The organism is Acidobacteriota bacterium (assembly GCA_040754075.1).
GTDB lineage: Bacteria > Acidobacteriota > Blastocatellia > UBA7656 > UBA7656 > JBFMDH01.
Genome location: JBFMDH010000006.1, coordinates 1 through 90228, shown reverse-complemented (window position 1 = coordinate 90228; position 90228 = coordinate 1). Strand labels below are relative to the sequence as shown.

Genomic DNA, 90228 nt, shown 5'->3' with positions numbered 1-90228 from the left:
TTCGGACAAGCGTCAACGAATGTATCGATCCAAGTGGGAAGCGGCGGCGGCGGTGGCGGCGGGGGAACCGATAGCGCGGCATTCGTCACCCAGAGCGTTGCCACGACGATGACCGCCGGGCAATCGGTGAGCGTCTCGGTGACCATGCAGAATAACGGCACGACGACCTGGGACACCACCAACTACAAACTGGGTTCGCAAAATCCGGCGGACAACACCACCTGGGGATTGAATCGCGTCAATCTCCCGGCGGCGGTCGCTCCGGGCGGCTCGGTGACTTTTAGTTTCAACGTCACTGCTCCGGCAACTGCGGGCACTTACAATTTCCAATGGCAGATGTACAAACAAGGTGTCGGTTTCTTCGGAGCGGTGTCGACCAACGTTGCGGTCACCGTTTCATCGGGTGGCGGTGGCGGCGGTGGCGGCGGTACAGACAATGCAGCATTTGTTTCACAAAGCGTAGTCAGTTCAATGACCGCCGGGCAATCGGTGAGCGTTTCGGTGACCATGCAGAATAACGGCACGACGACCTGGGACACCACCAACTACAAACTGGGTTCGCAAAATCCGGCGGACAACACCACCTGGGGATTGAATCGCGTCAATCTCCCGGCGGCGGTCGCTCCGGGCGGCTCGGTGACTTTTAGTTTCAACGTCACTGCTCCGGCAACTGCGGGCACTTACAATTTCCAATGGAAAATGTATAAGCAGAGCACGGGTTTCTTTGGCGCAAGCAGCACCAACGTTGCCGTCACGGTTGCCAGTAGCGGAGGTGGCGCGAATCCTCCATCAATAACCACGACTGCATTGTCCAATGGGATAAAGGGTGTAGCCTACAGCTATACCGTGAAAGCAACTGGCGGAGTTTCGCCTTACACTTGGACAATGACCGGCGCGCCTGCCGGATTAACCATAGGTTCATCCACAGGAAAAATGTCAGGAACGCCAACGGTGAAGGGAACGTTCTCCGTGACCTTTACGGTTCGCGGCGCGAATGGTTCGTCTTCAAGCAAAGTCCTCAATTTGACGATTCTGTGATAACCATCAAACCGCATCACCGACTTCTTTTATTTGAAGGAAGCCGGTGATGCGGTTCACTTCTGCATCTGATTTCCGAACTTCACTCCTTGCCGAACAACACAACGCTTTTCTTGCACAAAATCAGCAAACCGCTTAGCTGACCAATACCTTTTCATACCTATAGCGGTTTGCAAAACGATTTACTGAGGTTGAATAAGCGGTCTTTGACCGCGACTGCCCAATGATGCGGTCAAAGACCGCTCTCTCAACAGAGACTGCGTAAACGCTTTTGCAAACTGCTATATCGCCTTTCGAGTGCAGCAGTAAAGAATGCAACTGTACCTCTCAGTCCGGCGTTAGCAATTGACACAGCCGAACCCATGAATACAAAATTTTCTTTAGCGTAATTCAAGGAGGAAAGTATGTATAAAATTTCAGCCAGACAACTTATTTTACTGGCGATTATTCCGGCAATTATTGCAGGCGTATTGGTCGCTTGCGCACAACGATTATTCAATAAAACGACGCCTTCGGAAGGGAGTCTTGAACCGACGGTCATCGCCGATCCGTCGGTAGTTACCGATGAACAAAATAATATCGAAGTCTATCGCGCCGTCAGTCCCGGCGTCGTCTTTATCACCAACACCAGTTATGTCGAAACCTGGTATGGCATCTACCCGCAGGAAGGCAGCGGTTCGGGTTCAATCATTGATGACCAGGGACGGATTCTCACGAATTATCACGTCGTGCAAAACAGCAGCCAGTTGGAAGTGCAAATCAACAATGATAAATACCCGGCGCGGTTGATTGGTTCGGATCGCGATAACGATTTGGCGATTATTCAAGTTGAAGCGCCGCGCGATAAATTAACCGTGGTAAAACTCGGTTCCTCAAAAGATTTGCAGGTCGGACAAAAGGTGCTGGCAATCGGTAATCCTTTCGGGTTGCAGAGAACTTTAACCACAGGCGTCATCAGCGGCCTCGAACGTCCGCTTCGCGATTCGGCTGCCAAGCGCACCATTCAAGGCGCGATTCAAACCGATGCCTCAATCAATCCGGGTAATTCCGGTGGACCCCTCCTGAATGCGCGCGGCGAACTCATCGGCATCAACACGGCGATTTATAGTCCGAACGGCGGCGGTTCCGTCGGCATTGGCTTTGCCGTGCCGGTCGATACGGCAAAGAAAATCATTCCCGAACTGATTGCCAAAGGGCATGTCTCGCGTCCCTGGCTTGGCGTTGACCAGTCTCCGATTAATCGCGGGTTGGCTCGCCGCTTAGGACTTTCGACCAGCACGGGGCTTATGGTGACCGCCGTTTATCGCGGCACCGGCGCAGCGCAGGCAGGGCTTCGCGCCGCTGTTATCGAAGAGACCTTCTTTAATACTTATCTGAGACAGGTGGGCGATATTATTTTGTCGGTTGATGGCAAACCTGTAGCCAACAACGAAGACGTAGAGAACGCGATTAAGGATAAAAAGCCCGGGCAGACGGTTGAACTCGAAGTGTTGCGACAAAATAATCGCGGCACGGTTTCCATAAAGCTCAGCGAAAGACCGCCGGATGCGCGATAATTTTCGTTTTCAGGTTTTAATTGATAAAGTAACCGCTGTCGGCGAAAACCGATTCACGTCCAGTTAAATTTAAAGCGCGTTGCGTTGTCGCGCATAGGCGGACATAATCAAACCGACGATCAAATCATCGCTGCGTTTAAGAAAAGGAGAATGAATTTATGAGCAATCCGCTGGTCGAATTAAACAATCTGGGGCAATCCATCTGGTATGACAATATCGAAAGAAAACTGCTGATTTCGGGCGAATTTGAACGCATGATTCGCGAAGACGATTTGCGCGGCATGACATCGAATCCGGCGATTTTTGAAAAAGCCATCAGCAGTTCCGATGATTACAACGAACAATTGAAAGAGCTTGTCGCTGAAAGAAAAAGCGCTATGGAAATTTATGAGGCGCTCGCCATTCGCGATATTCAAACCGCCGCCGACATCCTAAAACCGGTCTATGAAAAGACCAACAAGCTGGACGGTTATGTGAGCCTCGAATGTTCGCCGCTGCTGGCTCACGATACGCAAGCGACCATTGAAGAGGCGCGACGCTTGTGGAAAGCGGTTGACCGCCCAAACATTATGATTAAAATTCCCGGCACCCAGGCGGGGCTTCCGGCAATCGAAGCGTGTCTGTACGAAGGCATCAATATCAACATCACCTTGCTGTTTTCGCTTGCAGCCTATCAGGGGACGATGGATGCCTATATCAACGGGCTGACGCGGCGCATGAATGAAGGCAAACCGGTTGATGGCATCGCTTCGGTTGCCAGTTTCTTCGTGAGTCGCATTGATAGCGCGGTGGATAAAAAACTCGCGGCATTGATTGAACAGGCGGATAGCGAAGAAAAGAAAGCCGAACTCAAATCCATCGAGGGGCGCGTCGCCATTGCCAATGCCAAGATGGCGTATCAACTTTACAAAGAAAATTTCCATAGCGACCGTTTTGCGGCATTGAAAGCCAAAGGCGCAATGGTGCAAAGACCTTTGTGGGCTTCGACTTCAACGAAAAACCCCGCCTACCCGGATGTTTATTATGTTGAAACGCTCATCGGCACGGAAACCGTCAATACGATTCCGGCGGCAACCTACAAAGCTTTCAAAGACCACGGCAAACCGCGTATTTCTATTGAAGACAACCTCGACGATGAACGCAATGTTTTGGCGAAACTCGAAAAAGCCGGTATCAGCCTCAGTGCAGTGACCCAACAGGTTTTAGACGAAGGTGTATCATTGTTCATTCAACCGTTTGAAAAACTGCTTGCTTCCATTCAAGCGAAAAGCGATGAACTGGCTAAAGGGCAGGGCGCGGCTTCGGATTAAAATCGCAGCCGACCACGACGAGTGTCAATATGAAGCCCGGTGCATCACAGGATGAACTATCTCGCGCCAAACGAAGGTCGGGTGTTGTGCCGGGCTGGGAAATTTTTACCCTGCCGCTTCTACTGGTAATTCTTTTCTCAAATTCCAGCTTATCAATACAGGCTCAGACCTCTGCTGTCACCGCAAGCGGACAACTTGTATTAGTCGGCGGGACAATCTATACAAACCCCACTGACCCTCCCATTCATAATGGTGTGATAGTTATACGCGATGGCAAGATTGCGGCGGTCGGTCGCCGCAATGCCGTGACCATTCCCAGAGGCGTTCCTACCTTAAACTGTTCAGGTCTTACCATCACTGCCGGATTCTGGAATAGCCATGTACATTTCTTTGAAAGAAAATGGACAGATGCCGGCAATATTCCTGCTGCGGAACTCACCGGTCAAATTCAAACCATGCTCACGCGCTATGGTTTCACCAGCGTTTTCGATTTAGGTTCGCCTCTGGAAAACACTCGTCGGATTCGTGACCGCATCGAATCCGGTGAGGTCAAAGGACCAAGAATTCGCGCTACCGGTGAAGCCTTAGTGGGTAAGAGTAGTAGCTTACCGTCAGAAACGATTTTAAGGATTCTCGGTGTAATGACGCCAACCGTGGCTGAAGCGACAAATGCGACTGAAGCTCAGGCGGTTTGCAATAAACTTTTCGAGCGAGACCGGGATGGATTGAAAATATTTGCGACCGATACGAGTCCGCCGTTTTCGGTTTTGCCGGTCGAGGTCATTCGCGTTGCTGTCGAGGAAGCACATCGCCGGCATAAACCGGTCTTTGTACACCCGACCAATCGCGATGGCATACTTGCCGCAGCCCGAGGCGGAGTTGATTTCATCGCCCACACCACCCCGCCATCCGGTGTCTGGGATAAAGAAGTTCTGGACACCCTGCGAGATGCCCAAGTCGCGCTCATCCCGACTTTGAAAATCTGGATTTATCATCTGCGCCATGACCGCGCATCACTTACCAAGGCGCGCGCTGAGGTCATTACCGGACAGTTACGCGATTGGCTTGCTGTGGGCGGCGCGGTTTTATTTGGCACAGATGTCGGCGGGATGGATGATTATGACCCTACCGATGAATATGTTCTGATGAGCCAGGCAGGAATGAGCTTTCGCCAAATCCTCGCATCAATGACAACTGTGCCTGCTGCAAAATTCGGCGAGTCAGCAAGGCTTGGACGCATTGCTCCCGGTTGGATTGCGGATATTGTCGTTTTGAACCACGACCCATCGCGCGATGTGCGGGCTTTTGCTGATGTGCGTTATACCATCAGAGACGGCAAACTGATTTATCAAGCAGCCCTAAAGTATTAACTTCGTCAAAAGATTCGCTACCAACAAAAAGTGAAGCTTGCACAGTGATGAAGCAATCGTGAGCTTCGCTTTTGTTTTTTTGTGCGAGGTGCTATCTTGCATTTTTTTAAATTGCCGAGTGGAGAATAGAAAATCAATGTCCACATTTACCAGAGACATCAAAGTTGAAATGGAATGGGTTGATGATAGCAATTTTGAAATCATCGGTTCGCTCAATGACACGGTGCATTCTGTCCATGCGCGTTTGCTTGTGAGTTATCCGGGCTATGTCATTCAACAGGCAGAAGGCGGCATCGAACGCATGCCCTATCCGGGATTTTGCCAGGGCGCTTATGCGGTGCTGCCGCGACTGGTTGGCGCAAAAATCGGACGCGGCTTTCGCAAATTTCTTTCTGATGTTTTGGGCAGTTCCGACAGTTGCAATCATTTGCATACCTTGGTTAATGATATGGCGACCTGTGCTTTTCAGATGAACTATTACGCCAATCGCCGCAAAGCCGAAAATGAAAATATCGATTGGGAAGAGTTGATGAAAAGCGACGCCAAACGCCGCATGGTCGTACTCAATTGGATGCCGCAACTGCGCAATACCTGTTACATCTTCAGCGACGCCGCGGACAAAGTATTTGAAGAGGCGATGGAAAAAGAGGAGTGTGCGAATTCATAATTTCGATTTAACCACGGAACATACGAAAAAGGTTTACGGAACAACCGGAAAGTTTTTCAGTGTGGCGAAGAGTTTTACGAACAATTGAAGCAGACGCATTGAATAACAATCAGACGGTTTTCCGTTTGTTCCGCGAAGCTTTCCGTCTGTTCCGTAGTTTGGAAAGCCTTGAAAGCCACAACATTTTGAGCAAGCTGTCACCTTAAACTTTGAGGAGCGCGCAATGGGAAAATATTTTGAAGACTTTGAAGTCGGACAGGAAGCCATCACCGCAGGGCGCACGATAACTGAAACCGATATTGTGAATTTCGCCAGTCTGACAGGCGACTGGAACGAAATTCACACCAACGCCGAGTTCGCCGCCAAAGGCATGTTCAAACAACGCATCGCTCACGGCGCATTGGTCTTTTCCATCGCCACAGGTTTATCGGTGCGACTCGGACAAACTGCCGATACGGTGCTGGCGTTTTACGGGTTGGATCGTTTACGCTTCGTCAAACCGACGTTTATCGGCGATACGATTTACGTCAAACAGAAAGTCGAAGCCAAAAGCGAACGCGATGAAAACAGCGGCATCATCACCATGCTTAACGAAGTCATCAACCAACGCGGCGAAGTTGCGGTCAGTTACACCGCCAAAGTGTTAATCAAACGCCGCAAATAATTTCGATAGTTTTGACAAACAAAATCCTCAAATAATGATTGCTGCAAATTTAAAAGCGATAATTTGCAGCTCAATTTTTTAGATTTTGGTGACAGATACTTGTTAGACGCCTAAAGTGCGACCGTACTCTAATACAGCTATGTCAGAGAATGATCCATATTGGAAGCTTAAACCTTCGCCTCTAACACCAGCAGATGAAATCTGCTATTGCGAGGAGGCATATCCGATCATTCTATGTTATGCAATTTCTGAGAATCCCATTCGCTGTGCGATCTGCAATCAAGAGGTTCAACCGGAAAGGCTTCAGCTAACACCAAGTGTAGTTGATGAGATCGCTTCTTGGCGTCAGTTCTATAGTTGTTTTTACAACCTGTGGCTTGATTCGGGAGAGTTTGAAGATTGGGCACGGTCGCAGCTTTCCGATCCACATAGCCCAGTGAATGAACGTGGTTACAAACTATGTGAGAAGCTACAATCAATCCGGCATTGTTATTACTGGTGGTTTCAAGATACAGGTGAAGAGAAGTTTGAAGCACTGAGCAATTGTCCAAGATGCAACAGGCGATTGGTCGAAGAGGTAAATAGATCGGTTTGTGACCAATGTAGAATTATTGTAGCCAACTAAGTTTGACGAAGGGACGGCATCCAACAAACGATTCGACTGAAGTGGGCGAAGCGGAATCCCAAGATTCTTTGGTTGTCGTTTGCATACCCGTTCGCCTGTTGCGTTCGGCTGATAACAAGGGAGTGAAATATGCACACTGAACTGAACAGATTAGAAGAACAATTAGCGAAAACGCTTGAAGGTGAGGCGTGGCACGGCCCGTCGGTTCTCGAAATTCTTGAAGGCGTTACTGCCGAGCATGCCGCCGCACACCCGATTGCCGGGGCGCATAGTATCTGGGAGTTGGTTCTGCATCTGTGCAGCGATTACCATCTGGTTTTGCGGCGACTCAAGGGCGATGGCAGGCAAATGACAGCGGCTGAAGGCTGGCCCGCCGTTCCAGCGCCAACGGCTGAAAACTGGCATGAGTCTGTCAGCCTGTTGAAACAACTGAACAATGAATTTCGGCAGGCAATAAAAAGTTTTCCTGTCGAGCGTCTGGATGAGCCTTTGGTTCGTGAGGTTTCTTACACCGCTTACACGCAGTTCATTGGCGTCACACAGCACCATCTCTATCATGCCGGCCAGATGGCGCTCATCAAAAAATTGTTGGCGTCAAACCGAGAGTAGACGCGCGACGAGATGAGTGGCGTCTCCCAGTGAGGTTAGTCAGGAAAGCCATCCAAGCTGAGTTTTGCCTGATTAATCGAAGGGTTATACTGTCGCTCGATTACGACAAGTGTTAAGCAGCGTTGCTTGTTCTTTGACCGCGAATGTTTTAAGAAGAGCGCGAAAAGACCAGCTTTAAATTTTCAAGCCCGCGTGGACTCGTCGCCGTAACCGATACGGTTAAGGTTTTGCCGTCGCTTGATAGTTCGCGCCGTTCAATGGTTTCAACCTGAATGCTTTCATTACCCATTGAAACCGTAGCATAGGAATGGGTCACCAACTTCGCGCCTTCCCATTTGGTTTTCGATTTCGCCGATGAACTACTGAGCAATCCGGGATTGGTTTCGCCGCGACCGTCTGTGTAATAGGTCAAACTTTGCGAACGCGATTCGCCATTCAAACTTCCCGAACGTGTCATCCTCACGGTCGGTTCTTTGTGCGAAATACGCAAGGTGATTTTGGCGTTCGCGGCATCTTTCGCGAATCTGCCGAAATTGCTTCGCGATTTATCCAACACCCACGTCCCGCTCATATTCGCTTTGCTTTGCGCGAGGCTCGTAGATTGAGTTGTAAAATGAGAAAGATAAAAAATAAGTAATAAACAAATTATTGCTAATCGGGTTCGTCTCATGTGATTTATAATTGCCAATGTGTTAAGAAGCAGTCAAGCACGAAATATTTTGAATATTTCAATTGCATATCATCATGTCGCAAAATTTCGATACAGGGGAAAAGACCGATGCAAGAAGCCCTTCTCATTAAAGGAAGATTAACCAGTCCGACTACCGTTGAACTGGAAGAACCGGTTTTGGAAACGACAAACGATGTGGAAGTTGTTCTGCGATTGGTTCGCAAAAGCCGCATTTGCCATAACCAGCCGGTATTTGAATTTCTGCAACAACTCCCTGAAGGCAAGCGCACTAAAGAAGAAATTGACGCGCAAATCCGCGAAGAGCGTGATGCCTGGGATAATGGACAATGAAACTTTACCTGGATGCCAATTCCATTATCTATGCGATTGAAAGCGTCTCACCCTTTCGAGATGAGGTAATCAATAAAATTAAACTGTTTGAATCGCAGGGCGGAACCGTTATCACTTCCATTCTTTCTAAACTTGAATGTCGAGTAAAACCTTTACGCGATGGAGAGAGCAATTTACTTGCAAAATTTGACGCCTTTTTTACGCAAACGTCGGTGAAGGTTGTTGAAATTGATGAAGCAATCATTGATAAAGCAACAGAACTTCGCGCTACTTATGGCTTCAAAACTCCCGATGCCATCCATTTGGCAACTGCTATTAAAGAAAATTCGGATTTGTTTTTAACCGGCGATGCTTCGCTGTCTCGCTGTGTTGAGGCTAAAGTAGAAATACTTTAACTGAAGTCAACAAATCATGGTCTTCATAAATCAATCACCGGTTGCTGCAAGCGCGGTTTCTGCGCGGTTGTAACTGAGCGTCACCACAGGTTTCATCCATTCCAGTTGCGATTGAGCATTCTCCGGCACATTGCGCGGGTCGCACACTCCGCAACGAATGCAGACATCAATCGCCGGACAGGGCTTGGTAATCTTTTCGCCCATCGCGCGAGTGTACTCTTTTTTCATGAACTCGGTCGTCAGCCCTATATCAACGACGTCCCACGGCAATGGCTCATCAAGCGACCGGCGACGCAAAGCGAAATCCATCCAGCCGCGCATCGCCTGTCGCCAGTTACTGGTGCGGTCAACCTCTAAAATAAATTCCGATACGCGGCGGTCGCCCAGGCTGAGCAAGGCTTGCAGTTGAGCGATGCGCGAAGACATGGCGCGCACTTCAACATTGGGAACCGGCTTTAAGGCGCGGGTGATGAATTTAATTTTGCGGTCGAGTTCTTTTTCCGATTCAATCGGTTCCCACTGAAAAGGCGTCTGCGGTTTCGGCACAAAGGCATTGAGCGAGACAATCACTGAACCGACGCGCCCGCGCGGACGGGCGATTTCAATCATGCGTTCGCGTATGCGCTTTGTAAGTTCGACAATTGCTTCAAGGTCTTCGTCGGTTTCGGTCGGCAATCCAATCATCATATACAGTTTCAGATTGAAGATGCCGCGCGTGAGAATCATCTCGGCAATTTCAACAATCTGGTCGTTGGTCAAATCTTTGTTGATGACGCGACGCAAGCGGTCAGAACCGGTTTCCGGCGCGATGGCGATTTGCTGGTCGTTGCGCCGCACCAGAGCGTCCAAAAGTTCAGGAGAAATCTGGTCTAATCTGAGTGACGAAACCGAAACCTGGTAATCGAGCTTTTCCAGTCCGTCGAGCAGTTCGTGAATCTCAGGATGGTCGCATACAGCCGTTGCAACCAGACCGATTTTATCGGTGTGCTGGCGCATTTCGGCGGCGCGTTCGAGAAGTTTTTCCGCAGAAAAGACCCGCGGCGCAAGGTATGAATAACCTGCCCAGCAAAAGCGGCAGCCCATCGAACAACCCCGCGAAATTTCCATCAGGTATCGCCCGCTCATCTCCGTGTTAGCGGTGAGAATTTCGCTTGCCGGAATAAACGCATCATCAAATTTGCCGAAGCCTTCCTGTTTGCGCATCGGGTTGCGCATGGTAAACACGCGACGCGGCGCGCCGTTCGTCGGTTGAATGAATCCCATCGAACCGTCTTCGTGATAATGCACATCATAAAATTTCGGCACGTAAAATCCGGGTTCCTGCGCAAGCTTCACTAGCAATTCTTCGCGCGATGCGGTTTCGTTCATCGCGTTAATCAAAGCCGGAACCAGAACTTCGCCTTCGCCGACGCAAACCACATCGACAAAATCGGCGACCGGTTCGGGATTCAAAAAAGCCGCCGCCCCACCCATCACGACCAGCGGATGATAGTCGTTGCGCTCTGCGGATTTAACTGGGAGTTTTGCGAGCCGCAACAGTTTCGGAATGTTTAAATAGTCGGTTTCAAATGACACGGAAATCGCCAGCACATCAAAATCACCAACCGGGGTTTCCGACTCAAGCGTCAGTAGCGGCGCGCGTGTGCGCTCGAACTCTTTTTCAATATCGGCATCGGGAACAAAGGTACGTTCGCAATTGATTTCATCGTAAGCATTGAAGAGTTGATAGACCGCCTGGAAACCGAGGTTCGACATGCCGATGTAATAGGTATTCGGATAGGCAAGCGCAATATCCAGTCCGCGCCCACGCGGTTTGTGATAGACCCGTCCGGTTTCCTGCTCACGGATTTTTTTATAACGTCCTTTTATTTTCTGCATCCGAGTAATACTTCAACACAAAAATAACAAACTACACAACGAATTTTTCGTGTGCCTAGTATTTTGCGAATCAAAATGATCAATGAAAAATTTCCAATAAATCGTTCATCGATTCGGCAATAAAATCCGGCGCTTCGCGTTCGAGTTCACGGCGCGGCATCGGTCCCCAGGCGGCAGCAATGGTTTTCACCCCGGCAGTGCGACCGGCAATCATATCGTGAAACGAATCGCCGACATAAACTGCATGCCGGGCTTCGGTTTTAAATTTTTCAAGCGCCAACAGAATCGGTTCCGGTCTGGGTTTGTGAATGGTGGTGTCTTCGAGAAAAACCGCTTCTTCAATAAATTCATTGATGCTGCATAACTGCAAACCGCGTCTGGCGAGTTCCCGTCCTTTGGAAGTCACGACGCCAAGGCGATAACCGCGCGCCCGTAGCGTTGAAACCACTTCTCGCGTATGGGCAAACGGTCGCGCAATCGTATCGTGATTATGGAAATTAAAATGACGATAAGTTGCAAGCAGGCTTTCGACGGTGCCATTTTCGTCCTGGAAATTCGTGCTGGCGATGGCTTCGGTTTCCGCCGGATATTCGATTAAGAGTTTTCGCATGGCTTCACGCAAAGGAATGCCAAAGGTGCTCAGTAAAGCGTCACGCGAATGTTGATAGCCGCAAACGCTTTGCCAGGTGTGTGCGAAGCTTTGCAGAATCAATTCCGTCGTATCTATCAACGTTCCGTCCAGGTCGAATAGAATGGTGCGGGTATCTTGAAAGTCGTGTGGGTGTTGCATCAATTTATCCTTTTAATGAAACCAGGATTATATTTCAGGAAAATTTAACCGGCAATCATGCAAATTTTCTTTGTTTAGGGCTTTGGAGATTGAAAAACTCCTTGTTAGAATGTGCGCCTTTATTGTTCTTTCAGAAATGAGGTAAGCGGGGGAAATCATCTCCCACTCTCTTCCGAATGCGTGTCCATGTAGCAACCTCTCTCTACTGCTAAATCGCTAAACTCTCTGCTGTTTTGGACGAAGCAAGCCAGAATGTATTCGAGCACTCACTCATTGTAATATCTGGAAAGTGAGGGGGATTGGTGTTTTACCTTATTGAAGCAAGTCGCAATTTCTTTGCTTGCCGCGAAAGTTCTATAGATAGAAAAGGATTAAAAGGAAATGGATTCGATAAGGCCTCGCAATTTTAACGAATATCTGGATGCTTTCCGTCGTCATAAAATGGCGATTCTGGTGCCGGCAATCGTCGTCATGATTGCTTCGGCAATCGCCATCAAACGGATGCCGAATATTTTTGAATCCTCGACTTTTATTGTCATCGAATCGCCGAAAAGCGAAAGCGCGGCGGGCGATACCTCGCTGGATTTATCCCAACGGTTGACCACCATTAAACAGCAGGTGACGAGCCGTTCGAGTATCGAAGCGGTCATTAATAAATTCGGGCTTTATAAAAACGAATTGCAAAAAGGCGCGCGTTTAGATGATGTCATTGCCGATGTGCGCGATCAGGTTTCGGTTGAAGTTCCGCCCAATCCTGAAAATGTCACCAAAGCGTTTTCTATTTCTTTCCGCGACCAGAATCCGGAAGTCGCGCAACAGGTCACGGCTGAACTCGCCGATCAACTCATTCGCAATAATGTCGAAGCCATACAGAAAAATGTTTCCGGCGAAGCGCAAATTTTAAATCAACGCGCCGAAGAGCTTTCCGCTCAACTGCACGAATTGGAAGTGAGCCACCCGTGGTTGCTCACCCTGCGTAAAGATATGCCGATCATTCCGATGTTCGGCAGTGGCGGCAGCAGTAATGCGGCGTCGGTTGCCAAAGCCAATGCCGATGCGGCGCGCGCGCACAACATGAGCGTTGAAAGCCTCAAAGACCAGCAGGAAAAACTCGAAAAACAACTTGCTGAAGTTGAAAAAAGCATTGCGGAATTGAAACCCATCGTTGAGCAACAAAAGAAAATTTCACCGATGCCCGGCAATGCCGCTTACGGGGCATTGATTGCCAAGCGCGCCGAACTCGTCGGGCAACGCGACGATATGCTGAAAAATCAGGGCTACACCGAAAAGCACCCCAAGGTTTTAAATGTCAATGAACAGATTGCCGCGCTCGACCGGCAGATTGAGGATTTAAAAAGACAAGCCGGTGGGGTAACAAGCCAGACCGCCGAAGCCCTGCAATTGCGCCAGCTTGAAACGCAACGCACTCAATTGAAAATTGACTTGGAAATCACCCACAAAGCGGTTGCCCGGCAGATGGCAAATCCGCCGCAACCGATGGCGGTGACGACGGCTGGCGGAAATCCGGGAATGACTGAAACTCCTGCAACCAAAGACGCGGGTTCGGCGCGCATCGCTCAGGATTATCTCGGCATGAAGACCGATTACGAACAGGTGATGGCGAAAAAACAGGACGTCGAATTGAAAGAGAAAACGGTCGGCAGTTCCAAAGTTGAACAGTACCGCGTCATTGACCAGGCAAGCGTGCCGCAATTACCGGTTGCGCCGAACCGCAAGGTGATGATGTTGATTGCCGCTATCCTGGGATTGGCTGTGGGAGCCGTTTTCGCCGGCGTGCTCGAATTTCGCCGCTTCGCATCTTTGCAAGACAGCAAAGACGTTGAATATTACACCAAGCTACCGATGCTGGCGGCGATTCCCAAAACCCTGACCGCCGAAGACCAGAAGCGCGAAGCTCGACAACGACAGCGAAAAATATTTCTGGGAACGGTTGCCGCAGTTTTAGCGGTTTTTGTTTTAACCGGCGTGTTTATGTTTACGAACTTTTTCTCATTGCTCATTAGGAAATAAGAAAATTGCAGAAAGAAAAGTCAATTTGACATTTAAATAATATAAAGAAGTTCGATCAGGAGAAAAACATGTACAAGCAGTTTTACGGATTGAAAGACATACCGTTCAGTCTGTCACCCGACCCTAAATATTTATTCCGTACCGAGAGCCTGTTGGAAGTTTTTGCCACTTTGCAATACGGCATCGAAAACAGCAAAGGGCTGGTGGTGGTCACGGGCGAAGTGGGAACCGGCAAAACCACCATTTTACGTTCGATGTTGCAATCGCTGGATCGCACCATCCTCGCAGCCTATATCTTCAATCCGCTGCTCTCTTCAAAAGATTTTTTTGATTTACTGGCGACCGAATTTCGCATTCAACCGCAACCCTCGAAAGCCGCCATGCTGCGCCGCCTCGGCGAATTATTTGTCAGCCGTCATCGACAAGGACTGACGACCGTGCTGGTGATTGACGAAGCGCATTTGCTTGCGCCGCACCTTTTGGAAGAAATTCGTCTGTTATCGAATTTTGAAACGACTCGCGAAAAACTTCTGCAAATCATCCTCTGCGGTCAACCGGAATTGCACGAAACCCTGTCGCGCCCCGAACAGCGGCAATTGAAACAGCGCGTCAGTCTCAAGTGCGCGATTAAAGCGCTCGCGCCACGCGAAACTGCCGAATATATTCGCTGGCGGTTGCGAGTTGCCGGCGCGAAAAATGAGAACCTGTTCGAGCCGGAAGCCATAAGTTTGGTTCATCAACTTTCAGGTGGTATTCCGCGCATCATTAACAATACTTGTGACAATGCTTTGCTCACCGGATACGGCAAAGAGAGCCGGGTGATTACTACGGAGATTATCGAAGAGGTGGCAAAAGATTTGGATTTGGTGCCCATCGATTACGCCCTTTCTTACAATGCCACGGATATTGCTGCGGAAGTGGACGAAGCGTTCGACCGATTTTTGCCGGTCGCGTCACACCCTTCCGGGCAACCGAGTAATGTTCATTATCTTCACGAAAGCGATAAAAAAATGGCATGGGAATCAGAACGCGCCGCTGCTCAAGAAGGTGACTCGACGGATGAGAATGATTGGGACGCGCCGCTCAGATTTTTCAAAAAGGTGCGGTTGAAATAACTGCTCAACGAAAACGTTTAGATAAAGAGAATTCAGCACTAGCAAAAATTTTAAGGTTTGTTGATATGGGTAGAATTTACAAAGCTCTGGCAAAAGATTGGAAAGAGCGTCAGCAGCAGGCGCAAAAGATTGAATCATTCGATAACCCTTCATCGTTGCGCGACGAATCGCTCGCAAGCGAAGAAACGCTTAACGGACGCGAAGACTATCGCTTTGCAGGGTTCGGCTTCGGACATTCGACAATGTCTCGCGTGGTCGAATTTCAATCGCCCGCAACCCCTAAACCCGCCATCACAGAAGATGAAGTGGTGAACCTGCTGGAAACCGTTTTAGAAGAGAGCGTGCAGACTTCGCGACCGGATACGCAACGCCATTTAACGGTTGCGCCAAAAGCCCCGGCAGCCAAAGTTTTTAGCGAACCGCAACACCTCGTCGGGTTAAACGCCTTAGCGGTGGAGCCACCTCTGGTCGCTTTGACCAACAGCGATGCCACGGCAGTTGAAAGTTATCGAACGCTTGCCGTGCGGCTGCTGAATATGACTTCAAACAAAAATAAAAAATTGAAGACCCTGTTGGTTACCAGCGCCGAGAGCGGCGAAGGCAAAACCATCATTGCCACCAACCTCGCCTGGGTGATGGCAAAACAATCCGAACGACGTGTGCTGTTATTGGATGCCAACTTACAGAACCCATCGGTTTATGATAAATTGGGCGTCGTTACTCAAAGCGGTTGGCTGGACATCATTGATCAACAAGCGGAGTTCACGACGGCAGCCACGCGCCTTGATCCCAACGGACTCTACCTCTTATCCCCAGGAAAGAACCAATCATCGGTTAATGTCGAGGCGTCTAACACGATTACCTCCGAGCGCGGTAAGAAATTTTTTGAGGAACTGGCGGATTATTTTGATTTTATCGTAATTGATGCGCCTGCAATTTTGGAATCCGCAGATGCCCAGAGTCTGGTCGCGGTTGCCGATGCCGCCGTAATGGTAACACGCGCCGGTCATACGCCTCATCAACGTGTGACCGAAGCCTTGAAATTTATTCCGAAAGAGCAGCGGGTCGGAGTGGTGCTCAACGAAATCCAATTTAATGAAGAGTCGACGAGTCGTAAGAAACGAAAAACCGGCTCACGGTAAGGGTATAAAACAGCTTTCTTCACAGGCTGTTTTACATAGTGATTCAGGTAGTGGGATAGGTCTTAAACCGAGCGATTGCCCCTGAATCCCTGGTTCGTGGTTGTGGGAATCGAGCAAGGGAGTATTTATGCGTAGAATTTTTCTTGTCCTCACAGAAACAGTATTGTTGTATCTGGTAGCCGTCATTGCCGGTACGATTCGATTATTCGACAGCATTTGGTGGGAATTATTTGCGCGGCGCGGTTGGGCAAAATTGATTTTTATGGTCGCCGCCATCCAACTGACCTTTTATCTGTTTGACCTTTATGATCTGTCGGCAACCCGCCGTTACCGCCGCGTCTTTTCCAATATCATTAAAGCGCTTTTCACGGTCACTATTTTACTTTCGATATTGTTTTATGCCGTGCCGCAACTGGAAGTCGGACGCGGCGTTTTTCTAATCGCGTTGGCTTTGACAGCACTTATGATAACCGCATGGCGATTGGTCGTCGCCTGGCTTTCCGGGCACGCCAGCCTCGGCGTTCGTGAACGTGTTTTGATTCTCGGTTCCGGCACTCAGGCGGTTGAAACTGCGCGCGCCACCCTGGAAAATCGCAACGCCGGTTTTCATGTTGTCGGGTTTGTTGACAACAAACCGGAACTCATCGGACAGAGCTTAATCAACCCGTCGGTTTTGGGACTGACGGAAAACATTTCCGAACTGGTCGAACGACATCAGGTGGATAGAATCGTCGTGGCTTTGGAAGACCGGCGCGGCACGGGTGTTTTCCCAACCGAAGAGTTATTGAATTTGAGTCTCAGTGGTCGCGTCGCCGTCGAAGAATGCGCCTGTTATTACGAAAAGCTGACAGGCAAAATCGCTACCGAATTGTTGCGCCCGTCCTGGTTGATCTTTTCGCGCGGCAGTCGCCTGACCGATATTGCCAATCACATTCGCAGGGTTTTGAATCTGGGGCTTGCGCTCTGCGGTTTTGTCGTCTCGTTGCCGATTATGTTGCTGGTCGCCGTTGCCATCAAACTGGAATCTCGCGGTCCGCTTTTTTATTTGCAAGCGCGCGTCGGTAAAAATGGTCGCTTGTTTAATATCATCAAATTCCGTTCAATGAGTGTGGATGCTGAAAAAGATACAGGACCCATCTGGGCTGATAAAGCCGATACACGGGTGACACGGATTGGACGCATTATTCGCAAACTCCGGCTTGATGAATTGCCGCAATTCATCAACATCATACGCGGCGATATGAACTTCGTCGGCCCGCGCCCCGAACGTCCGGTGTTTGTTGAACAGTTGAGCGAAATGATTCCCTATTATCAACAGCGCCACCTCATCAAACCGGGGTTGACGGGTTGGGCGCAAATCAAATTCCCTTATGCTTCGTCGGTCGAAGACGCTTTTGAAAAACTGCGTTATGACCTCTATTACATTAAAAATCGTTCGTTGTTCTTAGACGCCGTCATTGTCTTTGAAACCGTAAAAACCGTACTTTTCGGCAAAGGCGGCAGGTAAAAGTAATAACTGATGGCAACAAAACTCATCAGCAGAAGGCAAAAATGATGAAAAAGAAAATTTCCTTCACGCGCAAACAACTGGCAAAAAATTTCATTGCCGGTTGTCTGATTTTCGCCTTCGCGATTTCAGCGTTGGCGCAAAATAATTCAGGGCAAGCCGTTCGCGCAGATGCCGCAAAACCTGCCGAAATGCAAATGACCAGCGATGAAGAAGTCGCCATTCAGGCGCAAATCAGTTCGGTCTATCAAACCTTTTATAAAGGCTATCGCTTTGGCGCGGGCGATGTGATGTCGATTTACATTGAGAAGCACAAAGAGGATTCAATTGAAAAAACTGCGGTCACCCCACTCGGTCAGGTCTTTCATCCGTTGCTTGGCAATGTTAATGTCGCGGGAAAAACCATCGACCAGTTGCAGGAATATTTAACCGTAGCGATTTCCGAATACATTCGCGACCCGAAAGTTACGGTGACCTTGCTTGAATCCAACAGCGCGAAATACGGCGTGCTCGGTGATGTGCGCGACCCGGGCGTAAAAATCTTAATGCGTCCGATGCGCATTTTTGACGCCATCACCCAAGCCGGTGGCATCACCGATTTAGGCAACAAATCGAATGTTACGGTTTTGCGCCAGGACGATTTCGGTAATGTACAAACCTTGAAAGTCAACGTGAAGAAAATTATGGCGGGTAAAGCAAGCCCCGAAGAAAATATTTATCTTCAACGTGGCGATACGATTATCGTCAACGGCAACACTTTCAAAACCATCAGCAAATACTCAAGCCTTGTCGGACTCACAGGTTTTGTTTCATTTCTGTTTCGCGGCGGACGTTAAGTTGTAACGCCTTCCTTGAAACCGTTCGCAGTTGCGCCTCAAGCTCTCAAGAAATATTCGTTTTAAGGAATTTTATGTCTAAAGCTATACCGCAATTGATAAACACTTCGTATACCGGCAATCTGATAAACCCCATTCAAAAAAAGGAAATTCGTCGCAGCCCGTTAGCCGAATTGATTCACACGCACCTGCAAGCCAGGGGTTTCAGGCAAATTGATTTTTGTCGGGAAACCGGATTCGACCAGGGGTTGCTGTCGAAAATTCTTTCATCGGTGGTCAACACCCTCAATGTTGAAACGACCTTGAAACTCGCCGAAGGGTTGAACCTTCAACCGGTAGAAATTTTTGCAGTGATGGGAAAGAAAGAGGTAGATGATTTGCTGCGACGTTTTTATTCGCAAAGATAATTTCAGTTGTAAATCCGTTGAAGCCGGGAATCGAGATTAGCTATTCGTTGAAGCAAGGGTCTCAGACCCTTGCTTCAATAAATTCACTATCAAACATTGCTGCGTTTGCGCTCTCTGATCATCAAACCGATGTGTAAGAGAAGCATCACCAGAGTCGCTATAAACACGAACATCAGCCCTTTTCGCACATCACCTTTTTCGCCGCCGACGGCTTCCGAGATATAACCAACTGCTGGCGGAATCACTAACAGACCGGCAAAGCCGATACCCATCACCCAACTCATCGCCGTTCCGGCAATACGCGGCGCAATCGCCGATGCCAGACCAACCGAAGTCGGAAAGATTGGACCCATGCCAATGCCGCTTGCAAAAACTCCCCAGCGCACGGCTTCCGGCGAAGTCGAATTGAACGCAAGACCAAGCCCGATTGCGGTAATCGCAGAACCGACGGCAAGCAACAGAAAGCTATTCACCTTGGCAACGCCGAGCAGAAAACTCGAAATCAACCGACCAATCATCAACGAAAATCCGAACCACGACAGCGTCTTCAAAGCGAAATCGGCAACATTTTTACCGAGCGCATCTTCTTTAAAAAAATCCGCCGAGGTGCGCGCCATATTCTGCATCTGCTCATTCAATCCAAAACTCGTGAGCAACTGCGAATCTTTCTGCAACAGCGTCGTCACCCATTTCCCGACCGCGACTTCCGACCCGACATACATAAACAACGCAATTGCCAGCAACCAGAATGAGAGCGAACCGAATAGACCTTTGGCTTCACTGAACGGGAATGATTCGGGATGCGACGGTTTGGGAAATTTCGGCACCACGACAACCAGCACCAGCGCGAGCGCAGCAGCAGCCAGTATCCAGAAAATTTGCGACAGCGCAGCTTGCGGATTGAAGATCAGCGGCAAAGTTGAAAGCCCAAGCCCAAAACAAATATCGAGCAGATTCAGCGCCGCATCACGCCAACTCACAGCAACATCGCCAACCAGCGCGTGACCGGCGCTGACGATGGCATTCGCGCCAATGCCAAGCACAAATCCACAGAGAAAGACTAAAAATCTGGCAGACGAGGGTTCCACTCTGCTGACCACCAAAGCAAAACCTGCCATCGCGGCAATGACTAAAACCGCGCCCATCGAGAGAGTAAATTTTTTGCCGATTTTATCGGTGATAGGACCGCTAATGACATAAGCCAGCACCGCGCCGATGGCATTGATTAACAGGAAATTTGCGACTACCGCGTCATTGGGCAAAAATTTTCCGCGTTCGAGATCGGGAATGACTGTGCCGGGCAAAGCCGTGAGTAGCCCATAAACAAAGATGCCGAAAAATGCGATAGCCATCAGCAGAGAACCGCGTGTGCTGGATGAGGTGCTGGAATTTTCCATTATTTTTCTCCTAGAACGTTTTATCAAATCGTAGATTTGTCGAGATAAGAACTGCGGCATACTACTGCATTGCCACAGAGATTATCAAGCGTTGCTTTGGGTAAAGCGGGGCGATTGAAATTTCATAACAAGAGGTTTGACGAAACCCCATCGTTTAACATTCAAAATTGCATTTCCCAGCGGATATTGCGGATGCGGCGGATGCGGACGGATGTTCTATTGCTATTTGCTGGAACCGCCTGATAACAGAGGGTTATGCAGGCGCTCAAAAGGAAAATCCGCAAATATCGGCGCGATCCGCCGCATCCGCTGGGAAATTTAACTCAATAATGAACAGAGTGGCATTCCGTCTGAACTTTTATGACCTCCGCAATTTACCTGCCATCGCTTTGATAAGCCGGTTCAGTGAATGCCATAATGCAAGGTCAAAGAAAACCAATGACCATGCAGCAAGAGTTTAATCCCAGACAATTGGTTGAAAAGTTTCTGACCACCTATCGCGCTTCGGGCGAATATCTGCGCGAACCCATTGAACAGCTTGCCGAGCTTGCCTCGTCGGAAAATCCCGAAATCTTGAAAGCGGCTACAGGAGCCATTTTCGCGTCACTCGTCGAGGCGCTGGCGGATTCCTTCGAGCCGTCTGCGGTGTTGCTTTACAACCGGCTGTTCGCGCAACTCATTCAATACTGTCGCAAGACCACGCGAGGGCAAGCGATTGATGAGGCATTGACCCAATATGGTTTAACGAATGAAAGCGATTTCATCACCCGCGCCGAACAACTGCGTTATGTTCGTCGGTTTCAAAGAAGCGAAGCCGCAAAACAACAAGTCAAAGTCATCATCGTTTTATCGCGCGTCACCATCGGCGCGGACGTTGCTATTAATGGCGTCGTGGTGAACCGATTGCGACGCGAATTTCCCGGCGCCAAAATTGTGCTCATCGGCAACGCCAAAGCCATCGAGTTATTCGGCGGCAATGCCCGCATTCAATTTGCCGAAATCAAATATCAACGCGCCGGGACACTCACCGAACGATTGCTCAGTTGGCTTGATGTACGGGCGAGTGTTGAGGATTGTCTGAAAGGGTTAAGCAAAGAGGAGTATTTAATCGTTGACCCTGACAGCCGTTTAACTCAATTGGGATTGTTGCCTTTATCGCGCGCGGAAAAATTTAATCCTGATGAGCATCGTAAAGCGCAAATCGTTGACGATTATTTTTTCTTTCCCAGTCGTGAACTCGGAAATCGCACTGCGCATTCACTGAGCGAGTTGACCTCGGTCTGGCTCAATGCGGTCTTTGGTGGCGATGAACGTATTTATCCTGAAATCTATTTGCGGGCGACGGACTGCGAATCCGGCGGGAGATTGGTAAAGGCGTTGCGCGGTTCATCGAAGCGTCCAATCATTGCCATCAATTTCGGTGTCGGCGAAAATCCCGCCAAACGCATATCGGATGAATTTGAACAACAGGTAGTCGTGAACCTGTTACAGCGTGGCGCAAAAATCATTCTCGATAAAGGCGCAGGCGAAGATGAATTAAAACGCGCCGATGCCATCATTCAGGAAGCGCAGCACATCACGTTTGATAATCGCAAGGTTTCGGTAATCGAATTTGATGAAGAAAAATTAAACCGGTTCACAGATAAAAAACCATTTGCTGCGGATGTCTTGGTGTGGCGCGGGCGCATCGGCGTGCTCGCCGCGCTCATCGGTGAAAGCGATTTGTATATCGGTTACGATTCTGCCGGGCAACACATCGCGGCGGCATTAAACGTCGCTTGCGTAGACGTTTTCGCAGGCTATACCTCCGAACGAATGCTGGCGCGTTGGCAACCCACTGGCAAAGCTGCAAGCCGCGTGGTGGCGGTCGATACTTTAAATCAGGCGATAGATTCACCGCAGGTTTTAACCGATGTATTACAGGCTGCCGACGCCTTGTTGAAAGATAAATGGTGAACCGTTGAACCATGCGGTTCGTTATAGTTGATTTGCTTTCAACCTGTAGTTTATGCTGCTCACGTTTAATCTGGGTAGAATCATTTTCGAGAGGCAATTTTAATGGAATCCATCATGAAATCAGCCCTGCTGTATATGTCAACCAGCGAGGGCTTGAAAAATTTTCTTACCAAATTCAAATCATTCAATTCCGTCACCCAACGCTTTGTTGCAGGCGAAGAAATCAGCGCGGCGGTTGCCGCCATCAAGCAACTCAACAGCAAAAATATTTCGGCGACCTTTGACCATCTCGGCGAATCGATTTCCAAAGAAGCAGAGACCCGCGCCGAAGTCCGCGAATATCAACGTTTGATTGAAGCCATCAAACAACATTCGCTCAATTCAAATGTTTCCGTGAAACTTACGCAACTCGGACTCGATATCGATACGGAACTCTGTTACGAAAACACCCGCGCCATTGTCGCTGCCGCTGCCGCAGAAAATAATTTCGCGCGTATCGACATGGAAGATTCCACCAAGACCGATGCGACGTTGGGAATCTTTCGTCGTTTGCGCTCGGAATTTGAAAACGTCGGCATCGTGGTGCAGGCATATTTATATCGCACCGAAAAAGACATTGAGGAGTTGCTTAAAATCGGCGCGCGCATTCGACTTTGCAAAGGCGCTTATAAAGAACCCGAAGCCGTCGCCTTTGCGAACAAAGCCGATGTTGATAAAAATTTTGTGAAATTGATGCGCCTGCTTTTGCCATCGGGCATTTATCACGGCATCGCTACGCACGACCCGAATATGATTGAAGCAACCAGGCAGTTTGCCAAAGAAGCGGAGATCGCGCCGGACAAATATGAATTTCAGATGCTCTACGGCGTGCGCCGCGATTTACAGGAAAGCCTGGTAAAAGAAGGTTACCGCGTGCGCGTCTATGTGCCGTATGGAAAATTCTGGTATCCCTATTTCATGCGCCGCCTTGCCGAACGCCCGGCAAACGTCTGGTTCATCTTGAAGAATGTGGTGAAAGGGTAAAATCGAAAGGCTGTACAAATGGACACGATGGGGCTGCACCTCTTGATTTTATACATTCTCTCATTTTTGAATGCTCGCTATTTCTTTTTCAGGGTGAAAAACGTTAACGTCAAACGACTCGTTTTTTTCCTATTGATAATCACTTCGGCTCAGTTCTATCGGTACAATACTTCGGTCAATTATGCGATAGACCCAAGACTGTTATTGGTTTTTATTCTTGTGGCGTTTTCCTCGGCAAATCTCATCATTTATTTCACCAATAAAGTGAAACAAAGAAAGGCAAAGGTGGAATGAATACTTGGGAATCTTGCCGCAACCTATAGGATTGTTAATCTCGCGTCATTCATAAAATAAAAAAAGCCAGCTTAATTTCAAGCTGGCTTTTTTATTTCAATAAAACTCTCTCACTACATCACGAAGGGTTGTTCATAAGGCGCGCGGTTGGAAACGTTGCGCTTGAAATTCACAGCAGCGCGTTTTTGCGCAGCCTGAGCTTTGGCTGGCGCTTGTTTTAAAATCTCCAGAGCCTTTTTCAACTGCACGTCTTCGACAGGCGTTTCGGGTTTCGGCGGGGTTGTCGGTTGCGGCGGTTGCGCTTGTTGATTGGCTTCATCGTCATCATCGTCACCGTCCGGCAACACGACTTCGGGTTCGGCGGGACGCTCAACTTTAACCGTCGGCGTCACGCCTTCTTCCATAAATGGTTTGCCGGTCGCGGGCGCATACTTGGCAATGGTGAGCAACAATGCGCCGCCATCGCCGAGCGTGAATAATTGCTGGTCGCTGCCGCTTCCGAATGAACGTTCGCCAACGACTTCGCCGCGTTTCTGGTCTTTAATCGCAGCGGCGACGATTTCAGCGGCTCCGGCAGTGCTGCGGTCAACCAATACCGTCAGTGCTCCTGTAAAGATAACCTTCTTGGCATCAGCCGCATAAACCTTGGCGTCTTTGCCGCCTTTGCCGATGACTCGCGCAAGGTTACCCGCGCCGACAAAATAGTTGGCAACAGCAACGCCTTCATCAATCGAACCATTTGCCGAACCGCGCAAATCCAGCACGATTTTTTGCGCGCCTTTGGTCATCAAATCACTCAACTGGGTTTTAATTTCGGTGGCTTTGCCGTCAACCAGGCTGGTCACTTTCAAATAACCGATGCCGGTTTCTTCGGTGCGCGCTTCGATGACCGGTTGATTGACTTTGGCTCTGGTCAAGGTGATTTTGCGCGACACGCCGCGATGCAAAACTTTCAATTCGACGGTTGAACCGATTGCGCCGTTGATGAGTTGCTGGCAGTCATAAAGGCTCAAATCGCGTGACGGAAGTTTGCCGATGTATTCAATGAAATCACCGTCTTTAATTCCGACTTGTTCGGCGGGTGAGCCTTTCAACACCGCCACAACATAAGCGAAGCCTGCGACTTTGGAAACGATCATTCCGGTTTCGCCCGGCTGACCTTTGGGGTTGTACTGTTTCGCCTGTTCAGGAGTCAAATACGCGCTGTACGGATCCAACCCTTCGGCAAGTCCACGCAGGCTGCCAACGCGAACTTTCTCAAGGTCGGGTTCTTCTACATAATCATCGATAATGTGTCGCAAAACATCATCAAGCACATTGATTTGCGCATATTGTGTATTACGCGCTACTGCCTGACTGGAACGCGAAATAAAACTGCCAACGATGGCGTAGCAGGCAATCAGTGTTGAAAAAACCACAATGGCGATTTTGGTCTTAAACTGCATTCAGGACTCCTTTGAATAAGCTACCACAGAACTGGGCTTCTAACCTTTTCATAATAACCTTTTAAAAAGAGCAGGCGCAAGCATAACCTTAATAGTCTGGAGTCGAGCGTCTGGTGTCTGGAGTCCGACAACCAAAGGTGACTTGAAATCTTGATTGGGCAATTGCTGAGGTGACAAATTATGAGTCTCGCAAGGTGAGAATAAAACTTCGAGGCAGGGACTCCAGACTCAGGACTCGCGACTCCAGACTGTTTGATTGACACCTTGCAAATAGGCTACCTATACTCAATTTTTTATGCGGTTGCTTGGCATTGACTTAGGCTCGAAAAACATTGGCATAGCCGTATCAGACGGTCTTGGCATCACGGTTCGTCCGGTTGAAACGATTCGCCGGTCATCGCTTAATCGCGACCTTGAACGATTGCAGTTTTTGATTGCCGATCTTGAAGTCGAAGGCGTGGTCATCGGCTTGCCGCTCAAAATGGACGGCAGCGAAGGCGATGCGGCGGAAAAAGTTTTACAGTTCATTAAGCAACTTGGCGCTAAAATCGACATCCCAATCTTTACGCAGGATGAACGATTGACCAGCTATGAAGCCGAGCAATTAATGATGGAACGCGGCTGGAATCGTCAACAGCGAAAATCCCGGTCAGACGAAATCGCGGCAATGATTATCTTGCAGGACTATCTTTCGCAAACAACGAAAAACTCATGAACGAACAATTCAAACCGCCATCCGGTTCACCCGCAAAGGCATCGAATCAACCGCCGCTCAATAGAGAATTCGCGGAACTTTCGTCTTTGATTCAAGAGCAATATCCCGAAAAACCTGAATCGGAATTGACCGATGAAACTACTTATCCAAATCGTCAAGGCGACATCGTTCTTCCACCGACGCCGAAAAAAGCGCGTTCCTGTCTCCTCGTAGGTTTAGGGCTTCTGATTTTAATCATTGGCGCGGCAATCGGCGGATGGCTGTGGTTCAAGTCCACATTAAATACCCCTGTTGAACACAACGCCGAAGACATCATTACCGTCAAGCAAGGCATGAGCACACAGGCTATCATCGCAGAGCTTGCGAAAATCGGTATCGTGAAAAATCCGCGATTGCTTACAACCTACCTGCGCGTTACAGGCAACAGCGGGCAACTGCGCAGCGGCGATTACAAATTCAAATCGCCGATTTCGCCGATGGAAGCCATCGCCAAAATTCAACGCGGCGAAGTGGTTCACGAGAGCGTGACCATTCCTGAAGGCTCCGACCGCTTCGACATTGCGAAAATTTTAGCCACCAAAACCGGCAAAGCGACCGAAGCAGAGTTTTTGCAATTGATGCAGGACACCCGCCTGATTCGCAAAATTGCGCCCGAAGCGCAGAACCTCGAAGGTTACTTGTTCCCGGACACCTACAACTATAACGTCAGCACCAGCGCCAAAGAGTTGATTGAGGTGATGGTCAGGCGGTTTGAAGAAGTGTTTACCCCCGAATGGCAGGCGCGGGCGCGGGCGCTTGGGTTTTCGGTTCATAAAGCCCTGACGCTCGCATCGGTGGTTGAAGAAGAAGCGCGGGTTGCCGAAGACCGCGCAAAAATATCATCGGTGATTCACAACCGTTTGAAAATCGGTATGCCGCTCGCTTGCGACCCGACATTTATTTATGCGGCGAAAGTCGCGGGCGATTACGATGGCAATCCCAATCAACCGCGCCATCGCGAACGGCGTTCGCCATACAATACTTATATCTATGCAGGCTTGCCGCCGGGGCCGATTGCCTCGCCGGGTCGCGCTTCAATCGAAGCGGCGCTTTATCCGGCGAACACCGATTATCTCTATTTCGTCGCCAATGGCGTAGATGGTCGCCATATTTTCTCAACTACTGGCGCTCAGCATTCGGTGGCGGTTGAAGAATATCGTCGCAATTTACGAGAACAAAAATTACAGTAAGTTGGATTCCGCCATTCAAACCGTCAACGGATTAGCTTGCAACTTCTGCCATCACGCGAACGGTTTCGAGATTTGCTGCGCCGCAAATCAATGTCTTCACGCCCGATTCTTTCCATGCCGCCAGGCGGTCTTTAATGCGCTCTTTGGGCCCGCACAACGCGACTTCATCGACCAGTTCATCGGGAATGGCAGCAATCGCTTCGGTTTTCTTGCCGGATAAATAGAGGTCTTGAACCTGTTGCGCATTCGCTTCATAACCATAACGACAGGCAAGATCGTTATAGAAATTTTTGCCGCGCGCCCCCATACCGCCGACATACAACGCCAGATGTGGTTTGACTTGATTGCGACAAGCAGCGACATCATCGCCCAACACCACGCTCACCGTTGGCGCAATATCGAAATCATCAATGGTTTTGCCATCGGTTCTGCGGGCAAAACCATCGTCAAGCGAAGCTTTGAACACTTCTTTGCGATAAGGCGAAAAGAACACCGGCAACCAGCCGTTGGCAAGCTCTGCACAGAGCGCGACATTTTTCGGACCAATCGCCGCAATGTAAATCGGAATGTCTGAACGCAAGGGATGTGAAATGAGTTTCAGAGGTTTGCCAAGTCCTGTGCCGCCTTGAACGGGAATGTCGTAATATGCGCCGTGATGCTCAAGCGGGTGCTCGCGTTTCCAGATTTCGCGCAAGATGTAAACATATTCGCGGGTGCGAACCAATAGCTTGCCATATTCAACGCCGTGCCAGCCTTCGACCACTTGCGGGCCTGATGCGCCGATGCCCAGAAGCATGCGCCCACCGGTGAGTAAATCGAGGGTTGCAGCGGTCATCGCGGTCATCGCGGGCACACGCGCTGTCATTTGCATAATCGCTGTGCCAACGTTGATTTTCGTAGTTTTTGCCGCAAGCCAGGTCAGTGTGGTTACTGCGTCCGACCCGTAAGCTTCAGCCGTCCACACCGAATGAAAGCCGACCTTTTCCGCTTCCTGCACCAGCGTGACATTATCCGCAGGGTTTGAACCCCAGTAACCACAATTGAGTCCTAATCGCATCTTCGCCTCCGAGTTTATGATAGACGCACAAACAATAACCAAGAACCTTGATGAATGCCATGTGAGGAATTAATTTTTATTCGCAAGTTCGCTCGTAGCCAGCATTCTCTCAGTGCCTACTTAATCAATCGGCAAGTTCCCACGTAAAAAAATAAAACAGAATGGATGAGCGCACAGACGCTCTGCATGCCCAACCGTGCTGAGGCAATCAACCAATCAAAAGAGGATTTAAGGATGCAAGACAACGCTTTGTTTGTAAGCATGAATCTTGAGCGTACCTCTCTGCTCAAACGCTTGTTTGAAGAATTCAATGAAGCGGTTAGTGAACTGCGCGAGAGTCCCAAAGCTTTCATCATCGGTGCCATCAAAGGTGAAGGTATCGGCGGCCGGCGGCGCTTGATGTTTCTGCAATATGGCTTGGCAATCAGTCTGCTGGTTTACTCAACCGGATTTTTGCTCACCCTCACCCTTTGGACAATCCGTCAGAACTCCCCGGTTTCTAAAGACGAAAATCCTAAATACACGATCTGGCTTCCATCCATAGGCTCTGCGCCGCCCGAAGCCAATCTGCGCAAAGGTGACGATGACCAGGCTTCGCACGGAGGTGGTGGAGGCGGCGACAATTCACCAAATCCCGCTTCATTTGGTGAGCGACCCGATTATTCTGAAGAGCAACCAATCATCGCCCCGACGACCCGACCGACGCTTAGACCGCCGGCAATCCCGCTTGCAGAAAGATTGCTTGGCGACCCCAACCTCAATGTCAAACGCGATGATTTGTTGCCAACCGGTTTGCCAAACGGCGTCGTCAGCCCACCATCAGATGGGCAGGGAAAAGGCAATGGCATCGGCACAGGTAACAAGGGCGGTGTAGGTCCAGGCAATGGCCCAGGTTTTGGACCCGGCGAAGGCGGCAATCAAGGCGACAACCGATACACCATCGGCACACGGAAAGACAATCGTGACCGTGATGAAAATAGCGAAGCGGTTGACGTAAAACCTATCGCTTTAAACCGCCCGCGACCGAATTACACAGAGCAGGCGCGACAGAATAAAGTGCAGGGCTTGGCGCGCGCGCGCGTCCTGGTTGGCGCTGATGGCAGTGTTAAACAGGTTCGTATTGTGAGAGGCCTGCCTGACGGTTTGAGCGAAGAAGCGATTCGCGCTGCTTATCAAATGCGATTCAGACCCGCAATGCGCAATGGTCAACCCGTGGCTTACTGGGTAGTCGTGGATATCGAATTCAATATCCGTTGAGATGAATTGAAGTTTAAATTATTTGACGGAATACCAATGTTCGTTATGTGAATTTGAATTTCCCGGCGGATGCTGCGGATACTGCGGATGAGGACGGATATATTTCTGCATTCACCCTTCGCAATAAAAATGCGATTACTTGACTGCTAACTATCCGTTGAAATCCGCCGCATCCGCAATATCCGCCGGGAATGTCCCTTCATCATCAGGCTCATTCATCTTTTGCAACAACCTTGAATTTATGCATCTTTAATAATCCTGGTATTCCATCTCCCATCTTAAATTCAACTCGCCCATCTTTCGTCGCATCAATCAATCAATTGCTATAATCATCACTCGTGAATCAACAACCGGAACTCATTATCGAATTCGACGCCGGAACGTTACTCATTGATGGCGCAGACCAGACGGCGCAAGTGCCCGATGCCTTCAAATGGGATGAACGGGTGCGACGTTGGCGCGCGCCGGCGCTCGCTTACCGGCAAATCATCGCTGAACTCGTTCGCCACAAAGTCCCGCATCAGGATAATGCCCGCAAATATTTTGAATTCGATTTCAAGGCTAACCTTTTAGTTGAACCGCGACCTTATCAACAAGAAGCCTTAGAAATGTGGCAAACGCGCGGGCGGCGCGGCGTGGTGATTTTGCCGACCGGCGCGGGTAAAAGTTTTTTAGCGCAGATGGCAATCGAAATCACCGGGCGTTCGACATTGGTTATCGTGCCCACACTTGATTTGATGAATCAATGGTACGACCTTCTGCTTGCCAGCTTTCAAGCGGAAATCGGGCTGATTGGCGGCGGCTATTTTGAGCGCGGCGCAATTATCGTGACCACTTATTCATCGGCTTTTCGCTTTATGGAAGACAAAGGCAACGAGTTCGGCTTAATCATTTTCGACGAATGCCATCACCTGCCCGGCAGCGTTTTTCGTTACGCGGCAGAGATGGCGATTGCGCCGTTTCGCTTGGGACTCACGGCAACTCCTGAACGAAGCGACGGCGCAGACACCATGCTTGAAGATTTGATTGGCCCGATTATCTATCGCAAAGAGGCGCGGGAACTCGCCGGTGAATACCTCGCCGATTATTCGATGGCGCAGATTTTTGTGCATCTCACGGATGAAGAACGGGCGCGTTACGACGAAGCGCGCCTGATTTTTCGCGGCTTTTTGCACACTCAGCAAATCAATATGCGCAGCCCGCAAGGTTGGAAATTATTTTTAATCGCCAGCGCCCGCTCCCAGGAAGGTCGCCGCGCCATGCTTGCATATCGCGAATCGAAACGCATCGCGCTGGGCACTGATGCGAAACTCAAAGTTTTAGCTGAACTCTTGCACCGTCATCGTCGCGAAAAAGTTTTGATTTTTACCGCCGAAAACGAAATGGTCTATCGCATCTCGAAACAATTTTTGATTCCCGCCATCACCCACGAAACACCGATTAAAGAGCGCCGATTGTGGCTTGAACTGTTTAATCGAGGCGAGGTGCTGGCGCTGGCAACGTCGCGGGTGTTGAACGAAGGGGTGAACATTCCCGACGCTTCGGTTGCCATCGTGCTTTCCGGCACCGGTTCATCACGCGAACACATTCAACGGTTGGGGAGAATCCTTCGCAAACAGCCGGAAAAAGAAGCCGTGCTGTATGAAGTCGTCACTGCCGAAACTTCGGAAGAGGGCATCAGCCGAAGACGAAGTGAAGTCTAGCGAGTCTTGCGAGTCCAGCGGTTCGCTACGCTCACAGTCTTGCGAGAATGGAGGAACTTATGCCGACCTTCAAAAGTTTGAAGAGATAAAAACTTGGCAGAAAGCGCGCGAAGTAACACTTATCGTTTATGCAATTTCAAAAGAAAAGGAATTTGCTATGGATTTTGGATTGCGAGATCAAATTCGGCGTGCAAGTGTTTCAATCATGGCAAACATTGCAGAAGGTCATGGGCGACGCTCAGATAAAGAGTTTGCTAACTTTCTGAATATGTCTCGCGGTTCCGTAGAAGAAGTTCAATCGCATCTATATGTGGCGCTTGACCAGCGTTACATTAATCAAGAGTGTTTTTCAAAGTTGTACGATTTGCTCGAAGAGATTTCTCGGATGATAATGGCGCTCTCACAACATCTTCGCGGAATTTCTCATTGACTCGCCAGACTGGCAAGACTCGCTGGACTTTTATGCTGACAGCCGATTTAGCCATCAGCCGCCGACGCGGCAAACGCATCGAACCGCATTACATTGCGCCGACCGATAAAAACTATCTGCAAATTGCCAGCGACCTGATTGCCATTGTCGCTCAGAATGTGAACGCGCGTCGCGGCGAACTCGATGAAGCGTTGCAGGATTATGTCGGCACCGGAACCGATTACAAAATTTTGCGCGGCTTGATTAAGCTTTTGCTGGATAGATGCGTGTTTGAAACTTCGCTGGCGATTGAACCAACCGAAATTCGTCAGAAATTATTTACCAGCGCGCGCGCCTCGCATCCCGTCACTTCAACTCAGTCGCGCGAACAAATCATCAATGAAGTCGCAGCGCAGTTACAGATTGCAGCCGATGAATTGATTGAACACCTTTACGCAGACTTGCCTGCCAATCAACGCTTGATGGATTTCGATGAACCAGCGGCTGAGGAATTGATTGACGCATACAATCTGGCGCAGGCGCAGGCATTGCTCTATCGCTCGGTGGAGATGCGGTTGTGGATTGAGCCGCAAGATGCGGCAGGGTATAGGCAACTCTTTGAAGCCATCAAAGCGCATCGCCTGATTCATTCGATTTCCGGAACTGCGGCGCGCGGTTACGCGGTTAAACTTACGGGACCCGTGGCGATGTTTCATCGCTCGCAAAAATACGGCATTCAGATGGCGGTCTTTTTGCCGTCGCTACTGCTGTGCACAGGTTGGCAAATGCGCGCCGAAATTGAATCGAAATTCGGCGGCACGCTGTTTTATGAACTGGCAGGCGATGACACTCGGCTCAGTTCCAATCGATTGCAGGTGCCGATGTTTGAAAATCAAATCGCCGAAAAGTTAAAAGCGAGTTGGGCGAAAGCTGCAAGTGATTGGCAACTTGCACAGTGTCGTGAAGTGATTGATTTAGGCGAGTCGGCATTTGTGCCGGATTTCGTTTTGACCAGTGGCGACGGGCGAAAAATCTATCTTGAAGTGCTGGGTTTTTGGACGCCGCGTTATTTGAAAGAGCGTCTGGAAGAATTCGAGCGCGGACGATTCACCAATTTTATTTTAATCATTTCCGAAGACCTGCGCGGCAGCCGCGACGCTCCGACGAATCTTCCCGCGAATGTGTTGATGTGTAAAACCAGCGTGAGTGCGAAAGATGTGTTAGGGGTTTTGCAAAGTTTCTGATTTATTCACCCGCAATCTTCAACACCGCATTATGGGTTTTCACGTCTAACCGAAACCGCAAGTTGTCGAGTTGATTTAAGACAGGTGCTATTAAATTTAAATGCCCTTCTTTTTTTGCTCGTAATAAAACGCCCAAGGTGCCGGTAAAGGGGATATTCAAAAGTTTAGCGTGTTGTCTTGCCAACGCATCATCTAGCAACGCAAGCGAGTGTGACACCTGAGTTGCCAAACTTAAAACTTCTCGTTCTCCTAAACCAAGGTCGACAGCAAATATTAACTGCGGCGAGATGTTTACCTGATGTATTTCTATCCAGGATAACTGTGCAACATCTGGAAGATTTATATTATGAATGCGCCCAACCTCTAATTCGTCAAATACAGCTTGTGGAATTAAAACTTTCTGATATAGCGTCGGTAGCAAATCAAGCAAATTGGTTTGATAAAGATACTGCAAGGGCGAGGTGTCGCTGATCACATCAGGCACGTGCCAAATCCTCAAGTAATTCTTCTTCGGTTAGTTTAAAAGTCGTGACCCCGTAATCAGCCAATTTGCTTAGAAAAACCGCGCGCGGAACACCTGCAATTGCCGCTGCTGCGCCTGATGATAATCGTCCAAGTTCATAAAGTTTTACCGCCGCCGCAAAGCGTAATTCATCAGCGGTTTCCGTAGGTGACAGGTTGAGCGCCGCTAAAGCTTCTTCGGGGATTCGCAAGATGATTTCTGTCATGGTCAATCGCCTCCAAATTTTTCGGGCTTACCGTCATCCTCACCCAACCGCCAGTTGATGTCAATGCCGACCAGGCAAGTCGATGGGAAACTACGCAAGGCTTCCGGTTTTAATCAACAGAATGCGTCTTAACAATCAACTGCCGAAAATTTTATTGAAGATGCCTTTATCGTCGGGCTTATCGTTGCCATCAAGTTTGGCGAATTCTTCGAGCAAACGGCGTTGTTCTTTCGTTAAGCTTGTCGGCGTGACCACGTGAACCCGCACGAATAAATCGCCGCGCCCGCGCCCGCCAAGCACCGGCATGCCTTTATGTTTGATTTTGAAAGTTGAGCCGGTCTGGGTGCCTTCGGGAATTTTTAATTTCTCTTCACCATCCAAAGTCGGCACCGTAACTTCTGCGCCAAGCGCCGCCTGTGTGAACGAGAGGTTGTATTCGCAACTCAGATTTTCATCGTGGCGCTCGAACAGTTTGTGACGTTTGACATGAATCATCACATACAAATCGCCCGGAGGTCCGCCCATCTCTCCGGCTTCGCCTTCGCCGGACATCCTGAGGCGCGAACCGGTATCGACGCCCGCAGGAATTTTCACCTCTAAGGTTTTATGGCGTTCGACGCGCCCTTCGCCACGACATTCTTTGCAGACTTCGCGGATGACTTTGCCGGTGCCGCGACAACTGCCGCAGGTGCGACTCACGGAAAAGAAGCCCTGTTGACGGGTGACCTGACCTCTGCCGCCACAGGTCGTACACCGCTCAGGCGACGAACCCGGCGCTGCGCCCGTGCCGCTACAGGGTTCGCAGGCTTCAAGTCTTGGAATGCGGATTTTGGTTTGCAATCCGGCGTAAGCTTCTTCGAGCGAGATTTCAATATCGTAACGCAAATCGGAACCGCGTCGCGGTCCGGCGCGGCGACCGCGCGAACCGAAAATATCGCCAAAGCCGAAGAGGTCGCCGAGGATGTCTTCAAAGCCCGGAAAGCCTTCAAAACCTGCGCCCGCACCGGCGGCGCTGGAACCGACGCCCGCGTGCCCCAGGCGGTCATAACGGGCGCGCAAATCCGGCGAAGATAAAACCTGATAGGCTTCGTTGATCTCTTTGAATTTTTCTTCGGCTTCTTTATTGCCCTGATTTTTGTCCGGGTGATACTGGACAGCGAGTTTGCGATAAGCTTGTTTTAATTCCTGGTCGGTGGCACTGCGGGTCACGCCAAGGACTTCATAATAATCTCGTTTGCTACTCAATTTTCTTAAACCTTTGTTTGTAATATTTTTGTCGGCTCCTACTCAATGCTGAACAAGAGCCGACATAAAGAAAACCAAGTATAGCAAAAACTAACTCAATTCAGATAGGGGTGCGACCGCGTCTTCAGTAATGTTGGCTTCGGCGTCGGGCACCACAGAGGTCGGACGAAACATCGCATCGGTGATCATCTTGGCGACGTTTTCGAGTTCTTCGAGCGCAAAGCGAATACTCGAAGCATCGTCCATCAACGCTGCTTCACGCGCTTCATCAATCGTGCGGCGCGCGGTTTCCTGGTCGGAACCCGACAGCATATAGCCGAATTCCTGGAATGAACGGATAGTATTTTGCAACAAGCCTTCCAGACGATTGCGCGCCAGGATGACTTCCTTCATGCGACGGTCGTTATCGGCATTGCGCTGCGCTTCTTCAATCAAATCGTAAATCTCGGAAGCCGAAAGACCCGATGAAGGGGTAATCTTCATGGCTTGTTCCTGTCCGGTCATTTTGTCCGTCGCTGCGACCGAGGTAATGCCGTCGGCATCCACTTCAAAGGTGACTTCGATTTGCGGCACGCCACGCGGCGCGGGCGGAATGCCGACCATCTCGAATTTGCCGAGGCTGCGATTGCCCGCGGCGATTTCGCGTTCACCTTGCAGGACATGGACTTCGACCACCTGTTGGTTATCGGCAACCGTGGTGAAGATCAAACTCTTCTTGGTCGGAATCGTCGAGTTGCGGTCAAGGATTTTGGTAAACAGTCCGCCACGGGTTTCGATACCCAGGCTGAGCGGTATGACGTCCAAGAGGATGAGGTCTTTGACCTGACCGGAAAGCACGCCCGCTTGAATCGAAGCGCCGATAGCGACGACTTCGTCAGGATTAATTTCAATCGACGGTTCACGGTTAAAAATTTCCCGTACACGTTGAATGATAATCGGTGAGCGGGTTTGCCCGCCGACCAGTAAAACTTTGGTGATGTCTTCGGCTTTGACCTTGGCGTCTTTCAACGCTTTATTGCAAGGTTCGACCGTCTGCTCGACCAAATCTTTGACCAGTTCTTCAAATTGTGTGCGGGTCAGAGATTTGTTGAAATGTTTCGGTCCGGTCGAATCGGCAGCGATAAACGGCAAATTGAGTTGTGATTCCAGCGCCGTCGAAAGTTCGCATTTGGCGCGTTCAGCGGCTTCTTTGAGTCGCTGCAAAGCCAGACGGTCGGAACGCAAATCGATATTGGTTTCCTGTTGGAAGGTTTCAATCATCCAGTCAACGATGCGCTGGTCAAAATCTTCGCCGCCTAAAAACGAATCGCCGCAAGTTGACAGCACTTCAAACACCCCGTCAGACATTTCCATAATCGAAATATCAAAAGTGCCGCCGCCCAAATCGTAGACCGCGATTTTTTCATGCTCTTGTTTGTTGAGTCCGTAAGCGAGCGCCGCCGCCGTCGGTTCGTTTAAGATGCGCTGGACATTGAGTCCGGCGATTTTCCCTGCATCTTTGGTTGCCTGGCGTTGAATATCATCGAAATAGGCAGGAACGGTGATGATGGCTTCGGTTACTTCTTCGCCTAAAAATTCTTCTGCCGATTGTTTCAATCGTTGCAGGAGAATCGAAGAGATTTCAGGCGGTGAATAATCGCGACCACGCACACGCACACGGCAATCGCCGTTTGGCGCTTCGGTTATTTCATATGGCACGGATTGCACGGCGCGTTGCGCTTCGTTGGATTTGAACTTGCGCCCCATTAACCGTTTGATTGCGTAAATCGTATTTGCCGCGTTGGTGATTGCCTGACGTTTGGCAATCTGTCCGATCAATCGTTCGCCCTTTTCAGTGAATGCGACAACCGATGGGGTTGTGCGACCGCCTTCTTTATTGGGAATGATTTGGGTTACGCCACCTTCGAGAATCGCTACGCAGGAATTCGTGGTGCCTAAGTCAATTCCTATCACCTTACCCATAACGGATACCTCTTTTTTATGCAGTTTTTCTTCAGTAGGGAACTACACCGGGGGTCAGTAAACGCATCTAGGGGCTGGTTAAATTTTTTTAAGGAGCGGGGATAATTCTTTTCGCTTGTAGATTAAAACATGAATCCAGGCGGGAAGGAATAGTTAAATTGCACTATTCCTTCCCCAAAAAAATCATTCAACGGAGGCTGCGACTTTCACCTGTGAAGGGCGCAACAACTGGTCGCCCAGTTTATAGCCTTTTTGAAATTCCGCAATAATCGTATTGGCTTCGTGGTCGGCAGTCTGTTCGATGGTCACGGCTTCGTGAAGGTGCGGGTCAAAGACCTGACCGACGGCATCAATGGGCGCAACCCCGAATTTCGCAAGCGCATCTTTGAATTGTTTGTAAATTAATTCGATACCCTGAAGCAGGGCGCTGCCTTCATCCGAACGGGTGGCGCTTGACATGGCGCGCTCAAAATTATCGAGTACGGATAGCATCTGCAACAACACTTCGCGGCGTCCATGTTGATAAAATTCCGAACGCTCACGTTCAATGCGCTTGCGGTAATTATCAAATTCCGCCTGCTTGCGCAACAACTGGTCAGTCAACGACGCGGTTTCCGCTTTGCTCTGCTCAAGCTGTTTGGTTAACTCGTCAACTTGAGATTGCAGCGCCGCAAAGGCGACCTCATACCCTTTATTCAAATCCTTTTTGGCTTTTGCGCCTTCGGCTTTGGCTAACTCTTCCTCGTCGTAATCACTGATAATCTCAATGGAAATGTCATCATCTTTAGCTTCCGGCTTCTTTTTTTCTTTACTCATTTCGATTTTTAAAGATTCCTTTTACGTTAGTATTAAAAACCAGAAAAATAATTATTTAAATATTTTCATTCAGTACCCGCCCGAATAAATTGGCGATATAGGTTACGATGCTCACCACTCTATCGTAATCAACGCGTGTGGGTCCGACCACGCCGATGCTCCCGGACGCCGTGCCGCTGCCATAAAAATAGGGCGAAGCAATCACCGCGCAATCATGTAAATCCAAACCGTTTTCGCTGCCGATGCGCACCGTCGCCACATCGAACCTTGCGCCGGCTATACAGCTATTGAGCATTTTCACAATGCGCCCTTTTTGCTCGAACATTTTAAATAAAACGCGCATCCGTTCGACATCGGCAAAATCCGGTTTAGTGATAATGCTCGATGCGCCTTCGATGAACACATCGGGTTGATCGCCGTCCTGTAAACTCTGGCTGCAAAGCACCACCGCGTTTCTCAGCAGCTTATCGTACAGGGCTTTTTCTTCGGTCATGCGCCGCAACAGTTCATCGCGAATTTCGGCAAGCGACCAGCCATGAAAATTTTCCAGTAAATAACGCGCCGTGGTATTCAAATCATTTTGCGAAAAATCTTCGTCAAAACGAATCAAGCGATCCTGTACGCGCCCTAAATTTGAAGCGGTAATGACCAGCACCCGTTTATCCGGCAATTTGACGAATTCAATGTGATGCAGGCGGTCTTGCGAAATCGCCGGCGGCACCACAATGCCGACATTATCCGATAATTCGGAAAGCAATTGACTGGCGCGTTCCATCATCAGTTCGGGATTTTGCAAAATCTCATCGTCCAATAAACGGTCGTTGATTAAATCTCTTTCCGATGGCGAAAGCATGGTTGAACTCATCAGGTGGTCGACATAGTAACGATAACCCTGCTGAGTCGGAATGCGTCCGGCAGAGGTATGCGGGTGTGATAGCAAACCTTCCTCTTCGAGTTCGGCGCAGATGTTGCGCATGGTGGCGGACGATAAACGTTCGCTCGACTGTCTGGCGAGCGCGAATGAACCGACAGGTTGTCCTGTGGTGACGTGAGCTTTGACAATCGCCGCCAGCACTTCGTTTTTTCTTTCGTCTATCGTGAAACCGCTTTTTCTCATGTGTACATCACGGAAGGTTCGGGCAAATTAGGGTGCCAAACCTAAAGTAGCATCAAGGCAAATTCGTGTCAATGATTGGCATTGCGCGCCAAGCCTCGCAAAAAATCGCCATTTTAATTCGCTTCCAGAGCCGCCTGGCGAATTAACAACCTCTCCAATTCGTCTTCAAGTTTTGCCAGTTTGGCTTCCGGTAATTCGCCGCGGCGGCGTTCGCTAATCCACGCATAAGCCAGTAAAGCGAACCCGATGACGGCAAAGGCAACCGCAAGAAATTGCAATAGTGCCGGGGTTATTCCGACGCTTAACCAGACGCCGGTTTTGCCATTCAATAAATCGTAAGTCGCGATGGCGGCAAGCAGAAGCAGAAAGATTGCGCCGCCCACTGCCCCGCCTTTACGCGCTTTGAAGGCATCCACCTGCAAAGCCAACTCGCTGATTTGATTGCGCAACTCGGCAATCTCTTTTTCGAGGTGTTGCGCTTCAATCAATGTGGGTGCCAGTGGTGTGGCTTGCTCTTCCGAAAAATCTTGCATTCGCTTGTTCTGCATAAAAACGAAAGGCAGGTTGACGAGCCTGCCTGAATGATAATTTTTACACGCGATTTTAAAAGCCATCAACCGAATCGCTTTTTGACGATTGCCGGGATGCCTGATAAAACGCTCAACTACTTAACCAGGGTTCCGGTGCGCCACCAACGCGAGCGTTGAAAGATGTTTTTCGTGTGTTCAGCCTCTTCGGTTTTATCTAACGACCAGTAAACGAACATGGCGCGACCCACGATATTGGAACGCGGCACGGTTCCCCAAAAGCGGCTGTCCTGGCTGTCATCGCGGTTGTCGCCCATGCAGAAATACTGGTCGCTATCGTATTTGCCGTCATTGTCGTTGTCGTAAATTTTTCTGAGTTTCTGGTCGTTTTTGATTTCATCCGGTACGGCATCGCCTTTAACCGGAATTTTATAAGGTTGCCTGACGCCATAGTTGGCGGTTTCTCTGAAACTGTAATAGGAATCTTCTTCGACGTAATAGACCGTCCACTCGGCTCCCGCCGGCGCACTTTCTTCCGATAAAACTTCAAGCGACGCCCCCTGATCGATGGTGGGCGCAACGAATGCGCGACGCTCAGGCAGTTCCTGCCCATTGATATAGACTTTGCGTTTCTCTGCGTCGAATTCGATGGTTTCACCCGGAAGGCCAATCACCCGTTTGATGTAGTTGGTTTCCGGTTCGAGCGGATATTTGAAAACCGTAATGTCGCCGCGCCTCACCTGACGCGATGGCAGAATCGGCAGATTGAAAAAATCCGATGCCCCGAAAATATATTTGTTGACCAGCATATGGTCTTGCACCCAGATGGTGTTTTTCATCGAACCGGTCGGCACCTTGACGGCTTGTAAAATGAAGGTCATGCCAAACAATGCCATAACCAGGGTGACCACTGCCGATTCAAAATATTCCCGGAAAACACTTTTATGAAAGGTTGGCTCAGCGGGCTTTTCTTTAGCTGTAACTTGCTTTTTTAATTCCTGATACTCTTCAACATCAACTTCACGAACGCTTGGCGGTTCGATTTGCGCTACGGAGTCTTTTGATTCCACGTCCAGATTATCACTCATAACCTTTATCCTGAATTAATTTTTATAACTCTTCAATTCATCATCAACGATAACATTTTTCGCGCTCGACTCACCATCAGACACGAATATTGATTCGTCATAATTGAAATATCGAAAGGTCGCTGCATTACCATTGTTTTCGGCAGGGGTGTTGGCAAGTTCATCAACCAGCGCCACAAATGCCCAGACCGATTCTTCTTCCACAGGCTGGTTTTTACCGTTGATGGAGATATATGCCTCGAATTTACCGGCGAGAATGGCGCGCACTTTCGGAACGGTATCGGGCGAAGTGAGCGCGGTCTGCGCGGCTTCCTGTTGAGCAATTTTAATACTGCGCCCTTCGCCGCTCGCCAACGCATAACCCGACACGCGCAGTTCGATGCGAAAGGTGCGGCGATGGTCAGGTCCGATGGTTTCGACGACCACATATTTCGGCGCGGGCGCGCCCATCGCCTGTAGCTGTTCCTGCAATGCCGATTTGTAATCGGAACCGATCATCGAATGCGGGTCGATGGCTGCGACTTTATCGCGCATTTCGCGAAATAAAAATTTCTCTGCCGCTATGAGTCCGCCGTCCAGGTAAACCGCGCCAATCAAAGCTTCGTAAGCGTCGGCAAGCAGCGTGCTTTTGCGGCGTCCGCCAGTCTTTTCTTCGCCGCGATTGAGCAAAATGTATTTGCCGAGTTCGATATTATCCGCGAGTTCAACGAGGCTCGGTTCGCTCACCAGGTAGGCTTTCATTTTCGAGAGTTTGCCTTCGGCAAGCGTCGGGTTGCGGTGTAGTAGCCAGGCGCTGACAACTAAACCAAGCACCGAATCGCCAAGAAATTCCAGCGATTCATTGTGCTGACAGTTTTGATTGACCTGTTCGTTGGCAAATGAGCGGTGAGTCAGAGCGCGATCTAAAAGCGCCCGCGAGCGGAACGAATAGCCGATGATTTGCTCAAGTTCAGATAATAATTTTTCGCGTTCAACCGAAATCATAACGCCTGGAAGCAAGCCTTGTGTGACTTGCCAACCTGTACTATACCACAGAGGCTTTATGGAGTGGCAGCGCATCAGCAAACAAAAAGCAAAAGCCGACGCCCTTGAAAGCTGAGAGCATCGGCTTGAAAATCATCCTGAAATTTACCAATACCGATTAGTTTGAGCCTGACGAGCCGTTGCTTGGCGCGCCATTAGCAGCGGTGCCGGTTTTGTACTTGGCAAGCCATTCATCGAATCCATCCAACTTTTCTTCGTGACGGAATTTGTAGAGGTCTTTTACACGGTTCTCCACGTTGGTACGGACTTGTCCCCATTTTGAACTATCATTATTAACCAGAAATCTTGCCCAGGCATCCAGCGCCAGGTCAGCAACCGAGTTCAGTTTTTCAAGCGCCGCTTTGGTCGTCGGATTCTCTGCATCTTTTTTGATATCTTCCGATAATTTATCGAACTCATCCGATGCCGCCTGGAACCGGTCGTTGTAAATCACGCCGATTGCCAGATTGTTTTGCGCGTTTAGAATGGTGGTCGCAGGGTCAATCGAAGAGGATTTTTTATACAACTCAAGAGCTTTGTCACTATTTTTGTTATTCCCTTCAACCATTGCGTGACTCTGGTAATAGTAGGCGCTGAACACTTTCGATTTGTCGGCTGGCACCAATTCAGAGGTCTTGCCCTCTTCAATTATTTTATTGGCTTTTTGGACGAACTCTACCAGGTCTGCACCATGTGCATAATTCTTTTTTTCCATTTCATTGGTGCGTATATCAACGATGAGCAGGTGAAGGTAGTTCAGGTTGTCGCCGTTTTCTGCAAACTCTTCTTTGGCGATGCGAATCTCTTCGCCGACATTGTTTGCTGCCTTGGCATCATTGAACCATTTGGCGCGAATGTCAGTTCTGGATTTCTTCGCATAAGAATCGTATTTCCCACCCGGGAATTTGTCGATCAACTCTTTGGCTAACGTATAGGTTTTCGTTAAATCTTTCTCTTTATAATAAGCGTTGTACCACTCAGCATAAACAGCGGCTTCATCTCTTGGTTTTTGCGGTTGTTCCTGCGCGGCGACATAAGGCACTGCCAGCGCCAACATCATCACGAGCGCGGCCATCAACGTGGTGAACTTTTTCATGAAGTAATACTCCTTTATAGGTGAATTTCATATTTGCGTGCCTGCAACGACGCTTGCCGCGCACGCTTCGTAGCTTTTTTAATTTTTTGTGCTGAATTCAAGCAACCTCATTGATGCACCGGATGATAAATAAGGTTGCTATCTACAGGGGAAAAGCTCCAAATGCGATAATCACACGCCCCAAGATTCTTTGTCAAGATTTGCTTTTACTCTCCCGCAATTCTTTACAAATTAGTCGCTCAATTCAGCGCTCGCGCCGGTTGCTCGCGCCGCGTTAAACCTTCGATAAAACCATACAAATCGGGGTCGCGCGCGATGAGTTCCTGTCGCGTGTGTCTTGCCGTCATGCCGGTCGCCGGGCGTTTGATTTCGGCAATGAACGCTTCATATCCTTGCGCGAAATATTCCAACTCGTCCGATTCGGCGTAATAATCCAGCGCGCGACCTTCGCGCACTGCCGTTTGATAAAGCTTGCGCAGCCGGTTTAAATCCGCGCGCTCCATCGCCAGCATCTGCACTTGGTGGGCGAATTCGTGCGCGATGGTATGAAAGCCTGCGCGTGCAGCCATCTCGATATATTCAATTCCTGAAACCGTCACCCGCCCGCCAACCCCGCGAAGACTCGCAAAGAAGCGCCCGTCAAAGGTGCGTTCGCGTTCGACATCTTCAACGCCGCGAATGTCGCTGGCGCGTTCATCAAAAGCAATTAAATAATGCCGCGCTTTTTTAGCAGCAAGCGTCGGCAGAAAATGTGCAAGCGGGGCGACCGCCCCGTCAATCACTATCTGCTCTCTGGCGTTTAAGTTTTTATAGTTCGGAAAAATTTCCGCCGTCAGCGCAAATTTCGGCGGCGCGGGTTGTTTGAAAAAAGCTTTCGCGAAATCGCTTGCGCCAATGGCAATGCGCGACGCTTCGCGCATGCCAATCACCGCATAGCAGAAAATCAAATGCGCGCTTGCGCCTTCGCCGTCAACTGTGAGCGCCTTTTGCGCGAGTTTCATTGCCTGTTCATACGCGCCACGTCGCAAATGCATATCACCGAGCGCAATCAACGCGCGATAATAGAGCGGCTCAAGTTTTAATGCCTGTTCAAAAACTTTCTCGGCTTCCGTAAAATTTCCTGCCTGTTTCAACGCCCGCCCCGTTTCAAAGCGTTCCTGCGCGGCGCGTGAAACCCGTTGCGTATAACCCGCGCGACCATCAACGTATTGTGAAAGCAAACGACGCAGGTTGGGATTGAAAGGGTCGAGTTCGAGCGCCCGCCGCGCCATTGCCCGCGCTTCTTTGGCTTCGCCGCCGGTGGCTTTGACGAAAGCGAGAATGTAGAGCGCGTCTTTGTTATTCGCGTCAACGGCGAGAACCCGCTCGGCTTCCGTAGCGGCTTTGTCGAGTTGATTGCTGTCGAGAAAAACTTTTGCAAGTGCGGTTCGCGCCGTCAGACTTTGTTTGTTTGCGGAAAGCAAATTGAGCAAATAGGTTTCCGCATTGTTGTAATCGCGGCGCATTAAATCAACCGCGGCGCGACCGATGAGCGCGGCTTCGTTCGACGGATTAATTTTCAAAGCTTTGTTGAAAAAGATTTCGGCGCGGTCGGGTTCTTCTGCATCAAGGTAAAGATTGCCATATTCGTTGAATAATTCAACAGCAGGTTTATGAAAGCGTGAAGCGGTTTCTAAAAGCTGCAACGCTTCGACAAAATCAAATCGCGCCCGCGCCGCTTTCGAGTCTTCAAGGGTCGCTTCCAGGTTCAGTAAATCCGCTGCCGCCGCGTTGTGAAAATTTTTGAGAGAAAAACCGGTAAATAATATTGCAGGAAGCAAGAGGCTGATGAGCAGCAATTTTTTGTTGCTGAAATGATTGTTGACGAACAGAGAACGAAAACGCTTTTGCCACAAAGATGCAAAGCTCACCAAGGTACACGAAGCACCTTGGTGAGCTTTAGTGTTCTTTGCGTCTTCGTGGTTTTTATCCGGTCGCATTCAATTACAACCTGTGAACTTTACTTCAAACGCATGCTTGGGTCGCCAAGCAACACCCAGGTTCGTCGTATATCGCGATTTGGGGTTGCGGCTTTCGCCCCGGCAACCGCCTCGCCCAAAGTCAATTTAGTTTTTGAGCCGAATAGCAAGTGGAAAAGTTCCCGATTCATCTTTGCCTGTTCGGCGGGTTCTGTGGCGCTTGACGAAGCCCACACCGCAATCGCGCCGCCGCGTTCATAATTTAACAACCGTTCGCCGAGGCTTTCTGTACTCGGATGCGGGAAATAGCCAATCAAACAACTCATTGCCACAACGAATGACGGATTAGCTTGATTCGTCAGTTGTTGTACATCTTCATTGTTGAACAGATTGCGCCAGGAATTGGTCGAACCGTGACCGAGATAATTTACAACAGCCGCGCCGCGATTGAACCCGGCAAGCAATTGTTGTTTTGCGGCGCTATCGGTTGTGCGTCCACGCAAAATTTCCTGAATGGAAAAATCAACCGGCAACAAACCGCGTAAACTGCTGCTTGCCGATTCAAAATCGTAGCCGTCGTTTTTATCGGCAACCAACAACGCCAGTTTCTCTTTTACGGCTTTGGCGGTTGTCGAATCGTAGTTGACCAGTTTGTTGACAACCGTTGTCGCTTCCGCAGCCGTGCGCACAGGCAACCGCCCGACGAACATTTCCGGCAACCCGTCATCATTGAAATCAACCAACCAATCGTCGCTCGCGGTCTCCATGAATTGTGTGTCAATGAGTTCGGTCGGCACGAAATCGAAATCACCTAATCCTAAATAATCGCGCCGGTCATAGCTTGCATCACCGACCAACAGAACGAAACGCGGCGCGCGCTTCCAATTCACTTTGGTTGCGGCGAGAAAATCTTTGATGGCGCGGGGTTCTTTATGACCGAAACTGAATTCATCATAGATGTCTTCAACGGTGATGATTTCAACACTGTAGCCCTGTTGTTTACGCAAGGCAGCAAGCGGCGCAAGGGTGTCAACAAATGCGTTTTGAGTGATGATGACTAAATCAGCACTGTGATTTGCGCCGCGCAAACTTGACGGTTTATTGGCAATGAGCGCCGCTGGCTTTTTCACTTTATCAGCAGCGAGCGCAAGCATTGTGCGATTGGTTAAACCGTCGGTCTGAATACTGACGCTGTACCCATCTGCGGTTGGTTCGATGTTGCCGATAAATTCCTGCGGCGCGTTTGCATTCGTGATGTCGAATACATGAATCGTATTGGTATTAAATCCTCTGACGGTTTGATTGGTTGACGCGCCGTCAATCGTAAAGGTCAAAAGATTATTGTCGGCTTGATAAAGGCGCGGATAAGTAATGCGAAGCGCGTCCGTAAGACAAATATCGCTTGCTCCACTGACGGCGACGAGTGAGAGTTGATTGCTGCCTTCTTTGAGCAGCGAAACGGGAACCTGGAATCGACCGACGCCTTGCGCCTGACCCTCAAAGCCGATGGTTCCGAGTGTTTGATTGTTGAGTGCCACGCGAACCAGATGCGGCAAGTGGGTGACGCCCTGCAAGGTGATTTCAATGGTTGCCGTCTCTTTTGCCTGCGTATCGAGATGCAATAAATTGAGGGTTTGTTCAACCGGCGTAGGTGAAATCAATACGCCGAAGAAATTTTCACGCTCGCCGTTTTTAAGTCCTGCGAAATAAAGCACACGGTCTTTGCGTTCAACCGTGTAAGCGAAATTTTGTGCGCCGCCCGGTTTGGCTTGCGCTTCAATCTGAGAGATTCGCTTGCCCGGTTGCGCGCCTGTGGTAAGCCAGTAAATGCGTTTGTCGGTCGCGGGGGTATCGAGCGCCGTGCCATAAAATTCAACGGCATCGGTCGGGTTGAAAGCGCCGTCTGGTTCACCCGTGACGCGCATCGGTATCGCTTCGCCATCAACGTAGAGTTGCAGTAATCGCGGATTGATGGCGACGTTGAAACCTGCGCTTGCCAGTTCGGTTTGCGTAATGCGATACCAGCCATCTTGGCGCACGACAATTTTCATTGCCGGTTGATTCGGCAAACTCCAATCGGCGGTCGCTGTCGCAACAGCCGATGAGCGCGCATTTGCCGAAGCCGTCATTACTGAGGTGACAATTCGCGGTTCGGCTTTTCCGAGTTTACTTAACAGGTCTGCGCGGGTTCTTGCGGGCGGTTGTCCGCCAACGATTTTCGGTATGACTGGCCCGTGCAAAGTGCGTTTGCCGTTGAGGTCAATGTCTTCAAGCCAATAAGCAACACCTTGACAATTCACCATTCGCAATCCGCAATCCGCCATTGAATTGTCCCACCAGAAATAAGTTTTGTCCGACTGTAAAGCCGTTCCGCTTCCGACAATGAGCGCCGAACCGGCAACGATTTCCGGTGTGATGCGAATCAATTTGCCGCCGGTTTCGCGGTAAAGGTGGAAACCGAGATTGTTAATCTCTTCGCCGGATTGCCAGTCCAGTAAAACTCCTTGATCATATGCCGTCGCCTGAAAAGCGATTAATTTTGCGGCGGTCGGCGTGCCTGCCTGGGTGATGGTAAACCCCTCATTCGCAACTTGTGCAGGCGCGCTGCCGGTTGGACTCGCAGAGCCAAGCGTGATGAATTCGATGGTTCCGATTCGTGTGGCTCCCGTGGCATTGGCTTCAACTGTGAAAGTCGTAGTGCCATTGCCTGAACCCACCGCCTCAGAAGTGATGGTTATCCAGCTATCCTGCGAGACCACTTTCCACGAACAGCCGTTGCCGGTGGTGAGGTCAACGCTGCCGCTTTGCGCCTCGCTATTCAGGTTGACGGATGTCGGCGTCAACGTATAGGTGCAAGGGGTTCCCGATTGATTGACTGTGAAGGTATTGCCGCCAATGGTCATTGTGCCGGTGCGATTAATTCCCGTATTGTTGACCGCGACGCTGAAATTTACGGCGCTGGCATTAATTGAAAGAATGGTTATCCAGGCGTCATTACTCACAGCCGTGAACGAACAGCCCGTTGGTCCTGTGACTGCGACCGTTCCCTGCCCGCCGTTTTGCGGGAAGTCCTGGCTGGTCGGAGAAATATTAAATCCCGGATTTAGCGCAAGGGTGGTCGCCGTTGCCAGATTATTGGCAGTGGAATTATCCGGCGTTGATGAACTGACTGAGGCTGTATTGCCGATGGAGGTGTTATTGAGTACGCCGCAATTCACCAGCGCATTGATGGTGATGGTTGCCGAAGTATTTGCCGCAAGTGAGGCAAACGTCACTGTGCGATTGTTGCCTGTGCCGCCACAGACGCCGCCGTTGGTTGATTGACAATTCGTGAATACGAGCGTCGATGGCAGATTATCCGTCACCACAACGTTGCTTGCCGTTGACGGTCCGTTGTTGGTGACGGTGATGGAATACGCAAGTTGCGAACCGACATTCACAGGGTCGGGCGAGTCGTTTATGGTGATTGCCAAATCAGCAAGCCCCAGAGAAGTGATACAGGGAGAAAATTCCGACGTGCTTTCAAAAACCGCGCCATTGATGCGCGTCGCGGTAGCGGTCACGGAACTGCCGGGAGGAATCAAGGTGGCAAACGTCGCATTGAAATTGACGTTGCCAGCAGCATTGGTCGTCACGTTGGTTGAGCCGAGATAATTTTGCCCTTCGCCATTGCCGGATGCATCGCACGAATTGCTGTAGAAAAATTCCAGACGAAAATTGGTACTGGCGGTGCTGTTGAGCGAACCTTGAATATTGGTGTCTCCCGACGCCAGTGTGTTTGCTGATGTGAGGATTGGGAAGTTCTGCACATCATTGGCTCCTGCGTCACCATCACCCGAATCGTTTGCGGTAACGCCATCGGGGTTGGCGCAGGAGCCGCTGCCGCAAAGGTCTATGGCAAGTCCGAGGTTGGAAAAAAATGTGTTGTTCAAAATCGCATTATTGGTGGTTTGAGCCGCAGCGGTGTGACCATTGACGAATATGCCTGCGCTGGTCGTGGTTGCCGTGCCGTTAAACGCGATGATGTTGCCTTCACCTGCACCTGTGCCGCCAATGAGATTGTCATGTGCGCCATTAAGGATTTGCGCGCCTGCGACTCGGTTGCCAAGCGGCGACACACCGTTTGCCGCTAAACCGATATAATTGCCTTGAATTTTGTTTGCCGTGGCATCCGGTTGATTGATAATCACACCCTCAAGGTTATTGCCGGAAATAACATTGCGGGATGCGCCTGTACCGCCGATGGTATTGTTATTGCCGCCGAATATATCAACGCCTCTGAATAGATTACCCAAACTGAAACTGCCGGTCACGTCGGTGCCGATGTAATTGCCCTGGACAAGATTGTGATGCGTTGAAGAAGCGCCTGCTACGATATGAACCCCATTGGCATTGCCGGAAATAATATTGCGCGCGCCGCTTGTCGTGCCGCCAACGATATTGTCGTGGGCATCAAAACTAATTAAAACCCCATCGCCACCATTGGAAACTATGGCATTTCCCGTAGCATTGATGCCGATGAAATTCCCTTCGATGCGATTGGCAGAAGTCGTCGCCCCGAATAACAACACGCCGTTGTTGCCATTCCCGGAAATGACATTCCGGGTTCCGGTCGTGGTGCCGCCAATGACCGTGTTGGAAGCGCCGCTTAACAGCACACCCGATTCGCTGTTGGGGGAGGCAAGTGTGCCCGCGAGATTGGTGCCGATGAAATTGCCTTCAACGCGACAGTTGCTCGCTTGTACGACGATTCCATAAGCTGCAAAACGGTTGATGACCAACCCTTTGACGACGCTGCCGGTGGCGGTTGCATTGATTGACAGTCCGCTTGCAACAAAAATTGGATCGATGCCATTGCCGTTGACTTCAATAATCGGACTACCGGCAAACCCCGGTTGAGTTGTGCCGTCAATCGTCAGCGTGCCGGTAATTGCCGGCAAAGTTGAGACAGGCGAAATCGTCTGTGCCCCGGTGCCAATGGCAAATTGAATGGTGTCTGCGCCAGCCGTGGCATTAGCCTGCTGAATTGCCGCGCGCAAGGTGCAATTGCCCGCGCCATCATTGCAAACTCCATCTGCGGTGTTGGCATCCGCGCCGTCGCCTGTTGAGTTCACCACGAAGGTTGCGGTCGTTGCATTGGGCTTGGGGATTTGGTTGGTAGATTGCGGCAATTTCGCAAGCCCGTATGGATAATTTGCGCTGCCTGGCAAAATCGCCAGTGTCTGAATCAGGACAAAACCAAACGTAGAGACAAAAAGAAAGGCAACGATGCGATTGAATTTCATTGTTCGCGATTTTCCTGCTTTCGGGATGTCAATCTTTGCAAGAGTTGTTAAATGGACTTACTGAAAGCAGCGGTAATATTATGTAAGCGTCTTTGTCAGGTCAAGCAGGCAATTCTTAAATGACGAACCCGCTCAAACTCTTGTACACTTTCCCTGAGCGCCCGAATATTCTTGAGGGTTGAAAGCCATGAAGCTTCCTTCTAAACCGCTATCACTTGGACAACTTTTCGGCATACCGCTATTTGCGCATTATAGCTGGCTTCCGGTTATTCCGTTTTATGCCTGGGCGATTGCTTCGAGTCTGCTGCCACGCGAAGCGCCGGGTTTACCGATTTCGCAATACTGGTTGTTCGGATTTCTAACCACCTTCTTACTTTTCGCCTCGGTCTTGGGACACGAACTGGCGCACGCCTTGATGGCGCGTGCCGAAGGCTTAGGCACAGGCAGCATCACGCTCTATATTTTTGGCGGGCTTGCGGCGCTCAAAGGACAACCGGCAAATCCCGGCGCGGAATTCAAAATCGCCATTGTCGGTCCCGCTGCCAGCTTTTTGTTGGGTACAATATTTTTTCTCATCGCCCAGATTTTGCCGCACGATTTGCGCGTCGCCGAACAGATGTTTCGTCATCTCGGTTTAGTTAATTGGGTGCTTGCGGGTTTTAATATCTTGCCCGGCTTGCCGCTTGATGGCGGCAGAGTATTGCGGGCGATGGTGTGGCGCTTCAATAAAAATTTTCGCAAAGCCACACAGGTAGCGGCGCGCGCCGGATTGGTCATCGCCCTTTCGTTAATCATCAACGGACTCGCCTATTTCTTTTTCAATATTGACCAGGCGTTGGGGCTTGCCTGTTTGACGATGGGCATCATCATCGCGCTGTTGTTGATGACTTCCGAAGGGCAGAATTACGGCGTCTTTCGCGCGAAACGCGGCACCATCGAAGATTTCATGAATCGCGATGTGATGTTGATTGACCCGGCAATGAAGGTTGTCGATTTCATCAACAGCGTGTTGAAAAACAACCGCGATACGATTTTTCCGGTCGCCAGAGATAAACGTCTGCACGGACTGTTGATGCTCGAAGATTTGAAATCCATGCCCGAAGAAGAATGGAAAAAACTCGAAGCCAAAGATTGCATGCGCCCGGTGGATGATTCGATGTTCATCAGCGCCAAACTCAATCTGCAACAGGCGCATACGATTTTAACCGCCAACAAATTCGGTCGCGCCGTGGTGATTGATACGAATGGCATGATTATCGGTTATGTAAGCCTGAGCGATATTCGCAAAGCGAAAAGCACATGAGATAACAAGTAATTTTAATGAAACCGGGAAGTCATATCCAAACCACTGTATCACTTCGCATCTGTGCCGCGATTCTTTTTCAAATAAGCATTCAAGCCTGCGAATAATGAAGCGGCGATGCGTTCGCGGAATTGCCCGGTCATCAGTAATGCTTCATCTTTGGGATTCGAGAGAAAAGAGACTTCCGCGAGAACGCTCGGCATTGCCGCGCCCATCAATACCACAAATCCCGCGTGTTTGACGCCGCGATTAGCTCCCGAACGCGGTGAGGCTGCGCCGATGCCACGAACCAAACCTGATTGAATATAACGCGCCAGTTCGCGTGATTCGGCAACCCGATTAGCGACCGCCACGCTTGCGGTAATCGTGTCTTCGGCTTTGGCGACTGCCGGTTTGGCTTCAACAGCGGAATTATTGACTTCTTGTTTTTCGGCTTGCGCTTTGGCTTTTTCGGGATTGACGAAAAAGGTTTCAACGCCCGATGCGGCTTTTGCGGGACTTGAATTGGCATGAACCGAAATGAATAAATCGGCGTGTCGGGCATTGGCAATCGCTGTTCGTTGTTCGAGGGCGACGAAATAATCGCCATCGCGGGTCATCACTACATCAATGTCCGGGTAGTTGCGTTTGATGTAAGCTTTCAAACGTCGCGCCACATCAAGAGTCAAATCTTTTTCGCGAAGTCCGTTCGGGCTGATGGTGCCGGTATCGTGTCCGCCGTGCCCCGCATCAATCACCACACATTTGAGCGCCACGCCGCTTGCGACTTTTGCATCAACCGCCCCGGCAATCGCCCCGGCTTGCGCGTCAGCATTGGGTTTAGCGTTGGTGGCATCGCCTGCGGTATGCGGAACGATGGGTTCGGTGATTTCCGGCAAAGCCATGACCGGCGCTCTGCCGGTTGATTTATTGGCTTTGACAATTGTGTTGCTGCCTTCGATTTTCGGAGGCTGAGGATTCATCGTCGCCTCAACAGGCTTACTTGCCGCTGATATTGCTGTTTCAACCGGTTTGTTGGTGGCATCCGCTTCAGATGTTTTAGCGGTTGGCGTGGTGACATCTTCGACCACAGGCTTTTCGTTTGTCGCAATAATGGTTTGCGATTTGGTCGTTGCATTTGCCGCGTGAATATCAACGATGATGCGGGCGGGTTCGGATAATTTGAAGGTTGAAAACTCGGCGGCTTCGTTGACGTCGAGTTCGATTTGCACACCGGAGTTTGCCGATTCGCCTTCGTAAACCGTGATGCGCTTCAACAGATTGTCATTGCCAACAATAAAGCGTCTGCCAAATAGTGAAGACGCAACCAGAGCATTCTGTAATTTAATCGCGATTTTATTATTGCCGATACGGGTTGGCGTGAACTCCGCATTGTTGGATAAATCAATCACCACGCGGGCATAATCACTGCTACTGAAATTGCGCACGTTCGTCAGTTGCGCGATGCCGGCAATCGTTGCTGCATCGACTTTATGATTTGCCGCAACCACATCTGCCGAGCGATTCGCCAGTTGCATTTCAAAACGCGCAATCACCGCTCGCGCTTCACGCGCCATCACCGACGATGGAAAATAGTCGACCAACTCTTTATAGGCGGAAATCGCGCCGTCGAGGTCTTGCAGATTTTCTTCATAAATCTCGGCGATGTTAATCAGCGCGTCACCCACGGCGGCGCTGTGCGGATGCGATTTGACGATTTGCCGGAAGGCTTCAATCGCCTGTTGATAGAGCGCCGAATCGCCTCTGACATCAGCCATTTCTCTGAGCAATTCGGCGCGTTTGGTAAGCGATTCGGAAGAGAAATGATTGTCGGTGTTGAGGCGAATGACCTGACTGTATAAATCAAGTGTGCGCAGATAATCATCGGCGCTGCGTTCTTCGAGCGGGCGCGCATGCAAAGCGTTGTTGGTGTCGTTGGCGCGAATGAATAATTCTTCGGCAAGTGAACGCGGCGCGGTTGAAAGCGCATTCGAGGGGTCGGCAGCATTCAAGGTCTGACGCGCCGACAGGCAGAAAACCAGTATCAGGACGAGTGAATGAAAAGTTAAATTGCTACGCAAAGAATGACGCATACGCTCAAATGGGCGGGGACACGTCGCAAATCTCGTGGGGCGAGTTAAAAACTAAACTGCTTGGTCTTTTGTGAGCGAAGCAACTGTTTATAACGACTGAGCGAGTATACTAAAAATTTTTTCAACGACCAACGCGAAATATAAATTTGCAATACCGCTAACCTGAAATTGACGACCCGCAAATCCCCCAACCGGGTTTATTTGAGGGGCAACGAATTTCAATAATTATTCGACAACCGACCTTTCGATGTGGTGATGGCTTCGGGCGCAACCGTGGTTTGCGTCGGAGCCGGTTTCGCTTTTGAAGTTTGTTTGGTGCGCGAATATTTTGCCGAAATGTTTTTCACATAATTTTGGGTTTCGCGATAGGGCGGCACTTGATAGCCATAATTGATGACCGCATTTTCACCGGCATTGTAACCGGCAAGCGCCAGTTTCACATCGCCGTTGAACATATTAAGCAAGAAACGCAGATACCTGGTGCCACCATCGATGTTTTGCGCCGGGTCAAAAATATTCTGCACGCCGAAACGTCTGGCGGTCGCCGGCATCAGTTGCATAAGTCCCGATGCGCCTTTATAGGAAACCGCCCGCGAATGAAAGCCGGATTCCTGTCGCATCAAGGCGAAAATCAGATGCGGGTCAACGCCATATTTTGCCGCCGCATTTTTTACCAACTGGTCGTAATACGGATTGCCTGTGGTATCAAGCAGTGCGGTTGAGACTTCGACGGTTGGCGTAGTCGGAATGTAAATCGGCGAAGGTGCGGCATTTGGTTTAAGCGCGTTATTTTCCGTCAGCACTTTGGTCGGCGCATCTTTTAAAGTGGATTGGACTTTTGAAGTAGCGTTGACGCCGGGTTTGGTCGCCGCCGTCGCGGGTTTAGCAACCTCGTGGACGACCATTGAAGGCGTGCGCGGTTGCGGTGCGCCGGCGGTTGATTCAACGCTCATCATTTCCTGCGCATAGACATTTGCGCTTAAAAACCCTGCTACAGCGATTGCTGTTATGACGTGCGATAATTTCATCATCTCTCCGATTCGCGGGGCTAGGCTTACTACAAATTAAATCCAAAATTGTGCGAAACTGGATTTATCAACTGAAGCGAATCACGAACGCGGGGAGCAAAATAGAGTGGAGTTGAAAACTTGGCAGGGAGCGTTTTTCAACTTCACTTCGGCAGCCAGTCATTCTTCAGGAAGGCAAAAGGCAAAAGGCAAAAACCAAAAGGCAAAAGTGCGATTGGTAATGCCAGCCTGAATGTGCAATTGCGTGAAAAGACATCAGACAAGGTGAGCGGTTATGATTTTTACCTTTTCACATTTGCCTTTTGCCTTTTGCCTTCTCAAAGACCTTGGCTTTGCGACCCGGAATCACTTCCGGTGTGCCTTTTCGGTGACGCTTCAAAACCTTTTTCTTATGACCTTGCCAGTCTAAAGCTTCGTTTCAGCGAAGTCAATAATTACGTTTACTTGAGCACCGGCAAGGAGTTGGTTGCAAAAAAGCCGAAACGCAACAATGCATTGTTGCGTTTCGGCTTTCAGTATAGCGTTGGTCACCCCAATGGTGTATAAACGCCGATTAATTTGCTGCCATTACGCAGGCGCAATCGTTGTTGTTGATGTCGGTATCGCCAAGTAAAACGGTTCCCGATACGCCGGGACCTCTGACCGAGGCATCGCCTCTGAACGTACAGGGATTGATTAAAACACTGACGGAACGATCCGATTTTTTCGGGTTCGGTCCCGAATCGAATAACTGAATCTTGCAGGCAAAGGTGCCGACGACGCCAGTGCCGGCAAGCACGACTCCTTTGCTGCAATCATGGTATTCATAGGCTCCGGTCGTGGAGTTTATCAGGATGAAGCGACTCGGATTACTGGTATCCTGTACGCAATAATCGAACTGTCTGCATAATGTGCCACCGACGGTTAAAGTGTAGGGGCATCCGCTTTCGCCCGGATTGGTGGTATGAACAACCACGATTAAGGTCTGTCCCGCAGGCACAATAAACGACATCGTCGTTGGGGTTGGCGGAACGCCGGTGCTTAGCCCCGGGTCGGCAAGATAATTGGTGCAAATATTATTCGGATCATAGGAATTCAGATAGGCATTTGATTGCAGGTTGCAGGTTTCTGCAGCCGGTTCGGAAAGCATCACGCTTACGCACGCATCCTCGCCGCTGTCGTTGGGAATTGAATAGGCATCAAAGGCGCGCAAGCCTGCAGCGTCGAAGATGAGGCAGGGCTTCGGCGCGGCGCAGGTGCTGGAGACGCCGTTGCGATTCAGGCGACCAAGCTGATTGCCTGATGTCTGAACCCCTTCAAAATCCTGAGACCCGCTGCCAAGCGTGCCGTTGATGACAATATCATCACAGAGCTTTTCTTCAAAAGTGATGTCTGTAGTGAGACTGCCGGTTTCGCCATCGAATCCGCCGATCTGAATTTTATAGGTTGTATTGGGTTGTGCGGTAAAAATGACGGTTGATTGCAAACCATCACCGCAGAAGTCATCATTACAGGCAACGGCAGCGAAATTGGCAAAGTCGCAGGCTGCGCCATTAACCTGCCAAACCATAATGGCAGTATCAAAACCGCTGGTACAAGTGCTCACCGATACCGTCCGCCCCTTGCCGGTGCCGCCGCTTATGGTATACCAGACGCTATTTGCCTGTAAGGTGCAGGTGCTTTGTGGTTCACCCATTTCATCGGTTGCCATAGCCGTATCCTGAGTATCGGTAAACGGGCTGGTGGTGACGTTAATTGCGCCGGCGCAGTTGTCATTTGCAGGCGCTACGGTAACACCGCTGGGAGCAGTTGGTCTTTTTTGTTTAGTTTTGGGTGGGATATCGGATTTACTGGTATCTTGAGCGTTGGCTTTAACTGCACTTTGACGCGAATAATAGAAATTCGGAAGGGTCAGTAATGCCACAAGTGTTAAAGCGATCAATGGGATGAAGTCTCGCGTTCTCGATTTCATAACAGTCCTCCTTGAATTTTTAAGCCTTAAAGCTTCTTCCTTTTGTCAGCCATAATCGGTAACTGACAAGCAGGGAACGAAGGTTGAAATTAGGTGAAACACTTTGGAATACCCAGCCTTTGGTGATGCGAAAGGTTGAGTCTAAGCTTTACCGGACTAAAATTTTCACTACTGGTTCTGAACCACTATCTTGGAATATTGGCGCATATTCTCGCCCCTTGTAATGAAAAGCAACTTTTGATGTTGCTCGGATTTATGAAATGATACGTTGTAATTGCTATGTGGAAACAACCTGAACAAAAATAAAACGGCTCCATCTTAGGCGAAATGTAATTTGAATGCAAATTTAGTCGTCTCTTTTTTTCGGCAACTTTTTTAGCGAAACAATTATCGGTTAACGGTTTTGCGCGTCTGTGCTTGGCGCGTTTTGCAGGCTCGCGGTTAAAATAGGTTTCTGCACTTATCAATCAAGGAGACTAAGGAAAATGAACTCACTGCCTGAACTCGGTCAAACGGTTTTAAATTTCGTCAATGGTCAATGGGAAGCGTCGGAAAGCGACAAATGGATTGAGCGGTTCGACCCTGCCGAGAACACCATTTTAATCGGGCGCGCCCCCGATTCAACTGCCGTTGATACGCGCCGCGCCATTGAAGCGGCGGCGGCTGCCTTTGCGGATTGGCGTAATTTAGGCGGGGCAAAACGCGGACGCCTGCTTTTCGATTGGCTCGCGTGGATGGATAAACATAAAGATGAATTCGCCTATCTGCTTACCCGCGAAGAAGGCAAAATCCTTGCCGAGTCGAAAGGCGAAGTCCAACGCTCGCTCGACATTCTGGAATTTACTGCGGGCTTGGGGCGCAGAATGAATGGCGATGTTTATCAAGCCGAAGAGCGCGAGGTATTCGCTTATTCGATGCCACAGCCGCTTGGCGTCGTCGGACTCATCAGCCCCTGGAATTTCCCGATTGCCATTCCGATGTGGAAACTTGCGCCCGCTTTGATTGCCGGGAATACCTGCGTGTTGAAACCCTCGCCGCTTACGCCGATGTGCGCGGCAGCAATCGTGCGTGGACTCGAAGCCGTCGGCATCCCGAAAGGCGTCGTCAATCTGATTCACGGCGACAGCGAACCCGGCGCGGAATTGATTGCCAATGAAAAGGTGCGCGGCGTGTCATTTACCGGCTCAACGAAAGTCGGAAAGATAATCGCCAAATCGGCTTCCGAACGCTTGCTCAAATTACAACTCGAACTCGGCGGTAAAAATCCGCAAATCGTTTTAGACGATGCCGAGATTGATAAAGCGGTTGGCGGGGTCATCGCTGCGGGGTTTGGTTCAACCGGTCAACGTTGCACAGCGACCTCGCGCGCCTTGATTCACGAAAAAATTTACGATGAATTTATGAGCCAACTCATTGACCGCGCCAACACCTTGAAAATTGGTGCAGGCGTAGACCCAGGGGTTGAGATGGGACCGCTCGTGGATGCGCGGGCAGTGCAGGGGGTCAACCATTTCATTGATGTCGGTCGCAATGAAGGCGCGAAATTCTGCGCCGGCGGCAAACCCTTAACCGAAAACGGTCTGGATAAAGGGTACTTTTTTGCGCCGACCATAATCGAAGCAAGCCAAGGCATGAAAATCACTCAGGAAGAAATTTTCGGACCTGTGGTTGCCGTCATTCGCATTAAAGATTTGGAAGACGCGATTCAAACCGCAAACGCGGTGCGTTACGGATTGACTTCGACTATCTTTACACGCGATGTCGGGCGGGTGTTCAAATTTGCCGAACGCGCCGATGTCGGCATCATTCATGTCAATCGACCGGGCGTTGGCGGTTATTCGCACGCGCCATTTGGCGGCATCAAAGATTCAGGTTACGGCGGGCGCGAAGTTGGTGACGAAGTTTTAAATTTCTACACCGAAACCAAGATGGTTTATGTGAATTACAAATAGCGACGGATGGTAGACAGGTTGTGGATGAACGAAAATCATCGGTCACGATTTCAAAGTGAATTTCCCTGAGAATATCGATTCGCGGAGTAGATTGGGTCACTTCCGTTGAAACCTTAAAATGGTTTTTGATTAACGAGGATTGCCGTGAAAAAATCTCAACGCTTCATTGGCGCGACAATAGTGGCAATTTTGCTGATAGCACAAACGTCATTTGCGCAGACGCAAAAAACTCACGGTCAACCGCGTTGGCTGGAGCGCCTCAACACGCGAGCGGAGTTCGATAAATTGTCGCGCACTTACTATCGCGGACGCTTTTATGCCTTGCCGCATTTGATGTTTGTCATTGACCGTCGCGCCAAAAACCGAGTCTATTTCGTCAATTCCAAACTCTATGCTTTTCATCAGACTTTCGTGAATGCCGAATATCTATCGCTTGAACGCGGCAAAGTTTTTTACGAAAACAACTACATCAAAAGCGACCGCCGGTTTTTCTTAGGCACAATCGCTTATCAAACCGGCGTTGATAAATTCACTTTTGAATTCTGGGAAGGCGATAAACTCACCAAGGAATTACTCAATGAATGCGCCGAGGCATTGAAGAAAAATTTTTATACGGAAATCTATTTCAAACCCAATTCACTTGCGCAAGAGGAAATCGCTCGCGAGCTAAACGCCGCTGCAATGCCTGTTGCGACGATTACCACAAGTGACCTCGCAACTAGCCAGACCTATCAACCATTCAATCTCGGTTCGGGCATCGGGCAACTGCGCATCCTCGAACGCCTGACACCCGACACGGTGATTGACCGCAATCAAATCGTCATCTTCAAAGAATCGCCGATTCAACTCACGCCGCTTTCGGGCATTATTCTGACGGAAGCGGCTTCGCCGCTTTCACATGCCAATCTGCTGGCGAAATCCTGGGGCATTCCGAATGCGCGCATCGCCAACGCCGATAAACTCTTCAAGCAACTCGAAGGCAAATATGTGCGCCTCGAAGTCGGCGAGAATGAATACAAACTCACACCCGCAGACATTCGCGAAGTCGAAGCCCGCAACCGCGAATTCATCAAACGCGCCGATTTAATCACGCCGCGCGCCGATTTGACCTATCAAAAACTCACAGACCTGCGCGAACAACGCGCTGCGGATGTGAAACGCTTCGGCGCAAAATCCGCAAATCTCGGCGAACTCATCAACGCCCGCAATCCGGGTATCGTGGTGCCTGCGGGGGTTGCGATTCCTTTCAGCCATTACAAAACCCATCTGGTGTTGAATCAACTCGAAGACAAAATTCAGGACGCGGTTGAAGAAGACCGTTTCGTTCACGACCCCGTCTATCGCAAAAAACGACTCGCGGAAATTCGCTCCTGGATTCAACAGGGGAAACTTGAAGTCGGTTTGAAAAAGATGCTCGAAGGCAAAGCGTTCGATTTAGGGTTATTCAAAACCGGACTCTTCGTTCGCAGTTCGACAAATGCCGAAGACTTGCCGAATTTCAGTGGCGCGGGGCTGTATACAACGGTTCCGAACGTGCGCACTTATGAACAATTGTATGAAGCGGTGAAAACCGTCTGGGCGTCGGTGTGGAATTATGAAGCTTATGAAGCGCGTGAAAGTTACGGCATGAATCATTGGGGCGTGTACCCTGCTGTGCTTGTGCAAATCGGCATTGATGCCGAAAGCGCAGGCGTAGCGATTACCACAGACCCGTTTAACAAACAGAACGAAGGCGCGGTTTATGTGAATGCCAAACGCGGGCTTGGCATCAAAGTCGTCGAGGGCAAGCGGGTTGCCGAGCAGGTGCTTTATACGCCGGTTTCAAATTCTACAAAAGTGCTGACACGTTCCGATGAAGATACGATGCTCAAATTCGATGAACAGGGCGGCGTGAAAGAATTAAAGATTGAAGAGAACCGCGCGGTGCTCACCGATGAAATGATTCGCCGTCTGGCGCGTGTGGCTTTACAAATCAAACGCGTTTTCGGCGGGCGCGACCAGGACATCGAATGGGTCTATTCCAAAGGGCAATTGTATATCGTGCAATCGCGCCCCTATGTCGAAAACAATTGAGTCTATTGTTTAAAATTAAAAGTAGCGTGAGAAGTTGCTTTGCGCTAACTTCATCTTGTTAATGAACAGAAACGAGAACCACTCAGATTATTCAATTATTTTTCGCATCAGCCTGTTGTCGGCGTTCGTCATTTCATTAATTGGTTTGATCGAAATCCACAGCCGCGCTTTGCAAATTCCGCTTACACAGACCCAACCATCGCAAACCGGCACCGCGATGATTTCGGGCGTGGTGCTCGATGATAAAGGCGTGCCGATTGATAAAGCCACCGTGTCGCTCACCTCGACTGTCTATTCGGCTTCGGTGTTGACGCAGAGCGACGGAAAATTTGAGTTCAAAAATCTCGCCCCGGCAAAGTACACCATCACCGTGCAGGCAGCGCGACTCAGACAAAAACAAACGCAAGTAACGATTACCAAACCCGATGAAATTGTCCCGCCCGTTACTATCAAACTGGCTTCCGCGCCGTCACTGCACGTTGCAGTGTTTGATGCCGGTAACAACCCTTTGGGCAACGTGACCGTTTCGCTCTACACCCAGGAAAAAGGCGTTGCCGAAGAGCCTGCGGCGCGGTCTGTAACCGACAAAAACGGCGATGCCTATTTTGGAAAACTTGCGCCCGGCTCTTATCGGCTCACAGCCGTGTTGCGTGGCTATGATGAATACCGCAACGAAGTTTATATTTCATCGGACATCACCACGGAATTTCCGATTCAACTCCTGGTCGCGCCGGTTATCCCGATCAATGCCAAAGCGATTGCGCGTTATAGCATTCCCAACTTGCCGTCAAAAAGCGTTCACGCAGTTTATCAAGATAGCGATGGCTGGATGTGGTTTGGCACCGATAGAGGTATCGCTAAATTCAACGGCATTGATTTCAAATCATCGACCGGCGCAGGCTCGGCTTATGCAAACCTTGCGGGCGATAATGTGTTGTCGATTGCCGAAGATCAGAATGCTTATATCTGGATGGCGACAACCAGTGGCATCAAGCGGATTACCCGAGAAGGCGGCAATGAACGCCGCTGGTTGGAAGGCATTGAAACGCGCAAAGTGTTTGTCGATTCACGCGGCACGGTTTGGGTGACGGCGGCTGCGGGCATCTTCAAATTTGATGGCAAAGATTTTGATACGTTCGATGAAACGCGCGGCTTGCCCGCCAATGACGTGAAAGGCATTGCCGAAGATAAAAACGGCAAACTCTGGATTGCCACTGCCAAAGGCATTGCCGTCATTGATGAAGACAAGGTCATTCGGCTTGATTTCAAGCGCGACATCATCACGACTCCGGCGAATCCCTTAACGTCAGCGAACCCGCAAACCCCATCCAATCCACCGCGCAATCAATCCGCAACTTCCTCAACCTTGCCAACCTCACAGACGAATCCCACGCCGGCTCTGCGCATGGCTGATGTCGGCACCATAGAAGATGTTTTTATAGATAAAAGCGGAACCATTTGGTTGGCGACGCAAAAAGGCTTGCTGACCCTGGATAATAACGGCGGTTATGAAATTGCTGCGGCATTGCATCCGGCGCAACTCATAAATAATTTGCAGGCGCTCGCCATCAATCAAGACAGTTCGGGGCGTATGTGGTTTGCGCTCATAAATGGCGGCGCGGTGATTTATGATCTGGCGCGAGGCGAATCGCAACGTATCAATTTTCTCGAACAGGATACGGTTACGGCTTTATACAACGGACGCGAAGGCGACGTGTGGTTTGCCACGGAAAACGGCACGGTTTACGCCGACCTCTACAGCTTCGTCAATTTTTCCACCAGTCGCGGACTGCCGGATAACGATGCGCGGTTGATTGTCGAGGAACCGAAAGCCAAAGATGCCAACAACCTCTGGTGTTTGACTTCAACCGGGGTGTCGCAAATGCAGGGCGAACGTTTTGCGCCGCTTGAAAGTTTTCGCGTCAAAGCCAACACCCGTTGCGTGGCTTTTGATAAAACCGGCGCAGCATGGTTTGCCACCGAACAAGGAGTAGTCAAACTCGACGGATTGACGCTGACCCAGTTCAGTGAAGGCAACGGTCTGGTTTCCAATAATGTTCGTTGGGTGACGAAAATCGGCGACGGTTCAGCTCTGGCATTTGCGACCGCCAAAGGCGCGACTATTTTCAGAGATGATGGCTTTCATCCGCTCAAAGATTTGGATGGCTATGACACGCGGCATATTTTTGAAGACGCGGACGGGCGGCTGTGGTTTGCGACTTCGCGCGGCGTAATGGTTTATAACCAGCAAACCGACAGCGCCGCGTTGATCGATGCCTCGCGGGGGTTGATTGATAACGACACGCGCTGGATTACCCGGTTTAACGGACTGCTGTTTATCGCCACACGTTCGGGCGTTCAGGCTTATAACGAAAGACAGCAAGGGGTCGCGGCATTCGATGCCTTTGATGGTGAACCGGCGAGCACGCTGTTCGTTGATCGTGACAATTTTCTCTGGGTCGGCACGGATAGCGGTCAGGTTAAAAAATTTCACACCATTCAAGGTCACATCATCTCCACGGTCTATTCCGGCGAAGAACATTCGCTCACCGGCAATCGCATCAATGCCATTTCAGAAGATAGCGAAGGCTATATCTGGATTGCGACAGACAAAGGGGCAGTTCGCCATAAGCCGATTCGCGTGCCGCCATCGGCGCAGGCGGCGCTCAAATTTGAAGGCAATTCGGGAGCCGTGTTCAATGGCGTCGCGTATGAATTGCCGAGCGGACAACAACGCGCCACTTTTCGCTTGACCGGCGTCAGCATGAGCGGGCAACTGCAATATCTCTATCGCAATAATCCCGGAGGCATAGAGAGCCGTTGGGAACTGTTACCGGTGCAATCGAGCGGCGAACGCGAAGTAACGGTTTTTCAACTCGATGAAGGGTTGAATACTTTTGAAGTAATCGCGCTCAATCGCGATTTGTATGGCGCAAAAGCTCCTGCGGCAACCGTACCGGTGCGTGTGCAAGCGCCGTTTTGGAAACGCTGGTGGTTTTACTTTTTGATGCTCACCGGCTTGGGATTGGCTACAGGAGCCTTTTTCGTGGTTCGCCAGCGCCAGCAACGCGAATATGTTTTGCCGAAAGAGTTGCGCACCTTTTTGCCCATTGAAAAAAATCCTTACATTGTCGGCAATCCGATTCGTTCGGAAAAAATGTTTTTCGGACGTGAAGATGATTTCCGTTATGTGCGCACCAAACTCGAAGGCGCTTCGCAGGGCGTGTTGATTGTATTTTGCGGCGAACGGCGCGTCGGTAAAAGTTCGATTCTCTACCAGGTGATGAATGGGCGTTTGGGAAAACGTTTCGTGCCGGTTTTTGTCGATATGCAGGAGATGGTGATTACTTCGGATGGCGAATTTTTTGCGCGCATCGCCCGGCTGATTGTTGATGCCTTGCAGCGCATCGAGGTGCGTTTAATCGCGCCGAGTTTTGCCAATCGCAACCCTTATCCGGTGTTCACGGATTTTCTTGATGATGTGATTGCCGCTATCGGCGACCGCACCTTATTGATTCTGATAGACGAATATGAGTTGATGGAATCGAAAGTCGATGAAGGAAAATTGTCGCCCGATTTCTTCACTTTTTTAGCGGGCACGATGGATAACAAAGAGCGACTGGCGTTTATCTTTACGGGTTCGCGGCGACTCGAAGAGCGCGATAAAAAATACTGGCACGATTTGTTGAAAAGTTCGCTGTTTCGCAAAGTCGGATTTTTAACCAACAATGACACTCTGCGATTGATTACCGAACCGATTGAGGGCAAAGTCGTCTATGGTCGCGGCGTCATCGACGCGATTTACCGGTTGACTGCCGGACAACCCTTTTATACACAGGTTACCTGTCAAAACATTGTTGATTATCTGAATGAGCACGAACAGAACTGGGTTACGCTTGCCGATTTGAACAACGTCACCAAAGAGATTGTCGACAATCCGTTGCCGCAAATGATTTACACCTGGGATGCGCTCTCGGATGATGAGAAGTTGGTGATTTCCTTGCTTTCCGAAACCCTCGCGAATGGCGATTTGTTTGCGACCGCTTACGATTTATGGCTGTCGGTGAAGCTGAATCAATATCCTGTAAATTTATCCGAGACGACCATTCGTCTGACGCTCGAAGAGATGTTTCGCCGCGAATTGCTGGATAAAAACGTAAGCGATGGATTTCGCCTGAGAATCGATTTGTTTCGTTTGTGGATTCGCCGTTCGCATTCCATCTGGCAGGTCGTCAAAGAAGTTCGTACACTATGAGACGTAAAACATCATGGCAGCCAATCCCTATTTAAATCGTGTGGCAATCAAGGAGCCTTCGCAGTTCTTTGGCAGAACTCGCGAAGTATCGCGCATCTTTTCGCGCATCGGCGCGCCGCGACCGCAATCCATTTCGGTGGTCGGCGAACGGCGCATTGGTAAATCGTCATTGCTGCAATATATCAATCACCCGCAGATTCGCGCGCGTTTTCTCGACCATCCCGAATCCTATGTTTTCGTTTTTATCGACCTGCAACAGAAGCGCAAACTCACACTCGAAGAATTTTTCAAAGAATTGTTTGATTTGATTGCTAAAGCGGTAAATGAAAAAGCGATTACCAGATTGCAACCGGGTTTTGATTCGCTCAGAAGCTTGCTGGAAAAGTTTCGCGATGCGAAGCGCAAACTGATTGTGCTTTTTGATGAATTCGATGTCATCACCACGAATAAAACTTTTGACCTGGAGTTCTATTCATTTTTGCGGTCGATTGCCAATAATTATGATGTCGCTTATGTGACCAGTTCGGCGCGCGACCTGCAAGAGCTTTGTCATACGCAACTGATTGCCGACTCGCCTTTCTTTAATATTTTCACCAATGTTTTTTTGCGCGCCTTCACGCAGAAAGAGGCATTGGAGTTGATTAAAAAGCCTTCGGCAGATGCCGGTCTGCCGCTTGAATATTATGCGCGACGGATTATGGAACTCGCCGGACACTTTCCCTATTTTTTGCAAATCGCCTGCTCAACCTATTTTGATTATCTATCGGAAAATGACGGCAAGCTGAATCGTGAAGAGGTCGAAGAGATTTTTCTTGATGAAGCGAAAGGCCAATTTCGCTTCATCTGGGACAAGATGACCGACGAACAACGCAATGTCATACGCAGTTTCGCACAGGACAACGAAGTTAAAAAAGAGCAGGAACATACCTACGAAGATTTGAAACGCGCCGGTTATTTTATCGAAGACGAACGCGGCGCGCGGCTGTTTTCGTCAAAATTCTCTTCGGTAATTTCGCGCCCGCGAATGATTACCATGGAACTGCGTCCCACAGATTTGGCGGCGATGGCGGTGCATGATGGCAAGACCGAAAAAGTGATGGCACCGCCGCTCATCGAAGCGCAAGGGCACATTGGTCGGTTTGATATTCGCCGTTCGCTCGGTGCGGGCGGAATGGGTGAAATATTTGAAGCCTATGACACGGAACTGCATCGCGTGGTGGCGATTAAAGTGCTGGCAGCAAAGTTCGTCGAAGATGAGGCGATGAAACAGCGATTTTTACGCGAAGCGCGCATGGCATCAAGGCTCAATCACATGAACATTGCGACGATTTACGAAATCGGCGAAGCGGCGGGCAATCCGTACATCGTGATGGAGTATGTGGAAGGCGAGACCCTGAACGAGCGCATTCAAAGCAGGCATCTCGATTGCAAAGAGATTATCAACATCGGCATACAAATCGCCGACGCTTTAGCCGAGGCGCATGAATGCGGGGTAGTGCATCGCGACATCAAATCGGCAAATATCATGATTACGTCGCGCGGCAAAATAAAAGTCCTGGATTTTGGTCTTGCAAAACCGACGCCGATGACCGACAAACGCAGCATCAAGGCGCGCATTACCGAATCGGGCGTGTTGCTTGGCACCGTCAGTTATATGTCGCCCGAACAGGCAACGGGGCGCGGCGACGTGACTCATCTGTCAGATATTTTTTCGCTCGGTGTGGTGATGTACGAAATGACCACCGGCAATTTGCCGTTCGAGGGCGAGACCTATTTTCAAACCATCGAAGCGATCAGCAAACGCGCTCCCGTGGCGATTAAGAAATTGCGCAAAGATGTGCCTGCTCAGTTGGTGACGATTATTGAAGGAATGATGAAGAAATTGCCGAAAGAGCGTTATCAATCGGCTGCGGAAATCGCCGAATGTTTGAAAAAATGTTGAGGAATTATAGAGATTTTAACAGCCCTTACTTTTCTTCGATGGCTAATTCGTCTTTGGGCGGATGAATGGAAATTTCTTCGTTGTGATGCGATTCGCGCATAAACATTAAAAAACCTAAACCGATAATCACCAGAACCACCAGTATCACAATCACCAGAAAATACCAGGGCAAACCCTGTTGTGAAGCGTCGTTCGGATTATTGCCGCCGATTGAAAAGAGCACAAAGGGTCCGATGATTGTGCCAAGCAATCCGATTAACAGAGCGACACGGTCAAATTGATTTTCCTGGGGAATGTTGAGATGCCAACCGAGATAATTGCCCGCCGATGAAGCAAGAAGAGCGAGAATAAAGTAAAGAAAGGTTTGCCCGGAAATTGACCAGCGACCCGACGCATCGTTTATCCAGTTCGCCATAAAATAATGTGTGCCGCCTTCGCCGGAAACCGCCAGCACCAGAATGCTGAGAATCAGTGTCAATAGGGTAACGCTTGCCGAATCGATTAAGCTGAGTTCATCACTCATTAACCCGACGATAAAACCGCCGGCAAAAAATGCCCCTAAAGTTAAAGCGAAAAGCAGAAGTAAGGTAATACCGGATGGAGACGTGGTCGCCGCTTGATTAAAAAACACCAGACTGGCAACAAACGATATGAGAGCCTGTGATCCAAAAGTGAATCCAAGCCCGATCAGCATACGCTTGGTTTGGCGGTTCATATACACGCTCCTAAGCAGCTTGATGTTTTCATCCCAATTTTATTCGGCTGCTATCTCTACCCCTCAAGTGAGCCAATGGTAGACCGATAGAAAGCGCGTGTCAAAGCGATTTTAAAGCGCCGGGAATCAGGTGAGTTAAGCAACTCCGAAGAAGCGCAGACCTTGAACGGTGAGTGAAGAGATGACGTAGCCAAGCCCCGTGTAAAAGAGCAACTGCAAGCCTGCCATGCGCCACGAATTGGTTTCGGCGCGAACCACCGATACCGTCGAAAGACATTGCAGTGAAATGAAGAAGAAAATGATTAACCCGATGACGCTTGACGGCGTGAAAACTTTTTGCGAACTGTTTTCAAAGGTCGCTTCGCGCATGCTTTCAAGCAAGCCTTCCTGCTGTTTTTCTTCATCTTCGCTATCCGAATGAAAGACAATCGCCATCGTCGACACGAAAACTTCGCGGGCTGCAAATGCGGAAACCAATCCGACACCAACGCGCCAATCCACACCCATCGGTTTCAGCGCGGGTTCCATCGTCTGCCCGATTTGTGCTGCAAAAGAGTGGTCGAGGTCGCTTGGTGAAATGATAGGTGCAGGCTTGCCATCTTCTCTTGGAGGTTGATGCGAACCGAGTCCGAAATTTGAAAGTATCCACAAAATCGCAGAGATAATGACAATTGGCATTCCGGCTTTTTTCAGATAGGCAGAAGAACGCGACCAGGTGATTTTCAGCGTCGGTTTAAGTAGCGGTTTGCGATAGAGCGGCAATTCCATTGCGAGCATCGAAGCCGTTTGTTTGCGAACCAAAAACTTGCTCACCAGCCCTGCGGTCACTGCTCCTGCCAGTAAGCTCGAAACATAAATCGCCGCAAGCGCAAGTCCCGCTTTGCCTGCGCCGCCCGGCAGCAACGCCGCCAGCAAAAGCGCATAAACCGGAAGCCGCGCGCTGCAACTCATCAGTGGAATAATCCAGATGGTCAGGAAGCGTTCGCGTTTTGAGGGAATGGTTCGCGCCGCAAGCACAGCCGGAATGGCGCAGGCAAATCCCGACAGCATCGGCACGAATGAACGACCGTGCAAGCCAAGCGCCGAAAGCGGGCGATCAACCAGTGCTGCGCCGCGCGACAGATACCCGGAATCTTCAAGCAAAGTCATCAGGAAAAACAGAATGATAATTTGCGGAAAGAAAACCGCTACCGCGCCGACCCCGCCGATGATGCCTTCGGCAATAAAGCGCGAAAAAATTCCTGCGGGCAAAATCGTCAAAACCAACTGTCCGGCTAAGGCAAACAACCATTCAGTCAAATCCATAAACGGCTGCGCCGCCCAGAAAATTGAGGCGAAAAGCGTACCCAGAATGATAAAGAAAATCGGAAAGCCAAAATAACGATGCAGAACAAAACGGTCGATGCGATTGGTAATTGAGTTATTTGCAACTTTAAGTTGTTTGCTTCTTTTAATGGCACCGCTTTCGTCTAATAACGTGCGGATTTGCTGATAGGCTACCACCGGCTCATTGGGAAGCTCTGCCAGAGCGAATTGTTGGCTCGCAGGGTTAGCGATGGCGCGACGCAGTTCAGCAATTAATTCTTCAACGCCCCACGAGGTGCGTCCATCAATCGGAATGACCGGGATACCCAAAGCTTCTTCTAACTTCCTGGCATTGATTGAAAGCCCCGCATCCGCGAGCAAATCCATCATCGAAAGAGCGATGACCAGAGGTTTGCCAAGTTTTGCGGCAAAGGCTGCGAATTTCAAATTGCGCTCTAATTGAGTCGCATCGACTAAAACAATTAACCCGTCGGGATGAATGGACGAATGCCGACCTTCGAGTACGCTACAGGAGAGTTCTTCTTCGGGCGAAGGCGCAACCGTGCTATGAACCCCGGGCAAATCGACAATAGTAATTTCATCGCCAAAGGTGGAAAGGGTTTTGCCTTTTGAGAGGGTGACGGTGACGCCAGCGTAGTTGGCTGTATGAAATCCGCCGCCAGTCAGTGCATTCATTAACGCGGTTTTGCCGACATTGGGAACCCCCGCGAGGCAGACGGTTAGCAGGCGGTCTTCGGAAATTGATGGCGGGGGTGCCGCTTTCGCGGGTTTTGAGTTAATCGTTTGAGAGGTTAAATCGCCAAGATGGGTTTTCACTACTGCACGCTAATCCAGGCAGCTTCGCGTCGTCTGAGCGCCAGTCGCATACCGCGTACTTCAACCACCAGCGGGTCGCCAAACGGCACCGATTGCACAACGGCTAACTCTTCGCCCGGTGTGATGCCTAAATCCAACAGCCGCCGACATTCAGTTTCGGGACCATCCAGACTCTTGATGCGACAAAACAGGTTATAGGGCACTTCCAGCAAATTCATACAAAACCTCTCAAATTATGAGTGCAAATTGAAAGTCATTTTCAAATTAATCATTGGAAGAATAGAAGGAAAGTAAGGATGTGTCAACAGAAAAATTTATTCCCGAGAATTAAAAACGGGGGCGTTGAATGCCGAGTTTTTTCATGCGACTGCGCAAAGTGTTGGGGTGCAGGTTGAGAATTTTCGCGGCACCGCGTTCGCCTTCAATCACCCACCCGACCTGCTCAAGCACCGTGAGAATGTGTTGACGTTCAACTTCATTTAGTGAAACGGTCGAAGATTTCACCTGCGGCATCGGTTGGGATGGCAAAGAGGATTGAGCAGTTACTACTGCGGATTGAACCTGTTGTGCAGGCGTTTCTTTAAGCGCGGTTGTCGAAGCCGCCATCGGCAACATGCCTTTTTCAAGATTGAGAATCGCGCTTTGCGAAACCACTACACCGCGTTCCAGAATGTTTTGCAGTTCGCGGATGTTACCGGGCCAGGAATAATCCATCAGCATCTGCATGGTTTCAGGCGCGATAGCGTTTATTCGCTTATTGAATTTTCTAGCAAACCGTGACAGGAAAAACATTGCCAGTTGCGGAACATCCGCAATGCGTTCGCGCAAAGCGGGTAAACGCATCGGAAAGACATTCAAGCGATAATACAAATCAGCGCGAAAACGACCGGCATGCACTTCATCTTCCATACTGCGATTCGTAGCCGCAATGACCCGCACATTAACCTTCACTGTGCGATTGCTGCCCACGGGTTCAAACTCGCCTTCCTGCAAGACGCGCAACAGTTTGACCTGAGTTTCTAACGGTAATTCACCAACTTCATCGAGAAAAATCGTGCCGCCGTCTGCGAGTTCAAACCTGCCGATGCGTTTATCAACCGCGCCGGTGAATGCGCCCTTGGTGTGTCCGAAAAGTTCGCTTTCCACCAGCCCGGCGGAAATTGCGCCGCAATTGACTTTTACCAGCGGGCGATTTTTTCGTTCGCTTAAATTGTGAATGGCGCGGGCAAAAAGCTCTTTGCCGGTTCCGGTTTCACCCAGAATCAACACCGTTGAATCGGTCGGGGCAACCTGCTCGACTTTATTGAGCACCGCCATCAGTGTTGGATGGTTACCAATGATTTCTTCAAAGTTATGTTCTTTGGTGATCTCTTCCTGCAGGTAAATGTTTTCTTCCTGCAAACGATTTTTTAAACGCTCGACCTCTTCCAGAGCTTTGCGTAATTCCTGTTCGGCTTTCTGACGTTCAAGTTCGGCAGCCGCCCGCGCCGCAAAAATTTTCAAAACATCCAGACCGCGCGGTTCATTCATCGGCTGGTCATCAAGTACCGCGAGATGCCCGATGAATTCGCCCGCCGAATTATACAGCGGCAACCCGATATAACTTTGCGCACCCAAATCAGCCAGTGCGGTTTCAAGCGGAAAAAGCTTTTGTACCTCTGTGGCATAAAAACTCTCTTCGCCTTGATAAACTTTTTCGCAGGTGGTGTTGCGCACATCGTATTCAAAATTTTCCGCAAACGCTTTGCCGTTCCAAAACGCCAGGGTTCGCGCGCGGGTTTTTTGCAGGTCGGCACATTCCGTCACCAGAGCGTATTTGACCGGAATAGCTTGCGCCAGATGTTGCACCATCGAATAAAAGAAATCTTTGCCGGTAACCGAGGCAGTGCCCTCGACGATTTCTTTTAAGGTGATTTCAGCGCGTTTATAAGGCGTGATGTCGCGCGAAACCGCAAGGATTTTTTCCGGTTTGCCCGTAGAATCAAAAATCGGATTGACGATGACATCCCACCATTTCGGATTGCCAGCCAGCGTCGGGCAAAAACCGACAAAGCGGGCGAGTTGACCGCGCCGCGCCGATTCAACCGCACGGACAGCCGTTTGATGATAGTCGCCTTCCCAGAAATTTACCCACAAACTGTATTGCAGCGGCGCAAAATCACAAATTTCCAGAACCGTCATCCCGCCTGCATTCATCGTCAGCAAACGCCCCTCGAGGTCTAAAACTTTTATACAATCCTGACTGCCTTCGATTAAACGTGATTTGAATTCTTCGCTCTCGCGTAAAGCCTCTTCGGTTTTTCGGCGTATTTCAACTTCAGCCTGCAATGTCGCATAGGCTTTGCGAAGGTCATCAAGCGAATCGAACGTCTGAGATTCCGGCATTGATGCGACAACACGATTATTTTGAAGGGGATGGTTTCCCATAGAGCGCCTCGGAAAAACACGTAAATATTAACAGCAAATTTTTAAGCCGGAAAAATTTTTATATTCATCAAACCGGAGTATTATCGCGCAACTGTATTCGCCTCGCATACTGCGCTATCGCTTTTTTGCTGTGGCAAACCATTCATTAAAGCAAAAACCAGAACGGCTAAAACGACTTCTGCAAGCACCGCGAACAATAAAACCCGCGCGCCAAGCTTTTCAAATAATTGCCCGACAAGCCAGGGTAAAATCATCGCGCCGAGGCTTGCCCCAACCAGAAAAAAGCCGGTGACCTGTCCGCTGATTTTCATGCGATTTTCGGCAAGCGCAAAAACCGAGGGAAAGATTGAAGCCATCGAAAGCCCAAGACCGATAGTTGCAATCAGCACCGCAGCAAATACGCCTGACCACACCAGAGCAATGAAGATGCTGATTAAACAACCTGCCAAATCTGCAAGCAAAATCAGGTGTGGCTTTACACGCGCGGCAATCGGAACCGCCAGCAACCTGCCAACTGTAAGCGCCCCCCAAAAAAGCGATGTTAAATAAGCAGCAACCGTTTCATTGCTCAAATTCATTTGCAAAACGAAACTATAAATCCAACTTCCGAAACTCACTTCCGCGCCAACATATAGACATAGAAAAAGCGCAATTAATAAAACCAGACGGTAATTGACCGGTTCTCCCCTTTGTTTGTGCGCGTGTGATCGAATCGGCGGACTGGCTGCACTGATTAACAAAACCGCCGCCGGTAAAACCAGTAAACCCAACGTCCAGTAGGGAACCGCAAGGTCATCTTTTATGGTGAGCGTTTGCGCGATGATGATAGGTGAAAGAAATGCGCCAACGCCGTAGAAAAAATGTAGCCCGTTCAAAAATGGCGCAACCCGCGAGCCATGCACCCAGACAATCAAAGTATTGGCTCCGGTATCAACCAAGCCTTCTGCTGCGCCTAAAAAAAGGATAACCGCAATCAACGCCCAGAGCGTGGGCATCAAGGGCACCAAAACCATGCTTGCTGCCATCGCCAACACCGCAAGCGCCATCAACCGGTGTCCGCGCAAGCGGTCATACCATTTGCCGCCGCGAAACGAAACCAGTAAAAAACCGAGCGAATGAAAGAATAAAACATTGCTGATGGCGCTTAAATCGGTATGCAGATGGCTTGCCAGTTTTGGCAAGGTTGGACCGATTGCGGCGGTGGTAAAGCCAAGCGTAATAAAAGCCACAAAATAAGCGCCGGTTTGCAAGGCTTTCAATTTGGTCGGGGGGATTGACATCGCCGCAATTGTCGCAGATGAATTCATAATCTGTCTTGCTCAAGCTGAGATTGTCGAAAACAGAAAGCGATAAAGACCTGGTTCAATGGTTATAAATATCTGTGAGACGAGCGCATTCATCAACCGGCGGTTCTACTTTTGTAACCTTGTCGTTGGTGCGTTCGCGAATCACATAAAGGCCGCGTTCAAGACGCAGCGCGCGATTATCGAAATGGCGCGGATTGGCATCAAAAATTTCTTCATGCAAGCCGTCTACGGTTACTGGAAAATCATCAACTCTCATCGTTTATACCTCTTTGTCGGATTGCAAACAGTGCGCGGACGGAAAAACCTTTGCGTCAAGATGCAAAAAATCCGCGTCACTGTCTGTTATTTAAATGCCGTCAGGTTGGAATATTATTCCAGAAGAGGAGAAGCGCGATATTTTCTAACGAATCATAACCCCATATTCAGATTTTGGTAAGTCTTTCGTAGCCCCTGACCCATAAAAATTGTAGAAACCCGTTTCACCAGACTTTGAAAACATTGCGTGAAACTTCTGCCGCGTGAAAGAAACCGGCAATGATAAACGACAGCACTAAAAATTTGCCGCCAATCAAGCCTTCGACAAGTGCCTTGCGGGTGATGAACCAGACGACAGGCGGATAGAAAATCAACGCCGTGAACACGCCCGGACAATAGCTGCGCGTGAAAAGCGTCGCGCCCACATGAAAAAAACTATTGAAAAACATTGCCGGCAGAAACATCACCGTAAAAAATATGAAGATTAAAATTTTATTCGGAAAGAATTGCAAAAGCATTGCCGCCAGAAAAGCCGTCACAATCCCTAAAGCATGAATGATGAGATATTCTCGAAAAGTATATTTTTCGGAAGCGTGCTGATTCGCCCACGCAGTGAAGCGGGGCAGTTCTTCCGCCACATGCAACATAAAAGCACAGGGAAAGAACCACACCGCTTCACGAAAACCGAGACTTGAAAAAAACTGCGCGAGCACTCCGATATTCATAACCACACATCAACGACTGGCAACCGTCGCTTTGATTTCCGGTTGATAAACCACAACCGAAGGGCGCGGCGACGCTTTCAAAGCGCGTGAAGCCGTGGTCATCGGACGAACCCCTGCGATGCCGAGTCGCATTCTGTAAAGACCGCTTCGCGCGCACAGATACAGGGTTTTGCCATCGTCGCCCCAGGCGAAATTGTGCGCATGTTTCGGCGCGATGATGGTGCCGAGGTGTTTGCCTTCGGGCGAAATCACCCATAGACCGCCGGGACCTGAAACGTAGAGATTGCCTTTCACATCTACCTTGATGCCATCAATGCCGTCTTCGCCTGCGGCATCGGTCATATCAAAAAAGAGCTTGCCATTTTTGAGCGTGCCATCCGCCTGTACTTCGTAACGCTGTATGACTTTGCCTTTAAATCCCAACTCGTTTACCGGTTCATCGTCAGGACGACGCGGTTGCACTAAACTCTGCGGCCAGTTGCCAACATAGAGATATTTTTCATCCGGCGAAAAGGCGATGCCGTTTGGTCCCGACAACTCACGACTCACAAGTTGCAGCTTGCCTTTGTAAATCGAATAGACCCCACTGTAGCGCAACTCCTTGCGCGGGTCGTTGAAGAATTTCGGGAAACCAAACGGCGGGTCGGTAAAAAATAAGGTTCCGTCCGAGCGATAGATTAAATCATTCGGGCTGTTCAAACGCTTGCCGTTGAAACTGTCGGCAAGCACGGTTTCGCTGCCATCTTTTTCCCTACGCACTACGCGATGATTGCCATGCTGGTTGATGGTAAGTCGTCCTTCGGGATCGAGCGTGAGTCCATTGGAGCCGGGTTGACCGTATTCGGCAATGTCTGCGCCGCTATAACCGCTCGGCGTTTTAAATACCTCGAGCTTTCCGGCGTTCATTCCATCGGGGGCGTATTTGTAAATGATGTTGCTGTTCGGGTCGCTGAACAGTAACCCATCACCCGTCCACACCGGACCTTCAGTGAATTTGAAACCTTCCGCGAGTTTAAAAATTTTCGGATTCGCGCCAACGATTTCATCGATTGCCGGGTCCAGGCGTTTCACTTCAACATTGACTTCCTGCGGCGTGAGCGCGAGGGGTTCGGTTGCGCCTTGGTAAAATTCCAATTTCGCATAACGCAGCCAGATGAAGTTGGTCGGGGGATTCGATATGGGCCCGTTGATGCCAAACACCGCAAGTTGAATTTTCTGACCGGGACGGAGGTTGCGCCCAACGATTAAACGATTGGCGGCGTTCCAACCGGCTACGACTGAGCCGCCCATCTGACCAAGCGCCCGCGTGAGTTCGCCATCCACCCAGATTTCCGCGTAATCATCAAGCGAAGTCTCGAATACAACGGTTGAACCGGTTGGGTCGAACCCGTCAATCCGTTCGGGAATGGTGATATTGATGCGATACCAGTTGAACCAGATGCGCCCGTTGCCGCGCCGTTTTTCAAGCGAAGTCGCAGGGATGACTTCCCACTTTGAATCATCGAAATCCGCGCCGCCGGCTTTCGGCGTGTAATCGTAAGTTTTTACCATAGCGCCGGTCGGTTGATTGTCCGCGCCTGCTGCTTTGAAATCCGTTTCAATAATTTTGGTGTCGCTGTAACGCCACTCGCCTTTAACCAACTTCGCGCCTGCATCGGTCGCGAGATTAATCATCGCTTCGGGTTTGCCGGTTGGCGCATTAGCCGAAGTCTGTGCCTTGACGACAGTAGTCGCAAGCATCAACGAGGCAATTAAAACTTTGAGCAATTTCATTAGGGTTTCTCCTTTGTGACCTTTCTAATGCAGGTTTCGCTTCCTGAAAAAATAGTTCTGCGTTCGGTTTCTCTGCGCCGCCTTTGCGACCTCTGCGCCTCTGCGGTGAAAAGGCTCTGGTTCAACGAACATTGAGGATTATCCAATCGGATTGAAATGAACGGTTTCGCATTCACAACAATCCGTCTAAGGGCTTAGCTATTGAATCCGGTAAGCTTTCAAGTCCCTCTAATCAATGCTCTTTAACCGCAGAGGCGCAGAGAACACAGAGGCGGCGCAGAGAAGAGTTGCCGCTGGGTTTAATTTACAAAATCACCAGACGGTATGCTCAATTTATCGCGCTTTGACGACGTAATAGAGGACGGGTCCTTTAATCGCTTTGAACCAGTGCGGCGTGCCTGCGGGAACGATGATGACATCGCCTTTGGAAATTTGACGTGTGTCACCGCCCTGAATCTCTTTGCCGCGAATTTCATCCTGAGCAATGGTTTTGGGTTCAATCACCGTGCCGCCGGTGACAAAGGTCGCTTCGCCTTCGAGCACATAAATGATGTCTGCGTCTTTCGTATGCAATTCGGCAATGCCGGGCGCTTCGCGGCGACTGGCGTGAACCATATATTTTTCATTGTTATTAAATAGCACAGCGCCTTTAGCAAATGCCGCCGACACTTTCTCTTTTTCAAAATAGGAAACCGAGGCGTTGACCATGCCGGTTTCGGGATTGGTGTCGAAAGCCTTGGCTCCGGCAACCGCGAGGTCTTCATCTTGTTGGGCTGAGGCTGCGCCGCTTACGCCAATAGCGCCGACGATTTGCCCGTCAATGACAATCGGCACGCCGCCCTGCAATGGGGTGAAAAACGAATCGGGCAAAGCGACCATCGCCGTGCGCCCGTTTTTGATGATGTCTTCAAAAGCTTTGGTCGGGCGTTTGAAAAGCGCGGCGGTGCGGGCTTTGCCGATAGAGATAGTCGCGCCGGCGGCGAAGGTCCCGTCCAATCGTTCAAGCGCCATCAAATTGCCGCCATCATCGACGACGGCAATCACCCCGCCGGGCGCGTTGAGGCGTTTGCCTTCAGTGACGGCTGCGGCAATGACGCGCTTTGCGCCATCTAAGGTGAGAGTTTTCTTTTCGGCGATTTGTGCTTGCGCGATGACCGATGACATCGCCAATAGCAGAATAACTGAAAATGACTTCATTAAATTTTTCATTTTTATTTTTCTCCTTCTGTACAAATACTCAGTGTTAATGGGTAAACAAACGGCACGTTTTTTGGTGCGCTGCATTTTGCGTTCAATGTTACTTCCACTCTCTTAATCACAGAAAATTTCAAGATTATTCCCGAAAACCGCCGGAGAAAATTAAGTAAATCAAGGCGCAAAAAAGCGTCGGGACTTTGTGAAATCCCGACGCTAAAAGTTGTGTCCAGGTTAAAGCAGTGATGAATTATTCGGCATTGATTACATCACTTCTTCAGGCGTAATTGTCACTTTGAACAATTCGCCATTCTTGCCATAGAACACAGACTTTTTCTCTTTATGAACTTTGCCGTTTTCATCCGTGCCGGTGTTTGCGCCTTTTTGACGCGGCGCTTGATTTGCGCCGACGCCCGGCTCTTCGTTCACTTCGGTTCCGGCATCATAGAGATTGAACATTCGCGTAATGTCGCCGCTCAAGGCTTTGCCATTGTTGAACAGATCAATGCCTGCGGGGGCATTGGCGTAAAACCAGTCATTGGATTGACCGAACATGGTGATGACCGAAAGGTGCATTCCCGGTTCGGCTTTGAAGGTGAATTCATAAGCGCCGCCCGGCAAAATCGGCGCGGGAGCGTTTGCGCCCACCGGCGTATTGAAAACCCCATGCGCCATTTTGTCATGATGCCCTTCGAGATATTCAATCAAGCCGGTCGGGTTGCCATCTTCGGCTTGCATCTCTAAACCGTTATAAGCTTTGTTACCTTCTTTGAACAGCCGCACTTCATTGCGATGCACGACCCACATGCCGGGCGACAACGCGAAAGGCCACTTGCCGCCGTCTTTGGCATTTTGACCATCTTTGTCGGAAACATTTTCAATGCGAACTTTGAAAGTTACTTCCTGTCCTTTGCGGACACTCACGGTTGCGCCTTCGGTAGTGACGACGCTGCCATCTTTCATCTTGAGCGTGTACCTGGTCTGGGCGCTTGCCTTGATGGATAAGAGACTGGTGCTGATCAGCGCGAGAAAGACAAAAAAGCCGACGAAAAGTTTGGTGGATTTGAAACTCATTTGTGTGATCTCCTTTGTTAATAAATTGTTTTTAATTTCAGGCGTTGTCGCCTTGCATTTGATCGCCGCAAAAAATGCAGCGATAACGGTTCTGGTGATGCAGCTTGGCGCATCCCCGATTGGGTTTGCCGTCAAACCGCAGATAAACTTCGGCTGCGAGTAGCATGCCGATGGGGGGAGCCAGGAAATAAATCCACAACGTTGTCCAGGTTTCGGCAAAAATTGCTGAAGCCAGGGTGCGCGCCGGATTCATGCTCATTCCTGAAAACGGGTCTTCAACGGTGATGTAAAGCGCCACCAGGAAGCCTACGAAAAGCCCCGTAAATCTGCCGAGTTTTTCACTGCCGGAAACTCTCAGCACTATGGAAATCAAAATAAAGGTGATAATTATTTCAGCAATGAAAGCAAAAATTTTGCCGTGAGTGCCGGGCACCGTCGCGACATAATTGACCGCCGGATGCGATAAAAATTTGCCAATCGCTAAAACCGAAATCAACACACCAATCGCGCCGCCGATAAATTGGGCGATGGCATAAAAAATGAAATCGGTGCCGGTGACTTTGCCGAGGCGATAAAACGTGAGCGTCGTCGCAGGATTCACATGCGCGCCCGATTGTTTTCCCCACGGCGAATAAATATTCAGAATCGCTGTGAGTCCCATCGCCGTGCCCATCAACATTCGACGAAGCGTGGCATCGGGAAGCGCTTGATGAACCGGCGAATGGGGATGCGCGAGCAGCGTTCCGAACAGGCACGCCGAAATCATAAATAGACAAAGCCCCCAGGCTTCCATCAGATATTCGGGTAAGTGTTTGCGCATCACCTGCGATTTGAGTTCGCGGGTTGGTGAATGCGCGACATCGGTAATCAAGTCGCCTTCTCTTGCGATCACCAGTTCGGATTGTTGATTTTCGATATTCATAAAACTTAACCTGTAACTCCCGTCAGGCGATTGGTCTGACGATTTCAAACACACGACTACCGACAAGCCGATTGCCTGTAAACCTCAATCCAAAACTATTGTGAATCTCAGGCGAGACTGAGCACCGAATTTAAGCCGCCGAAACTATCGGGTTCTTTCATCAAATTTGACGGGTCTTCAATCCAGCGATGGCGATTGACGACAAATTTATAACGGTACTCGCCGGGTGGTGGTGGCGCGATTGCCACTCGCCAGATGCCATCGGTTACTTTTTCAAAAACGGTTTGCGTCGGATTCCATTGATTAAAATCGCCAACGATGGCAACCTGTTCTGCGGCGTCATCGTGATAGGCAAAGACCAGTCGCCCTTCTTCAATGCGCGGCGAAAATAATTCATTATCATCCAGTATATGGGTTTCGATTTTCGCCTGTTCGACGGCGCGGCGCGCATTCAACATACCGAAACCTTGACGAATCACATCGGTATCGGGAATGCGGTCGGCGGTTGAAATCAAAATATTTTTCACTGCTGCGGGCGTCAACCTGGGATTTGCTTCAAGCATTTGCGCAACGACCGATGCAACAACGGGGGTGGCAAACGAAGTGCCGTCCACATGTTGATAATGGGTTGCCACGATTTTGCTGTCGCGCAAACACACTTCAACTAAAGCGCGAATGGTTTGCGGCGTGTGTTCGTAGAGCTTGCCCGGCAGTTCCGACCTTTCCCAGAGTTCGGTGGCAAAGCCGTGCAATACGCATTCCGGGTTGCAGGCGAGTTCAATCAAACTCTGCAATAAATAATCGGGCGCGGTTGCCAGATGCGACAACGCCTCCGCGCGTTTGTAAGCGTCGGTGTTGGGAAGAATCGGCGCGGCGACCCACATCGCAGGGGCGATGATTTCTGGTTTGACTAACCCATCAACCGTCGCGCCGAAATTTGAGCAATATAAATCGGGGCTGGAATTGTGCAATTCATTGTTGTCATCGTAACCGCCAACCGTGATGACCGAAGGCGCACTCGCCGGCGGAATCGGATGCGGGTCATTTGCGCAACCCGAATTCCCTGCGGCAACCACTAACACCAAACCGGCTCCCACAGCCAACTCTGCGGCTTGGTTCACGGCGCTTTCATTCAACGCAACATCCGCGTCACCGCCAAGCGACATACTCACGATGCGAATATTGTAGCGCTCCTGATTTTCGATGACCCAGCGCAAACCTTGAACGATTTGCTCGTCGGTGATTCTTCCCTGACGACTGACTTTCACTAAAACGACACCGGCATCACTTGCCAGTCCGCGATAAATGCCATCGGAAAGAAAACCATTGCCGCATGCCGCAACCGAGGTCTGAGTGCCGTGCCATTGCCACGCTTGCGCAGGGGCGTTGGTGTTTAAACTGGCTTGTGGATTGGTGACATCGTGATAGGCGATGATGCGATTCACTGGTTCAACCAAATCCGCGTGTGGATAAAACCCTGAATCGAGAATGGCGATGGTCACGCCTTTGCCGGTGTATTCGCCTGTTGCCTGCAAACGTTCAGGCGTCGGTATGACCGCATAGCGATTCGGCGTGTGCGCGTGTTCGTGTTGTGCTGGTTTGGCGACCATAGCCCTCCAAAAAATCAACTTTCGTGTACAACCCAATAATCCCGGATGAGTGATGAATTATTCCTGAGTGAAAAAATTATTGAAGGGGTTTATCGAGGATAATACGGAAAATCATCAGGCAGGTTAGTGAGGGTTGATACGGAAAGTCATGGCGTCCATCCGGCAGGTTGATTTCCCGGCGGGGAAATTCAATTAGCGGAAGAGAACGAGTGGCATTCCAGACAGCTTTGCAGCAAGCGGATTTTTCGGATGATAGTGATTCAAGTCGTGGTTGCCGCAACCAGGCGCTTCGCATCTTTTTCAACCAGAAACCAGACCGCTAAAGCCATCAACCCGGCGGCAATAATATAGACGATGCCGTTTGAAGCAATCGAATAACTCAATCCCCAACGGGTTGATGCAAAACCAATGGCAATCGGCGCAATCGCGCCGCCGCCCCACCCGACGGCAATCATGATTCCGGCGGCAGTGGCGCGTGAACGCGGGCGCACCACATCGTAAAGCGAGGCAAAGATGTTCGCGTCATAGATGCCTTTGAAAAATCCAAACCCGGTCATGCCTAAAATCAGAAGCGGAATTGAAAACGTCCAGCCGGTGAGAAAAATAAACGGCGCGCCGCAAACCAAGCCAATCATCTGCGCCGCCATGCGTCCGCTGGCTTTACGTTTGGCTAAGTAATCGGCAAGCGCCCCGCCTGTGAGTACGCCAAGCACGCTGGCGATTTGAATGAACGCCGTTCCCGTGAGTCCCGCCATCGCCAGATTCATTGCAAATTTCTCTTTTAAAAACGACGGCATCCAGGTCAAAAAAACCATCGCGACAAAATTTGCCCCGAAAAACACCAGCATTAACGCGACCGCCGTTGGCGTGCGTAAAAGTTCCGGCAACACTTCACCCACCGGCAAAGGTTTTTCTTCGGGTGTTGAAGTTGCGCCCGACAATTCATTTTCGCCGCGTGCGGGTTCGCGAATGAACTTCATCAACACCATCGCCAATAAAATTCCGAGCGCGCCGAAAATATAAAACCCCAGTCGCCAGCCGTAATATTCCGCCATAAATCCGGCGAATGCGCCGCCGCCGATGGTTCCCGCATAGACGCTTGATTGATGCAAAGACATTGCCCGCGAACGTGTCTCTTTACTGTGATAATCGCTGATTAAAGACATCGAAGCGGGAAAGTAAAAGGCTTCGCCGAAGCCTTCAGCGGCGCGAAAAAAGACGAGATGCCAGAAAGCTGTCGAGATGCCGGTCAGTCCCGTGACCAGACTCCAGAAAGCCAATCCCACAAGAATCAAATTTTTGCGACGAAAGCGATCTCCAATTAATCCCGCGACCGGCGCAAACGCCGCATAGACCCACATAAACGAAGACCCGATAATCCCTTGTTGGGCTTTCGATAAACCCATCTCCTGTTCAAGCAGGGGAAAAACCGAAAAGATTGCCTGCCGGTCAGCGTAGTTGAAAAAACAGACGAACCAGAGCATGAAAACAATGAGCCATTTATATTTCATAAGTCTTGTGAGTCCAGCGAGTCTTACCAGCCTGACGAGTCTTGCCAGTCGTGATTATCGAATCGTTAAAAAAAATTGTTGATGAACTGTTGATGATACGAATTGCCTTTAAGCGTTTTTCGCTTGCCACTTTTCCCAGAGCCAGAAACCGAAAGTCGGCGCGTAAACCGCCAGCCCAAGCCAGATTGGAACACCCGGATAGAAAAGCGGCGTAAACCAGAGGCAGTAAAGTAACACACTCGCGCCGGTCAGATATAGCCAACTCACACGCGGCGCAAAACAGAGAAACGGCAAAATCCACGCATAATACCAGGCATAACGCGGCGTCACTAAAAAAAAGTAAAGCCCGATTAAACTCACTGCGGCGCGCACGACATCCATTACATCGCGCTTATTGGTGAGCGCAATTTTTATTACTAACCAAATGAGCAATGCCGCTGCAATGATTAAAAAAATGGCGGTTGGTAAAGGCATGATTTTTCTTACGAGTACGAGTAGAAAATAACGTGAGCCATTGCCGATGAAGCCTTCTTCGCTGGCTTCGTTCGATAGCGAACCGAAAGCTTTGACGCCGACATTCAAATAAGGCAGATAGACCAGAATAACCGTGACCACAAACGCCGTGAGCATTTTCAGGTTGGCTTTATTCAATAGCGCGACGTTCAGTTTTTTTATCAGGGAAGCTTTCGCCAACGGTATCGTTGAAGATGAAAATTGCGCATAGAAAAACGCCGGTAACAGTAACGCCGGATAAAATTTGACCATTGTGGCAAGCGCGATGGCGATGCCGGTGAGCGCGGGTTTTTGATAACTCCACGCCAGCATTGCCAGTGCGAGAAAAACAATAAAACCCGAATCAATATGCCCGGTGTGAGCGCCTTCATAAATCAACAACGGATGCCACGCAAAAATGATTGCCAGTACCGGCGAAAGCTTGGCGCGCATCAGCGTCAACATTAAAGCTAAAATTGCCAGCAAATCGAAAATCGCCATCAGGGTTTTAAACCCCGTAACGTTTGACGCCTCGATTTTATAAGCCGCAAAAAAAATCATTTGAGCGACGGGCGGATACGGCGTGCGCACAAAATCGCTGCGATTGATAAAGGGGTAAATTTTATCGTCGCGCAAGGCAGCGAGTTCCGGCGCAGATGGCGCGTAAAGATAAGGATTGATACCTGCGGCTTGCACTCGTCCATCCCAGACATAGCGATAAACGTCGGTCGAGAGATAAGGTTTTTGCGCGACCAGGTCGAAACGAAACATCGCCGCGAAAATCAACACGATGCTGGCGAGTAACAAATTCAGGTTGCGGGTTGTCGGTGTGAGTTTTCGCGTGGCGAAAAAACAGGCAAGCAAATAAATCGCCAGTTGCCCGATGAACAGCGCCGTGTAACCCGATATACCTTGAATGAAGCGGTGTAAATCTCGCGCCCAGTGGTAGAGCGAGAAACTTCCTGCGCCGATGAGGGTGAGTGTGATGGCTAAAACGATGGGTGAAAATGTGCGCCGCGAGGTGGTGATTTGTTGCTGGCTTGAAGTCAGTGTTTGTGCCATTTACCTTGCGGTTCAGTCTTTCAGATTGATTTCAAGGTTGCAACCCCTGGGTTCGACGGCTGGCGATTTGATAAAGCTTCAAAACCGCCTCTTCATCCGGGAGTTCAATTTGCAACGTCGCATGAGTGATGCCGAATTCCGAATGCAATTTATTTTGCAAGGCTTCAAGGGTGGCTTTGTACTGAGCCGAGGCATCGATGCAAACGTGCGCCGAGAGCGCGTCTTTGCCGGAACTGATGGTCCAGATGTGCAGGTCGTGAACATCCGTGACGCCTTGAACTTCGTGCAAGGTATCAATCACCGAGCGCACATCAATATGCGGCGGGGTGCCTTCAAGCAAAATGTTGACCGACTCTTTGATGAGTTGCCAGGCGCTGAAAATAATCAATAGGCACATCAGCACGCTGATAATCGGGTCAGCGATTTTCCAATCAAGCAGCCAGATTAAAACGCCTGCAACGATAGCGCCGATGGAACCGAGCGCGTCGCCTATGACATGTAAAAATGCGCCGTGCATATTGAGATTTGTCGATGATGCCGAATGCAAAAGCCAGGCGCTTACGGCATTCACGCCAAGCCCGCCGATGGCAATCAGCATCGCTTGAAAGCCCGCGACCGATTCGGGGTGTTTAATGCGCTGCAACGCTTCGTAAAAAATCAACAGGGAAATCACCACCAGCGCCACGCCGTTGGCGAGCGCCGCGAGAATTTCCAGACGATAGTAGCCATAAGTTTTTCTGACATTCACCGGGCGCGAAGCAAACCACATGGCAAATAATGCAAGCATCAAAGCCGCGACATCCGTAAACATGTGCCCGGCGTCCGAAAGCAAAGCGAGCGAATTCGAGAGCCACCCGCCAATCGCTTCGGCAAGCATATAGACGAGCGTCAAAGCGAGCACAAAACTCAGTCTGCGCCGATTGCTGCCTGGCGTGTGCGCGTGATGATGTTCGTCGTGGTCGTGTTGATGCATGGCAAATTTTTAAAGCGCCTGAGCGACCGCGTTGCAATCCGGTTACACGGATGCGCAAACGCCGAATTTATGATTGCGGCAAGCGCGTCGATTGCCAGGCGACCATCTGCCAGCGTCCGTCTTTTTTCACATAGACAGTGGTGAAGCGGATTTTTAAGGCAATGGATTGTCCGGCATTGACGACCCGAATATCGCTCGTGCCGCGCATCACTGCCGTATTGCCATAAACGTTCACCGTTACATCGCTGTGGTTCATGGATTCATAGCGAATGGAACCGGTTTTCACTGAGTTTAAAAAATCAGCCTTTGATTCGACGCGGGCGTTTGAATGTGTATAAACCAGATCGTCGGAAAACATCTGTTCGAGTTTTGTCGTATCGCCTTTGGTCACCGCATCGACGCGCGCTTGTTCCAGTTTCAGGATTTCCTTCTCAACCTTGTTTGAGGTTTGTCTGCTTGTGATTCGAGCAGAAGCGGAACTCGCAACTAACATGATGAACGCAATGATTAACAATGTCCGTTTCATATTGGTTAATCCTCAAAGTAAAGAATAGATGGTGATGGCGGGTTTGTCAGTACCGCAGGCTAACGTGGGCGGTACTGACAAAACATGATTATTTCACGCCGAGCAATTCAATCTCGAAAATCAACGTGGCGTTTGGCGGAATCACCCCGTTGCCTGCGCCACGCGCGCCGTAACCGAGATAGGCGGGGATGATGAGTCGACGTTTGCCGCCGACCTTCATACTCATCACGCCCTCGTCCCAACCTTTAATCACGCGACCGACGCCGATGGGTGTGTTAAACGGTTGTCCACGGTCAACCGAACTGTCGAATTTTTTGCCGTCTTCAAGCGTCCCTGTGTAATGCACGGTGACGGTTTGTCCGAGGCGCGGACTCGCGCCGTTGCCTTCGACCAGGTCGATATATTTGAGTCCCGATGGTGTAGTGATTTCCGTCGTGCCATCCGATTTTTTAACTTTTACCAATCCGACTTCATTTGATGCGGTCAGTTGCGAACTCACGGCGAGCCAGCGTCCGTTGCGTCTGGCAAACACATCCGTGAAGCGATATGCGCCGGTGATGCTTTGCCCGTTATAACTGCCCTTGACGACTTCGCCGCCATTGACCACAGCAGTGGTGCCATAGACGCGCACCTTAAATTCGCTGAACTCGATAGATTCAAATTTGAACGCGCCGGATTTTATATCTTCAAGGGTTCCGGCTTTGTCTGTGGTTTTGCCATCCGGGTCAATGATGAAATAGTCATCGGCAAGAATTAAATTCAACGCCTTCACATCGCGCTCAATCATCGCTTTCACCCAATCTTCTTCGAGCTTTTTAAATTGCGCTTGTCCGCCGGTGGTCGCGGCTTTCACAGGTTTTGCGCCGGCGCTCTTTTTTTGCGCGAAAGCCACAGTTGTTAAAGCGATAGTGAGAATGAGAAGCAAAGAGAGTCGTTTCATGAAGTTTCCTTAATCGAGAGGCTTGGTTAATAGCCCGCCCACCAAACAAGAGGCAACCGGTAAATCCGAAAATGCCCGCGCTCAGGTTTGGGCTATGGATTACTTTGCGTTGACCACTTGAGAGGCGACGCCGCCGATGTGCAGCAACCGGTGATTGGAAAAACCAATATCGGCGGCTTTGTATAAATCATCAATCAAACTGTGTCCGTATCGCGCCAGCAGATAAAAAATATTCAACTCGCGCTCCTGGTAATTTTTATTCGGCATCAGGGTTGTGTAAGCGCGTTCGACCTGACGGAAAGTGGTTTCCTCGCGACGCGCGCTCGCGTGAATGAAGCGCGTTCTGAGATGTTCGATTTGATAGAGAATTTTTTCCCGCGATTTTTTCAACGAATCAGCAAGCGAGGCATCGGCTTTGGCAAGCGCAACTTCGAGTTTATTCAACTGCTCATTGCAGAGTTTTTCGGTCTCTTCAAAAAGTTGCGTGGTGCTGCGATCCAGGCTGTTTTCAACGACCTTGGTGATGGCTACGTGCAGGCTCTCGAAAAAATCGCTCAGATGCAGGTTGTATTTCTCCATCGTTTTGTGGTGACGACCTTCGATGATGGTGAAACTGGCGCGCGGCAACACACACGGCAGCGGTCTTTCCAGCACTTCGTAAACCGCGCGCAGTTGCGCGAAGTAAGCAAGCTCGGCGGGTCCGCCGATGTATGCAGCGGTCGGCAACAGATAATCCTGCACAATGGGTCTAAGGGTCACATTCGGGCTGAAACAATTCGGGCAATGCGCGGCAAGTTGCGCCAGTTCATCCTGAGCGAAAGATTTTTCCGAACCCTTCACATAAAAACGCCCATCGTGATGAGACATGGCGACGCGACGACCGTCATCGAGGATGAACAGCGGAACCATCTCTTCGGAAACATTGACTTGTGCATGATAGCCTGCGGCGACGAGCGCGTGGCTGCGTTCTACAAGCGCGTGGGCAATCTCCGAAGTTTTTTCAATGGCTTTGGCATAAAGCGGCGCTGCGATTTGTTTCAATCCTTCATCAGCCGGGTCGAGCAAAACGACGCCATATTCTTTAAAGAGGTGCGCCATCAGCTTTGAAAAAGCGACGGCAAAACCTGTGCCTTCCGCGTAACTTTCTCTGAGCATCTGTTCGATTTCCGGCAAAAATTCCGAGGGCGGCAGAAAAGATAAAAATTCATCAATGCTTTTATTGATGTTGGCGTCGAGGGTGATTTTGCCAACCGGGATTTCGTGCGGCAGATTTTCGGGTTCGTACTGAATGGTTTGCAAATGCCCCTCGGTATCAATGGTGCGCGCCCATTTCACCTCTTCAAAATCATGGTCTTCGCTGGCAATCCAGAAAACCGGCACCGCCTCGACACCCTGTTCGCGCAAACAGGCTGCGAGTTTGACGACCGTCAAGGCTTTGTGAATGGTGTAAAGCGGCCCGGTGAAAAGCCCCGCCTGTTGCCCCGTGATGATGGCAACCGAGTCGGGATTGCGAAGCATTTCAATGTGTTTGAAGGTCAGTTCCGATGAGCCTGCCAGTTTGTTGATGCGAGTCAGGGCATCGGCTAAACGAGCGCGGTCATAATCGAGTTTGCCGACCCGCCGCGCGTGTTCGGCGAGCGGCGAAATTTCTCTGCCAAAATCTGTGTAAAACTCTGAAACTTTTTCATAGTCATACAAAAAATCTTTAAAGAGTTTTGAGGTGCGTGGAATTTCCGTAAAGCGCAAGGCATCCTGTTGTCGGTTAGCAGCAGATTCGAGATTTTTACAATCGGGGTCATTTTTCAAAGCGTCCATTAAAAATCCTTTTGTTTTAGTGTGTGCCGGGTTTACGACTTTTTCTCAACCTGAATTTGATTAAATGTTGTGTTTGTTTTTTCACATCTTTATATTTCTCATCGTCCTCTGCGCTTACTTTGATGTGCTCTGCGAGAGGAACCACAGAAGGTTTCGCAAAGGTCGCAGCATCATCAACATTCATTTCAAAATCAGCGTATCTAGAACTTTTTAATTTCTTTCTTCTTCAATTTATTCCAGACCAGGGAACAACCCTGATTCCCGCAAGATTGATTTTAGCTTATGGCTTTCGGTTTCGCTCACCGCAAGAAGCGGCGCGCAAGGCAGTCCGCCGTGATAGCCCAAAATTTGCAGCGCGGTTTTGAGTCCTGCAACCCCGAGTCCTGCGGTGACGATTTGCGAAACCGGCGCGAGGCGTTTTTGTAATTCTCTGGCGCGCTCATGATTTCCCGCCTCGACGGCTAAAAACAAATCTACGCAGGCTTGCGGGGCAATGTTCGCGACCGCCAGCACTGCGCCCTTTGCGCCCATTGCCAGCGCCGGATAGAGAATACTGCCATTGCCGACAAAGACCGCGAAATCATCAGGCACCAGACGCAGAGTTTCAATCATCGCCATCATATTGCCTGAACTGTCTTTCAAACCGATGATGTTTTGATGTGCGGTAAGCGAGGCAATGGTTTTGGCTTCAATAACCACACCGGTATTTTGCGGCACGTTATAAATCAACACCGGAAGCGGCGAGGCGTCGGCAACCGAAGTGAAAAAATTCGCCAGCACCGGTTGGGTCATCGCGCCTTTGTAAAAATAGGGCGTCACCACCAGCGCCGCATCCGCGCCCGCGTCCTGAGCGGCGTGAATGGCTTCCAAAGCAGCGCGGGTTGAAAATTCGTTGATGCCTGCAAGGATAGTGTGATGCGCGGTGGCGGCGCGTTTTACGGTAGCGATGACCTCGCGGCGTTCTTTTGAGGAGAGATGAACGGCTTCGCCGTTTGAACCTAAAGCGAGATAACCGGCAAGCCCGGTTTCGTTATAACGCGAAACATTTTTGGCGAGACTGGCTAAATCGAGATTGCCCGCCCCGTCAAAAGGCGTTGCCAGCGGGGGCATAATTCCTGTGAGTTGTAACATGAAGCGTCCGACCTTTCAGCAACCAAAATATATCTGGATTATACGGGCGGCAATAGGGCAACGCAATGTGAGAGACTTTATGAGCTGAAACTCGCCCTTGCTCAAAGCGGTTTATGAATGTGATTGGCAACAAACTGCAATTCTCTAATGCGAAAATGCACAACTTCAAAATTTGAAACACAAAGCGGCTTGGAGAACTCTCGTGGGGGGCGTTCAAGGTCGCGTTGAATGATAGCTTGAGGAGTGGTGAGACTGTTTGAGTCGGGCGCTTCTCAGGGTCAGGCAGTGGTCGCCATCAAGGTGATGAGGCTGCAAACCAACGGCAACCGGTTATCCGCGGATAACCTTTGTCTTTGATGGAAACCGAAATTCTTTTGATGAATACTGAATAACCCTGAGGCGCTTCCAAAGTAATTTTCAAAGCCCATTGATTTGTACCTGGCTTTCAGGCAAAGCCAGGTACAAATCAATGGGTTTATCTATCCGCGCTTGCCGAGCGTATAAGTTTCAGCGATAAGAAGCGCGTGTTGGTTCGGAAATCGCGCAAAGCACATCGGCGATAGCCCGACGTTCGCCCTGTCCCGGATAATTCCCAGCGTGTTGGACTATATCACTCTGACTGACAATCCCGATGAGCCGGTCACGGTCATCCACAACTGGAATGCGCCTGACCTGATGCTGAGACATGGTATGCAAACAGCCTTCAAGCGAGTCATTGGCATGACAGGCAAACGCTTCATCGGTCATACAATCTTCAACAGAGGTTTGCCTTGGGTTCATCCCACGCGCCACCAGCCGCATGGTGATGTCACGATCCGTAATCATGCCAATCAAACGTCCCCTGTTATCAATCACCGGCAATGCGCCACAATCGCATTTTTGCATTACCTGTGCTGCCTGTTGAATGGAATCCTTGGGATGTACAACCGCCGGATTGCCGGTCATCAAATCAACGACACGCCAATTGTAAATGTCATAAGGGTATTGTGACGAGGCGCGTTCGTCCCATCGTCTGCGCCGTTCCGCCTGCTCATCGCCCAACCATGAACGTACCTCATCCGTCGCGCGATTAAACAATCCACGTTCAGGTGATGAACGTCCATCCTCATCACGCAATCTCCGCCTATAGTTCTGGTCTTCTTCCTCCGCGTAGCTGCGACCAAAGCGCCCACGCTCATAATCAGAATAACGTGTAGCCATTATTTTACTCCTTTCTTTCGCTGACCAATCCATTGATCCTCAGCCGAACCGCCGGACATCGCCAAAATTTGCAAATTATCTCAAAGGCTAGGGTACTTTGTGTGCCCAACAATAAGCCTTTGTAATTTTTATCCTCAGAGGATTGCCCCAGATTGAAAGTTCTGAGTCTGGTTTGCTTGTGGTTCGGTCAAAGACCTAATTGAGGCGTGGTCATAAATGCTAAGACCCGCCAATAGAATAATAACCGCGCTTGAGCATAGCCAAAGCGCGGTTGACTCCGTAGTATCTCATTTTCCACAAATCGAAACTTTGGAGATGATGAG

Annotated in this window: 69 protein-coding genes, 1 pseudogene and 1 riboswitch; of the genes and pseudogenes, 29 read left to right on the top strand and 41 right to left on the bottom strand. The window is 49.9% G+C overall.

What is annotated here, in order from left to right; translation table 11 throughout:
- The 8 genes and pseudogenes from AB1757_08575 to AB1757_08540 all read left to right on the top strand — a co-directional run.
- On the top strand, positions 1-1038 hold a 1038-nt coding region (locus AB1757_08575), incomplete at its 5' end, for an NBR1-Ig-like domain-containing protein (GenBank protein ID MEW6127079.1).
- Between the two features lie 404 nt (positions 1039-1442).
- Complete coding sequence (locus AB1757_08570; protein MEW6127078.1) at positions 1443-2594, top strand: trypsin-like peptidase domain-containing protein; 1152 nt, start codon at positions 1443-1445, stop codon at positions 2592-2594.
- Between the two features lie 158 nt (positions 2595-2752).
- Positions 2753-3904, top strand: a complete 1152-nt coding sequence (gene tal / locus AB1757_08565) for a transaldolase (protein MEW6127077.1) — start codon at positions 2753-2755, stop codon at positions 3902-3904.
- Between the two features lie 29 nt (positions 3905-3933).
- The gene (locus tag AB1757_08560) at positions 3934-5274 is read left to right on the top strand and encodes an amidohydrolase family protein (protein MEW6127076.1); all 1341 of its coding nucleotides are present in this window, start codon (positions 3934-3936) and stop codon (positions 5272-5274) included.
- A 136-nt stretch (positions 5275-5410) separates the two neighbouring features.
- Entirely contained in the window at positions 5411-5941 is a 531-nt protein-coding gene (locus AB1757_08555) for a DUF2889 domain-containing protein (GenBank protein ID MEW6127075.1), read from the top strand.
- 220 nt (positions 5942-6161) lie between these two features.
- A pseudogene (locus AB1757_08550) lies at positions 6162-6605 on the top strand (MaoC/PaaZ C-terminal domain-containing protein).
- Positions 6606-6744: 139 nt separating this feature from the next.
- Entirely contained in the window at positions 6745-7230 is a 486-nt protein-coding gene (locus AB1757_08545; GenBank protein MEW6127074.1) for a DUF2310 family Zn-ribbon-containing protein, read from the top strand.
- 129 nt (positions 7231-7359) lie between these two features.
- On the top strand, positions 7360-7839 hold the full coding sequence (locus tag AB1757_08540; protein MEW6127073.1) for a DinB family protein: 480 nt from the start codon (positions 7360-7362) through the stop codon (positions 7837-7839).
- A 148-nt stretch (positions 7840-7987) separates the two neighbouring features.
- Here AB1757_08540 and AB1757_08535 read toward each other — a convergent pair whose 3' ends face one another.
- Entirely contained in the window at positions 7988-8410 is a 423-nt protein-coding gene (locus AB1757_08535) for a hypothetical protein (GenBank protein ID MEW6127072.1), read from the bottom strand.
- 207 nt (positions 8411-8617) lie between these two features.
- On the opposite strand from AB1757_08535, the gene AB1757_08530 reads away from it, so the two are divergent.
- Positions 8618-8860, top strand: coding sequence for a hypothetical protein (locus tag AB1757_08530; protein ID MEW6127071.1), 243 nt, complete (start codon positions 8618-8620; stop codon positions 8858-8860).
- Positions 8857-9255, top strand: a complete 399-nt coding sequence (locus tag AB1757_08525) for a type II toxin-antitoxin system VapC family toxin (protein ID MEW6127070.1) — start codon at positions 8857-8859, stop codon at positions 9253-9255. Before AB1757_08530 ends, AB1757_08525 begins: the two co-directional genes overlap by 4 nt.
- Positions 9256-9285: 30 nt before the next feature.
- Here the strand turns inward: AB1757_08525 and AB1757_08520 are convergent, their stop codons facing one another.
- On the bottom strand, positions 9286-11133 hold the full coding sequence (locus AB1757_08520) for a radical SAM protein (protein MEW6127069.1): 1848 nt from the start codon (positions 11131-11133) through the stop codon (positions 9286-9288).
- Positions 11134-11212: 79 nt separating this feature from the next.
- Positions 11213-11923 carry an HAD-IA family hydrolase gene (locus tag AB1757_08515; GenBank protein MEW6127068.1) on the bottom strand — a complete coding sequence of 237 codons (711 nt, stop codon included), beginning with the start codon at positions 11921-11923 and terminating at the stop codon, positions 11213-11215.
- A 381-nt stretch (positions 11924-12304) separates the two neighbouring features.
- Between AB1757_08515 and AB1757_08510 the strand changes: the two genes are divergently transcribed.
- The 6 genes from AB1757_08510 to AB1757_08485 all read left to right on the top strand — a co-directional run bounded on the left by AB1757_08510 (position 12305) and on the right by AB1757_08485 (position 18961).
- The gene (locus tag AB1757_08510) at positions 12305-13954 is read left to right on the top strand and encodes a GNVR domain-containing protein (protein ID MEW6127067.1); all 1650 of its coding nucleotides are present in this window, start codon (positions 12305-12307) and stop codon (positions 13952-13954) included.
- A 68-nt stretch (positions 13955-14022) separates the two neighbouring features.
- On the top strand, positions 14023-15069 hold the full coding sequence (locus tag AB1757_08505) for an AAA family ATPase (protein ID MEW6127066.1): 1047 nt from the start codon (positions 14023-14025) through the stop codon (positions 15067-15069).
- Positions 15070-15134: 65 nt separating this feature from the next.
- Positions 15135-16211, top strand: a complete 1077-nt coding sequence (locus AB1757_08500; GenBank protein ID MEW6127065.1) for a CpsD/CapB family tyrosine-protein kinase — start codon at positions 15135-15137, stop codon at positions 16209-16211.
- Between the two features lie 127 nt (positions 16212-16338).
- The gene (locus AB1757_08495) at positions 16339-17718 is read left to right on the top strand and encodes a TIGR03013 family XrtA/PEP-CTERM system glycosyltransferase (GenBank protein MEW6127064.1); all 1380 of its coding nucleotides are present in this window, start codon (positions 16339-16341) and stop codon (positions 17716-17718) included.
- Between the two features lie 44 nt (positions 17719-17762).
- A complete protein-coding gene (locus AB1757_08490) occupies positions 17763-18554 on the top strand; it encodes a polysaccharide biosynthesis/export family protein (GenBank protein MEW6127063.1) in 792 nt (263 codons plus the stop codon).
- 74 nt (positions 18555-18628) lie between these two features.
- Entirely contained in the window at positions 18629-18961 is a 333-nt protein-coding gene (locus AB1757_08485; GenBank protein MEW6127062.1) for a hypothetical protein, read from the top strand.
- A gap of 89 nt (positions 18962-19050) precedes the next feature.
- Here AB1757_08485 and AB1757_08480 read toward each other — a convergent pair whose 3' ends face one another.
- Positions 19051-20358 carry an MFS transporter gene (locus AB1757_08480; protein MEW6127061.1) on the bottom strand — a complete coding sequence of 436 codons (1308 nt, stop codon included), beginning with the start codon at positions 20356-20358 and terminating at the stop codon, positions 19051-19053.
- Between the two features lie 438 nt (positions 20359-20796).
- Here AB1757_08480 and AB1757_08475 point away from each other — a divergent pair, with 438 nt between their 5' ends.
- Together AB1757_08475 and AB1757_08470 are read left to right on the top strand one after the other, a co-directional pair.
- Entirely contained in the window at positions 20797-22314 is a 1518-nt protein-coding gene (locus tag AB1757_08475; GenBank protein MEW6127060.1) for a hypothetical protein, read from the top strand.
- A gap of 114 nt (positions 22315-22428) precedes the next feature.
- Positions 22429-23337 (top strand): proline dehydrogenase family protein, encoded by a 909-nt coding sequence (locus AB1757_08470; protein MEW6127059.1) that lies wholly within the window; start codon positions 22429-22431, stop codon positions 23335-23337.
- A gap of 407 nt (positions 23338-23744) precedes the next feature.
- Here AB1757_08470 and AB1757_08465 read toward each other — a convergent pair whose 3' ends face one another.
- Entirely contained in the window at positions 23745-25076 is a 1332-nt protein-coding gene (locus AB1757_08465) for a S41 family peptidase (protein MEW6127058.1), read from the bottom strand.
- Between the two features lie 295 nt (positions 25077-25371).
- Between AB1757_08465 and ruvX the strand changes: the two genes are divergently transcribed.
- Together ruvX and mltG are read left to right on the top strand one after the other, a co-directional pair.
- The gene (ruvX, locus tag AB1757_08460) at positions 25372-25791 is read left to right on the top strand and encodes a Holliday junction resolvase RuvX (protein MEW6127057.1); all 420 of its coding nucleotides are present in this window, start codon (positions 25372-25374) and stop codon (positions 25789-25791) included.
- Positions 25788-27020, top strand: a complete 1233-nt coding sequence (mltG, locus tag AB1757_08455; protein MEW6127056.1) for an endolytic transglycosylase MltG — start codon at positions 25788-25790, stop codon at positions 27018-27020. Before ruvX ends, mltG begins: the two co-directional genes overlap by 4 nt.
- Before the next feature lie 31 nt (positions 27021-27051).
- On the opposite strand, the gene AB1757_08450 is transcribed toward mltG, so the two are convergent.
- Positions 27052-28077, bottom strand: coding sequence for an LLM class F420-dependent oxidoreductase (locus AB1757_08450; protein ID MEW6127055.1), 1026 nt, complete (start codon positions 28075-28077; stop codon positions 27052-27054).
- A gap of 234 nt (positions 28078-28311) precedes the next feature.
- On the opposite strand from AB1757_08450, the gene AB1757_08445 reads away from it, so the two are divergent.
- The 4 genes from AB1757_08445 (at position 28312) to AB1757_08430 (ending at position 32690) form a co-directional block, all read left to right on the top strand.
- Positions 28312-29334 (top strand): energy transducer TonB, encoded by a 1023-nt coding sequence (locus tag AB1757_08445; protein MEW6127054.1) that lies wholly within the window; start codon positions 28312-28314, stop codon positions 29332-29334.
- A 338-nt stretch (positions 29335-29672) separates the two neighbouring features.
- On the top strand, positions 29673-31037 hold the full coding sequence (locus AB1757_08440; GenBank protein MEW6127053.1) for a DEAD/DEAH box helicase family protein: 1365 nt from the start codon (positions 29673-29675) through the stop codon (positions 31035-31037).
- Positions 31027-31467: a four helix bundle protein gene (locus AB1757_08435; GenBank protein ID MEW6127052.1), complete on the top strand. Its 441-nt coding sequence runs from the start codon at positions 31027-31029 to the stop codon at positions 31465-31467. Before AB1757_08440 ends, AB1757_08435 begins: the two co-directional genes overlap by 11 nt.
- Positions 31464-32690: a DUF790 family protein gene (locus AB1757_08430; protein ID MEW6127051.1), complete on the top strand. Its 1227-nt coding sequence runs from the start codon at positions 31464-31466 to the stop codon at positions 32688-32690. The genes AB1757_08435 and AB1757_08430 overlap by 4 nt, the downstream gene beginning before the upstream one ends.
- Position 32691: 1 nt before the next feature.
- Here AB1757_08430 and AB1757_08425 read toward each other — a convergent pair whose 3' ends face one another.
- The 12 genes from AB1757_08425 to AB1757_08370 all read right to left on the bottom strand — a co-directional run bounded on the left by AB1757_08425 (position 32692) and on the right by AB1757_08370 (position 49535).
- A complete protein-coding gene (locus AB1757_08425) occupies positions 32692-33174 on the bottom strand; it encodes a DUF3368 domain-containing protein (protein MEW6127050.1) in 483 nt (160 codons plus the stop codon).
- The gene (locus tag AB1757_08420) at positions 33167-33418 is read right to left on the bottom strand and encodes a UPF0175 family protein (GenBank protein MEW6127049.1); all 252 of its coding nucleotides are present in this window, start codon (positions 33416-33418) and stop codon (positions 33167-33169) included. Before AB1757_08420 ends, AB1757_08425 begins: the two co-directional genes overlap by 8 nt.
- A gap of 135 nt (positions 33419-33553) precedes the next feature.
- Entirely contained in the window at positions 33554-34663 is a 1110-nt protein-coding gene (gene dnaJ, locus AB1757_08415) for a molecular chaperone DnaJ (GenBank protein ID MEW6127048.1), read from the bottom strand.
- Positions 34664-34753: 90 nt separating this feature from the next.
- Positions 34754-36625 carry a molecular chaperone DnaK gene (gene dnaK, locus AB1757_08410; GenBank protein MEW6127047.1) on the bottom strand — a complete coding sequence of 624 codons (1872 nt, stop codon included), beginning with the start codon at positions 36623-36625 and terminating at the stop codon, positions 34754-34756.
- A 183-nt stretch (positions 36626-36808) separates the two neighbouring features.
- On the bottom strand, positions 36809-37441 hold the full coding sequence (grpE, locus tag AB1757_08405; protein MEW6127046.1) for a nucleotide exchange factor GrpE: 633 nt from the start codon (positions 37439-37441) through the stop codon (positions 36809-36811).
- 55 nt (positions 37442-37496) lie between these two features.
- Positions 37497-38558, bottom strand: coding sequence for a heat-inducible transcriptional repressor HrcA (gene hrcA, locus AB1757_08400; protein MEW6127045.1), 1062 nt, complete (start codon positions 38556-38558; stop codon positions 37497-37499).
- Positions 38559-38671: 113 nt separating this feature from the next.
- Positions 38672-39091, bottom strand: a complete 420-nt coding sequence (locus AB1757_08395) for a hypothetical protein (protein ID MEW6127044.1) — start codon at positions 39089-39091, stop codon at positions 38672-38674.
- 131 nt (positions 39092-39222) lie between these two features.
- Positions 39223-40173: a signal peptidase I gene (gene lepB, locus AB1757_08390; GenBank protein ID MEW6127043.1), complete on the bottom strand. Its 951-nt coding sequence runs from the start codon at positions 40171-40173 to the stop codon at positions 39223-39225.
- A 15-nt stretch (positions 40174-40188) separates the two neighbouring features.
- Positions 40189-41157 (bottom strand): ribonuclease III, encoded by a 969-nt coding sequence (gene rnc, locus AB1757_08385; GenBank protein MEW6127042.1) that lies wholly within the window; start codon positions 41155-41157, stop codon positions 40189-40191.
- A gap of 157 nt (positions 41158-41314) precedes the next feature.
- The gene (locus tag AB1757_08380; GenBank protein MEW6127041.1) at positions 41315-42292 is read right to left on the bottom strand and encodes a hypothetical protein; all 978 of its coding nucleotides are present in this window, start codon (positions 42290-42292) and stop codon (positions 41315-41317) included.
- 239 nt (positions 42293-42531) lie between these two features.
- Positions 42532-44202 carry a tetratricopeptide repeat protein gene (locus AB1757_08375; GenBank protein MEW6127040.1) on the bottom strand — a complete coding sequence of 557 codons (1671 nt, stop codon included), beginning with the start codon at positions 44200-44202 and terminating at the stop codon, positions 42532-42534.
- An 89-nt stretch (positions 44203-44291) separates the two neighbouring features.
- Positions 44292-49535, bottom strand: coding sequence for a C25 family cysteine peptidase (locus tag AB1757_08370; GenBank protein MEW6127039.1), 5244 nt, complete (start codon positions 49533-49535; stop codon positions 44292-44294).
- Between the two features lie 187 nt (positions 49536-49722).
- Between AB1757_08370 and AB1757_08365 the strand changes: the two genes are divergently transcribed.
- The gene (locus AB1757_08365; GenBank protein ID MEW6127038.1) at positions 49723-50838 is read left to right on the top strand and encodes a site-2 protease family protein; all 1116 of its coding nucleotides are present in this window, start codon (positions 49723-49725) and stop codon (positions 50836-50838) included.
- Between the two features lie 50 nt (positions 50839-50888).
- Here the strand turns inward: AB1757_08365 and AB1757_08360 are convergent, their stop codons facing one another.
- From AB1757_08360 to AB1757_08350, 3 genes are all read right to left on the bottom strand, one after another.
- A complete protein-coding gene (locus AB1757_08360; protein MEW6127037.1) occupies positions 50889-52910 on the bottom strand; it encodes an N-acetylmuramoyl-L-alanine amidase in 2022 nt (673 codons plus the stop codon).
- A gap of 218 nt (positions 52911-53128) precedes the next feature.
- The gene (locus AB1757_08355) at positions 53129-53941 is read right to left on the bottom strand and encodes a lytic transglycosylase domain-containing protein (GenBank protein ID MEW6127036.1); all 813 of its coding nucleotides are present in this window, start codon (positions 53939-53941) and stop codon (positions 53129-53131) included.
- 144 nt (positions 53942-54085) lie between these two features.
- Positions 54086-54309, bottom strand: a riboswitch (cyclic di-GMP riboswitch).
- Between the two features lie 182 nt (positions 54310-54491).
- Complete coding sequence (locus AB1757_08350; protein ID MEW6127035.1) at positions 54492-55889, bottom strand: hypothetical protein; 1398 nt, start codon at positions 55887-55889, stop codon at positions 54492-54494.
- A gap of 485 nt (positions 55890-56374) precedes the next feature.
- Between AB1757_08350 and AB1757_08345 the strand changes: the two genes are divergently transcribed.
- The 4 genes from AB1757_08345 (at position 56375) to AB1757_08330 (ending at position 66111) form a co-directional block, all read left to right on the top strand.
- Positions 56375-57841, top strand: coding sequence for an aldehyde dehydrogenase family protein (locus AB1757_08345; protein ID MEW6127034.1), 1467 nt, complete (start codon positions 56375-56377; stop codon positions 57839-57841).
- 144 nt (positions 57842-57985) lie between these two features.
- Positions 57986-59914 carry a PEP/pyruvate-binding domain-containing protein gene (locus AB1757_08340; GenBank protein ID MEW6127033.1) on the top strand — a complete coding sequence of 643 codons (1929 nt, stop codon included), beginning with the start codon at positions 57986-57988 and terminating at the stop codon, positions 59912-59914.
- A gap of 61 nt (positions 59915-59975) precedes the next feature.
- Positions 59976-64169: a two-component regulator propeller domain-containing protein gene (locus AB1757_08335; GenBank protein MEW6127032.1), complete on the top strand. Its 4194-nt coding sequence runs from the start codon at positions 59976-59978 to the stop codon at positions 64167-64169.
- A 13-nt stretch (positions 64170-64182) separates the two neighbouring features.
- On the top strand, positions 64183-66111 hold the full coding sequence (locus AB1757_08330; GenBank protein MEW6127031.1) for a protein kinase: 1929 nt from the start codon (positions 64183-64185) through the stop codon (positions 66109-66111).
- 25 nt (positions 66112-66136) lie between these two features.
- Here the strand turns inward: AB1757_08330 and AB1757_08325 are convergent, their stop codons facing one another.
- The 20 genes from AB1757_08325 to AB1757_08230 form a co-directional block, all read right to left on the bottom strand.
- Positions 66137-66826: a hypothetical protein gene (locus tag AB1757_08325; GenBank protein MEW6127030.1), complete on the bottom strand. Its 690-nt coding sequence runs from the start codon at positions 66824-66826 to the stop codon at positions 66137-66139.
- Positions 66827-66961: 135 nt separating this feature from the next.
- Complete coding sequence (locus AB1757_08320) at positions 66962-68968, bottom strand: ferrous iron transporter B (protein ID MEW6127029.1); 2007 nt, start codon at positions 68966-68968, stop codon at positions 66962-66964.
- The gene (locus AB1757_08315) at positions 68968-69186 is read right to left on the bottom strand and encodes a ferrous iron transport protein A (GenBank protein MEW6127028.1); all 219 of its coding nucleotides are present in this window, start codon (positions 69184-69186) and stop codon (positions 68968-68970) included. The genes AB1757_08320 and AB1757_08315 overlap by 1 nt, the downstream gene beginning before the upstream one ends.
- A gap of 109 nt (positions 69187-69295) precedes the next feature.
- Positions 69296-71395, bottom strand: coding sequence for a sigma 54-interacting transcriptional regulator (locus tag AB1757_08310; GenBank protein ID MEW6127027.1), 2100 nt, complete (start codon positions 71393-71395; stop codon positions 69296-69298).
- 80 nt (positions 71396-71475) lie between these two features.
- Positions 71476-72702 carry an MFS transporter gene (locus AB1757_08305; protein ID MEW6127026.1) on the bottom strand — a complete coding sequence of 409 codons (1227 nt, stop codon included), beginning with the start codon at positions 72700-72702 and terminating at the stop codon, positions 71476-71478.
- Positions 72703-72757: 55 nt separating this feature from the next.
- Positions 72758-72958, bottom strand: coding sequence for a hypothetical protein (locus tag AB1757_08300; GenBank protein ID MEW6127025.1), 201 nt, complete (start codon positions 72956-72958; stop codon positions 72758-72760).
- A gap of 223 nt (positions 72959-73181) precedes the next feature.
- Complete coding sequence (locus tag AB1757_08295; protein MEW6127024.1) at positions 73182-73682, bottom strand: HXXEE domain-containing protein; 501 nt, start codon at positions 73680-73682, stop codon at positions 73182-73184.
- Positions 73683-73691: 9 nt separating this feature from the next.
- Positions 73692-75455: an SMP-30/gluconolactonase/LRE family protein gene (locus AB1757_08290; GenBank protein MEW6127023.1), complete on the bottom strand. Its 1764-nt coding sequence runs from the start codon at positions 75453-75455 to the stop codon at positions 73692-73694.
- A 333-nt stretch (positions 75456-75788) separates the two neighbouring features.
- Entirely contained in the window at positions 75789-76664 is an 876-nt protein-coding gene (locus AB1757_08285) for a heme-binding protein (protein MEW6127022.1), read from the bottom strand.
- 249 nt (positions 76665-76913) lie between these two features.
- Positions 76914-77723 carry a spondin domain-containing protein gene (locus AB1757_08280; GenBank protein MEW6127021.1) on the bottom strand — a complete coding sequence of 270 codons (810 nt, stop codon included), beginning with the start codon at positions 77721-77723 and terminating at the stop codon, positions 76914-76916.
- 37 nt (positions 77724-77760) lie between these two features.
- Complete coding sequence (locus AB1757_08275; GenBank protein ID MEW6127020.1) at positions 77761-78645, bottom strand: aquaporin; 885 nt, start codon at positions 78643-78645, stop codon at positions 77761-77763.
- Between the two features lie 107 nt (positions 78646-78752).
- On the bottom strand, positions 78753-80255 hold the full coding sequence (locus AB1757_08270) for a S8 family serine peptidase (protein ID MEW6127019.1): 1503 nt from the start codon (positions 80253-80255) through the stop codon (positions 78753-78755).
- A gap of 260 nt (positions 80256-80515) precedes the next feature.
- Positions 80516-81766, bottom strand: coding sequence for an MFS transporter (locus tag AB1757_08265; protein ID MEW6127018.1), 1251 nt, complete (start codon positions 81764-81766; stop codon positions 80516-80518).
- A 108-nt stretch (positions 81767-81874) separates the two neighbouring features.
- On the bottom strand, positions 81875-83320 hold the full coding sequence (locus AB1757_08260; GenBank protein MEW6127017.1) for a glycosyltransferase 87 family protein: 1446 nt from the start codon (positions 83318-83320) through the stop codon (positions 81875-81877).
- 31 nt (positions 83321-83351) lie between these two features.
- Positions 83352-84293: a cation diffusion facilitator family transporter gene (locus tag AB1757_08255; GenBank protein ID MEW6127016.1), complete on the bottom strand. Its 942-nt coding sequence runs from the start codon at positions 84291-84293 to the stop codon at positions 83352-83354.
- A gap of 67 nt (positions 84294-84360) precedes the next feature.
- The gene (locus AB1757_08250; protein MEW6127015.1) at positions 84361-84819 is read right to left on the bottom strand and encodes a nuclear transport factor 2 family protein; all 459 of its coding nucleotides are present in this window, start codon (positions 84817-84819) and stop codon (positions 84361-84363) included.
- A gap of 88 nt (positions 84820-84907) precedes the next feature.
- Positions 84908-85759, bottom strand: a complete 852-nt coding sequence (locus AB1757_08245) for an FKBP-type peptidyl-prolyl cis-trans isomerase (GenBank protein MEW6127014.1) — start codon at positions 85757-85759, stop codon at positions 84908-84910.
- Between the two features lie 99 nt (positions 85760-85858).
- Positions 85859-87574 (bottom strand): bacillithiol biosynthesis cysteine-adding enzyme BshC, encoded by a 1716-nt coding sequence (gene bshC, locus AB1757_08240; GenBank protein ID MEW6127013.1) that lies wholly within the window; start codon positions 87572-87574, stop codon positions 85859-85861.
- A 231-nt stretch (positions 87575-87805) separates the two neighbouring features.
- Complete coding sequence (locus tag AB1757_08235; protein ID MEW6127012.1) at positions 87806-88705, bottom strand: dihydrodipicolinate synthase family protein; 900 nt, start codon at positions 88703-88705, stop codon at positions 87806-87808.
- Positions 88706-89212: 507 nt separating this feature from the next.
- Positions 89213-89905, bottom strand: coding sequence for a CBS domain-containing protein (locus AB1757_08230; protein ID MEW6127011.1), 693 nt, complete (start codon positions 89903-89905; stop codon positions 89213-89215).
- Positions 89906-90228 lie beyond the last annotated feature (323 nt).

What these genes read in the sequence shown, in the direction of transcription:
- AB1757_08300 (MEW6127025.1), bottom strand. Translation starts at nt 72,958, where the DNA reads ATGAGAGTTGATGATTTTCCAGTAACCGTAGACGGCTTGCATGAAGAA.
- AB1757_08335 (MEW6127032.1), top strand. Translation starts at nt 59,976, where the DNA reads ATGAACAGAAACGAGAACCACTCAGATTATTCAATTATTTTTCGCATC.
- AB1757_08470 (MEW6127059.1), top strand. Translation starts at nt 22,429, where the DNA reads ATGAAATCAGCCCTGCTGTATATGTCAACCAGCGAGGGCTTGAAAAAT.
- AB1757_08305 (MEW6127026.1), bottom strand. Translation starts at nt 72,702, where the DNA reads ATGAATTCATCTGCGACAATTGCGGCGATGTCAATCCCCCCGACCAAA.
- AB1757_08310 (MEW6127027.1), bottom strand. Translation starts at nt 71,395, where the DNA reads ATGGGAAACCATCCCCTTCAAAATAATCGTGTTGTCGCATCAATGCCG.
- AB1757_08525 (MEW6127070.1), top strand. Translation starts at nt 8,857, where the DNA reads ATGAAACTTTACCTGGATGCCAATTCCATTATCTATGCGATTGAAAGC.
- hrcA (MEW6127045.1), bottom strand. Translation starts at nt 38,558, where the DNA reads ATGAGAAAAAGCGGTTTCACGATAGACGAAAGAAAAAACGAAGTGCTG.
- AB1757_08275 (MEW6127020.1), bottom strand. Translation starts at nt 78,645, where the DNA reads ATGAATATCGAAAATCAACAATCCGAACTGGTGATCGCAAGAGAAGGC.
- AB1757_08480 (MEW6127061.1), bottom strand. Translation starts at nt 20,358, where the DNA reads ATGGAAAATTCCAGCACCTCATCCAGCACACGCGGTTCTCTGCTGATG.
- AB1757_08475 (MEW6127060.1), top strand. Translation starts at nt 20,797, where the DNA reads ATGACCATGCAGCAAGAGTTTAATCCCAGACAATTGGTTGAAAAGTTT.
- AB1757_08255 (MEW6127016.1), bottom strand. Translation starts at nt 84,293, where the DNA reads ATGCATCAACACGACCACGACGAACATCATCACGCGCACACGCCAGGC.
- AB1757_08370 (MEW6127039.1), bottom strand. Translation starts at nt 49,535, where the DNA reads ATGAAATTCAATCGCATCGTTGCCTTTCTTTTTGTCTCTACGTTTGGT.
- grpE (MEW6127046.1), bottom strand. Translation starts at nt 37,441, where the DNA reads ATGAGTAAAGAAAAAAAGAAGCCGGAAGCTAAAGATGATGACATTTCC.
- dnaK (MEW6127047.1), bottom strand. Translation starts at nt 36,625, where the DNA reads ATGGGTAAGGTGATAGGAATTGACTTAGGCACCACGAATTCCTGCGTA.
- AB1757_08560 (MEW6127076.1), top strand. Translation starts at nt 3,934, where the DNA reads ATGAAGCCCGGTGCATCACAGGATGAACTATCTCGCGCCAAACGAAGG.
- AB1757_08355 (MEW6127036.1), bottom strand. Translation starts at nt 53,941, where the DNA reads ATGATGAAATTATCGCACGTCATAACAGCAATCGCTGTAGCAGGGTTT.
- AB1757_08495 (MEW6127064.1), top strand. Translation starts at nt 16,339, where the DNA reads ATGCGTAGAATTTTTCTTGTCCTCACAGAAACAGTATTGTTGTATCTG.
- AB1757_08570 (MEW6127078.1), top strand. Translation starts at nt 1,443, where the DNA reads ATGTATAAAATTTCAGCCAGACAACTTATTTTACTGGCGATTATTCCG.
- AB1757_08545 (MEW6127074.1), top strand. Translation starts at nt 6,745, where the DNA reads ATGTCAGAGAATGATCCATATTGGAAGCTTAAACCTTCGCCTCTAACA.
- AB1757_08365 (MEW6127038.1), top strand. Translation starts at nt 49,723, where the DNA reads ATGAAGCTTCCTTCTAAACCGCTATCACTTGGACAACTTTTCGGCATA.
- AB1757_08230 (MEW6127011.1), bottom strand. Translation starts at nt 89,905, where the DNA reads ATGGCTACACGTTATTCTGATTATGAGCGTGGGCGCTTTGGTCGCAGC.
- AB1757_08530 (MEW6127071.1), top strand. Translation starts at nt 8,618, where the DNA reads ATGCAAGAAGCCCTTCTCATTAAAGGAAGATTAACCAGTCCGACTACC.
- AB1757_08535 (MEW6127072.1), bottom strand. Translation starts at nt 8,410, where the DNA reads ATGAGCGGGACGTGGGTGTTGGATAAATCGCGAAGCAATTTCGGCAGA.
- AB1757_08420 (MEW6127049.1), bottom strand. Translation starts at nt 33,418, where the DNA reads ATGACAGAAATCATCTTGCGAATCCCCGAAGAAGCTTTAGCGGCGCTC.
- AB1757_08555 (MEW6127075.1), top strand. Translation starts at nt 5,411, where the DNA reads ATGTCCACATTTACCAGAGACATCAAAGTTGAAATGGAATGGGTTGAT.
- AB1757_08280 (MEW6127021.1), bottom strand. Translation starts at nt 77,723, where the DNA reads ATGAGTTTCAAATCCACCAAACTTTTCGTCGGCTTTTTTGTCTTTCTC.
- AB1757_08325 (MEW6127030.1), bottom strand. Translation starts at nt 66,826, where the DNA reads ATGAACCGCCAAACCAAGCGTATGCTGATCGGGCTTGGATTCACTTTT.
- AB1757_08395 (MEW6127044.1), bottom strand. Translation starts at nt 39,091, where the DNA reads ATGCAAGATTTTTCGGAAGAGCAAGCCACACCACTGGCACCCACATTG.
- AB1757_08500 (MEW6127065.1), top strand. Translation starts at nt 15,135, where the DNA reads ATGGGTAGAATTTACAAAGCTCTGGCAAAAGATTGGAAAGAGCGTCAG.
- AB1757_08445 (MEW6127054.1), top strand. Translation starts at nt 28,312, where the DNA reads ATGCAAGACAACGCTTTGTTTGTAAGCATGAATCTTGAGCGTACCTCT.
- mltG (MEW6127056.1), top strand. Translation starts at nt 25,788, where the DNA reads ATGAACGAACAATTCAAACCGCCATCCGGTTCACCCGCAAAGGCATCG.
- bshC (MEW6127013.1), bottom strand. Translation starts at nt 87,574, where the DNA reads ATGGACGCTTTGAAAAATGACCCCGATTGTAAAAATCTCGAATCTGCT.
- AB1757_08345 (MEW6127034.1), top strand. Translation starts at nt 56,375, where the DNA reads ATGAACTCACTGCCTGAACTCGGTCAAACGGTTTTAAATTTCGTCAAT.
- AB1757_08290 (MEW6127023.1), bottom strand. Translation starts at nt 75,455, where the DNA reads ATGAAATTGCTCAAAGTTTTAATTGCCTCGTTGATGCTTGCGACTACT.
- AB1757_08295 (MEW6127024.1), bottom strand. Translation starts at nt 73,682, where the DNA reads ATGAATATCGGAGTGCTCGCGCAGTTTTTTTCAAGTCTCGGTTTTCGT.
- tal (MEW6127077.1), top strand. Translation starts at nt 2,753, where the DNA reads ATGAGCAATCCGCTGGTCGAATTAAACAATCTGGGGCAATCCATCTGG.
- AB1757_08330 (MEW6127031.1), top strand. Translation starts at nt 64,183, where the DNA reads ATGGCAGCCAATCCCTATTTAAATCGTGTGGCAATCAAGGAGCCTTCG.
- AB1757_08520 (MEW6127069.1), bottom strand. Translation starts at nt 11,133, where the DNA reads ATGCAGAAAATAAAAGGACGTTATAAAAAAATCCGTGAGCAGGAAACC.
- AB1757_08250 (MEW6127015.1), bottom strand. Translation starts at nt 84,819, where the DNA reads ATGAAACGGACATTGTTAATCATTGCGTTCATCATGTTAGTTGCGAGT.
- AB1757_08380 (MEW6127041.1), bottom strand. Translation starts at nt 42,292, where the DNA reads ATGAAAAAGTTCACCACGTTGATGGCCGCGCTCGTGATGATGTTGGCG.
- lepB (MEW6127043.1), bottom strand. Translation starts at nt 40,173, where the DNA reads ATGAGTGATAATCTGGACGTGGAATCAAAAGACTCCGTAGCGCAAATC.
- AB1757_08450 (MEW6127055.1), bottom strand. Translation starts at nt 28,077, where the DNA reads ATGCGATTAGGACTCAATTGTGGTTACTGGGGTTCAAACCCTGCGGAT.
- AB1757_08505 (MEW6127066.1), top strand. Translation starts at nt 14,023, where the DNA reads ATGTACAAGCAGTTTTACGGATTGAAAGACATACCGTTCAGTCTGTCA.
- AB1757_08285 (MEW6127022.1), bottom strand. Translation starts at nt 76,664, where the DNA reads ATGAAAAATTTAATGAAGTCATTTTCAGTTATTCTGCTATTGGCGATG.
- AB1757_08540 (MEW6127073.1), top strand. Translation starts at nt 7,360, where the DNA reads ATGCACACTGAACTGAACAGATTAGAAGAACAATTAGCGAAAACGCTT.
- AB1757_08360 (MEW6127037.1), bottom strand. Translation starts at nt 52,910, where the DNA reads ATGCGTCATTCTTTGCGTAGCAATTTAACTTTTCATTCACTCGTCCTG.
- AB1757_08515 (MEW6127068.1), bottom strand. Translation starts at nt 11,923, where the DNA reads ATGCAACACCCACACGACTTTCAAGATACCCGCACCATTCTATTCGAC.
- AB1757_08260 (MEW6127017.1), bottom strand. Translation starts at nt 83,320, where the DNA reads ATGGCACAAACACTGACTTCAAGCCAGCAACAAATCACCACCTCGCGG.
- AB1757_08350 (MEW6127035.1), bottom strand. Translation starts at nt 55,889, where the DNA reads ATGAAATCGAGAACGCGAGACTTCATCCCATTGATCGCTTTAACACTT.
- AB1757_08270 (MEW6127019.1), bottom strand. Translation starts at nt 80,255, where the DNA reads ATGGTCGCCAAACCAGCACAACACGAACACGCGCACACGCCGAATCGC.
- AB1757_08315 (MEW6127028.1), bottom strand. Translation starts at nt 69,186, where the DNA reads ATGAATTTGCTGGAAGTGCCCTATAACCTGTTTTGTCGCATCAAGAGT.
- ruvX (MEW6127057.1), top strand. Translation starts at nt 25,372, where the DNA reads ATGCGGTTGCTTGGCATTGACTTAGGCTCGAAAAACATTGGCATAGCC.
- AB1757_08245 (MEW6127014.1), bottom strand. Translation starts at nt 85,759, where the DNA reads ATGAAACGACTCTCTTTGCTTCTCATTCTCACTATCGCTTTAACAACT.
- AB1757_08265 (MEW6127018.1), bottom strand. Translation starts at nt 81,766, where the DNA reads ATGAAATATAAATGGCTCATTGTTTTCATGCTCTGGTTCGTCTGTTTT.
- AB1757_08490 (MEW6127063.1), top strand. Translation starts at nt 17,763, where the DNA reads ATGATGAAAAAGAAAATTTCCTTCACGCGCAAACAACTGGCAAAAAAT.
- rnc (MEW6127042.1), bottom strand. Translation starts at nt 41,157, where the DNA reads ATGATTTCGGTTGAACGCGAAAAATTATTATCTGAACTTGAGCAAATC.
- AB1757_08510 (MEW6127067.1), top strand. Translation starts at nt 12,305, where the DNA reads ATGGATTCGATAAGGCCTCGCAATTTTAACGAATATCTGGATGCTTTC.
- AB1757_08465 (MEW6127058.1), bottom strand. Translation starts at nt 25,076, where the DNA reads ATGCAGTTTAAGACCAAAATCGCCATTGTGGTTTTTTCAACACTGATT.
- AB1757_08485 (MEW6127062.1), top strand. Translation starts at nt 18,629, where the DNA reads ATGTCTAAAGCTATACCGCAATTGATAAACACTTCGTATACCGGCAAT.
- AB1757_08235 (MEW6127012.1), bottom strand. Translation starts at nt 88,705, where the DNA reads ATGTTACAACTCACAGGAATTATGCCCCCGCTGGCAACGCCTTTTGAC.